Genomic DNA, 100,801 nt, shown 5'->3' with positions numbered 1-100,801 from the left:
ACCCGGGCCACGAAGACCCCGCCCCGAAAACGGGGCCCACCACAAAGGCGGGGCCCGCCCCGGTTCTGGAGCGACGAAGCGAAGGAGCGCAGCGACCGAGTGTAGGAGTGGATACCCGGGCCACGAAGACCCCGCCCCGAAAACGGGGCCCACCACAAAGGCGGGGCCCGCCCCGGTTCTGGAGCGACGAAGCGAAGGAGCGCAGCGACTGAGCGTAGGAGTGAAGAACCGGGGTTAATAGGGCCCCGCCCCGCGGCGCCGAAGGCGCCGCCATAGATACAGAGGTACAACGTGCGACTGGCCACTTGGAATGTCAATTCGATCCGCTCCCGGCAGGACCGGGTGCTGGCCTGGCTGGATCGCCAGGACATCGATGTGCTGGCGATCCAGGAGACCAAATGTCGCGACGATCAGTTCCCGTTCGAGCGGTTCGCCGATGCCGGGTACGAAGTCGCGCATGTGGGGTTGAATCAGTGGAACGGGGTGGCGATCGCCTCTCGGGTGGGTCTCGACGATGTCGAGATCGGGTTCCCGGGCCAGCCCGGGTTCGACCGTGATGCCGCCGACACCCTCATTCCCTCGCCGACCGTGGAGGCCCGGGCCCTGGGTGCCACCTGTGGCGGTGTCCGGGTGTGGAGCCTGTACGTGCCCAACGGCCGAGCGCTGACCGACCCGCATTACGAATACAAACTCGCTTGGCTGGCCGCGCTGCGCGAGAACGCCGCCCAGCGGCTGGCCGCCGACCCGACGACGAAAACGGCGCTGGTCGGCGACTGGAATATCGCGCCCACCGACGACGATGTGTGGTCGCCGGAGTTCTTTGCGGGCAGAACCCATGTGTCCCAACCGGAACGGGATGCCTTCACCGCGATCACCGAGACCGGGTTCACCGATGTGATGCGGCCGTTCGCGCCCGGCCCCGGGGTGTACACGTACTGGGATTACACCCAGTTGCGGTTCCCCCGGAAGGAGGGGATGCGTATCGATTTCGTGCTGGCTTCCCCGGCGCTGGCCGCGACGGTCGTCGATGCCGGGGTGGACCGCGACGAACGCAAGGGCAAGGGCGCCAGCGATCACGCTCCGGTGGTCGCCGAGTTCACCGACTGAGCGGCGCTACAGCCAGTCGGCGAGTGGGTCGGTGGCCAGGAAGACCCCGAGCGGCTCCGGAATCTCGATATCCGTCCCGAACGGCACGGTCACCTTGGTGCTGTAGCGCCCGTCCTCCGGTTCGCTGTACACGCTCACTTCCGCGGCACCGCGGTCGATCAGGAAGTAGAGCGGGATACCGGTGGCCGCATACAGGAACGGTTTGTCGAGCCGGTCGCGGAGTTCGGTGTGCTGCGCCCGCGAACTGATCTCGATGGTCATGAACACCGGCTGCGGATCCGACCATTCGCCTTCACCGGCGAAGGCCGACGCGGGGGCGAGTATCGCATCCGGCCGCACCCGGCTACCGCTGTTACGCCCGGCCCGCAGGCCCCGGTCGGCGAAAAGCCACAGTTCGGACCGGCGCGGCACCAGGAATCGGGCCAGCCACTGCACGACCCGGGTGTGATTGGTATCGGGGCGCGCCTTCGCGGCCAGCAGGCCGTTCAGATACTCGAGCCGCAGCCCTTCGGAAATCCGCTGAGCAGCCGCGTCGAGTTCTTCGAACTCGTCGACGGTCATCAGCGATCCATGCGAGAGGGTCACGGATAGACCCTATCGCCTGTATCTGATCGCCCCGCCTTCGGCGGGGCGGGTCGGGGCCCTATCAACCCCGGTTCTTCACTACTACGCTCCTCCGCTTCGCTCCCCCGCTCCGTCGCTCCAGAACCGGGGCGGGCCCCGACCACTGAGGTCGACTGTTCGAGGGAGACAGAAGATCCCTACACAGGCACTTGCACACCGGAGTGAGCCCACAGCACAGCAAATACTCAACGGTCGCCGACTCCGGACGGCTGACCGACACCGCTCAGCGCAGTGCACTCGACGACTCGACGACTGCGGCCCGCCCTGTCCTTCGGCAACCGGGGATCCGGGCTGTCTCGGTGGGCCGTCGGCGAACCGGCCGGTTGCGCGGCGGTCGCTGGATCGCTCTGGGGCGGGTAGGGTCGGCGGCGAAAATTGCACATGCCAACGGGGGCTCGCACCAGCGGGCTGAGAGGACGGCTAGCTCCACGGAGCGTTCAGGGCCGTCGACCGTATGAACCTGACCGGGTAATGCCGGCGTAGGGAGGAAATATGACGACCACACCTGTCGATTCCGTGACCACCGGTCCGATCGAGGGCAGCGTCAAGCACTACCGGGAAGTCGGCGATCTGCGTGTTCCGGTGCGCCGGATCGAGCTGACCAACGGTGACAGTTTCGATGTCTACGACACCTCCGGGCCGTACACCGACGAGGCGGCCACCATCGACCTGGAGGCCGGGTTGCCGGCGCTGCGGGACGGCTGGGCGAAGCCGGATGTGCCCGGACCGCGTACTCAGCTGGCGTGGGCGCGGGCCGGGATCGTGACAGCGGAGATGCGGTTCATCGCCGCCCGGGAAGGGGTCGCGCCGGAGGTGGTGCGCGCGGAGGTCGCGGCCGGGCGGGCGGTGATCCCGGCCAATCACCGGCATCCGGAGCTGGAGCCCACCGTGATCGGCAAGAAATTCCTGGTGAAGATCAACGCCAATATCGGCAATTCGGCGGTCTCGTCGTCGATCGCCGAGGAGGTGGAGAAAATGGTGTGGGCGACTCGATGGGGTGCCGACACCATCATGGATCTGTCCACCGGTAAGAACATCCACGAGACCCGCGAGTGGATTCTCCGCAACTCCCCGGTCCCGGTCGGCACAGTGCCGATCTATCAGGCGCTGGAGAAGGTGAACGGCGATCCGGCCGCTCTCACCTGGGAGATCTACCGCGATACCGTGGTCGAGCAGTGTGAACAGGGCGTCGACTATATGACGGTGCATGCGGGGGTGCTGCTGCGCTATGTGCCGCTCACCGCGAAAAGGGTCACCGGCATCGTGTCCCGGGGCGGTTCGATCATGGCCGCCTGGTGTCTGGCCCATCATCGGGAGTCGTTCCTGTACACCCATTTCGAGGAATTGTGCGAGATCCTGGCCCGCTACGACGTCACGTTCTCGCTGGGTGACGGTCTGCGGCCCGGGTCGATCGCCGACGCCAACGACGAGGCCCAGTTCGCCGAACTCCGCACGCTCGGCGAATTGACCAAGGTCGCGAAATCGCACGGTGTCCAGGTGATGATCGAGGGCCCCGGACACGTCCCGATGCACAAGATCGTGGAGAACGTACGGTTGGAGGAGGAATTGTGCGAGGAGGCGCCCTTCTACACACTCGGGCCGCTGGCCACCGATATCGCGCCCGCCTACGACCACATCACCTCGGCCATCGGTGCCGCGATCATCGCGCAGGCCGGTACCGCGATGCTGTGTTACGTGACCCCGAAGGAACATCTGGGCCTACCGGACCGCGACGATGTGAAAACCGGTGTCATCACCTACAAGATCGCTGCTCATGCGGCCGATCTCGCCAAGGGGCATCCGCACGCGCAACGCCGTGACGACGAATTGTCCAAGGCGCGTTTCGAGTTCCGCTGGCGCGACCAGTTCGCGCTGTCACTGGACCCCGATACGGCCCGCGAATACCACGACGAGACGATGCCCGCAGAGCCGGCGAAGACGGCACATTTCTGCTCGATGTGCGGTCCGAAATTCTGCTCGATGCGGATATCGGCAGATGTGCGCGAATACGCGGAGAAGAACAATCTGACCGATATCGACGCGATAGAGGCGGGCATGGCCGAGAAGTCGGCCGAGTTCGCCGACGCGGGGAAGCAGGTCTACCTCCCGATCGTGTCCTGACGGCCCGGGCGGCCCACCACCGTGTGGGCCGCCCGCTTCGGCGGATCATCCGATCGTCGGTCGATACCGTTTTCCGGCACGGAGCGACTCCCGAAACCGACTCACTAATGATAATGATTATCATTAGTGAGTGACCGATTCCGCTCTGCTCCGCCCACTACCCGTGACCGTCCTCTCCGGATTCCTCGGATCGGGCAAGACGACCCTGCTCAACCACATCCTCGCCAACCGGGAAGGTCGCCGCGTCGCCGTGATCGTGAACGATATGAGCGAGGTGAATATCGACGCCGCGCTGGTGGCCGGACAGGGATACCTCGATCGGACCCGGGAGAAGCTGATCGAACTCACCAACGGCTGCATCTGCTGCACCCTGCGCGAGGATCTCGTCGAGGCGGTGCGCAGACTGGCCCGGGAGCAACGATTCGATCAGCTGGTCATCGAATCGACCGGCATCTCCGAGCCGATGCCCGTGGCGGCCACCTTCGAATGGGAATTCGAGGACGGGTTCTCCCTCGGCGAGCTCGCCCGGCTCGACACCATGGTCACCGTGGTGGACGCCTCGACCTTCCTCACGGAGGTGACCCGCGGGGATACGCTCGCGGCGCGGAACCTGGAGGCCGGCGCGGGTGATGAACGCGGTATCGCCGAACTCCTGGCCGACCAGGTCGAATTCGCCGATGTGCTGGTGCTGAACAAAACCGATCTGGTGGGCGCGGCGGTCGCCGGCGCCGTGGAAGCCACACTGCGGCGGATGAATCCGCGGGCAGTACTCATCCACACGAGCAAAAGTGTCGTCGATCTGGCCGAAGTACTCGACACCGGCCGCTACGACCCGGCGGTCGCCGCCACCGCGGAAGGCTGGGACGAAGAACTCGCGGGCGGGCACACCCCCGAAACCGAGGAATTCGGCATCAGCAGTCTCACCTACACCGCCGATCGCCCGTTCCATCCACAGCGCCTCGCGGCGGTCCTGTCCGGATTGCGCAGGCTGTTGCGCAGCAAGGGTTTCTGCTGGATCGCCAGCCGTCCCGACCTCGCCGCGATCTGGTCGCAAGCGGGACCGAACCTCACCTTCGAACCCGCGGCGTGGTGGTCGGCGCTGGACGTCCCCGCCGGTCAGGAGATCGTGTTCATCGGCGTGCGACCGGACCGGGCGGGTCTGCGAGCCGACCTGGACGCGGCGCTGCTCACCGATACCGAATACGCCGCCGGGCCGCACGCCTGGGTGCGGTACCCGGACCCCTTCCCGGCCTGGGAAACACCACACGAACACGCCTGAACAGCAGCGGAACCGGGTACCCGCCGGGCTCGGGTACCCCACCGCCTCGATCACTGCGGCGCTCTCAGTGGGAGATACCGGGCGCCCGGTGCACGTAGGTGCGGTCGGTGACCTGGTCCAGCAGGAACTCCGCGATATCGGCCCGGGCGATCTTCAGGCTGAGCCCCTTCTCGTTCGCACCGAATCCGCGGCGATACGTGCCCGTCCGCGGCCCGTCGGTGAAAGCACTGGGCCGCACGATGGTCCAATCCAGACCGCTGGCCCGGACGTACCCCTCCTGCTGCTGATGATCGGCGTAGGCCGGGCGCAGCAGCATGCCGAACATGATGTATTTCCAGACGAAGTTCAGGTTGGCGCGACTGTCGCCGGCTCCCAGGGTGGACTGGCAGACGAGCCGTTTCACCCCGGTGCGATTCATCGCTTCCATGATCACGCGGGTGCCCTCCGCCCGCACCACGCCCTTACGCCCGTTACCCAGCGCCACCAGGACCGCGTCCTGGCCGAAGACCGCTCGTTCGACCGCACCCGGATCGAGTACATCGCCTTCCACGATGCGCAGCCGTTCGTGGGTCCTGGTTATCCGGCCGGCATCTCGGGTGAGGGCGGTGACCTCGTACCCCCGCGCCAGCGCCTGCTCGACGATGTGCTGTCCGACCGTACCGGTCGCTCCGAAAACCGCGATTCGCATGATTGCTCCTGACTCGAAACCGTTGCCTTGTGGCTGAATCAAGTACAACAATCCGAAGCGAGACGAACCATGGCTCGAACGCTCGGTGACATAAGCGAGCGTCTACGAAATTTCGGTGACTCAGCCTGCGCGGAACGCCCGGGCGGTCGCCTCGTCGGCCGGGTAGAAGGCCTCGATATGCAGTTCGTCGATGGTGACATCGGTCGCCGACAGGGCCGACGCGGTGATGCTGAAGAAAGAGAACTCCGCATCGCCCACTCGCAACTGGAGCGGTACGACGACATCGGTCCGCGCCCGGGCACCGCCGTCGCGGCAGGGATAGGCGGATACCTCGTCGAGCAGCGCTTTCAACCGGACATCCCCGGTCGCCGCCAACCGGCTGCGGACCTGGCCGAGGAGATGGTCCCGCCATTGACCGAGATTGCGGATCCGCGGAGCCAGACCTGCGGGGTGCAGCGAGATCCGGATCGCGTTGACCGGGGGTTCGAGCACTTCGGGAGCGCAGCCCTCGAGCAGCACATCGGTGGCGGCGTTGCGATCGACCACATCCCAGCACCGGTCCAGCACCAGGGCTGGATGCGGTAAGTGTGCGTCGAGCAGGATCCGGAACGCGTCCATCACCGAGCGCAGTTCCGGCGCGTTCACATCGCGCTGGCCGTAGCTCGGCGCATATCCGGCCGCGAGCAGCAGTTCGTTGCGTTCACGCAGCGGGACATCGAGATGTCCGGCCAGGCGCTCGACCATCTCCCGGGTGGGCCGCGAACGACCGGTCTCCACGAAACTGAGGTGGCGGGTGGACACCTCGGCCTGCGAGGCGAGCTGCAGCTGGCTCAGGCGGCGCCGCTCCCGCCAGGACTTCAGCAGCCCGCCGACCGCGGGTCCGGTATCCGAGATCACCACTGTGCAATCGTAGCCGGGACGGTAACCGATCCCATTACCTCCGGGGTAATCGTCTGCGCGGCAGTACGCGGCGATGCTGATGGCACCTGGTTCACCCAACCCCGGAAGGAACACCGATGAAAGACACCGTCGCCGCCTACCTGCGGACCTGGAACACCACCGACGCGGCCGCCCGGACCGAACTGCTGGCCCGCCACTGGGCGCCGGAAGCCTCCTATATCGATCCGCTCGCCGAGGCCGTGGGCCGCGATGCGATCGGGGCGACCATCGGCGCGGTGCACGAACAGTTCCCGGGATTCGTCTTCACCCCGGTCGGCGAGCCCGACACCCACCACCGCCAGGTCCGTTTCCAGTGGGGTCTGGGCCCCGCCGATGCCGAACCGGTGATCATCGGCTTCGATGTGCTGGTCACCGACGAACAGGGCCGGATCGATACCGTGCTCGGCTTCCTGGACAAGGTGCCGGGCTGAGAACCGGGTGCACCGGTGGCCGGCGACGCGCGGACACCGGTGCACCGAGGGCCGGATCCGGATCCGGGCCGGACTGTTCGGGCCCGGCCGCGCGCCGGGAACCCCGAGCGGTCAGGCCCGGCCCAGCGCGAGCGTCACATTGTGGCCGCCGAACCCGAACGAATTCGTCAGCGCGTGATCGATCCGCTGTGGCCGCGCTCGGCCGTGCACGATATCGAGGTCCACATCGGGATTGTCGAGATTGAGGGTCGGCGGCACGACCTGGTCACGGAGTGTGAGTGCGGTCAGGATCGTTTCCAGGGCACCGACCGCGCCGATGGAATGCCCGAGTGCCGATTTCGGCGCGTAGACCGAGGCAGCGGGAGTGACCGCCGCGATCGCGGCCGCCTCCGAGGCGTCACCGATGGATGTCGAGGTGGCATGGGCGTTGACGTGCTGGATATCGGAGGGGGCCAGCCCCGCCACCGTGATCGCCTTGCGCATGGCCCGGGCCGCACCGGCCCCGGCCGGATCGGAGGCCACGATGTGGAAGGCGTCGGAAGTGATCCCGGCGCCGAGGATCCGGGCGTGTATTCGAGCGCCGCGCGCGCGGGCGTGCCTTTCCGATTCCAGCACCACCAGCGCGCCCGCCTCACCGAAGACGAAACCGTCGCGGTCGCGGTCGAACGGCCGTGAGGCCGCGCCGGGTTCGTCGTTGCGGGTGCTCATCGCGCGCATCATCGCGAAACCGGCGATCGGGACGGCGTGGATATGGCCCTCCACCCCACCCGCCACCACCACGTCCGCCTCACCGGTGGCGATCAGCCGCCAGCCCTGCGCGATCGCCTCGGTACCGGAGGAGCAGGCCGAGACCGGCGCGAAAACTCCTGCCTTCGCGCCGATCTCGAGGCTCACGGCGGCCGCGGGGCCGTTCGGCATCACCATCGGCACCGCCATGGGCGAGACCTTGCGGTAGCCCCCGGCCCGCATCGCGTCGACCGCGTCGATGAGCGCGTCGCCGCCGCCGAGCCCGGTGCCGATCGCCACGGCCAGCCGTTCGCCCTCGACCTCGGGCGCGCCCGCCGCCCGCCAGACCCGGCGGCCCAGTACCAGCGCGAGTTGCTCCACGTACGAATGCCTGCGCTGCTCGACCCGCGTCAGTTCCGCCCCGGGATGCGCGGTCAGTTTGCCGCCGATCCGCACCGGCAGGTCGTATTCGGCGACGAAGTCGTCGTCGAGGGTGGTGATACCGGTCCGGCCGTCCAGCAGCCCGGACCAGGTCCCGTCCATATCGTCGGCGATCGAGGTGGCGCCCGCGTAGGCGGTGACGACCACCTGGGTCGCCGTCCGAGTTTCTGAAGCGATCGGTACAGTCACGTGGTCATGGATACCTGTAGCGTTCGCTACAGTCAACCCATGGCCCGCCCACTCGACCACGCCAAACGCGCCGAGATGCTCGATGCCGTGGTGCGCTATATCGCCGAACGCGGCCTCGCGAACCTCTCGCTGCGTCCCCTGGCCGCCGCCCTGGGCACCAGTTCCCGGATGCTGATCTACTACTTCGGCACCAAAGAAGAACTGCTGGTCCAGGCCCTGGCGACCCATCGCCCGGATCTCACCGCAGTCTTCGCCGAAGTACACGACGCCGCCGCGCTGCGGGAACGGCTGTGGGATTTCTGGCGTTCGAACACCACCGGCTCGGGATCGGTCAGCGTGCGGGTGATGCTCCAGGTCCTCGGTGCGGCCTGCGCGCCCCACGGCCCCTACGCGGGCTACGCCGACCAAGCCACCGCGGCATTCGTCACCGCCCTCACCGCGGGCCTGCGCGCACTGAACCCGGACGACGAACCCGAAGTGGTGGCCACGGTGCTGGTCTCCGGGTTGCGCGGCATCCTGCAGGACCGGCTCATCACCGGCGATATCGAACGCACCGACCGGGCGGCCCGCCGGATCATCGACCACACCATCCGCTGATCTGCCGAGCTGCGCACCGGAACATGGCGACAGCCGTCACCGGGAGTCCCTGAGGAATCCCCGCCTTCAGGCGCGGAGAGGAATCAGGGGGTCAAGCGTTCTTCTGGCTCTCAACATAGCATTTCGCTACTGCCGAGGTTGCGCCGCCGACTGTGGCCACGAAGTACGAGTTGGTCCACAGGGTGGGCAAACGAGACTCGAGGGAGGGGAACTCGGCGCGCAGTACGCGAGAGGACCGGCCCTTGACCTGCTCGACCAGCCGGTGAATCCCGAACTGCGGGTCGCAGGTGACCTCCCGCGACCGCGCAACCGAACAGCGGGATCGCCGTGAGAAGCCGATCGCGTACGCGGCCACCGGAATTCCGATTTACCTTCTGATCGACCGGGAATTCGGCGAGATCACGGTGTTCAGTCAGCCTTCGGGCGCGCGCTACCAGCGCCGGGTGACCGCCTCGATCGGTGACAGCGTCGAGCTGCCCGACCCCGTCGGCCTGCCCCTGGACACCGACCGATCAAAGCCTGGGTCCGACAGCCGCCGACTCGAGACACCCACTCGGCCGCGAACCCCGCCGACGTAGGGTGACAGGGTGAGATTGTTGCCGTTGACGCCCCCGGGACAGACCCCGGTCCGGGTGCTCACCATCGCCGGTACCGATTCGGGCGGCGGGGCCGGAATCCAGGCCGATACCAGGACCATGGCCCTGTGCGGGGTGCACGCACTGGTGGCGGTGGCCGCGGTGACCGTGCAGAACACGGTGGGTGTGAGCGGGTTCCACGAGATTCCCCCGCAGGTGGTCGCGGACCAGGTGCGCTCGGTGGCCGGCGATATCGGTATCGGCGCCGCGAAGACGGGCATGCTCGCCTCCGGTGACATCATCGAGGCCGTGGCCGGGGTCTGCCGGGAAGTCGGCATCGGGCACGACGCCGAGGTGCCGCTGGTGGTCGACCCCGTCGCGGCTTCCATGCACGGCGACCCGCTACTGCACACCGAAGCACTCGACGCCGTGCGGTACACGCTGTTCCCGCTGGCCACCATCGTCACCCCGAATCTGGACGAGGTGCGGTTGCTGACCGGGGTGGAGGTCACCGATACGGCATCCGCGCGCCGCGCAGCCGAGGCGCTGCACGGGCTCGGACCGCGCTGGGTCGTGGTGAAGGGCGGCCACCTGCGCACCTCGACGCTGAGCACCGATCTGCTGTTCGACGGCGACCGCTTCCTGGAGTTCTCCGCCCCGCGTATCGAGACCGGCAACGATCATGGCGGCGGCGACACCCTGGCCGCGGCCCTGGCCTGCGCACTGGCCCACGGCTATTCGGTCCCCGACGCCTTCGAATTCGCCAAGGAGTGGACCCGGCGCAGCCTGGAAGCCGCATACCCCCTGGGTAAAGGCCACGGGCCGGTATCCCCGCTCTGGCGTCTGAGCTGACGAACCGCAGCGCCGCGCCCGGAACCTGTCGGTGGGCGGGTCCATACTCGGGGTGTCACCAACGACATCTCCACAACGAGGTGGAGACCGGAACAACGACGTTCGAGCAGTGACACCCGCCGGGTAGGCACGGCGCGCCGCCTTCCCGGCCGGTCGGCTCCGCCGCCCGTAGCAGCGCGAGCAGCGCGGCAGCAGACCCCCGAAGAGCCCGGGACCTGCGGCACCACCTTCTCCACGCGAGTGCCCGGTCGCGAACCTCGTCTTCCACCCCGGATGAACAACCTCTCCACGGCCGGGCCCGCCCCAATTCCGGAGCGCGACGAAGCGAAGAAACCGCAGCGACCGGTCACCGAAGTGACGTACTGGGAGTGACCCGACCATGCGGCGCCGAAGCCGCCCGTGCACCCAGCGGGACCCGCCCTGTTCCGGAGCCAAGAAGCGAAACGCCCCCTCGCGGTGCACGAAGCCTCCGACGGCCCCTCCGAAGGCAGAGCCCACCACAGCGGCGGTACTCACCCCCGATTCTCGAGCGACAGAGCAGAAAAGCGCAGCAGCACCGATAGCAGGAATCGAGAATCCGAGCCGACAGAGCCGACCCGACACGCCGCCGAAGGCAAGGCCCACCACAAAGGCCGGGGTTAATAGGGGCCCCGCCCGCCCCGCCGGAGGCGGGGCAATATACACAGCTACCTCCCAGGTTCGCTGGAGCGGGGCCCCAGCCCGCCGCCCGACTCTGGTCCTTATGACCGAGACCGTGACCCTCGCCGTAGCGGCGGATCTCAGGGACGACACCGTGGCGCCGCCGGTGCTGGATGTGGTCGTTCCCGTGTACAACGAAGAAACCGATCTCGGCGTGTGTGTGCGTCGGCTTCGCGACTGTCTCGACGACGGGTTCCCGTTTCCGGCCCGGATCACCGTCGCCGACAATGCCAGCACCGATGCCACTCTCGCGGTGGCCGAGCTGCTCGCCGGTGAGTTGGACGGTGTCCGCGTGGTGCATCTGGACGCGAAAGGGCGTGGCCGGGCATTGCGGGCAGTGTGGCAGGAGTCGGACGCGCAGGTGGTCGCCTATATGGATGTCGACCTGTCCACGGACCTGAATGCTTTGCTGCCGTTGGTGGCGCCGCTGGTCTCGGGTCATTCCGATCTGGCGATCGGCACCCGGCTGGGTGCCGGGTCGCGGGTGGTGCGCGGGCCCAAGCGCGAGTTCATCTCCCGCTGCTACAACCTGTTGTTGAAGGCCTCGCTGCGGGCGCACTTCTCCGACGCGCAGTGTGGTTTCAAGGCGATGCGCACCGAGGTGGCGCGCAAACTGCTGCCGCTCGTCGAGGACGGGGAGTGGTTTTTCGATACCGAACTGCTGGTGATCGCCGAGCGGGCGGGTCTGCGGATCCACGAGGTGCCGGTGGACTGGATCGACGATCCCGACAGCCGCGTCGATATCGTCGATACCGCTTACAAGGATCTGCGCGGGATCTGGCGTATGGGCCGGGCATTGGCGACCGGGTCACTGCCGTTGGCCGAGTTGCGTACCGCCGTGGGCCGGGAGCCGTTGGTGCCCGGGGTGCCGCTCGGCATGATCGGCCAGTTGGTGCGGTTCGCACTGGTCGGGGTGGGTTCCACCCTGGCCTATGTGCTGCTCTATCTGCTGTTGCAGCCGATGGGTGGTGCGCAGGTGGCGAATTTCGCCGCATTGTTGATCACCGCGGTCGGTAATACGGCCGCGAATCGCGCGTTCACCTTCGGTGTGCGTGGGCAGAGCGGGATGGTGTCGCATCAGTTCCAGGGTCTGCTGATCTTCGGGTTCGGTCTGCTGGTGACCAGTGGTTCGCTGTTCGTCCTGCATCGCTGGGCGCCGGGTGCGCCCGTGCAGCTGGAGTTGTTCGTGCTGGTCGCCGCGAACCTGATCGCCACCCTGATGCGGTTCGTCGGATTGCGCTGGGTGTTCCGTGACAGTGGGCGTCCCGCGCGGGTCTCCGAGGAGGTCGCCCGATGACGGTCACTGTTACTCCGCCCGGCCCGGTGGCATCTCCGGTGTCCGGTCCCGTACCGGCTCGCGGGAACCGCTGGGAGTATCCGGCGCTGGCAGTGCTGCTGCTGGCCACCGGCCTCTCCTACCTGTACAATCTCAGCGCCAACGGCTGGGCCAATTCCTTCTATTCCGCTGCCGTCCAGGCGGGCTCGGTGTCGTGGAAGGCGTTCTTCTTCGGTTCTTCCGATGCCGCGAACTCCATCACCGTGGACAAGGCGCCTGCGTCGCTGTGGCTCATGGAGCTGTCGGTGCGGCTGTTCGGGTTGAGCAGCTGGAGCATTCTGGTCCCCCAGGTTCTGCTGGGGGTGGCGACGGTGGCGCTGGTCTGGGTGATCGTGCGGCGCTCGTTCGGCCCCTCGGCCGGTCTGATCGCTGGGTTCGTGATGGCGGTGACCCCGGTTTTCGCGTTGATGTTCCGGTTCAACAACCCGGACGCACTGCTGGTGCTGCTGATGGTCGCCGCGGTGTGGGCGATGATGCGCGCACTCGACGACGGGCGGTGGCGCTGGCTGGTGCTCACCGGCACCTTCATCGGTTTCGGCTTCCTGGCCAAGCAGCTACAGGTGATGCTGGTGGTTCCCGTTCTCGCGCTGGTGTACCTGTTCGCCGGGCCGCCGCGACTCGGGAAGCGGATCGCGCAGTTGTTCGCCGCCGGGGCCGCGGTGGTGGTGGCCGCCGGATGGTGGATCGTGGCGGTGGAATTGTGGCCGGCCGATTCGCGACCCTATATCGGCGGTTCGCAGCACAATTCGATCATCGAGCTCACCCTCGGCTACAACGGGCTCGGCCGGTTGAACGGTAACGAGACCGGCAGTGTCGGGCCCGGGGGCGAATTGCCGCCCGGCGGCAACGGAATGTGGGGGCAGACCGGGATCACCCGGATGTTCGATCATATGCAGGGCGGGCAGATCGCCTGGTTGATCCCTGCCGCGCTGGTCGCGCTGGTCGCGGGACTTCTGTTGCGCGGGCGCGCGCCGCGCACCGACAGATCCCGGGCACAGTTGCTGTTGTGGGGTGGTTGGTTGCTGGGCACCGGCCTGGTGTTCAGTTTCATGGCGGGGATCTTCCACCAGTACTACACGGTGGCGCTGGCTCCGGCGATCGCCGCGCTGGTGGGTATCGGGGCGGTGCTGTTCTGGCGCAACCGTTCCCGCTGGTGGGTGCGAGTGGCCGCCGCGGCGGCGGTCGGACTCACCACCGCGACGGCGTGGATGCTGCTCACGCGTAGCGCGGATTTCGTGCCGTGGCTGCGGTGGGCGATCCTGGCCGGCGGTATCGTCGCCACGCTCGCGCTCCTGGTGCCCTTACCCGGCCGCGCCGCCGCGGCCGCGGCGCTTCTCGCGGGCGTGGTGGGCGTGGCGGGTCCGGTCGCCTACACGGTCGACACGCTGAATACGGGTCACGCCGGGGCGATCCCTACCGCCGGACCGGATACCGGGATGTTCGGCGGTATGCGCCCGCCCGGTATGCGCGGCGAGATGCCGGACGGTTTCCTGGGCGGGATGATCGGCGGACCGGGTGGTGTGCCGGGCATGAACGCCGGACCCGGCGCAATGCCCGGCATGGACGGCGGCCCCGGCGCACCGGGTGCGGACGGCGGCATTCCGGACGGCGGCGGTATGCCCGGCGGCGGCGTTGTGCCCGGGACTGCGGACGGTGGGTCGCCTCAGCGCGCCGGCGGCATCGACGGCGGCCGGGACGGCAATCGGCGTGGCGGGCCCGGGGGCGGGTTCCTGAACGCGACCGTCCCCGGCGACGCCCTGGTCGCACTGTTGACCGACGACGCCGGCGCCTACACCTGGGCCGCGGCGACCATCTCGTCCAACGGGGCGGCCGGATATCAGCTGGCCACCGAACTCCCGATCATGCCGATCGGCGGGTTCAACGGCAGCGACCCGTCGCCGACCCTCGAGCAGTTCCAGCAGTACGTGGCTTCCGGACAGATCCACTACTTCATCGGCGGCGGTGGCGGGTTCGGCCCCGGTGGCCGCCAGGGCACGACCGCTGCGATATCCCAGTGGGTCACGGACAACTTCACCGCGAAAGAGGTGGACGGGGTCACGCTCTACGACCTCACTTCGCCGAAATAACCGGCCCGGATGCCGATGGCCCGGACCTGCTCGGTCCTGGGCCGTCGGCGTCGAGGTATCAGCGCGCCGGGCACCGGGTGCATCCGTGCTCGGGGCGGCGCCTCGCCGGAGCGAGCGCTCATGCAACGGCTGCGCACGGTCGGCCGCCGACGTGCCGGGAGCCGATACCGCGATCGAGCGGCGGCCCGGCCGTAAGAGCAAATATCCCGCGATCCGGACAGATTGATTCGGTTCGGCTATTTTTCGAGGTCTTTCACGATCGACCGGGAGCGGCAGCACGGCCGCCGAATCCGATATGTACACAATGCCCGCACCCGTACGGAATACGCCCGGCGACCGGGCGGTGAATCGGCGGAGGACGCGGTCCACCTCGATACGACGTCCGGGATACCGTCCGGGACAGCGAGAAATTCCGGGCGATAACGGCTCTCACATTGCCGATAATTCACCGGGTTCTGAAATTTCAACGTTCCTGACCTGGGGGATTCCCGCTCGTGCCCATCCGCGGTGGCGATAGGATCAACCGAACCGCCTCTCTCCGGCAGGAAATTCTTCGCGTTCGATATCGGCCCGGCAGGAACCAGATGATTTACGGGAACAGCAGCGCTCTCGCCACGAAAAGAGCGAAAAGCGTTGTCACGAAAGAACAGCTGACACCACGTGACGCGGCGTTCGTCTACGACGAAACCGAGCGGCATCCGTCGAATATCCTCGCGGTCTACGTTTTCGAGGCCACCGGCTCCGCACCGGTGGATACCGCCGCTGCACAGCGCTGGGCGCATACACGACTGGGATTCGCACCGCTGTTCCAGCGGCGATTGCACCGTGTCCCGATGGATCTGGACCTGCCGTACTGGGTTCCCGACCCGGCACTCGATATCGCCGAGCATGTGACGGCCGGACCACCGGGGGCCGACTGGGACACCGTGCGGTCGCGGCTCGCGGAGCTGGCCACCTCGACCCTGGACCTCACCCGCGCGCCCTGGCGGATACAGGTGTTCGACCGGGTTGACGGCGTCCCCGGAATCCCCGGCGACGCCACAGTGATCGCGCTGAAATTCCACCACAGCGCCGGCGACGGTGTCGCGACACGGGAGCTCGAACTGGAGCTCTTCGGCGGACAGGAGGCCGCGGCCGCGCCGACCGAGGGCCGATGGTCGCCGGTCCGCGCGGCACTACGCGCCGCGATGCTGTTCCCCTATCGCTCGGCCTGTTTCGCCCGGGGGCTGTCGCGGACCCGGGCGGCGCACGCCGAAGCCCGCACCCGGATCGAGAACGGGTTACTGCACGAACCGCTGCCGATGCGCCCGGCGACCCGTTTCAACCGGGCGACCGGTTCCACCCCCGTGGTCGATCAGATCTTCCTGCCGTTACCCGAGGTGACAGCGCTGCGTGCGCGGTGCGACGAACGCGTCACGGTCAACGATGTGATGCTGACCGTGGTATCCGGCGCATTGGCCACCTACCTGAACGAAAAGGGCGAGACGCCGCCGGCCGCGCTGGCCGCCATGGTGCCGATGTCGATGCGCGGTATCGCACAGTGGAATTCAGCGAACCAGTTGACCCAGATGACGGTCGACCTGCACACCGACGAGCACGATCCGCGCGCGAGATTGGCGGCGATCCGGGAGTCGGTGCGCCGGGAACGCCACCGCCACAGCGATCCGGCGGTGCTCCGCCACGCCGCGCGGGCCGATACCGCGCCGGCCTGGCTGCTGCGGCTGGCGGGCCGGGCACGGGCACATCGTTCGTTCACCGAGGTGACCACGGTTCCCCTGAGCAACACCACGATCAGCAATGTCGCGCCGCTGGGCGCGGATCTGACCTTCCGCGGCGCCCGGCTGCTGCGAGTGTTCGGCATCCTGCCGACATTGGACGGTGACGGTCTGCGGCATCTGATCACCTCGCAGGGCGAGGAGATCGTCCTCACCTTCAGCGTGGACCCGGCGATGATGCCGGATCCCGGACGCTACCGGGAGTTGCTCGGCGAATCGTTCCGCGAGCTCGTCGACGCGATCGGGTGATACGCCCGCGGCCCGGCCGATGCGGCCGGGCCGGGATCCGCTGCCGCGGTTTCGTTTTCAGGGCAGTAGCGCACCGGCCAGCAGCGGCCAGGACCGGTGCAGATCGTCCTGCCAGTACCCCCAGGAGTGCGTGCCCGCGGGACGGAGATCGTAGACGATATCGGTCCGGCCGAGCTCCTGTGTGCGGCGTTGGAGCGCCCGGGTGCAGTAGTCGGCCGCGGCTTCGATTCCGCCACCGACCAGCAGCTGATTCCACAGCATGCGCTCGTCGCCGTCGAGGCGCGGGTCGTCGGCCGAATCGTAGCGTCCGGCCATCCCGGAACCGCTGGAGATGTACATCGGGATATTCGGGAGCCGGTCGGCCTGCAGATAGGGATCGTGTTCGCGCCAAGCCGGCCCGCCGCTCGGGCCCCACATGTTCTCGGCGTCCCCGCCGCCGGCGCTCACCACCAGTGTCACGAACGCCTGCCCCAGGACATCGCTGGTCATGGCGCATCCGCTGTAGGCGGCCGCCGCGCGGTAGAGCTGCGGCGCGCGAATGGTGAGATCGAGAACCGAGGTCGCGGCCATCGAGATACCCGCGATCGCGTTCCGTCCGGTGGTGCCGAATACGGAATCGATCACGGGCGGTAGCTCTTCGGTGAGAAAGGTCGCCCACATGTTCCGGCCGTTGTTGCCCAGCTTCTCGGCCAGGCCGGGATCCTCTCGCTGCCAGTCGGTGTAGTAACTGAAAGCCCCCTCCAGGGGGATCACCACATTGACGTGCTCATCGGCGAAGAATTCCGGAATATCGGTCTGCGCGGACCAGCTGGCGGCGTCCTCACCGCCGCCCGCACCGTTGAGCAGGTACAGCGTGGGTGCCGGGGTGCCCGTGTCCGTGGGTCGCAGAACTTGCAGGGCGATATCCCGTTGCATGGCCGGAGAATGCACCGTGACCTCGACCGATCGGCCGGTACCGGGCGAGAGCGAGACGAGATGCGCTTCCGGTTCGGCAGCCGCACGCGGCGCCGCACCGAGGGCCGCTGCGAACAGCAACGCGACCAGCTGAATTGCCAGGTACGCGCGTCGTGAAGGAGAGGTCATGTTTTCCTACGCCTGGCTCTCGTGCGCGGGGCCCACCCTGTCCCAACAGGGCGGACCCCACATCCGACGGTCGATCTACTTACCGGCGGCGGGCGTACCACCGCTGAGGGTGATCAGCGCATTGACGATATTCGTACCGATACCTCCGGCGCTGGCGGTGCCCATGCCGAGAATGTCCATGAGGGATCCCATGTCGTGCTCCTTGTAATGCCGAATTATCGAATTTCCGAGCGGGAATTCGATGAAAGTGGGTTTGCCGGTTGCCCGGTCAGGCGATGATTCCCTGCAGGGAACCGAGGAATACGTCCAGCAGGCCGTCGCCGGCGACAGCGGATCCCAGTGCCGGAATCAACGCGGTGAGCAGATCGCCCATCGAACCCATAGTGAAACTCCTAGAGTGGGTTGAGTCGTCCTCGAAGATTCGGCCTACCGCCGCCGAGGACGGTCGCCGCCCGTGGTGTCCGGCGGTGACCCAGGCAACATAACAAGCGACCAGTTTTCCCGCAACAAATTCCTCTTAATTCGAGTTACAGGAACCGGCAATCTATGGGCTACCGTATCGGCCCGGCGCGCGGAACGCCGGATCCCGGGACGCGTCGGCGAGGTCCGAAGCGCGACGGTCCGCCCGGCCACCACGACTTGCCGGATCGACCACCTCGTCGCGCGAACCCGGTGGATGTGCGCCCGGGTGTCTGGGTCGGCCCGCGCCGAATCGAAGATCCGCCGCCGCGGCCGTACCCACGACCGGACGGAAACGGGACCGCGCTGATATGGCGATGGCTCGGACCTGTCCGGTCCGAGCCATCGACGTATCAGCGCAGCGCGAGCGGGGAGATCAGGCGAACACCTCGGTGAGGTCACCGTAGAGCCGCTGCTCGGTGCACTGGTTGTCCGAATCGAAGCTCGCGTACACCGCCCCGGGGATATCGAGTTCCTTACCGCTCTTCAACCAGTAGTGGATCCGGATCTCGAAGGTGACCTCTGTCGTCCCGTCCGCGGCGGTCCGCGGTTCGATCCAGTGGAAAAGGCTGTGCCGGATCTTGGTGCACTGATCGAGCACGAATCCGATGGAGGCACTCGCCGCCTCCCGGCCGGTCACGGGGTCGGCATTGGCGAAGGTCAGCTTCACGTCCTCGGTCATCAACTGCACGGCATCGGCCAACCGGCCCGAGTCGATGTGTTCGTAGTAGTCCTCCACGACCTGCCGGACGGACGCCATTAGCCAACTCCTTGCTGAGTTTCCCAGGAAGGGAACGGTTTTCGATTTACTGCGAGCACACAGTAGTGGAACCCCGCGCCCCTCGCCGGATATCTCGCAAGAGCGCATCGCCGCCGGTCGGCGCCACGGAGCCGGTGGTACCGGCGAACCGGTACCACCGGTGGACACCTCAGCGTGCCGGGGCCGGTGCCGGGAGTGACCCCGGAATCGCCGCCCGGACCGCCGCCGCCTCGTGCTCCAGCAGCACATCTCCGCCCTGCGACGAGACGATCGGTGTGTACGGATCGGCTTCGAACGGGTCACCGAGCATTTCGCGCAGCACGGCCAGCCCGCAGAACGGCACGTAGTGCGGGCTGTATCCACCCTCCTGGACGAACGCGATACGCCCGTCGCACAGTTCGGCCGCCACATCCAGTACCCGGCGGGTGAGCTGTGCGAATCCGGCACTGGTGACCATCTGGCGGGCCAGCGGGTCCATCATGCTGGCATCGAATCCGGAAGCCACCAGGATCAGATCGGGCCGGAATTCCCGCAGGGCGGGAAGCACCACCTGGTCCACGGCGTGCACATACGCGGCGTCTCCACTGGCGGGTGGGAGCGGGATATTGATCGAATAGCCCTCGCCCGCTCCGGTACCCCGCTCCTCGCGGTATCCGGAGTCGGGTGGAAAACACAGATGCTGGTGCAGGGAGACGGTGAGTACCGACGGATCGCTGTACCAGATCTCCTGCGTACCGTTGCCGTGGTGGACATCCCAGTCCACCACCGCCACCCGGTCCACTCCGAGTACTTCCCGGGCGTACGCGGCAGCCACCGAAACATTGTTGAAAATACAGAACCCCATCCCGCTCGCGCGGTACGCATGGTGCCCCGGGGGATTGACCAGCGCGTACCCGGTATCGACGGTCCGGGAGACGACCTGATCGACGAGCTGGATCGCACCGCCCGCCGACAGTGCCGCGATCTCGTACCCGCCCCGGCCGAACGGCGAACATCCGTCGCCGGCATCCCCGCCCTTCGGCTGGAGGCTCTCCGCCTGGATCCGGTCCAGATGCTCGGCAGTGTGCACACGCAGGATATCCGCCTCGGTCGCCGGGACCGCGCGGATCGGTTGTAGCCGGTCGAGCAGGCCCGAAACGGCGACCAGCTCGTGGAACCGGCGTTTCGTGTCGGGGTGGGCGAGATGGTGACCTATCGGCTGGAGTCCGGTGGTCGCGTCGGCGGGGAACAAACTCCCCGAACCGGTGTCGGCCCATCCGTAGACCGTGTTCCAGACGTATCCGATTGTCATGGTCGAACTCCTTGGTGTCCGCGACCCACGCAGGCGGGCGCCGGACGGCAAACCTCGCGCAATCGATCGACAGCGCCAGCTCATCGAGCCACAAGCGGCCGGGGCCCGCAACCGGAACACGATCACCGGCCGGGCCCGGCGCGGACGGGCCGGTGCGACGGTCGTAGATCGGGCATAAGGGGCGACGGTCCGGTATCTCGGTTTTACGGACCGCCGCCCCGTATCTGCCGACGATATGGGCCGGTGAAACTCATCGGTGTACCGGAGATTTCGGCGGAAGCACAGGTGAAAGCAGAATTCACCGCAGCTTCGCCCGGTATCCGCCCGGGAGTGTCAGAGTCGGACGGTATGAGTGTTCTGCGTCGGGCCGCAGCCGGCTGCGCTGCCGTGCTGAGTCTCGTTCTGTCGGCGGCGTGTACCGGGTCCGGTGCGGCCGGCCCGGCGGCGCCCGGTGTGATCGCGCTGGTCTCCACCGGCGACCTGCCCGCGGCCGAACCGGGCGAGGTGCATCTGTTCGGGTTCAACGATCTGCACGGTCATCTGGAACCCCCGGAGTCGAGCAACGGACTGGTCGGCGAATATCCGGCAGGTGGCGCCGCCTATCTGTCGGCTCATCTGAACCGTTTGCGGGCGGCGTATCCGGACAGCGCGGTGCTCTCGGCCGGGGACAACATCGGTGCGAGTCCGCTGGTGTCGTCGCTTTTCCACGACGAACCGACCGTCGCGTTCCTGAACGGGGTCGGGGTGGCGGCGTCGGCGGTGGGCAATCACGAACTCGATCACGGAGTATCGGAGCTGGCCCGGCTCGGCCGCGGCGGCTGTGCGGACGACGGCTGTTCGCCCGGCGCACCGTTCACCGGTGCGGAGTTCGATTTCCTGGCCGCGAATCTCACGGACGCGCGCGGCGAGCTACCACCGGAGGTGCGGGCCTGGACCATGGTGGAGGTCGGCGGGCACCGGATCGGGGTGATCGGGACGGTCACACCCGATACCGTGAATCTCGTCTTCCCGGCGGGAATCCGCGGATACCGGTTCGGCGATCAGGCCGAAGCGATCAACAAGAATGTGCCCGCGATGCAACAGGCGGGTGCCGAAGTCGTGGTGGCGCTCGTGCACGACGGAGGGGCCCAGGGGACGCCGGCGAAGAGCACCGACTACAACGGTTGTGCCGATATCAGCCCCGGCGTTCCCGAACTCGCCGCCCGCACCGATCCCGCCGTCCGCGTACTGTTCACCGCGCACAGCCACCAGCCCTATGTCTGCGAGTTCGACGGCAGAGTTGTGACCCAGGCCGGCTCCTACGGCCGGCTGATCACCGATGTGACACTGCGTTTCCGGGACGGCGCGGTCACGGCGGACGCGGTGAACCGCGTGGTCACCCGGGACATCGACCCCGACCCGGCGGTCACCGGTCCGATCGGCTTCTACACAGCACAGGCCGCACCGCGCGCCGGACGGGTGGTCGGCACCGCGACCGCGGCGCTGGCGCGCGGCAGCGCCACGGGCGAATCCCCGCTGGGCGCGGTGATCGCCGACGCGATGCTCGGGGCCACCGGCGAATCGGCGCGGGCGGAGGCGGCCTTCATGAATCCGGGCGGTGTCCGCGCCGATATCGACCCGGGCCCGATCACCTACGGTGCCATCTACGAGGCTCAGCCTTTCGGCAACCAGGTCGTCACCCTCACCCTCACCGGCCGCCAGATCCTGGATGTGCTGGAACAGCAGTGGGACAACCAGAGCAAACCGGCTGTTCTGTCGGTTGCCGGAATCACTTACACCTACGACGATTCGGCGGGCCCGGGCAACAAGGTGGTCGTCGGGTCGGTGCGGATCGGTGGACAGCCGTTGAACGAGGTGGCGGTGTACCGGGTTAGTACCAACAACTTCCTCGCCGCCGGTGGTGACGGGTTCACGGCGTTCACCGGGGGTACCGAAATGACGGTCGGTCCCACCGATCTCGATGCGCTGGAAACCTACCTCCGCGAGGAGGGACCGGTCACCGCGCCCGCTCCCCGGACCCGTCGTCGCTGATCCGGGCCGGGTGTCAGGTCGGCGAACCCGCCGCTGCCCCGGTTTCCAGGTCCGCGCCCCAGCGGATGAGAGCGGCTTCGAGATCCAGCTGCGCGGGCCGGAGATCCTCGGTCTCGGGCCAGTCGGCACGGGGCACCCGCCACATCACCTCGAACTCGTTGCCGTCTGGGTCTTTCGCGTAGAACGATTTCGAAACCAGATGGTCGGAGGCACCGACCAGGGCGTTCCGTGCCCGCAGCCGACGACCGGCCTCGGCGAGTTCACCGAGGGTACCGACCTCCCAGGCGAGGTGATAGAGGCCGACGGTTCCGGCCCGCGGGCCCGGGGCATCCTCACCCAGCGGGAACAGCCCCAGGTCATGGTCGTTCTCGGTATCGGTTGCCCGCAGGAACGCGGCCCGGCCCGGGATCAGGTGCGCGATCTCGAACTGCAGCGTGGTGGTGTAGAAGTCGACGGCGCGGTCGAGGTCCCGGATGTAGAGGACCGCGTGATTGAGACGGCGGACGGCCATGGCATGCCCTTCGGTGTGGTGCCGGAACGGATCGGCGGTGGTCAGCGGAGTGCGGCGGCAACGGAGTCGCGCAGCGGTGTGGCGGGGCGACCCAGCAGGCGGGCCAGGTCCGGCGTGACAGTGGCGAGCGCACCACGGGCGATCTGCACTTCGGAGTCCACGAGCAGGTCCACCAGGAAGCCGGGAAGACCGGCGCCGGTGAGGATCTCGGCGTACTGCGCGGCGGGGAGGTCGGTGTAGCCGACCGGCTGCCCGGACACCGCTGCCGCGGTGGCGGCGAGGTCGTCCAGGGTCCAGGCCACGTCACCGGTCAGTTCGTAGACCTTGCCCGCCTGCTCGTCACCGGCGGTGAGCACCGCGGCGGCGGCCTCTGCCAGATCGGCTCGGGTGGCCGAGGCGATCCCGCCCTTGCCCGCAGAGCCGACCAGATTTCCGCGCCGCACCGAATCGGCCAGGCCGGCGGTGTAGTTCTCGGTGTACCAGCCGTTGCGCAACAGCACGGTGGGCAGTCCGGCGGCGAGGAGCCGGGCTTCGGTCTCGCGATGGACCCGGGCCAGGCCCAATGGATTGGTATCGGCTTCGACGACCGATGTGTAGGCGACGAGACCGGCGCCCGCCCGGGCCGCGGCGTCGACGACGGCGGTGTGCTGGCGGATCCGGAGGTCGTCGGGACCGTTCGCGGAGACGAAGAGCAATTTCTCCGCATCGGCGAACGCGGGAACGAGCGTTTCGGGCCGGTCGTAGTCCGCCGCGCGGACCGTGATCCCGCGATCGGTGAGATCTGCGGCCTTGTCCGCGTCCCGGACGGCGACGGCGAGGCGCGCGGCGGGGACGCCGCGCCGGAGCAGGGCTTCTACCGCGAGGCGGCCGAACTGTCCGGTGGCACCGGTGACGACGAGCATGGCGAACTCCTTCTCGGTCCGTATCGGACGCCAGTGCATCCGAGGACCAACATACACGGCAAGATCCACAGTGCACACTTTTAGTAAGTGCTCTCTTGTGGTTACTATGGCGGTATGGACGTAGCGGAACCCTGCCCCACGGAAACCGCGAACTCGGAATTGCCGTTCGATGTGTTCGCGCGCGCCTGCCCGTCACGGCCGGTGCTCGAACACCTCACCGGACGCTGGGGGACCCTGGTGCTGGCCGGCCTCGCCGACGGCCCACTGCGGTTCGGTGACCTGCGCCGGCGCATAGACGGGGTGAGCGAGAAGATGCTCGCCCAGACCCTCCAGCAGCTGGAACGCGACGGTTTCGTCCATCGCGAAGTGCACCGTGCCATTCCGCCCCACGTCGAATACAGCCTCACCGACCTGGGCAGCGAGACCGCACCGCGACTCCTCGAACTCATCACCTTCCTCGAGGCGCGGATGCCCGAGGTCCTCCGAGCCCAGCAGCGGCACGCCGAAACGCATACCGCCGCCGCGACCTAGCTCGGTCGTTTTCGCCGATTCGCACAGGGGACGGCGGCGGCATCGACAGGTCTGGCGGCACTGCGCCGCCGCCCAGCCCGTTCGGCGCGAGCCCGCACGGGATTCGCGCCGCGCGTCACGGTGCGACAGCGGCGCGCAGGATCGCACGGGATGGCGGGCCGAGAACCGTAGCTATCGCGTCGAGCCCGACCGGATCCGCGACCAGACCGCGCCACGGCAGCGAATCGTGGGTGCGGGTGAGGAATTCGACCGCGCGAACCAGATGGCGCGGCTCGTAGTTGTGCACACCGGTGACCGTCCGCCACCCGCGGACCACCGCCTCCGGATCGAGCGACACCGCCGGTCCGGGGGCGACCGAACCCGCGAGAACCAGCGTGCCGCCGAGATCCAGCCGGTCTACAGCCGCCGTGACCGCCGCGGCGGAGCCGGAGAAATCGAACGCGATATCCACCGGGCCGCCGCTGTCGGGAGTGCCGCCGAAGCGGCGGGCGAGCTCGAGCCGTTCCAGGTGACGATCGGCGACCTGCACATCGGCGCCCTGCTCCGAACAGGCCGCGACAGCAGTGATACCCAGCATTCCGGCGCCGCAGACCAGCACCCGCCGGCCGGCCGGGTCGCCGGCGGCCTCGAGCGCGGCCATCACGGTCGCCGTCGCACAACCGGCCGGTGCGGCGACCGCGTCGGGGACCCGGGCCGGTACCGCGACCGCGGCGACCCCCGCGGGCAGCAGGATATGTTCGGCGTAGCCACCGGAGAGCGGCCAGTCGCCGGTGAACGCCTCGTGCCCGACCTTGCGCACACGTTCGCATTTGGCGGTGAACCCGCGGCGGCAGCGAGCACAGCGGCCACAGGCCGCGGTCACCGACCAGACCACGCGTTCCCCGATCTCGTGCTCGGTATCCGGTCCGGCCGCCACCACCCGGCCGACCGCTTCGTGTCCGAGGATCGACGGCGACGGTGCCGGGCGCCGCCCCGCGACAGTGTGCAGGTCGCTGCCGCAGACGGTGGCCAGGCTCACCCGCACCAGCAGTTCGCCGGGACCGGGGGTGGGCAGTTCGATATCGCGGAGTTCCACACCTGTTTCCGACCAGACGGCCGCGCGGGTCAGACGACGAGTGAGCGTATCCATCCGGACAACCTCTCGATGGTGTAGACGATGACGAAGACGACGATCACGATCGCGCCCGCGATATCGAAGTTCAGGGTGCGGATGGATTCGAAGAGCAGATAGCCGATACCGCCCGCGCCGACGATGCCGAGCACGGTCGAGGTGCGGATGTTCACGTCCAGTAGGTAGAGGCCGGCGCCGATCATCGACGGCATCGCCTGCGGGACCACCGCGGCGAACAGCGTTTTCCACCAGCCGCCGCCGACCGCGCGGACGGCCTCCAACGGTCCGGGATCGATTTCCTCGACCGCGTCGGCGACGAGTTTGCCGAGGAATCCGATGGAACCGATGGCCAGCGCGCAGGTTCCGGCGATCGGGCCCAGTCCGAGCGCGGCGACGAAGACCACGGCGATGATCAGTTCCGGTACCGCCCGCACCACCAGGATCCAGGCCCGTGCGAGCCAGTAGACCACCGGATGAGGGGTCACATTCGCCGCCGCGAGAACGCCGAGCGGTACCGAGAGCACCGCCCCGATCGCGGTCGCGACCAGGCCGATCGCGACGGTTTGCAGTGCGGCGTCGAACAGATCGGTACCGAGCGCGCCGAAATCGGGTGGGAGCATCCGGCCGAACACCTCGAAGGAATACCAGGGCCAGGTGAACAGCGACCACGGGTCCACCCCGAGAACCGGCAACGAGGCGGCGCAGGTGCCGACCGCCAGCGCGCCGAAGGCGAAGCGGACCGGCCGGTCCCGGCGCGGTCCGGAGCGCGAGGGAGTGAGCAGCGTGCGCCGGATGACGATAGTGAGTACTTCCATGGCGGCGATGACCACCAGGATCACGCCCACGATTCCGAGTGCACGCGGGTAGACCAGCCCGCGCAGCGCGTCCTGGAGGGCGAAACCGATACCGCCCGCGCCGACGAATCCCAGCACTACCGACATCCGCAGGTTGATATCGATCCGGTAGACCGACGCACCGATCCAGGCGGGGATCACCTGCGGTACCACCGCGTTGAGCATTTCCCGGAAGTAGCCCACGCCGGTGGCGCGGACCGCTTCGCGCGGCCCGGGATCGGTCTGTTCGATCGCGTCGGCGAAGAGTTTGCCCAGCATCCCGATCGAATGCAGGGCCAGGGCGAGCACACCGGGCAGGACGCCGATGCCGAGGGCCCGTACGAACAGCGCGGCGAACAACAGATCCGGCATGGCCCGGCAGAAGGTGATCACCGCGCGGGCCGCACCGTAGACCGCCGGATGCGGTGTGGTGTTGCGGGCGGCGAGGAAGGACAGCGGCACCGAGACGATCGCGGCGAGAACCGTGCCGAGGACCGCCATGAGCAGTGTTTCCACGGCGAGAGCCGAAACCCGGCCGGGATCGTCGAGCCGGGGTGGCAACATGCGGTCCAGCAGGGCGGCGATCTCGTCGAGACCGTCGAGCAGCGTGGCGGGTGCGAAATCGATGTACCGGGCGGCCGCCAGGGTCGCCAGCACCGCTCCCCCGGCCAGGGCCCGCAGCAGCACCCGGCGGATCGCACCCGGAACGGGCGGCGCGGGTGCCGCTCCGGTGTGCAACAACGTGCTCATCGCGATTCGGCCGCGGTCGAACCCGCGGTCGCCGGTTCGACTCGCCGGTAGATCTCCATGACCTCGTCGCGGGACAGCCCGACCGCCGGCCGGTCGAGCACCTTCACACCTGCGCGCAGTCCGACCAGCCGATGTGCCCATCCCATCGCCAGATCGACCTGGTGCAGGGTGCACAGCACCGTCAGTTTCTCTTCGATACAGACTCGGAACAGCAGGTCCATCACCACCGCGGCGTTCTCCGGATCCAGCGAGGCGACCGGTTCGTCGGCGAGCAGCACGGACGGCCGCTGCATCAGCGTCCGCGCGATCGCGACCCGCTGCTGCTGGCCACCCGAGAGGGTGTCGGCGCGGCGCTCGGCGAGGTCGGCGAGTCCGACCCGGTCCAGGTGCGCCCGCGCCTCGGCCCGCAGCTGTTTCGGATAGGTGAGTGCGCCGTAGCGCGGCAGCCGTATCCGGCCCAGTCCGCCGATCAGCACATTCTCCAGGCAACTGAGCCGGCCGACCAGGTTGAACTGCTGGAAGACGAATCCGACATCGCGGCGCAGCGCCCGCAGCCGGGCCCCGGACGCGAGGTCGACGCGAGTGCCGTCGACCTCGATCCGCCCCGAGCTGACCGGATGCAGTCCGTTGAGGCAGCGCAGCAGGGTGGATTTGCCGGAGCCGGAAAGCCCCAGTAGCACTACCATTTCACTGCGGTGCACCTCGAACGAGACGCCGTCGAGCGCCACGGTGTCACCGAATTTCTTGGTGACCGAATGGGCGGCGATGACGGTGTCGTCGCCGGCGACAGTCGGCCGGTGGGGCGCGGGAGGCATGGCCGGATCAGCCCTTGCACTTCTCGGAGCCGGTGACCTCGCAAACGTGGCGCACACCGTTGTAGTCGGCGTCGGTGGCCGGTGCGACACCCCAGATACGTTCATCGGTGATCTTGCATTCGCCGGTGCAGAAACCCTGCCCCACCATGTATTCCGCGTTGGCCTTCTCCGTGAAGATCGTCTTCAGCTTCTGCACCACATCGGTACCCAGCTCGTTGTTCGCGGCGAACAGCGAACCGGCGATGGTCTCCGATTTCCAGACCGTCTTCAACTGTCCCGGTTTCAGATCTCCCTTGTCCACCAGGGTCTTGTCGACCATCGTGTCGAAGGCGAATCCGGCGTCGCAGTCACCGGCGGCGACGGCCAGCGCGGAGGCGTCGTGCCCGCCCGCGTATACCGGCTGAACTCCGGCCGAGAGGTCGGCCTCCGATCCCGAGGCGATCACTTTCGATTCGATCAGGCCGGCGGTGGGATACAGGAATCCGGAGGTCGAACTCGGGTCGACGAAGCACACCTTCTTCCCGCCGAAGTCGGCCAGCGAGGATACGGCCGCGTTGTCGGCCCGGGCGAGGCCGTAGGACCGGTAACCGGGCGCACCACCCTTCTCCTGCACTCCGGCACCCAGCGGCGTGATCTCGGCACCGTTCGCCCCGGCGACCACGTAGGCGAACGGCCCGAAGAACGCCAGATCGACGTTGCCGGCGATCATGCCCTCGACCACGCCCGCGTAGTCGGAAGCCTGGACGAATTCGACCTCGGCACCGGTTTCCTTCTCCAGCAGCGCGATCAACGGGTCGTAGCTGGCCGACAGATCGGTGGAGTTCTCCGCCGGAATCGCGGCGAGGGTCAATTTCTCGGGGAAGCCCTGTTCGTTCCGGGCGCCGGGATCGTCGGAGCCGGAACAGGCGGAGAGGGTGAGAGCCAGGCCGGCGAGTGCGGCGACCGCGGCGTGACGGCGACGGAAGAACATGGGGCGTCCTCGGGGAGAGTGTGGAACGGATCAGGCGGACAAGAGCAGGGCGGGCAGATCGGCGACGGAGTCGAGTACGTGGGTGGCTCCGGCTTCGCGCAGGGTGGCGGCATCGTGTGCGCCGGTGCGGGTTCCGGCCACAACAGCCGCGCCGGCCCGCAGCCCGGAGGTGATGTCGCTGGAGGTGTCGCCGACGACGGCGACGTGGCGGACATCGTCGGTTCCGGTGCGCAACAGTGCGGTCAATACCAGGTCGGGGTAGGGGCGGCCTCGGCCGGCGTCGGCCGGGGCGAGGGCCAGATCGGCGATATCGGTCCAGCCCAGGGCGACGAGGATGCGCTGCTGAGTGGCGGGGCTGAAACCGGTGGTCAGCACGACCTTGATCCCGGCCTCGCGTAGTTGCGTGATGGCCTTCTCGGCGCCGCGGATCGGCGCGATCCCACCTTCGTCGACGTGGCGTTCGTAGGCGGCCTCGAATGCGGAGTTGGCCCGGGTGGCGCGTTCGCCGGTGCCGAACAGGGTGCCGAACACCGCGATCTTGGACTGGCCCATGGTGTCGAGTACGTACTTGCGGGCCGCATCGCGTTCGGGGCCTGTTCCGGGCATACCGACCGCGGTGGCGGCGGCGTCGAAGGCGCGGATGACCGCGCCGTCGTCGGCCACCGTGGTTCCGGCCATATCCATTACCACCAGGGTGATATCGCTGTTGTCCTGCACAGGACAGAGCATGCCTCCTGGTATAGACCAGGGGGAAGGACGTCCGGGCGAACCCTTGGTTAACAGCTGGTATAGACCAGCATCGCGGTAGGGTTGGGCTGTGTCGTCGACGGTCGAACCTCGGGTTCTCAAACATCAGATCGTGCGCGCGAGTATCGAGGAACTGCTCGACGGGCTGGCGGTGGGAGCCACCGTCCCCTCCGAGCGCGATCTCGCCGTGCGGTTCGACGTCGCCCGCGAGACGGTGCGGCAGGCGCTGCGCGAACTCCTGGTCGCGGGGCGAATCGAACGGCAGGGCAGAACGACTCTGGTCGCCGGCCCGAAACTCGTGCTACCACTGGCCCTGGGTTCCTACACCGAGGCCGCGCGATCGGAAGGCCGCAGCGCCACCCGAATACTCGTCGGCTGGTCCCGGCAGAGCGCCGAACCCGAATTGGCGGCGATGCTCGCTATCGAACCGGGCGATCCGGTGATCCAGCTCGAACGCGTACTCACCACCGACGGCGTCCGGCTCGGCCTGGAGACCACCCGCCTGCCCGCCTACCGCTATCCGGGCCTGATCGAGTCCTTCGACTACACCCGGTCGCTCTACGCCGAAATCGCCGATCGTGGAATCGTTTTCGCCGAAGCCGTCGACAGTATCGAGACAACCCTGCCCGACGCGCGCGAGGCCGCTCTCCTCACCGTCGACACCCGCACCCCGATGTTCCTGCTCAAACGCGTCTCCTACGACCCCGGCCGGACCCCCATCGAACATCGCCGGTCCCTCTATCGTGGCGACCGGATGACCTTCACCGCCATCCAGACCCCCTGAGGGCACCGGCCACGCTCGGCCGAGCCGTATCCATCGTTACGTCTATGTAGTTACTCCCCTGCGGTTTCCGCGCGCCATCGATGTTCACGACCGAAGCGTTGATAGCTTTCGCGCATGATCCCGACAAGAGTATTCGGCGGCTCGCTGTCACTCGTCGCCGTGATCGCCGGCCTACTCGTCGCGACCCACTCCGCGGCGACGCCCGCTGTCGAGCTGACCAGTGCCGAACCGCTGCGGCGAGGCCCCGCGAGCATCGCCAACGGATTCCCCGGTGGCAACTTCGCCCTGCGCAACGAGGAATCGCGACTCTGCCTGGCCAGCGAACCCGGCCGCTACTACGAATACGACGGCACCTGGCGGCAGCGGGAGTACAACGGCCCCAGCGACCGGGCGAGCGTGATCACCGACCCCGGCCTGGGCATGCTCGGCTGCAACGGATCCACCCGGCAGCGCTGGTTCTTCGATTCCAGCGGTGCGAGCACGACCTCCGGCGTGCACAACCACCTGCTCAACGCCGTCCCAGAGGACACCCGCGGATATTTCGCCCTGTCCTACGGCAATATCCCCGCACAGGGCGGAATCGATGCGCGACTGGTCGATTCGCGATCGTCGCTCGCGGCGCGGTGGAAGATCGAGGACGGTTACCTCTTCGAGGAGGGCTATCCGAAATCGGTGCTCACCTACGTCCCGGCCGCCCGCTCCCTGAAGATGGCCCCGCGCGGCGGCCCGTACCAGCGTTGGCGCCTGCAGCCGGCCCCCTGACCCGGCGCCGCGCTCGGCCACGAACAGCCCTTGACGAACCGGCCCCGAGCTACACGCTGTTCCATTCGCTCCAGACCGGAGGCGGGCCGATGAAGTACACCCCGAACTCCTCCAGGAAGTCGGAGTTGTCCTCGTCGTGGCGGACCTCCGCCGCGCCGACACCCTGGAAGTATCCTTCCAACGCACCCGGGGTGTTGCCGACGAGGACCTCCGCGGTCTCGGTGATGGTCTGAAAGGTGTGTGGAACATTACGGGGCCCGAATACGAACGCGCCCGGATCGGCTTCCTGCACAGCACAATCGGCCAAGGTGGTGCCGCCCAGCCAGAACCGGGCCCGGCCCGAGGTCACGACCCAGAACTCGTCCTCGCGGGTGTGATAGTGCAGTGGCGGGGCCGAGTCCTTGTCGATGGTCAATCGCATCACCGTCAACCCGCCGGCGGCGTCCTTCTCGGTGAGTGTCTGCTCGAAAGAACTGTTGTAGTAACCGTAGGTCGGCTGCGTCCACGGATTGCGCACGCCGCCGCGACCGAGATCGGCCATGGCAGAGCCTTCTTTCGCATTGCGCCAGAGCGAGTTTCGCTGACAGTTCGACTGTAGCTCGATGATCGCCCGTGGGTGCGGAAAGCCGGGACCGCCCGGTCGGTCAGAGACTGCCCGACATCCTGCCGTACACCACCAGTAGCAGCAGATTCACTACACAGATACCGAGCAGCGCGAGCCACTGCCGGCGCGGCCGGTCGGTACGCATCGCTCGGAACGACGCTGCGAAGCCCAGACTTCCGGCCACGCAATACCCGGCAGTCCATCCGAAGCCATTCGCGGTCAGGCCCATCACGACCGTGACCGACGACAGGACCAGAGCCGCGACCGTCAACTCGTTACGCAGTAGACCCTCGTCCAGCGACGCACCGAGCCGTTCGATCACGGCCCCTACGCCACCCGGACGTCGTGCGCGGTGAATATCCCCCATGAAGCCACACCCTTCCGCCTGCTGCCGCGCTTCACGCGGCAGGTCTGGGTCTTCCGTCCGGTCCGGAATCCGAGCAATCGCCGCGATCGAAACCCACGGCGGGTACGCCGCCCATCAGAGCACCGGGCAGACGGAGCCGAGGTTCAGGCCGGAACCGACCTCCACCTGGAGCGACTGTTCACTGCCGATGTTCACGGCGTGCAGGTTGTGGGTGCCGGGAGTTTCCGGTGTCCACTCCGCGGTGACCTGCCCCGAATCTCCGACGAGGATCGCACCGGGCGGATCGAAGGAACCCTTCTGGCTGTCGTAGAAACTGACGTATTCACCGGGCGCCGCGGTGGCGGACGCGGTGTAGGTGCAGTGCGTGCCGTAGGGCGCCGGGGAACTGCCGGTGCCGCTCCCCGGCGCCAGTTCGAATTCGGTGATCGCGGCGGGCGCCGCGGGAGCGGCGAACACCAGCGCGGCCGCCAGCGCAGCGAGCGCCGTGGCCGCGGTCGGAACGGTGCGGTGAGAACAGAGCATCGACGACCCTTTCGGTGACAGCGGATCGAGCGGAACCGAGATGACACCGGCCGAGCACGTTCGACCGGATCGAACACAATGCCGAGATACGGGGTTTCGGCGATCTGCGACCGCCCGCGCAACGCCTTCATCAGGCTACTCGTCCGGACGCCCCACTTCGGCACTTCCGGCCGTTTCCGGACTACCGGAGTGGCGTGACCGGCCGGCGTAACCACCGGCACCGCATCATTTCCGCCGTGTCCGCGACCGGCGCACGCCCCCGCGCTACCGTCTGGGCATGAGCTCTTCGCACTGGACCGCGGCCGATCTGCCCGCCTTCGACGGCCGCACCGTGATCGTCACCGGCGCCAACAGCGGAGTCGGATTCGGTACCGCCACCCTGCTGGCCCGGGCCGGAGCGCATGTGGTGCTCGCGGTCCGCGATATCGACCGCGGGAACGCGGCCGCGCACCGGATCGGCGGTAGCAACGAGGTACGGCGCCTCGACCTCGCCGACCAGGAGTCGATCCGCGAATTCGCCGGCGCGTGGCAAGGTGACATCTCGATTCTGGTGAACAATGCCGGGGTGGCGATGGTGCCGGAAGGCCGCACGAAAGACGGCTTCGAAATGCAGTTCGGGACCAACCATCTCGGCCATTTCGCGCTCACCAATCGGCTGCTCCCCCATATCACCGATCGAATCGTGAATCTGGCCTCCGGCGCGCATCGCGTAGGCGTCATAGATTTCGACGATCTCGACTGTTCGGCGAGCGGCTACGGTCCGGTGAAGGCCTACGGCCGATCGAAACTCGCGAACCTGCTGTTCACTCTCGAACTCGAGCGCCGGCTCCGGCAGGCCGGTTCGGCTGTTCGTTCGACCGCGGCCCATCCGGGTTACGCGGCAACCGAACTCGGCACCGCGAACCGCAACAAGTTCCTGGTCGGCATCGTGCACCTGGCGGGTCGCTATCTCGCCCAGGCCCCGGAACAGGCTGCCCTGACCACTTTGTTCGCCGCGACGCAGGACCTGCCGGGCGCGAGTTACGTCGGGCCCGACGGCCGCGGGGAGATGCACGGCTACCCGACACTGGTCGGCAGATCGGCCCGGGCCAGCGATGTGGCGGCGGCACAGCGGCTCTGGGAGGTCTCCGAGGAACTCACCGGCGTCCGCTTCGGTCTGTCCTGATCGGACCGCGCGACGCGCCGGATCCGCCGGGTCCGGGCGGTGCCGGGCACCCGCGAAATAATCGCGGTATCGACGATCACCGTGCGGGGCCGGTCCGCACGGGATCCCCGGACCTGGCACAAGGAGGCTTCCGATGTCGTTCACCGAGGAAGAGGTCACCTATCTGCGTTCCCAGCCGCTCGCGCGAGTGGCCACCGTGGGACCGGACGGGCAGCCCGACGTGGCGCCGGTCGGTTACGAGTTCGACGGCACCCATATCTACATCGGCGGCCACGACCCGGTGCGGACCAGGAAGTACCGCAATGTCGAACGCGGCAATTCGAAGGTCGCGGTGGTCATCGACGATCTCGTCTCCACGAATCCGTGGACCCCGCGATACCTGCGCGTATACGGGACCGCCGAACTCGTCCGGCGCGAGGGGCAGTTCGGGCCGGCACCCTATCTCCGGATAACCCCCACCGTCTCCTGGAGTTTCAATCTGGCCGGGCAGGCCTTCTCCCCGGGAGATGTACAGGTACGGCGGACCGTGCACACATCCACCTGACCGGCGCACCCGGGCCTGCGATTCCCGGGCGGCCCGGCCGCACCGTGGGCGGCTGTGCGTCGACCCCCTGGACCAGGACCGCGAAAACCGGTTCCGGCGGCAACGCTCGTTCGCCGGCTCCGCACCGGACGCTCACTCCCGTGGCGTCCGCCGCAGCACCCTGAGATAGGCCGCCGCGGCGACCCGCTGAGCCAGTACAGCCAACGGCCCGGCGAGCCGGGTGTACCAGGTCGCGGGACGGGAGAACGCGGTGATCACGCCGTACACGGCGCCGGTTTCCCGGTCGTATTCGACGGCGAAGAGCTCTTCGCCGCTCTCCGGGTGCCCCGGCAATGTGCCGTAGGCGAATCCGATCCGATCGGGCTCGCGCAGCACATAAGCGATCCGGCACGGCGCACGCAGACCGAACCGGCCGACCCCGAGCAGGACGGTGACCTCGGCACCCGGCTCGGCCACCGGGGTCTGCGTTTCCCGGAGAATGCCCAGCCCACGCTGGATCCGGTAGCCGAGCACCGCCGCACCGAGTCGATCGAATTCATCCGCACCACTGCCGATCCGACGACGCACCCGGAGATGCTGGTAGCCCGGTGGCAGTTCGCCACGGGTGGCGCCCACCTCTGCATAGGTGAATGAGGGCAGATCGTTCATACAACCGATCCTCGCCGCCGCACCGTCGGGTGGCGAGTTCCGGAGCGAAATACGCCGTCGCGAGAATTCGCTTCGTATCAGCCGGACTCCCGGACAACCGCTGCGAAGGCCCGAGCAGCCGCGGAGTGGTAGGCGGTACCGCGCCGCAGGAGTTCCACCGTCCGGGTGGGCAGCGCCGGGGTCAGCGCCACCGGCCGCAGGCCGGGGCGGTCCCGCGCGATCGCGTCCGGGAGGACGGTGGCCAGTGATCCGAGGCCCACCACCTCCAGGAGGGCACTGACGGAATTGGCTTCGACCACGATCCGCGGGACGATCCCGCATTCGGCGAAATACCCGTCGATATGCAACCGGGTCGCGAAATCGCCGGTGAGCAGGCCCAGCGGCTCGCCCGCGAGCCGGTCCACCGGCAGCGGCGGTGCGACGGCCGCCAGCCGGTGGTGTTCACCGACGACGAGCGCGAGCTCCTCGGTGAACAACGCGGTGCGCTCGATTCCGGTGGTGTGGCTGCCAGCGAATGCGATACCGAGGTCCACCCGGTCGGCCAGCAGGTCGGCCTCGATCCGGTCCTGGGTAGTTTCGCGGACGATGAGCGTAATCCCCGGGTGCGCGGACCGGAACCGGTGCACGAGTGGTCCGACCAGGTAATCGGTGAAGGTGGGGGTCGTCGCGATCCGTAACCGGCCGCGGGACAGATCCTGTACATCGTGGACCGCGCGTTCGGCGGCGTCCAGGTCCAGCAATGCGAGCCGCGCATGGTGGGTGTACGCCGCCCCGGCGTCGGTGAGCCGTACCCGGCGGCCCGAGCGGTCCAGCAACGGCACGCCCAGCGACCGCTCGAGTTGTTTGATCTGCTGCGACAGCGTCGGCTGCGAGATGTGCAGGGTTTCGGCGGCACGGGTGAAGTTGCCGTGGTCGACGACCGCGAGCAGGTACCTGAGGTGGCGCAACTCCATCGAGCAACTATAGGCCCCACCTATGAACTCGATGAGAACTATCTCTTGGACACTATCGCCGCAGTTCGGCATCGTGGAATTCGACCGATCTGCCAGGAGGACCCCATCATGCGCACCGTTCGCTCCGGCGCGGCACTGTGCGCCGCGCTCGCCACGCTCGCCCTCGGCGCCGGTTGCACGGCGGATCGATCGTCGTCCACCGAGCAGCAGGCGACCACCGTGGTAGCGCCGCCGGTCATCGAGACGACACCACATCCGGCAACCGTCGACCCGGCGCTCGCCGGACAGTTGGCGAGTGCGGCCGCGAACAACGACGCCGCGCGCGTCCGGGAACTCATCGCGCGAGGGGCCGACCTGGAGGCCCGTGGCGAGTCGGGCCGCACCCCGCTGGTCGCCGCCACCAAGAATCGGGCGACCGCGGCCGCGGCGGCCCTGATCGACGCGGGCGCCGATGTCGACGCGAAGGACGACCTCGAAGACTCGGCCTATCTGTATGCCGGAGCCGAAGGCCTCGACGACATCCTCGAACTGACGCTCACCCACGGCGCGGACCTGCGCAGCCTGAACCGCTACGGAGGAACCGCGCTCATCCCGGCCGCCGAACACGGCCACGTCGGCACCGTGCGGCGGCTGATCGATGCCGGTGTCGACGTCGACCACGTCAACGAGTCGGGCTGGACCGCGCTACACGAGGCGATCGTGTACGGCGACGGATCGACGCGCTACCAGCAGGTCGTCACCGCGCTGCTCGGTGCGGGCGCGGACCCGTCCATCCAGGACAGTTCCGGCCGGACCGCCTCGGACAATGCGCGGCGCCTGGGCCAGTCGGCTGTCGTCGCGATCCTGCGCGAGCACCGGACCGACCGGCCGACCGACGAACAGGAACGCTGAGCCGCCCGTACCCGGCGCCCACCGCACCGATTGCGACCGGTGCCACATTCCCCGACCGCATCATGACCCGGAAAAGGACGGCCCCTGTGTACAACAACCTCCGCAATTCACTGATCCTGGCGGCCCGAGCCGGTATCGGCATCGTGTTCCTGGCGCACGGATGGCAGAAGTTCTTCACCAACGGCCTCCCCTCGACCCAGCGGGGGTTCGAATCGATGGGTGCTCCGCTCCCGGATATCGCCGCGATCGTCGCCGCCGTCATCGAACTGGCCGGTGGTGCCGGCCTGATACTCGGTGCGATCACTCCGATCTGGGCGATCCTGCTCTTCGCCGACATGGCCGGCGCCTACCTGATCGCGCATATGGGCAACGGCATGTTCGTGAGCGGCGGGGGCGCCGAACTGGTCGTCGGGCTCGGGGCGGGGACCCTGTTGTTACTGGTCACCGGTGCGGGCAGGTTCAGTGTGGACGGGTTGCTGGGAGACCGGGTCCCGGGGAACAGGGGCGTCTCTACGCTGCCTGTCTGAACGATAAGTCCGAACGCCGGACACTGCGAGTCATCCCGCCGGGCGTGCCGATCCGGAATGTCGGTGTCGCCCGGACCACGTGCCCGCTCGCGCACCCCGTGGCGGATGGCCGGATCGGTGTCCTCGACCCGGACGGAAACTACGGATGTGGCCCGAGCAGCGGAAGGTTACGGTCATCCCGACCACCTGAGCTGGAACGCGGCATTCGCCCAGCGGAGCCACGGTGGCGTCGGTCGAAAGGTACGAGAAGATGTGGTCGACGTTGTCCGACGGCAGCGATGTCAGCGGAGGCGCCACGGTGAATCCGCTCGGCGCATGGGCGAATCCCGCCGATGTGCCCGTACGCGAGAACCTGCGCACCCGCACCAGGTACGAGGCTCCGCAACTCGACGGACCGCTGCGGCTGAACACCAATGAGAGCCCGTATCCGCCGTCGCCGGCACTGGTGGACGACATAGTCGAACGGGTGCGTGCCGCGGCCGCCGACCTGCACCGCTATCCCGATCGCGAGGCCACCGCGCTGCGGGCCGATCTGGCCGGGTATCTCGGCCGGATCACCGGAACCACCGTGAGTCCGGCCAATATCTGGCCCGCCAACGGATCCAGCGAAGTTCTCCAGCAACTGCTCCTGGTGTTCGGCGGCCACGGTCGTCGCGCGCTGGGTTTCAGTCCGTCGTATTCGCTGTACCGGATCGTCGCGGAACACCTGAGCACCGAATGGATCGAGATCCCGTGCGCGGCCGACCTCTCCCTGGACGCCGCGGACGCCGAAGCCGCGATCGTCGGGCACCGGCCCGATATCGTCTTCCTGACCGCCCCGCACAGTCCCGGCGGTTCGCATACGACCATCGACGAGATCGAGCGGATCGTACGAGTCACCCCCGGAATCGTCGTCGTGGACGAGGCCTACGGTGAGTTCTCCGCCGCGCCCAGCGCGATCGAACTGATCGACCGCTTCCCGACGAAGGTGGTGGTGACCCGGACCCTGAGCAAGGCGTTCGGCCTGGCGGGCGCCCGGGTCGGCTATCTCGTCGCGTCTCCGGCGATCCTGGATGCCGTGCGAGTGGTGCGGCTGCCCTACCATCTGTCCACCGTCGACCAGGTGATCGCACGCGCCGCGCTCGCGCACTCCGCGGAGGTCCTCGGCAATATCGCGGCGGTCGTCCGGGAGCGGGAGCGCGTCCGGACCACATTGCGCGATCTCGGTTACGAGGTATTCCCCAGTGCGGGAAATTTCCTGCTGTTCGGCAGATTCGCCCATGCGCCCCGGGCGTGGGTGCATTTCCTCGACCACAACGTGCTGATCCGAGATGTGGGCACACCCCATCACCTGCGGGTAACCATCGGAACCGGCGCCGAGAACGACCGTTTCCTCGAGGTGTGCGCGGATATCCGCGACCGGCGGCCTCATCTGGTCGACCGCTCGGCTCCGCTGCTGGACGATTACCCAGAGATGGACGGAACCGCGTCGGGAGGGTAGCCGGCGGCGCCCCGGACGCTTCGGCGTACCTGATGCCCACACCGCTGCGCGATTACCTGCCCCCGCGATGCCCGGGCGCGCTCCAGAGGCCGAAGCCGGACCACCCGTAGGAGAGCCGGTTGCGGGGAACCGGTCCGCATGACGGTGCGTCAGATCCTGTGAAAGAGCAGTTCGGTCGGCTGTAGTCCGGCGAGTTCCGCTCGGCAGAGTTCCGACGACCAGAAATGGAACGGTGAGCAGAATGATCGGATCGGCGTCCGCGCAAACCCATGCCAGTACAGGCACTGCACACCTGGGAAGTGTGATCTCGGAGCGCCGCATCCTGTTGCGGCTCAGTCAAGAGGAGCTGGCCGAGCGGGCTCGGATCAGTGTTCGGGCATTGCGTGATATCGAGCGGGGAAAGACACGCTTCCCGCATCCGGAATCGGTCCGGAGGCTGGCGACCGCGCTGGGTATGGATCCTGATCAAGGTCGTGTGCTGCTGCAATCGTTACCGCGGAGACTACGGCGAGACCTACTGGATGAACCGAAGCTGCCGGATATTCTGCCGGGCTCACAGCCTGGCATATAGCTGTTCGGAATCATAAATTCGGGCTGCTCACCCATTTTCGACGGGGAGCGGATCAATTCGAGGAGAAATGATGGTTTCGAGAAAAGCTCGGATGATGGTCGGACTGGTTTCGGTCGCCGTGGCGGGGGCCGGGATCCTGGCACCGTCCGCGGGTGCGACCGGTAACCAGGAACCGACCGCTCGAACAGTCCAGCCGACTCCGCTGCTGTCTGCCGACCTGCCTGCTTCCGGCACGGTTGTGAGCGGCCGTGAGGAATGGCTCGCCGATGTCGCCGGTGACGCTCTGGCCAATACCGCCGGTGCGGTCGCCGGTGGTCTGGTCGGCGGAATGGTGGCGAAGGCGAGCCAGACCAAAGGCGGCACGGTCGTCGCCGAGCCCGGCAGTTCGTCGGAAGCTCAGTTCGACGCGCCTGTTCATCAGTAGAAATTGAGCGAGTGACGTGGCGGCACATGCATCGCCGCCACGTCACGGCCGAAGCGGGTGGGAATGAAGCAATCAGACGTCGAGAGCCGCTGGGCCGCACCGTTTTTACGGACGGTATCCGCTGTTCTCGTTATGGCTATCTCTGTTTTCGTGATCTGCGTGACCCTGTACAACATGCCGGATTCGACGGTGCGGACCAGGTCCATCGGCCCCGTGACCGACGTCATGCATCCATACCTGCAGCAGGATTGGCACCTGTTCGCACCCAATCCACCCACGGTGAATAGAAAACTCTGGGTCTCGGTACGGGTGGAGAGAGGTCCGGACGTAGTCGAATTACCCGAGTTCGATATCCAGTACGCAATAGAGGATATGCCACGATCGCGTCCCTGGCTGCCGACGAAGCAACCCGAGGTGACTCGTGCGAGCCAGGATCGGATGCGCAGCTATGTATCCGAGCTGATCGCGATCAAAGAGGCACCCGCGGAACAGCAGGCCGGGCTGCACCGGGATCTGAACACCAGATTCCAGGGCAGTCTTCGGTCGATTTCCCGAATTATTTCGAAATACGCCGAAGCTCGGTATCCCGAACTGCGAATACTCGAGGTTCGGGCTCGCTTCACCCAGACCGATATCGTCCCTTTCTCGCGGCGGTTCTCCACCACGGACACCATGACGGAGCGGGATGTGCTCGAAACCGCGTGGTTCCCGTTCGTTCCCGGCGTAGGCGGTGAGTGATTCCATGCTCACCGCGATATGGTCACGGACGGATCCTTGGATCCAGCGACTCTCGATGCGGCCGGGTCGGCTGATCGGACTGGCCCTGTTGAGGATATTCCTAGGTATCGCCGGCTGCATCTTCTACCTGTCGGATTACGAAACCCGTCGATATCTATGGGGCCCGGACGCCTACATGACGGTGGAAACTTCCCGCGAAGCCGCTCACCCGGCGGCCTATTCCCTGTACTTCTGGAGCGAATCCCCCGCCTGGTTCGAGTTTATTTTCCACGCCGGAATCCTGACCGCTGTGTTGTTCACTGTTTTTGGTGGACGCTGGCTCACCGGGATCCACGCAGTTTTCCTCTGGTCGATCTACGTTCGTAACGAGGAAGTACTGGAAGGCGGCGATAATCTCGCCAGGATTCTTCTGCCGTTGATGGTTCTCACCGTCACCGATGCTTATCTCGCACCAGGGGCGGACCGACGCCGGACGAAGATCATGGCAAAAATCGGCCGGGCGCGACCATCGGTACTCGTGCACAACTTCGTGGTCACCGCCCTGCTTGTCCAGATCGCCGTCCTCTATCTCGTTGCCGGGTACTGGAAAGCGACAGCGGAGATCTGGACCAACGGAACGGCGATTTACTATATAAGCAGCCTGCACCAATTCTCGGCGACATCAGTGTTCGGGGAAATGATGCAGAACGCATATCTTTCCTGGGCAGTCGGATACGCGACCATCATCATCGAAGTCGCGGTACCGTTCGCAATCTGGACCAAGCGCGCACTGCTCCGAAAGGGAACGGTTGCGCTCCTGGAAGGAATGCACGCGGGAATAATCGTTTTCATGGGCCTGGTCCCTTTCGGATTGATAATGATCGGCGCCGATTCCCTGGTACTGAACGATCACGATTATCAGAGGATGTGGCGACGGCTCCGATCAGCGTTTCGAAATCTCCGCAAGGCGGAATCGGCAATCCCGGCGACAGCTCCGGCGCCACTTACCGGGATTTCGGCGATGGACGCGGATCGATACTGATAAGGTGGCCCGGTGCAGAAACATCTGTTGCTGGTCAGGCAGATCGGCTGGATAATAATAATGATCATCGCGGTACTCCGCTGCCTGTCGGCCGAGTCGGGGGGCGATTGGGCAGCCGGATTCCTCACGCTGGTATTCATGCTTCTCGCCACACGATTCTTCCTCGTTCCAGGAACAAATATCGCCCCCTTTCCGGTGCTGCATCTCGAATCCCTTTCGATCTTTATTTCCATTCCGGCCTTCTTCGGGGTACCCGATCGGACTGCGGAATTGATGCAGTTTCCGCTGTGGTCTTGGGGGGCGCTGGTGGTAGCCGTTGTATCGGCCCGGTTCATATCATCCACCCTTACCGTCGACACTCCCGTCGAGAACGAATTGGTCTTCCCCTTGGAGCAGGGGCGGTGGCTGATCGGAGAGGGGGATAATCGCCTGTTCAATCACCATTGGCCGGCAAAAAGTCAGCGGGCAGCGCTGGATATCATCGGAATATCAACCCTGTGGTCTTCCCGGAAGAGGTTCCGGGAAGGTGCGGACAGCGGCCGCATCATATTCGGGGCGCCGGTGTACGCCCCCTGCTCGGGTCGCGTCGAGCAAGCCTGGGACGACACCCCGGACGGAGACGCGAACTGGCCGCGGTCCGGGGGTAACGAGATCGCGATCGACAACGGATCGGAGGTGGTGTTCCTCTCGCATCTGCGGCACGGAAGTGTGCAGGTCGTGGTGGGCCAATTCGTCGAAGCCGGTGAGCGCGTCGGCGCTGTCGGCAATTCGGGCAATTCCAGCGAGCCCCACCTTCACATCCATGCCGAAAGTGACGGCGAGCCAAGATATTTGGTGTTCCAGGGAATGCGCATGAGGTTCCACAAGGGCGCCGTTGTCGATACCCCGGGTAAAGAAAGGCAGCCGGCGACTTGAGCACCCGGTCGGCCGGGGCCGGGCGACCGGTTGCTCGCTGAGGGAAGCCGTCCGGTTCGAGGTCGCGCCGTCGCTGGACCGGCACTACGGCGATGCGATACCGAACTCGGCGTCCGTCGATCGACGCCGGGCTGTGCCTACCCTGCCGAGCTTCCGGCCGGATTCTATTCAGTTCCGCCGGGCTTCCAGGGCTTCGTGCAAGGTGACGGCCCATTGGTGGACGATCTGTTTGCGGCGAGCGGAATCATCGGTCAGGACATCGGCCAGGCCGAGCCCGCGCGCCAGGTCCAGGGTGGCCTGGACCAGGTGATGGGTGACCGGATCGGAGTCGTCGACCCCGAGCGCGTGAACGGCCCGTCGATGGGCGCCCCGGCCGAAGCGGGCTTCCAGCGGCACGATTCGTTCGCGTAGCGCCGGGTCGGCGGCGGCGTGCGTCCAGACCTGGAGGGCGGCTTTGAACAGCGTGCTGGTGTAGGACTCGACCAGCGCGGCCACCACCGCTTCCGTGCGGGCCAGGCCCGGTTCGGTGTCCACCGTGGATACGGCCTGGTCGGTGCGGGTGTCGAACATGTAGGTGAGTGCGGCGGTGATCAGATCTTCACGGGTGGGGAAATGATGCTGGGCCGCACCCCGCGACACCCCGGCGCGTTCGGCGACCACCGCCACTGTGGCCGCTGCCCATCCCTTTTCGGCCAGGCAGTCGATGGTCGCCTCGAGGAGCCGCTGCCGGGTGGCCCGGCTGCGGTCCTGTTTGGGTTCGTGGGGTGTCGCCATAGCGGCCTATTCTGCCGAGGGCGTTTCGGCGGCCGGGACGGCCCAGCGCGGTGGGCGCCGTTGCAGGAACGCGGTCATTCCCTCGATCACTTCCTCGGTGCCGAAGAAACTGCCCGAGCGGGCGGCCAGTTCGTCTGCGGAGCGGTCGAATTCGGCGAGGATCGGCGCGGTGGTGAGGCGTTTGCTCTCGGCGAGACCCTGCGGAGAGCCCTTGCGCAGTTCGTCCAGCAGTTCGGCGGTCCGGGCGGTCGGGTCGCCGGTCGCCAGGGTGATCAAGCCGATGCGCTCGGCGGTATCGGCGTCGAACTTCTCACCGGTCAGGAAATACCGGTCGGCCGCGCGCGGGATCATCCGGGGCAGCAGTGTCAGCGAGATGACGAACGGGGCCAGGCCGAGCCGGGCCTCGGTGAGCGCGAAACTGCTGGACAGGCCCGCGACGGCGATATCGCAGGCGGCGAGCAGGCCCATCCCGCCGGCGCGCACATTTCCGTCCACCCGCGCGATCACGGGCTTCGGGAGTTCCAGAATGGTGCGCAGCAATCGCACCATCCACTGGGTGCGGATATCGGCGGCGGCCGCGGGGTCGGCGGCCACCGCCTCCTTGAGATCCGCGCCGGCGCAGAAGGTGTTGCCGGTGTGGGTCAGGACCACACCCCGCACCCGGGGGTCGGCGGCAGCGCGTTCCAGCCCGTCCAGGAGTTCGGTTACCAGACGCGCGGAGATCGCGTTCCGGTTGTGCGGGGAGTCGAGGGTCAGGGTGACGAACCCGTCCTCGACGGCGTAATCGACGATCCGGGTCTCGGTTCCGGTCACGGTGGTCCTGCCTTTCCAGCCGGGCCGGGGCGCACTACCCCGGCCCGTGGCGCTCAGTAGGACTTCGGCAGACCCAGCGAATGCTGGGCGACGAAGTTGAGGATCATTTCCCGGCTCACCGGCGCCACCCGCGCGATGCGGGCCGCGCCGAGCATGGCGGCCAGACCGTATTCGGCGGTGAGACCCGACCCGCCGTGGGTCTGGATGGCCTGGTCGAGGGCTTTGATACTGGCTTCGGCCGCCGCGTATTTGGCCATGTTCGCGGCTTCGGCGGCACCCATCTCGTCACCGGCGTCGTAGAGGGTGGCCGCTTTGAGCATCATCAACCGGGCCAGTTCGAGTTCGATCTTCACCTGCGCCAGCGGATGCGAAATACCCTGGTGCGCACCGATCGGAGTCTTCCAGACCGTACGCTCCCTGGCGTATTCCACCGCCCGGTCGATGGCGTAACGGCCGACGCCGACCGCCATGGCGGCACCCATGATCCGCTCGGGATTCAGGCCCGCGAACAACTGCATGAGGGCGGCGTCCTCGGTGCCGACCAACGCGGTGGACGGTAGCCGGACATCGTCGAGGAACAGCGTGAACTGGTGGTCCGGTTCGATGATGTCCATTTCCTGCGGGGTCTTCGCGAACCCGGGCGCGTCGGTGGGGACGATGAACAGCGCGGGCTTGAGTTTCCCGGTCTTGTGGTCCTCGGTGCGGGCGACGATCAGCACCGCTTCGGCCTGGTCGACCCCGGAGATGAAGATCTTGCGGCCGGTGAGCAGCCAGTCGTCACCGTCGCGGCGGGCGGTGGTGGTGATCTGATGCGAATTGGAGCCGGCGTCGGGCTCGGTGATACCGAACACCATTTTGGCCGACCCGTCGGCGAGCTTCGGGAGCCATTCGGATTTCTGCTCGTCGGTTCCGTACTTGGTGATGATGGTGCCGCAGATCGCCGGGGACACCACCATCAGCAGCAGGCCCGCGCCCTGCGCGGACAGTTCCTCCATCACCAGCGCCAGTTCGTACATGCCGGCGCCGCCGCCGCCGTATTCCTCCGGCAGGTTCACGCCCAGGAAACCGAGCTTGCCCGCCTCGTTCCACAGTTCGTCGAGCGGCTCGTTCTTACGCGCCTTGGCCAGCACATAATCGCGGTAGCCGTATTTGGCGGCCAGCCCCGCGACCGCGGCCCGCAACTCTTTGCGTTCGTCGGATTCGATGAAGCTCATTGCTCACTCCTGGTTTTCGGCGGCGGGATCCACCACGGCGAGAACGGTGCCGACCTCGACCTGCCGGCCGACCTCGACATTGACGGCACTGAGCACCCCGTCCACCGGCGCGGCGACGGTGTGCTCCATCTTCATGGCCTCGAGCCACAGGATCGGCTGCCCGGCGGTGACGGTGCTGCCGACCTCGGCGCCCAGCCGGATCACACTGCCCGGCATCGGCGCCAACAGGGATCCGGTGGCGATCTGGTCGGCCGGATCGGTGAAGCGCGGCAGTCGCCGCACACTCACCGGGCCGAGCGCGGAATCGACGCAGACGAGATCGTCGTAGCGGGCCACGGCGAACTGCCGGCGCACCGGCCCGTGCTCACCGGGCACCGCCAGCACCACTTCACCGGGGGTCGCCGTGATCAACTCCAGGCCGGGGTAATCCGTCACTTCGATACCGGTCCGGGTGAACCGATAATCGACATCGTGGGTGCCCGTGGTCCGGCTCTCGTAGGACTTGCGCTGCGACTGCGCGGGCAGATTGCGCCAGCCGCTCGGGATACCGGCGACCACACCGGCACGGGTCCGGTTCGCGGCCGATTCGGCCAGCGCGGCCGCGACGATCGAGAGCTTCTCGTCGGCGGCGGTGAGCACGGGTGCGGCGAGCGCGTCCAGGCCGTGGGTGGCGAAGAACGCGGTATCGGTATCGCCGGCCAGGAACGCGGGATGACGCAGCACCCGGACCAGCAGGTCGCGGTTGGTGACCAGGCCGTGGATCCGGGCCCGCTGCAACGCCCCGGCCAGCAACCGGGCGGCCTCGTCGCGGGTGCGGCCGTAGGAGATGACCTTGGCGAGCATGGGGTCGTAGTGCACGCCCACCACGGATCCGTCCACCACTCCGGAATCCAGCCGGACGCCGGGTCGCGTCGGGAGATCGAATTCCGTGAGCACCGAGGAGATCTCGATATGGTGCACGGTGCCGCTCTGCGGCTGCCAATCCTGCGCGGGATCCTCGGCGTAGAGCCGGACCTCGATGGAATGGCCGCGCATGGGTGGCGGTTCGGGGTCCAGTCGCGCGCCCTGCGCGATTTCGAGCTGGAGCGCGACGAGATCGAGACCGGTGGTGCATTCGGTGACCGGGTGTTCCACCTGGAGCCGGGTGTTCATCTCCAGGAAGTAGAACTCGCCGGCCTCGTCGGCGAGGAACTCGACCGTTCCGGCTCCGGTGTAGCCGATGGCGGCAGCGGCCTGCCGGGCCGCGTCGAAGAGCCGGGCCCGCATACCGTCCGCTGCCGGGCCGGTGCCGTCGATCCGCTCCACCAACGGTGAGGGCGCTTCCTCGACCACCTTCTGGTGGCGGCGCTGGATCGAGCATTCGCGTTCGCCGACCGCCCAGATGGTGCCGTGGGTATCGGCCAGCACTTGGACCTCGATATGGCGGCCGGTCTCCAGATAGCGCTCACAGAAGACGGTCGGATCCCCGAAGGCCGATTCGGCTTCGCGCCGGGCCCCGGCGAGCTGCCCGGGGAGTTCGGCGAGGCTGCGCACCACGCGCATCCCGCGGCCACCACCGCCCGCGGATGCCTTGACGAGCACCGGCAGTTGCGCTTCGGTGACTTCGTCCGGGTCGAGCTCGGCCAGCACGGGGACGCCGGCGGCGTCCATCATCTTCTTGGCCGCGACCTTCGACCCCATCTCCTCGATGGCGGTGGCTCCAGGGCCGATCCACACCAGTCCGGCGGCTTCCACAGCGCGCGCGAATTCCGCGTTCTCGGAGAGGAATCCGTAACCGGGATGGACGGCGTCGGCGCCCGCGGCCTGCGCCGCGGCGATGATCAGATCCGCCCGCAGATAGGTCTGCGCCGGGGTGTTCCCGGGGAGCCGGACAGCGGCGTCGGCTTCGGCCACGTGGGGTGCCGCCGCGTCGGCGTCGGAGTACACCGCGACCGTGCCCAGGCCGGCCCGGCGGCAGGTCGCGAAGATCCGGCGGGCGATCTCCCCGCGATTGGCGACCAGGACACTGGTGATGAGCTGCGAATTCGTCACGTCCGGCCTCACATTCGGAAGACGCCGAAGGATTCGGCGCCCTGGATCGGGGCAGTGTGGATGGCCGACAGGGCCATACCGAGCACTGTGCGGGTGTCGCGCGGGTCGATGACCCCGTCGTCGTAGAGCCGCCCGGACATGAACATGGCCAGCGATTCCGCCTCGATCTGGGCTTCCACCATGGCCCGCATCCCGGCGTCGGCTTCTTCGTCGAAGGCCTGTCCGCGGGCTTCGGCCGAGGCGCGGCCGACGATGGAGATCACACCGGCCAGCTGCGCGCCGCCCATCACCGCGGATTTCGCGCTGGGCCAAGCGAATACGAACCGGGGGTCGTAGGCGCGGCCGCACATACCGTAGTGACCGGCGCCGTAGGAGGCACCCATGAGTACGGAGATGTGCGGGACCTTGGAGTTGGAAACCGCGTTGATCATCTGGGCACCGTGTTTGATGATGCCCTTCTGCTCGTATTCCTTGCCGACCATGTAGCCGGTGGTGTTGTGCAGGAACAGCAGGGGGGTGTTGGTCTTGTTGGCCAGCTGGATGAACTGGGTGGCCTTCTGCGATTCCTCGGAGAACAGCACACCGCGCGCGTTGGCGAGGATACCGACCGGATACCCGTGCAGTTCGGCCCAACCGGTGACCAGGCTGGAACCGTAGCGGGGTTTGAATTCGTCGAAATCGGAGCCGTCGACGATCCGGGCGATCACCTCGCGCGGGTCGAACGGGATCTTGAGATCGGGTGGGACGATGCCGAGCAGTTCGTCCGGGTCGTACAGCGGTTCGAGCACCGAGGGGCTCGGGGCCGGGCCCTTTTTCTTCCAGTTCAGCCGTTTGACGATACGCCGGCCGATCCGGATAGCGTCCTGTTCGTCGAGCGCGTAGTAATCGGCCAGGCCCGATACCCGGGCGTGCATATCGGCACCACCGAGGGATTCGTCGTCGGATTCCTCGCCCGTGGCCATCTTCACCAGCGGCGGGCCACCCAGGAACACTTTGGAGCGTTCCTTGATCATCACCACGTGATCGGACATGCCGGGGATGTAGGCGCCGCCCGCGGTGGAGTTGCCGAAGACCAGGGCGATGGTCGGGATACCGGCCGCCGACGCCTGGGTGAGATCGCGGAACATCCGCCCGCCGGGAACGAAGACCTCTTTCTGCGTGGGCAGATCGGCGCCGCCGGATTCCACCAGGGAGATCACCGGCAGCCGGTTCTCCCGGATGATGTCGTTGACCCGCAGTGTTTTCCGCAGTGTCCACGGGTTGGAGGTACCACCACGAACAGTGGGATCAGGCGCGACGATCATGCATTCCACGCCCTCGACCACACCGATTCCGGCGACCGTGCTCGCACCGACCTGGAACTCACTGCCCCACGCGGCCAGCGGGCACAGCTCCAGGAACGGAGAGTCCTCGTCGATGAGCAGTTCGATCCGTTCGCGGGCGGTCAGTTTGCCGCGTTTGCGATGCCGAGCCAGTTTTTCCGGGCCGCCGCCCGCGATGACCTTCGCGAACTCCGCCTCGACCTCGGCGAGCTTCGCGGTCATCGCCTCGGCCGCCGCGGTGTAGTCGCCGCCGGCGGTGTCGAGGGTGCTGCGCAGTGTCGTCATGCCTGGTATCCCAATCGTTTCGCGGCCAGGCCGGTGAGGATTTCGGTGGTGCCGCCGCCGATACCCAGGATCCGCATATCGCGGTACTGGCGCTCGACCTCGGATTCCCGCATATAGCCCAACCCGCCGAACAGCTGAACCGCCTGGTTGGCGACCCATTCACCCGATTCGACGGCGGTGTTCTTGGCGAAGCAGACCTCGGCGATCAGATCGGTCTCCCCGGCCGCGGCCCGCGCGGCGACATCGCGGGTGTACACCCGGGCGATATCGACCCGGCGTGCCATCTCGGTGACGGTGTTCTGCACGGCCTGACGGCTGATCAGCGGACGGCCGAAGGTTTCCCGGGAACGTACCCAGTCCAGGGTGAGGTCCAGGCAGCGTTGCGCGCTCGAATACGCCTGGACCGCGAGACCCACCCGCTCGCTGACGAACGCGGACGCGATCTGCAGAAAACCGGAGTTCTCCGGCCCCACCAGATTCGACACCGGGACCCGGACATCGGAATAGGACAGTTCGGCGGTATCGGAGGCCCGCCAGCCCATCTTGTCCAGTTTCCGGCCGACCGTGAAACCGGGGGCGCCCTTCTCGACCACCAGCAGCGAGACACCGGACGATCCGGGGCCGCCGGTGCGGACGGCGGTCACCACGAAATCGGCGCGGCAGCCGGAGGTGATGTAGGTCTTGGCGCCGTTGACGATGTAGTGGTCGCCGTCGCGGCGGGCGGTGGTGGTCAGATGCCCGACATCGGAACCGCCGCCGGGTTCGGTGATGGCCAGTGAACCGATCTTCTCCCCGGCCAGAGTCGGTTTCACCCAGCGTTCGATCTGCTCGGGGTCGCCGGCGCCGATGAGATGCGGTACGGCGATACCGCAGGTGAACAGCGAGGCGAACAGCCCCCCGGAGACACCCGCGTAGTGCAGTTCCTCGCAGACGATCGCGCCGTCGATTCCGTCGCCTCCGGCCCCGCCCGCGGCCTCGGGGAACTGGATACCCAGCAGTCCCAGCGCACCGGCCTTCTTGTGCAGATCGCGCGGGATCTCCCCGTCGCGTTCCCAGTCGTCGAGGTGGGGCAGGATCTCGCGTTCGGCGAACGCGCGCACGGTGGCACGCAGTTCGCGGCGCTCCGGTGTATTCCAGACGGTGCTCACGGCAGCAACTCCAACGGTATGTCGAGATAACGGGACCGCAGCCATTCGCCGAGTCCCTTCGCCTGCGGATCGAACCGGGCCTGATAGGCCACGCCTTCACCGAGCAGACCGGAGATCAGGAAGTTCAGGGCGCGCAGGTTCGGCAGGACATGCCGGGTGACCTCCAGCGCCGCGGTCTCGGGCAGCAGTTCGCGCACCCGGTCGACCGTGAGGGTGTGGACGAGCCAGCGCCATTGTTCGTCGGTGCGCACCCAGACACCAATATTGGCGTCACCGCCCTTGTCGCCGCTGCGGGCCAGCGCGATCGTACCGAGCGGGACCCGCTTCGTCGGCGCCGACGGAAATCGTTCGGGGAGTTCGGGTTCCGGAACCTCAGCCAGTTCCCGGGTCTGCGACGGTCCGCCGACCAGCACCTGGCAGCCGGCCGGTCGATGGGCGGTGTGCGAGACCTCGGCGGCATCGACGTACCCCGGGCGATAGACACCGTAGGGCGAGCCGTTACCGGGCGGGGCGGTGAAACTGCATCCCGGATAGCTGGCCAGGGCGAGTTCGACAGCGACGCTGGAGAAAGCGCGCCCCACCTTGTTCGGGTCGGGGTCACGGACCACACAGCGCAGCAGGGCGCTGGCCTGTTCCTCGGTATCGGCGTCGGGGCGGTCCAGCCGGGCCAGCGTCCAGTCCAGTTCGGCCGGGCGCTGCGGCAGCCAGGACTCCAGCTGCCGCCGGGCCAGCGCGGCCTTCTCCTCGATATCGAGACCGGTGAGGATGAACTCCATCTCGTTGCGGAACCCGCCGAGCGTGTTGAGCGAGACCTTCAGTGTGGGTGGCGGCGGTTCTCCCTCGACCCCGCGGATCGCTACCCGATCCGGCCCGTCGGCCGCGAGTTCGACCGTATCGAGCCGGGCGGTGACATCGGGACCGGCGTAGCGCGCGCCCTGGATCTCGTACATGAGCTGCGCGGCAACCGTATCCACGGTGACCGCGCCACCGGTGCCCGCGTGTTTGGTGATGACGCTGCTGCCGTCCGCGCGGATCTCCGCGAGCGGGAACCCGGGCCGGCCGAGGTCGGGGAGTTCGGTGAAGAACGCGAAATTGCCGCCGGTGGCCTGGGTGCCGCATTCGATCACGTGACCGGCCACCACCGCTCCGGCCAACTGGTGGTAATCGGTGCGTTTCCAGCCGAAATGCGCGGCGGCCGGGCCCACCACCACCGAAGCGTCGGTGACGCGCCCGGTGACCACCACATCCGCGCCCGCTTCCAGGCATTCGGCGATACCCCAGGCCCCGAGATAGGCGTTTGCGGTGAGCGGTGACCCGAGATCCAGTTCGGCGGCGCGGCCGGTGAGATCGTCGCCGTCCACGTATCCGACGCGGACCTCCAGGCCGAGCCGGGCCGCCAGTTCCCGTACCCTCTCCGCCAGTGCTGCCGGGTTCAGGCCACCGGCATTGGCGACGATCTGGACATCGCGTTCGAGCGCCAGGCCGAGGCAGTCCTCGAGCTGGCGCAGAAAAGTCTTGGCATAGCCGAGGCCGGTGTCCTTCATCCGGTCGCGACCCAGGATCAGCATGGTCAGTTCGGCGAGATAGTCGCCGGTCAGGACATCGAGCTGTCCGCCTTCGAGCATTTCGCGCATCGCGCCGAACCGGTCCCCGTAGAACCCGGAACAGTTACCGATCCGGATCAGGCCGGGATCGGCAGCCAGACCACTCATGAGCGGTTTCGCCTCCCTACCGCGGGACCGGGCGGGGTCGCCGGTATGCGCCCGTGGCTGTCCGCGTACCGCCCCAGCATCACAGGCGGCCGGTAAAAAATCAAGCACGCGTGCTTGTTAATTTCCCGGACCCCTACCCCGGCCCGCGCCGAGGCGAAGACCAGGCACAATAGGGTTCCGTGTCCACCGATGTCGCCGTAGTTCTGCTGTTCACCCTCGCCGGATTTCTCATCGGCGGCGCCTACACCACCCGGAAGACCACCCGGCCGCTGTCGATCGCCCTGGGAGCTTGCGCCGTGCTCGCGGCGGTGGGCGCGGTGTTCTGGCTGCTCTGAGAACCCCCGGGCCGAGGCTCGAGGCGAGCACCCACCCGGGAACCGGTCGATTGACCAGGTTTCGGACGCCTCACCAGGGGCAACACTGAGCACACGGCGCGCTGCGCGACAGGCCGGAAGTCGCGGTGAACCAGAGCCCGGGCTGCGCTCGGCTCCACCGAACTCCCCTGGCACCGCACCGCCGGAACACGCGCCGGCCCTGCCCCTCTGCGCCGGGCACGGCCGGCGCACCTTCCGTCCGGTCGGCCCATCAGCCCTCCCGAACGTCGGTCCCGCTGACCAGGGGATGGCCCGGGTCTTCCGCCCGTTTCCGAAGATGAGGATCCACCCGGATGGGCGCACCGGAAACCGGCATCCACCGCCGCTGGCCGACGTCAGAGGCCGGGCCGGTGTCAGAGCCAGCCCATCTGCTCCGCGACCCGTACTGCCTCGGCGCGGGTCCTGGTGGAGGTCTTTCCGATGGCAGCGGAGAGATGATTACGCACCGTCCCCTCCGAAAGGTGCAGGCGCCGCGCGATGGTCGCAGCGGTGCCGCCCTCCGCCGCGGCAGCGAGAACTTCGCGTTCCCGGGCCGTCAGCGGCGACGTACCCGCTGTCAGGGTTTCGGTGGCCAACGCCGGATCCACCACCCGCAGGCCCATATGGACCCGCCGGACCGCATCGGCCAGTTCCCGGGCGGGAGTGTCCTTGACCACGAACCCACCCGCGCCGGCGTCGATCGCCCGGCGCAGATAGCCGGGTCTGCCGAAGGTCGTCACCATGAGCACCCGCACCTCGGGATGCCGCGCGCGCAGTTCGGCCGCCGCGGCGATACCGTCGGGCCCCGGCATCTCGACATCGAGCAGCACCACATCCGGCTTCGTCCGCGCGACTGCTTCCAGTACCTCGTCACCGCGCCCCACCTCGGCGACCACCTCCAGATCGGATTCCAACCCGAGAAGTGCGGCCAGCGCGCCACGGACCAGCGCCTGATCGTCGGCCAACAGCAGCCGGATCACAACAGGACCGTCCCGCGCGTCGTCCCGATATCGAGCCGCAGCGCAGCGGGGCCGAGCCTCCGCGACGCCGCGCGCGCCGGATGTCGGGGCGCGGATCCCACCTCATTCCGGAACTGTGACGACCACACGGACTCCTCCTCCTACCGGCTCCGACAATGCCACCACTCCCCCGGCCGCCGCGGCACGTTCCCGCAATCCCGCCAGCCCGGAGCCGACGGCCCCCGTGCCGATCCCGCGTCCGTCGTCGGCGACCTCGATACTGCGCGACGTCACCGTGACGACGCAGCGCCGGGCCCCGCTGTGCCGCACCACATTCGTCACCGCCTCCCGCAATGCCCAGCCGAACAGCTCGTGCTCCCCCGGCGGCAGTTCCTGCGGGTCGGGCAGGTCGGCGGCGATACCGGCGGCATCGAGTGCGGCGCGCGCGTTACCGAGTTCCCGGCGCAAACTCACTTCGCGCAGGCCGCCGACGGTATCGCGGACACCGGCCAGCGCATCCCGCGCCAGGGTCTCGATATCGGCCAGCTCGGTCCGGGCCCGGTCCATATCGATATCGAGCAGCCGCTGGGCGAGCTCGGTTTTCACGGTGATGACGGTGAGCGAGTGGCCCAGGATGTCGTGGACGTCGCGGGCCACTCGGTTGCGTTCGGCCGCGATCGCGAGTTCGGCCTGCTGACGACGGGCCAGCTCGGTCAGCCGCGCGCCGCGTACGCCCAGTTGCCGCAGGGTCCAGATGACAACGGGTACGAAGGCCACGTACAGCGGGACGCCGGACGCGCCCGGCACGATCAGCACGGGCAGCAGGATCGCGAGCGCCACCGCCGCACACACGATGCCCGAGGCCCGCGCGGGCAACCGGAATACGGCGACGACCGCGATGTAGAGGATGCACGGCACCGCGGCGATGCCCAGCGACACCACCAGCGCGCCTGCGCACAGCACCATCACCGCGAGAATCGGCCACACCCGGCGATCGGCGGGCGGCAGCGCCGGTGGACCGGGCCGGCGGGGTTCGCGCAATCCGGCCAGCGACCAGACGATCAATGCCGCGTACCCGGCCAGCGCCGGTGTCGCCACGAGCGCGGCGGGTTGATCCTGTTGCCGCCAGAGCTGCAGGACCGGTGTCACCAGATATGCGAGCCACACCACCGCGATCAGGGCGCCCAGCCGGCTGCGACCGCCACCGTCGGCCGCGAAGACGCCGGTGCGGGCCAGTCGTTCCAGGAAACCGGTCGCGCGCGGCACCGCGGCGCGGGGCCTCATGCGCGGCCCCGGATCGATTCGGAGGCAGCTGTCCCGCCGCGGAGCCGGCGGCCGGCGCGGTGGTCGATCACGAAGACCGACCGTACCGAAAAGCCGCCGGACCACGGCGGCGGCATCGGTAGCGGCAGCTCGGGGCGCATCGCCGCTCAGCGCGCGGTATCGCGGCGGAACATCAGGGCCGCGCCGCCCACGAACACGGCGGTCCAGAGCGCGATGTTCACGACCGCCAGGGTGATGGAGGACCCGCTTGTCGCACCGAACGGCATCCGGACCAGGGTCGCCACCCCGTTGGTGGGCAGTAGCGCGGAAACGGTGCCGAACCAGCCGTTCAGCGGAACGAACAGCCCGCCGCCGAACGACAGCGCGGCCAGCGCCGGACCGAGCAACTGCATGACGTTCTCCGACGGCAGCAGGTATCCGATGAACAGTCCGAAGGCCGCGAAGACCAGCGAGGACGCCCACGCCAGCAGGAAACAGAACACCCAGGCTGTCACGGTGAGCCGCGCCCCGACCACCGCGCCCACAGCGAAGACCACCGCTACCGAGAGCAGTCCCAGCACCATCGCGACGACGGCTTTCGTGGCGATATAGGAGATCGGGCGCAGCGGGGTCAGCCGCAACTGCCGGCTCCAGCCCTGCGCTCGTTCGATCGCCACCATCGCACCACCGCTGGTGGTCGCCACCATGGCGCCGTAGACGGCCAGTGACACCATGACGTATCCGGTCATGTTCCCCGATCCGAAGGATTGCTCCCGGAAATCGGATTGCAGCCCGAAGATGGCGAAGAACACCGGCGGCATGATCAGGGTGACCAGCAGGGTGCGTCGATTGCGCAGCAGCCGTATCAACTCCATTCGCAGGAAACCGAACCGGAACCCGCCGGGAAAGCGGCCTTCGGGGAGGGAGGTGCGCGCGTCGAGAGTGGTCATCGGTGATCTCCGGTGGTGAGGGTGAGGAACGCGGATTCGAGATTGTGCGAAGTGATCTCGATATCCACGGCGGTCGTCTCGGTGAGCAGATAGCGGGCCAGAGTGTCGGAATCCCGGGTGTGCACCAGGATTCGCTCACCGGCCAGTTCGATATCGTCGACCCCGGGAACGGCCAGCAGCCGGGCCGGCTCGGCACCGGGCAGTGTGGCGGCGACCGTACGGCCCGCGGCCATATTCTTGATCTCGGCGGCGGTTCCGTCGGCCACCACCCGGCCGGCCCGCACCAGCACGATGCGGTCGGCGTAGGTATCGGCCTCGTCCAGGTAGTGGGTCGCGAAGACGATCGTGCGGCCGCGCCGGGAATCCTCGCGCATCGCGCTCCAGAACTCCCGGCGTCCTTCCACATCCATCCCGGTGGTCGGCTCGTCGAGCACGATGAGATCGGGATCCGGCAGCAGCGCCAGCGCGAACCGCAACCGTTGCTGCTGCCCGCCGGAGCATTTACCCACGCGGCGCCCGCCGATCTCGGTGAGCCCGGCACGGGCCAGCACTTCGTCCACCGGCCGCGGCCGGGCGTGCAGACTCGCCACGAGCCGGACGGTTTCGCTGACGGTCAGATCGGGCAGCAGACCGCCCGATTGCAGGACCGCCGCGACACGGCCCGCCGCCACGGCCCGTGCCGGATCCATGCCGAAGATCCGTGCGGTCCCGGAATCCGGTGCGGCCAGGCCCAGCACCATGTCCAGGGTGGTGGTCTTGCCCGCGCCGTTGGGCCCGAGGAAGGCGACTATCTCCGCGGGCGCGACCACCAGGTCCAGTCCGTCGACGGCCCGGATATCGCGACCGCCCGGTACCCGGAATCCTTTACGCAGACCGCATAGTTCGATCGCCGCCGGGCCGGGCGTACCGGAACCGGCCGTTTCCGCCGCCGGCCCGTTCGTCACTGTCGATTTCATGACTCCACGGTCTCCCGCGCGACGGCCCGATACCCCTACCTACTGTCACCGAACAGCCATGACGATTGTCATGGCTGTTCGGTGCGGCGGAAAGTGCGGCTCGGCTACGGGCTTCGGTGGTGGCTTCCGGTTCCGCGTTCAGCCGGCCTGCAGCAGGGCGGTCTTCAGTTCACGCGCCGCGGCCTCGGGATCGTCGGCGGCGGTGACCGCACGCACCACGACGACCCGCTCGGCGCCCGCGGCCAGAACTTCGGCGAGGGTGACACCGTCGATACCACCGATGGCGAACCACGGCCGACTCGGCTCGGCCGCCGCGGTTTCGCGCACCAACTCCAGCCCCGCGGGCGTACGCCCGGGTTTGGTGGGCGTGGCCCACACCGGACCGGTGCAGAAGTAATCGATGTTCTCGTCGGCCGCGGCCAGCCGGGCCTGTTCCCGGTCGTGTGTGGATCGCCCGATCACCGCATCCGGTCCGAGGATCTTGCGGGCGTACCAGGGTGGCAGGTCGTGCTGACCCAGGTGCAGGACATCCGCACCCGCCGCCAGCGCGATATCGGCGCGATCGTTCACCGCCAGCAGCGCCCCGTGCCGGCGGGTAGCGGCCTTCAGTTCGGCGAGGGCCGCGAGCTCACCCTTGGCTTCGAGCGGACCGAACTGCCGCTCCCCGGGCGACCCCTTGTCGCGCAGCTGGACGATATCGACACCACCGGCCAGCGCCGCTTCCGCGAACTCGGCCAGATCTCCCTTCTCCCGGCGGGCATCGGTGCACAGGTAGAGCCGGGCCGTGTTGAGACGGTCGCGCGGGGGCAGCGGTCGGCGAGGGGAGGACGGTTGCACAACTGCCACGGTAACCGCGCTAACGTGGAGAAGTTGCAGGAGGTGGAACGTAGTGCGAACATCCGCGCGCGCGGCGCGGGCGGCGAACCGGACAGGACCGGCGCGAGCCGGCCGGACGCTCCTCCACCGATCCGGCGGTTCCGCCGACGCGATTCGACCCCACGACGGCACCCCGAGGAGGTGGCACAGGTGAGCGAACCGGCCACCGGCTCGACACTGGCCGTCGTCGGGGGCGGAGTGATCGGACTGGCTGTGGCCTGGCGAGCCGCCGAGGCGGGTTGGACGGTCACCCTGTTCGATCCGGCCGTGGGCACCGGCGCCTCCTGGGTGGCCGGCGGAATGCTGGCTCCCCTCTCGGAGGGCTGGCCCGGCGAGGACGAGGTGCTGGAGTTCGGTGCCGCCGCACTCGCCCGCTGGCCGGATTTCGCGGCCCGGCTCCGAGCTGTCACCGGAGTGGACGTTTTCGTCGCCGCCGAGACCCTGACGGTCGCCCAGGACACCGCCGACGCCACCGACCTGCGCACCGTCGCCGAATGGGTCGGCGCGCGCGGACACGAACTGCGGATACTGGACCGGGCCGGGGTCCGCGAACTGGAACCGGCGCTGGCCCGCACGGTCCGCGCGGGACTGCTCGCCCCCGCCGAACCGGCCGTCGACAATCGGCTGCTGATCACCGCCCTGCGCAAGGCGGTGGCCGAAGCCGGGGTGACCGTGCGTCCGGAGCGGGTCGGCGACCTCGCCGAACTCGGGCAGCAGCAGGTGGTGCTGGCCGCGGGCGCAGCCTCGGCCGATCTGTGGCCCGGGCTGCCGGTCCGGCCGGTGAAGGGTGAGATCCTGCGGCTGCGGCACCGCCCCGGCGCGCAACCCCCACCCACCCGGGTGGTCCGCGCGCGGGTCCACGGGCGGCCCGTGTACTTCGTCCCCCGCGCCGACGGACTGGTGCTCGGCGCCACTCAGTACGAGGCCGGTTTCGATACGGCGGTCACCGTGGCCGGGGTCCGCGACCTGATCGGCGATGCCGAGACCGTCCTGCCCGGTATCGGCGAGTACGAACTGGCCGAGGCCCAGGCCGCGTCGCGACCCGGCTCCCCCGACAATCTTCCGCTCGTCGGACGCCTGTCCGACCGCGTGATCGCGGCCACCGGGCACGGACGCAACGGCATGCTGACCAGTGCGCTCACCGCCGACGCGGTCCTGGCCGAACTCCGCGGGAAGCCGCTGGCCGAGGCCGCGGCGGCCGATCCGCACCGGTTCACGGCAACATCTTCAGGAGGTAGTCGATGACACAGTCGTCAACACACGGGGCACCGGCGCACGGATCTTCCGTGCCGATCGGGGTCACGGTGAACGGCATCGACCACGAATTCACCGAACCGCTCACCGTGCGCGAACTGCTGGAACGCCTGGAACTGCCGTGTCAGGGCGTGGCCCTGGCGGTCGACGGCACCGTGTTCCCCAAATCGCGCTGGGACGAAACGGTGGGTCGCGGCTGGGAGATCGATGTGCTCACGGCGGTCCAGGGTGGCTGACGAAACGCTGCGCATCGCCGACCGCACCTTCGGTTCCCGGCTGATCATGGGTACCGGCGGCGCGGAGAATCTGACGGTGCTGGAGGAGGCCCTGCTCGCCTCCGGTACCGAACTGACCACCGTCGCCATGCGCCGGATCGACGCCGCGGGCGGTACCGGCGTGCTCGACCTCCTGAAGCGGCTCGATATCGCACCGCTGCCCAATACCGCCGGCTGCCGGACCGCGGCCGAGGCGGTGCTCACCGCCCAGCTGGCGGCCGAGGCACTCGACACCACCTGGGTCAAACTCGAGGTGATCGCCGACGACCGGACCCTGCTACCCGACCCGATCGAGCTGATCGATGCCGCCGAGCAGCTGGTGGACGCCGGTTTCACCGTGCTCCCCTACACCAACGACGACCCGGCGCTGGCCCGGCGGCTCGAGGATGCGGGCTGCGCGGCGGTGATGCCGCTGGGCGCCCCCATCGGTACCGGTCTGGGTATCGGCAATCCGCACAATATCGAGATGATCGTCAGCCGCGCCCAGGTGCCGGTGATCCTGGATGCCGGGATCGGTACCGCCAGCGACGCCGCGCTCGCGATGGAACTCGGCTGCTCGGCGGTCCTGCTGGCCACCGCGGTGACCCGGGCCAGGCATCCGGCGCTGATGGCGGCCGCCATGGCCGACGCGGTGCGGGCCGGCTACCGGGCGCGGGAGGCGGGCCGCATCCCGAAGCGGTTCTGGGCTCAGGCGTCCTCACCCGAGCGGTAGATCCCCGAGGCCGGGCCATCCGGGAGTGGGAGCCGGGCCGGGGCCGGGCTGCAGGTGGCCGATGGTCCTGACACGGTGAGGGCTGTCGCGGATCACCGATAGACGCGGGTCGGTTCACCCGGCGCTGATGAGTCTGGGGTTACGCCATCTCGGAGCGAGGCGATTCGGCGACCACGGCTGCGAGGTCCGGCCAGATCTCCGCAGCCGTGGTGAATCCGACCATGGATGAGTCAACGGCCCACGAAATGGAGGTCAGAGCCTACTGGCCGACTCCGCACCACGCGGCGAACCCTCGCAAGCTCTCCGTGCTCCGTGCTTCCTGACGCGCCAGCACCCGCACAGTCTCGTGCACCATCGGGTGGTACCGGGTCTGAATCGGCGCGATCTTGCGGGCCGTGTTCAACGCCTCGAGCGTCTTCGTTCGATCACCGTGCAGCAGGAACGCCCGGCCGAGATCGATGTACAGGTGGCCGGCGCGGGACTTCGGGGTATTCGTCGGGAGTACCAAGTTCTCGGCGCGCTTCACCGCCTCTGTTCCGTCCAACATTTCCACCGCCAGGCCCACCGCCCAGATGTCGGTATTCGCCTGGCCGAAGTTCATCACCGGATCGTGAAAGTCGGAGGGCCCTACCCGCGCGGCCGCCGACTGCGCTTCCGCCAGGTGGGCGTCCGCGGCGTCGCGGTTCCCCGACCGGGCCGCGGCAAGGCCGGACTGCAAGTGCAGGGTTCCCCAAGAGATCAGGCTCTCGAGGTCCGCCCCGTCGATTTCTGACTCCAGGTCCTTGCGGCACTGGTCGAGATAGACAACGGCTGTGTTCCAGTCACCGGCCGAGGTCAGCACCGATGCGCGATGGAACTGGGCACAGGCCATCCACAAGCGCGACCCGGACAGGGCCCCCGCCCAAGCCATCCGCTCGACAGCCAGCGTCGCCAGGTCGGTATATCCGAGCTTGTGCGCCAGACTCCGTGACGACGTGTACAGCTCACACAGCAGCAGGAAACCCTTCTCACGCTCCCGACCTTCGGTGCTGTGCACCAGTGCGCGAACCTCGGTCAGCAGCGCGGGCAGATCACTGGACAGCCGATAGAAGTTGGTCTCTCGCCGGTGCTTCCGAATCTGGGCCACATCCGCAGCGATCGCCGCGAACGGTCGCGGCACCACCCCGGCCGCCGGGAGATCGTGCGCCGCGAGTTCGACGCGGATCACAGCGATACCCGCGGCAACGTCACTCTGTTCCCTGGTGGTCCGTGGGTAGGGCTGTCCCATCAGTTCGGCCGGTGCCACCTTCAGAGCCCGCGCACACGACGACACGAATGCCGCACTCGCCGGTGCTCGCCCCTGTTCGACCGCGCGCACCAGCGACACCGACACGTGCGCTTCCGTGGCAAGCCGCGGCTGCGACCACCCCACCGATTTCCGCATCTCCGCCACGCGCTGGCCGACGCCCACCTGCGTGCTCATCGATCCCCATCCTGTCTCAGCGCCTGACAACAGCATGACAAAAACCCTTGGTACTTCACAGGGCCCGCCGAGTTGAAGCTGAAATCAGCACCCGTCCCGGATTGAACCCCGACGCCCGGAGCCGGGTGCCTTCCAACTGTCGGGGTCGGGGATGCAGGGGCGTGCAATGGTTGGGGAACTCCCGAGAGCAATCGCGATGATCCGCAAGGACATCCAGGGCGACGGGGTTGACGTCTTCCGTGTCGCCGACCGACACGGCTATCGCCTCGTGTGGACGGTCCGCCTCGATACGGGCCCGCTGGCAACCGCGCTGATTATGGCCGGCGCCATCATGGAACACGGCGCGACCGCGGTGATCGTCCCCTCATTCGAGCACGCCGACGCGGTACGGCACGCGATCACCGAGCACGCCGCCTTGCTCACTCCGGTGTGCGTCTACCCGCGCAGGCATCGGTGGCCGGTCGTGCAGCTGTGAGCGGCCACAGCGTCGCCCTGGTCCTGCTCTCTGCTTTCCTGGCCTGGTTCTCCGTGGTGATGTTCCGGGGGTGATACCGAATCCGGTAATGCCTACCCGTACGGACTTGTACCCACCAGAACGGTCATAGGTCATCCTCCAGGATGAGTGCCGACGCCCACCATCGGGCGACGCGGGCCCGCAGTGGATAGGGCATGCTGGTCGTCATGATCGAAGTCCGGGGCTTGACCAAGCACTACGGGCAGACCGTCGCGGTCCAGGACCTGACCTTCACTGTGAAACCCGGTCAGGTCACCGGCTTTCTCGGACCGAACGGCGCCGGTAAGTCCACCACTATGCGCATGATTCTCGGCCTGGATCGGCCGACTGCGGGCAGCGCGCTCGTCAACGGCAGACCGTACGGGCAGCTGAAGCATCCATTACGTGAGGTCGGCGCCCTACTGGATGCGAAATGGGTGCATCCGAACCGGTCGGCGCGGGCCCATCTGGAATGGATGGCCGCCTCCAACGGACTGCCGAAATCCCGGGTCGAAGAGGTGTTGCGACTGGTGGGTCTCTCCGAGGTCGCCGGTAAATCCGCCGGTGGGTTCTCGCTCGGCATGTCGCAGCGACTCGGCCTGGCGGGTGCGCTGCTGGGTGATCCGAAGGTCCTGCTGTTCGACGAGCCGGTCAACGGCCTGGACCCGGAGGGCATCCTCTGGATCCGGCGCTTCATGCAGCGGCTGGCCGCCGAGGGCCGTACCGTCCTGGTCTCCAGCCATCTGCTGTCGGAGATGTCGCAGACGGCCGACCACCTGGTGGTCATCGGCCGCGGCCGGCTCATCTCCGATTCCACTACCTCGGAGTTCATCGAACGCGCCTCGGAATCCTCGGTCCGGGTCCGCAGCCCACAGCTCGACGAGCTGCGCAGCCTGCTCACCTCCAACGGGATGACCGTGAAACAGAACGAGGGCGGCGCCGACGGTGCGGCTCTGGTGGTGAACGGAGTCACCAGCGACGCGGTCGGCGCGCTGGCCGGCGAACACAACATCACCCTCTTCGAACTCGCCCCGCAGCGGGGTTCGCTGGAGGAGGCGTTCATGCGGATGACCGGCGGAGATGTCCAGTATCACGGTGAGGTCGGCCCGCAGGGCGATGTCGCGGCGGTCCCGCCGGCCGCCGGCCCGGACCGGCCGGTCGAGGCCGAGGTTCTCGGAGGTACCAAATAATGGGCGTGATCGCCGCGGAACGCATCAAACTCACCTCGACCCGGTCACCCTGGTGGTGTTCGGTGATCGTGGTGGCCCTGGCGGTGGGTTTCGCCGCCCTGTTCGGGCTGATCGGCCGGATCGCGGCCGACGACCCGCAGGCCTCCGGTGCTCCGGCTCTGACCGTGGACACCGCCTTTCTCGGGATCAGCGGGTTCGGGGTCATGGTGCTGGCCATCATGGCCACCCTGACCGTGACCAGCGAATACCGGTTCGGCATCATTCGCACCACTTTCCAGGCGGTGCCCAATCGCCTGCTGGTGATCGGCACCAAGGCCGGTCTGGTCGGGTTGTACGCGGCGGCGCTGACCACTGTGCTGGCCTTCGCCGCGTACGCGGTGGCCAAAGCGGTGGCAGGTGACGCCGGATCGACGCTGGCACTGGAGGGCAACTGGCGGGCGCTGTACGCGATACCGATCCTCGCCTTCCTCAATGTGGTGCTCGCCATCGCCATCGGGGTGCTGGTCCGCCAATCGGCCGCGGCCATCTCGTTGATCGTGCTCTGGCAGCTGATCGTCGAACCGCTGGTCGGCGCGCTGGGTAAGGTGGGACGGGAGATCAGCGCGTTCCTGCCGTTCCAGAACGCGAGCCGTTTCGCGCTGATGGACGAGTCGATGGCGTCGGGTAACTGGCACTGGGGTGCATGGGGCAGCCTCGTCTACTTCATCGCCTTCGTCGCACTCGTCAGCGGCGCCGCACTGCTGGTCGTGAACCGGCGCGACGCCTGACCACGAACCACCCGAGCCGCTTCCCTCGCCGCTCGGGTAGTGGGTAGCGCGACCTTGTCGGGAGGATCGCGCGCCCCGCACACCGGCGGCCACTGCCCGGTCGTCGGAGTGCACTTACCACCGGCCCGGCGCGGTGACGCGCCGGGCCGGTGGTCGTGATCACACAGTGTGGTTGTTCACCCTGGTGATCGGCCCGGTCGCGGAGAACTCTTCGCGAGTTGCCAAATATCTGTAACCATGCGTTCACCAGTGGCAGGCCGGTCGTCGCTACGATCGGGTTCAGGCACCACACGTTTTCCATCGGCGGACCCAACGGCGTGCCGCACTCCTCCGATAGAGAGGCGACAGGTGACGATCATCAGCGTTCCCCCCACGTCCGATTCCCTGAGCTACGCTCGGGACGTGAACGAAAAGCCCTCCGGCCGTGCCGTACCGGAGCCGGAGGTCGACAGCGCCGCCGCGCCGGGCGCCGATCACGCGGATGAGATCGGGATCGGGCTGACCCCCGTACCCGGCAACGGCGAGACCGTCGGCTCCGGCCGCCCCCGCGTCCACCCGCTGTCCGCCCTGATGAGCGTGGCGAACCAGCGTCCGGACGTGATCGAGGTGCTGCGCCGGGCCCGCCATCAGCTCCCGGGTGATCCTGCTTTCGGCGATCCGCTGTCGGTCACCGGTCCCGGTGGCGCCCGCGCCGTCGCGCGCGCCGCCGACCGGCTGGTCGGCGACAACCCCAGTGCCGCCCGGGAGATCGGTTTCGGCGCGCTCCAGGTCTGGCAGGCGATGCTCGAACGCCTGGGGCGCGGTAAGGGCACCGAGGAGATGACGGTGATGTTCACCGATCTGGTCTCCTTCTCCTCCTGGTCGCTGACCGCGGGCGACGAGGCCACGCTCGACCTGCTGCGCAAGGTGGCCAAGGCCATCGAACCCCCCATCGCCGAACGCGGCGGTCAGGTGGTGAAACGGATGGGTGACGGCGTGATGGCGGTCTTCCCGTCCGCCGACCGGGCCGTAGCGGCCGCGATCGCGGCGAAACGCAATCTCGCCGATATCACCGTCGGCTCCTACCGGCCCCGGATGCGGATCGGCTTGCACACCGGATCACCACGCGAGATCGGCGGCGACTGGCTGGGTGTGGATGTCACCATCGCCGCCCGGGTGATGGAGGCGGGTGGCAACGGCAAGATGATGATCTCCGAGACCACGCTGGACGCGCTGGATCCGGAGACCCTGGCCGAACTCGGGCACACCGCCCGCCCCTACCGCCGTAGTTTCTTCGCCGCGCCGCTGAGCGGGGTGCCGGAGGATCTCCGGATCTACCGGATCAGTTCGACGCCCTGACCGACCCCGCGAGTCCAACGGACCGGACCTACCGACGGCGCAGTTCGGTGCGGACGGTACCGAGACAGAGCGCGATCCCTGTTCCTACCTCGTCACGCGGGTACGAACAGGGATCGGTCGCGGTCGGGAATCCAACAGTCGGCCGCGACGTCGCGGTTGTAGTTGTCCCGGAAATAGCCGACCAGATCAGCGATACCGGGATGCGGGTCGGTGCTGTCCCACAGCAGGGCGTGCGGGTAGGCGGGTGTCGGGTCGACCACGGGCACCCGGCGGATATGCGGATGCCACGGTGATTCGAAACCCTCGGCGCTGAAAGTGGCGAGGCTGTCCGAGGCGGCGATGTGCTCGATCACCATGGCGATCGGCGCCGGTCCGCGGTCGGTGGGAATATCGGGGAACATCTCCGATCGGCGGCTGCTGTCGATCACGACTCCGCTGTACCGGCTCAGTTCGCGGTAGTAGTCGGTCCATTCCGACTCCACCGAGGTCCCGGGCACCCACACCGTGACCCCGGCCAGTTCGGCGAGCGTCACCGCCGCCCGGCCGGCCAGCGGATGATCCTTGCCGACCAGCAGATGCAGAAGATCCAGGTGGAACGGGATCGCTTCGATCCGCGCGGGGAGGGCGCGCGGGCCACCGTGGGGGCGGGCGAAGGCCGCGTCGACCCGCCCGGCGACCAGGGCGTCCCGGGAGGTGACGAACGCGTTGGTCAGCACGATCTCGGTATCGCGCTCGGGGTGTCGGCCGAGGTAGTAACGCATGGCCCGCATCTCGGTCGCGCGTTCCCCCAGGACCGCGACCCGCAGCGGCCGCGGCCGCCGGATCACGGTGGCCACCGCCTCGTCGGCGACGGCGAGCAGTGACCGCGCATGCGGCAGGAACCGGGCGGCGGCTGCGGTGGGCGCGGCGCCGGTGGGCACTCGGTCGAACAGGTCGAGGCCGAACCCTCGCTCCAGTCGCGCGATCCGTTTGGACACCGCCTGCTGACTTATCCCGAGCAGCGCCGCGGCCGCGCTGAACTGACCTTCGTCCGCGACGGCGACGAAGGCCCGAACCGTGGCCAGATCCAGTTCGCCCACCCCACCTCCTGATACATCCAACGGTTGTCTCCACTCTCGTGTCGATTGTTCGACTCGTCACCTATGACCTGGTCATATGTAGCCGAAATGACCTTATCGGCCCGGCCTGACCGACAACCGGACGGCCTCGGGACCGGTTCGACGGCACGGGGTTATCGATGACGGACACATCTTTCGTGCATCTGCACAACCACACCGAGTACTCGATGCTCGACGGGATGGCGAAGGTGGGCCCGCTGTTCGCCGAAGCCGAACGGCTGGGGATGCCGGCCGTCGGGATGACCGATCACGGCAATATGTTCGGCGCGGCCGAGTTCTTTCGGGAGTCGCAGCGCTCCCCGGTGAAACCGGTCATCGGTATCGAGGCCTATATCGCGCCGGAATCGCGGTTCTCCGGTAAGCGGGTGTTCTGGGGCGACCCCGGGCAGAAATCCGACGATGTCTCGGGTTCCGGTGCGTACCTGCACCTGACATTGTTCGCCGCGAACGCGGTGGGACTGCGCAACCTCTTCCGGCTGTCGTCGCGGGCCTCCTTCGAAGGGCAGCTGGGGAAATGGCCGCGAATGGACGCCGAGCTCGTCGCCGAGCACGCCGAGGGGGTACTGGCCACCACGGGATGTCCGTCCGGTGAGGTCCAGACCCGGTTGCGCCTGGGACAATTCGACGCGGCCTATGCGGCGGCCGGACGCTGGCGCGACATCTTCGGCGCCGAGAATTTCTTCCTCGAGGTGATGGACCACGGTCTGGCGATCGAGCGCCGGGTCCGCGAAGATCTGCTCGCGATCGGCGCGAAAACCGGGCTGACACCGCTGGCCACCAACGACTGCCACTACGTCCTGCGGCAGCAGGCGGCCGCACACGAGGCGATGCTGTGTGTGCAGACAGGTAAGACACTGTCGGATCCGACCCGTTTCCGGTTCGACGGCGACGGTTTCCATCTCCGGTCCCCGGCGGAGATGCGGGCCCTGTGGGACGACGAGGTGCCCGGCGCCTGCGACGCCACCCTCGCGGTGGCCGAACGAATCGAACCGTACGACGAGATCTGGGAGTTCCGCGACCGGATGCCGGTGTTCCCCGTTCCGGCCGGGCATACCGAGGACAGCTGGTTGCGCCGGGAGGTGGACGCCGGGCTGCGCCGACGGTTCCCCGGTGGCGTTCCCGAGAACTATCGCGACCGCGCGGGATTCGAGCTGGACATCATCCGGGACAAGGGTTTTCCCGCCTACTTCCTGGTGGTCGGCGATCTGATCGCGTACGCGCGCGAGGTGGGGATCCGGGTCGGGCCCGGGCGCGGTTCGGCGGCCGGATCGCTGGTCGCCTACGCGCTCGCGATCACCAATATCGATCCCATCGAGCACGGGCTGTTGTTCGAACGTTTCCTCAATCCCGAACGCCCGTCCGCGCCCGATATAGACATAGATTTCGATGACCGGCGCCGGGGCGAGATGATCCGGTACGCCACCGAACGCTGGGGCGCGGACAAGGTCGCGCAGGTGATCACCTTCGGCACCATCAAGACCAAGGCGGCGATCAAGGACGCCGCCCGCGTGCAGTTCGGGCAGCCCGGCTTCGCGCTGGCCGACCGGATCACCAAGGCATTACCGCCCGCGGTGGCCGCCAAGGATATTCCGGTATCGGGGATCACCGATCCTGCCCACGAGCGCTACGGCGAGGCCGCGGAGGTGCGGGCACTCATCGAATCGGATCCGGATATGCGCCGGATCCACGACACCGCGGTAGGACTCGAGGGGATGGTCCGGGGCGCCGGAGTGCACGCCTGCGCGGTGATCCTGTCCAGTGAGCCGTTGCTCGACACTGTGCCGCTGTGGAAGCGGCCGCAGGACGGCGCGATCATCACCGGCTGGGACTATCCGTCGTGCGAGGCCGTCGGGCTGCTCAAAATGGATTTCCTCGGGTTGCGCACACTCACCGTCGTCGGTGACTGCCTGGACAATATCCGGGCCAACCGCGGTATCGAGATCGACCTGGACACGCTCGCCCTCGGCGACGAACCCACCTACTCCATGCTGGCCCGCGGCGACAACCTCGGTGTCTTCCAGATGGATTCGGCCGGGATGCGGGAACTACTGCTGCGCATGGCACCCACCGAGTTCAACGATCTGGTGGCCTCCAACGCGCTGTACCGCCCCGGGCCGATGGGCGTGGGGGCGCACTGGTCCTACGCCGATCGCAAGAACGGGCGCGAGGCGGTGACACCGATCCACCCCGAACTCGACGAACCGCTGCGCGAGATCCTCGCCGAAACCTACGCGCTGATCGTCTACCAGGAACAGATCATGCAGATAGCCCAGCAGGTCGCCGGTTACTCGCTGGGCCAGGCCGATCTGCTGCGCCGCGCGATGGGCAAGAAGAAACCGGAAGTGCTGGCCATGGAGTTCGAGAACTTCCGCGACGGTATGCGCGGCAACGGCTACCGCGACGAAGCGGTGACCGCGCTCTGGGAGGCGGTGCTGCCCTTCGCGGGGTACGCGTACAACAAATCTCACGCTGCCGGTTACAGCCTGGTGATGTACTGGACCGCCTTCCTCAAGGCCAACTATCCGGCGGAGTTCATGGCAGCGCTGCTCACCTCGGTCGGCGACGACAAGGACAAATCGGCGATCTATCTCGCCGACTGCCGCAAACGCGGGATCCGGGTCCTGCCACCGGATGTGAACCAGTCCGCGGCCACATTCACCAGTGTCGGCCCCGATATCCGCTTCGGCCTGGGCGCCGTCCGCAACGTCGGGGACCCGGTGGTACGGGCGGTGATCCGGGCGCGCGAGTCGGCCGGGGAGTTCACCGGTTTCTCGGACTACCTGACCAAGAGCGACGGGGTGGCATGCACCCGGAAGGTGGTCGAATCGTTGATCAAGGCCGGGGCTTTCGAATCACTCGGGCATCCCCGGAAAGGTCTGTTCTCGATCCACGGCGAAGCGATCGACGCGGTGACCGTCACCAAGAAGGCTGCCGCGCGCGGCCAGTTCGATCTGTTCTCCGGCGCCACCGCCGACCCGGATACGAACGGATCGATATTCGATCTGCCGGTGCCCGACGAGGAATGGGACACCAGGCAGCGACTGGGTTTCGAACGAGAGATGCTCGGACTCTACGTATCCGGCCATCCACTCGACGGGATCGCGACGGCACTCGCCGCCGCCGGCGATACTCCGATCGCCGCCCTGCTCGACCACCGGATACCGCACGGCCGCCGGGTGCGGGTGGCCGGAATCGTCGCCGCGGTGGACCGGCGGGTCACCCGCAGAGGCGAGCCGTGGGCGGTGGTGCGCCTGGAGGATCTGGAGGCGGGTACCGAGATCCTCTTCTTCCCGGCCGCCTATGCCACAGCCGCCGGATATCTCACCGAGGACGCTGTCGCGGTGATCACCGCGACGGTCAGTGTTCGCGACGGCCGGCAATCGCTGCTGGGTGATCAGGTGAGCACACCGGACCTGACCACCGCGGCTTCCGGCCGGCCGCTCACCCTCACCGTTCCCGTCGCTGCCTGCAATCCGCCGACGGTGCGCGCCCTGCGCGAGACTCTGCAACGCCATCCCGGACCGACCGATCTGCGGATCGAGCTGATCGGTGCGCGCGGGCCCCGGCTGCTCGCCCTGGACCCGCGCTTCCGGGTCACCACCTCACCCGCGCTGATGGGCGAGCTGAAAGCCCTCTTCGGACCTGCCTGCCTGCGATGACCATTCGTGGCCCGCTCGATACGGGCCGGAGGTGAGCCCCGGCGGGCAGGTCAGCCGGCCACGTGGACGGCGAGCAGAATCTCCGCCAGACCCGCGGGATCGTCCCGCATGAGGTTGTGCCCGCCGTCCAGTGAGTAGGTGGTCCATCCGGGATCCCGGCTCAGCCGCGCGTGGACACCGGTGAACGGCGAGGGGGTTTCCCACCCGGCGGCGTAGACATAGGTCCGGCTCCGGATATGGGCGAGATCGCCCGTGAGACGCAACGGCTGTCGCACCGAGGCCAGCGGATGCGGTGTCGCCCGCGGGTCGAAGAACGGGAGCGGACGGACGGCATCGCCGGTTTCCACCACGTCCCGATACCACCGATGCTCTTGCTCCGAGGCGAGATCCCAGCAGGAGTCGCCGTGTCCGGGCACCATGGCGTCGATGTACACCAGTGCGGCGACGTGGTCCGGCGCCCGGTCCGCGGCACCGGTGATCACCATGCCCCCGTAACTGTGACCGACGAGTACCGCGTCGCGGATGTTCTCGGCCGCCAGCACCGCGGTGACATCCCGGATATGAGTGTCCAGGTCGATACCGGGGTGACGCAGACTGCTCAGGTCACCAACCCCGGTGAGCGTCACCGGCAGTACCCGGTGCCCGTGTTCGCGAAGACGGTCGGTGAGGTCCTCGAAACACCATCCGCCGTGGCACATACCGGGAATCAGGATGTAGGTCGTCATGAAGTTCTTTCTCCGTTCCGAGTGGAAAGGGTTTGTGTCGCCGCGACGATCGAGCCGAGGGCACAGAGCAGCACCGTCCACAGCACCGGGGCGGTAGCGCCGAACCGATCGGCCAGCGCACCGGCGGCCCAGGGGCCCACCGTCTGCCCAGCCGCGAAAACGGCGGTGCAGGCCGCGAGCGTGGGAGTCCAGTCCGCTGCCGGAATGTGCTTCTCGACGATGGCGGTGACAACAGCCGGAACCGTCATGAAGGTGACCCCGTAGATCGCCGACGCGGCGAGAGCGACGGCGATACCCGACGAGATCAGGGCGAGCGCCGCGCCCCCGCTGAGCGTGGCCAGCACGACGGCCAGGACTCGGTTGCCCGGCCGGTGCGCGATCGGCCCGCGCCACAGCGCGGGCCCGATCGTCACCGCGAGTCCGAGAATTACCCACACACATACGACCTGGGAGTCCGGAGCCGACCGGTCCCGGAGGTACGCGGACAGGAAGGTGATGTAGGTGATGTAGCCGCCCGCGAACAGCAGGTAGGCCAGTACGGTCGGGCGCAACCCCCGCAGCCGGACCCGCCCACCCCCGGCGGCGACCGGGGCCGGCGCCGCGGCGGCGCGCCGACTCACCGCGGCGGCCAGACCCGCGAGGATCCCCAGCCCGAGCCATGCGGACTGCCAGTGACCGCCCATCAACGGAACAGCGATACCGCTCACGATGATGCCGAGTCCGGTGCCGGCGAAGTACACGGTGATGGGCGTACCCGACCCGGCCCGCGCCGCGAGATGAGCGGCGATCACTCCTCCGCTGATGAACACCACCGCCCCCGCCGCACCCGCTCCGGCTCGCAGGATCAGCAGGACCGGGAAGTCGCCGCTGCTTCCGGTGGCTGCCAGCGCGACTGCGATGAGGATCATGGCGCCACGGAAGGCCCGAGCGGGACCGAGACGCCGGACCAGGAGCGGCGTCGCCGCCGCGCCGAGCAGGTACCCGAGACCGTTCGCCGTGGCCGGGATCCCGGCGGCCGCCGAACTCCAGCCGAGATCGGCACGCATGGCCGGTAGCAGCAGACCGTAGGCGAACCGCGCGAAGCCGAGCGCCGAGGCGGTACCGAATGCCAGGCACACTGCCTGCCGCAACACCGGGGTGCCCGTTCCGGCCACCGGCGGATCCGGCGATCTCCGATTGCGCAGCCCGGCGAGATGGGCACGCAATCCGGTCCGGCGCCGCGGTCGGACGGTCTCCGACATGGGACTCCCTAGATAGAACCGATCAGTTCCATCGAACGATAGCAGTACATCGAACCAATCGGTACCATCAAATGTATGCCAGTAGCCAAGGGCTCCACCATCGATCCCGCACGCACCCGCGCCGCGGTGATCGATGCCGCCACCCCGCTGCTCTACGACCGCGGTATCGACGGGGTCGGCGTCGCCGAACTGTGCACGCGGCTGGGGATATCGAAAGAAACGCTGTACCGACACTTCGGCACCAAGGAGGGGCTCGTCCACGCCGTGCTCGAAGCACGCAGCGACCGGGTGATCACCTGGCTCACCGGAGCTGCCACAGCGGCAGGCCCCGACCCGGCCGACCGGCTGGCCGCCGTCTTCGCCGCGCTGGGCGAGTGGTACCTCGAACCCACCTTCCGCGGGTGCGCCATGATCAACGCCGCGACCCAGCACTACGACCCCGAGATCCGGGCCGTCACGGCCCGGCATCTGGACCGATGCCTGGCGCTGTTCACCGATATCGCCACCCGAACCGGCTCCGACGCACCGGATGCCCTGGGCCGGCAGTTGCTCATCGTCATGGAAGGCGCGACGGCGGTGGCAGCTCATCTGGGCCCGGACCAGGTCGGCGAACAAGCATGCGCTGCCGCGCTCTCCCTGCTGAACTCGACGATATCCGCACACAACGGCGCACTCGATGCGGATGCCCGGCCGCGGTGAAGTCGCACACCGCTGACACATCCGGCGGATTCGTTCCACTTCATCTCCACCGCCACCTCCGGCCATCCGGCGTCCGGCCCGATACCGCCGGCATATGGCCCGGCCCGATACCGCCGGCATATGGCCCGGAAGGGTTATCCGGAGCCGGCGAACCGGGGCGCAGCGTGGTGCGGCACAGTTGCGGTGGTGGACCGCGGGCTGGACGAAGTGTGGCGAACAGTGCGCGAGGTACTCGGCACGGCAGCAAGGGACGGCGGCCCCGCGATCGCGGCGTTCCCGGCGCGGGCCGCCGACCACCTCACCGAGGCGGCCGGCCGGCTCGAACGAGCGGCCGCGACGGGTGTACCCGATCAGCCGGCCGGCTTCGGTCCGGACGGCGAGATCGTCGCCACCGCCAGGTCTTCCTCCTACGTACGCGGCCGCGATCTGATCGACGAGGTGGACTACATCGCGCTGCGGCAGGCGCGAGGAAAAAATCAGCGCATGTCGTCCTCCCCGACTTTCGAGGAGATCCAACGACTGCAGGGATTCGACGGCCCGCACACCATCGTGGCGAAGAGCGCGATCGACGCAGTGGTCACCCGCAAAAGGCCGGCCCTGTACCGAGGGTTCGAGGAGGAACGGTACCGGGACGCCTTCGTCGCCGGCCCGGTGCGGCCCGGCGGCGGCACCACCGGGTACGGAACCTACGCCACCCCACTGGAGGAAGTCGCGCTCCATTACGCCGATCCCACCCGCAGAAGCGATCCCGCCGCCCGGCAGGCCCGGGTACTGCGGATGGCGTTACGCCCCGAGGCCAACGTGATCGGCCTGCGTGCCCTCGAGTCCGAACGCCGCGGCGTCATGGCACAGATCGATCGTGACCTACGGGACGTGCGCAATATCGCGAGGCCGACGACCGAGGACACGACTCGCTACGTGGAGCTGATGGAGATGCAGCTGGTGGTGGGCGATCTCGGCCAGTACGGTGCGCTGCGCGGCTACGACGTCATCGACGGATCCGACACGTTCAGGAACCAGGAGTGGAACATCCTCAATCCGACCGCCCTGATGGTCCAACGCTGACCGCCACCGTCCGGACGCGACCCGGTGCGTCCGGTCCCGCACACCATCGGCCCTGAGCATCCGGGTCGATTCGTCGCGGGCCCCGGCCGCGCCCCGATCGGCACCGCTACAGATCGAGATGCCGGTTGATCGCCATGGCAGCCTCGGCCAGGTCGGGGAGTTCGAGTACGCGGATCCCGCGCTCGCGTAGCTTCTCCACCCCCACACAGTTCTCGACGAAGGTCGACGGCTCCCGCCAGGCGATCACGACGACCGGGATCCCGGCCGCGAGCACTCGGTCGGTACACGGCAGCCGGGTCTCGGTCGCCCGCTCCGAACAGGGTTCCAGGGTGCTGTAGAGCGTCGCCCGCCGCAGTCGTGGATCGTCGGGATCCAGTTTGTCCAGCGCGGATTCCTCGGCGTGCACCTTCGGATCGGATTCCCGGGAGTAGCCAGTGGATATCTCGGCACCATCGGCCACGATCACGGCACCCACCGAAAACGCACCGGGGACCTGCGGACTCAGCCGCGAGAGAGCTATCGCCCGTTCCATCCAGTAGTGGTGATCGGGTTCGGGCACCGGGCCTCCTGTCCAGGGTGGTCGGGCGCAGTCCGTCCGCAGACCGCGCACGGCCGGAGCGAAGGCGGAGGTACGCCTGGTATCGCTGTCGGGCGCAGTCCGTCCGCAGACCGCGCACGGCCGGAGCGAAGGCGGAGGTACGCCTAGGGGCGATACCGCAACACTGCCACATCCCCGAGCCGGTCGATATCGATCAGACGCATCCGGTGGGTGGAGCCGCCGGGGAATCGGGCGGGATGCAGGAAACGCGGTGCGGCCGGGTCGCCGACCAGGGTAGGTCCGACGGCGAGCTGTAGTTCGTCGGCCAATCCACCGGCCAGGAGGGCGGTGTGGATCCGGCCGCCGCCCTCCACCATGAGCCGCCGGATACCGCGGGCACCGAGATCGTCGAGCAGCGGCCCGAATCCGAGGTCGGGGCCGAGCGCCACGATCTCGGCGGTTCCGGGGAGGCGGTCGCGCAGTCGGCGTGCGCCGTCCTCGGTGGTGTACACCAGCGGTGCGTGTTCGGCGGTTCCGTGATGCCAGAAACGTGCTTCCGGGTCCAGATCACCGCTCGCGGTCACCGTCACCTTGCGGGGGTATTCGGTCCGGCCCGCGGCGACCCGCTCGGCGCGTCGCGACTCGTCCCGCACGATCAGCCGTGGATTGTCGCGCCGCACGGTCTCGGCACCGACGAGTATCGCGTCCGCCCAGGCACGAACCCCGTCCACCCGGTCGAAATCCGCGTCGTTGGACAGCAGCAGACGTTCGGGCTCCGTATCGTCGATATAACCGTCGACACTCGTCGCGACCGACAGCAATACGTACGGTCTGCCCGCGCGCGTGGTTTCGTCGGCGACGGTGTCCATCTCAGTCCTCGGGTCCCAGCACGGCGCTGCGCGGGATCCCGAGCACCCGGGAATCCGCCGGTGCGGCCCCCGCTTCCGGATCGCCCACTCCACCCACCGGATCCGGGGCACCGCTGGGCTCCGGATTCTCCGGCGGGTACGGGGGGTTCAGCAGTACCGCGCGCTCACCCGGACCGCCCGGTTCGGCGTGCAGCCAGATGAACTCCGCGCCCAGGTCGACCGTGCGTGGCAGCGTGGCGACCAGTTCCGCCGCTTCGGCCGCCGAGCATTCCTCCGGGTCCATCCGGGCGGAGGTGGCCCGCAGCCCGGGCCAGGCGTCGGCGAAACCGGCGTGCAGCCGACGCTGATCGACCTCGTCCTCGGGAACCCAGGCGAGCTCCACACTTTCCATATTCGGGAAGACCGGCAGCGGTTTACCGGCGTCGGCGATCACGGTGGTGTATGTCCAGCCGCTCGGGGCGGTGGCGGTGACCCGTTGCGCGCGGACCCGGATATCGGCTGCCTTGATCCCGGCTTCCTCGTCGGCTTCGCGGACCGCGGCGTGCACCGCCGTCTCGTCGCTGTCGCGTGCTCCGCCGGGCAGTGCCCAGGTTCCGCCCTGGTGGCTCCACAGGGCGCGATGCTGTAGCAGCACCGCCGAACCACCTGTACCGAGCGGGGCACGCAACAGCAGCCCGGCCGCACCGAACAGGCCCCAGTGCCGCACACCACCCGGGCTTATGGACCACCCGTCACCGTCTCCACGCATCTCGCACCGCCCTCGTCGACCGTCGTCTCCATCCTGCCCCACGGCACCGAATGGGTGAGGGTTGTGGAGGTCGGGGCGCGCTCGTGGAGAATACCGAATACGCTCATAGGCGCGGTGTGGGCGATCTCGCGCGGCACCGGCGAAGCGATACAGCGCACACGGCGCCCAGAGTTGGAGGGTGGACATGACGCGGTTGGCGGTGGATCGGGTGGTATCCGAACCCGACCCGGCCCACCCGGAACCGGCGCCCGTCTCCGGCCGAGCGGGCATCGTCCGCCCCCGGATCACGCAGGCCTGGAAATGGTTGAATCCGGCACGGTTACGCCTGTTCGCGCAGTCGTCGCCGGGACGGCTGCTCGGGGTGGGATTGCTGCTGGTCGTGCTGTGTCTGGGTTCGGGGGCGATCACCGCGGGCGCCGTCCACGACCGCCAGCGCGACCTCGACATACTGCTCGCCCACACCGAACCCGATGCGAACGCGGCACATCGGCTCTACACCTCGCTCTCGGTCGCCGACGCGGCCGCGGCCACGGCATTCATCTCCGGTGGTCTGGAACCCCAGCAGGTGCGCGAACGCTACAGCCAGGCGCTGGGGGAAGCGGGCGCCGATCTGGTGACACTGTCCGGTGACGACGCCCAGGATGTCGGGCAGCGGATGGGGATCGGATCGGGGCTCCCGGTGTACTCGGGCCTGGTGGAGACCGCCCGTGCGAACAACCGTGAAGGGCATCCGGTCGGCGCGGCGTATCTGAGCGAGGCATCCTCGCAGATGCAAACGGTGCTGCTGCCGACGGCGGAACAGCTGTACGTGCGCCGCGCGGCCGCGGTCGATACCGCCCAGGACCGGCACGTCCGGCCGCCGTGGTTCGCGATCGTACTGCTCGTGGTGACCGTGATCGCGCTCGTCTGGGGGCAACGGCTGCTGGCCCGGCACTGGCACCGGACCTTCAATCCCGGTCTGCTGCTGGCCTCGGGCGCGCTGCTGATCCTCATGCTGTGGACAGTGATCGCCGGATCGGTCTCGTCGGTGGCCATGTCCAGCGGCCGCGCCGACGGCACGGTACCCGCCGCCCGGCTCACCGAGAGTCGTATCCTCGCGCAGCAGGCGCGGTCGGCGGAAACCCTGAAACTGGTACGCCGCGACACCACCGGCGACTACGACCACGCGTTCGACGCCAATATCACCCGGCTCAACGAATTGCTCGCCGGCCACACCGACCGGGCCACCGTCGACGCGCGCGCCGCCCTGCTGCACTGGTTGGCCGCACATCAGCGGATGAACGAGGCACTCAACCGCGGGGAATTCGCCCGGGCGGCCACGATCGCGACCGCGCCGGGCGCCGAGAACGCGACCGTCCATGTGGAATCCCTGGACAACGCGCTGGCCGGCGGTATCACCGACACCCGGGAGACACTGCGCAGCAATATTTTCCACAGCGCCCGGGTACTCGACTATCTGGCGCCCGGTGCACTGATCCTCGGTATCGCCGCCGCGGCGTATATCGCCTTCGGCATCTGGCCAAGACTGCGGGAGTATCGATGAGGTTTGCGCGAATCCCGGCCCGACCGGTGGGCCCGCGGCGGCCGACGCGGCGATCGTGGCCGCTACGGGCCGGTGTGGCGTGCACCGCCCTGCTGCTCGCGGGTTGCGCTACCGGCCCGGGCCCGCACAGCGAGATACCGCACAGCGACTACGCCGCACCGCCGCTACCCGCCCAGGCGACGGCGATGGAAGCCGACGGCCCGTTACCCCTGCCCGACGACCCCACCAACTGTGGCGATCCGACCGCTGGGCTGCGCCCCATCGGCCCGGGTGCGACGGGTCCCGTGCTGGACCGGATCCGGGCCCGCGGCCGGCTGGTCGTGGGCTTGGACACCGGGAGCAATCTGTTCAGCTTCCGGGATCCCGAGAGCGGTGTGATCGTCGGTTTCGATGCCGATATCGCCCGCGAAGTGGCCCGGGATCTCTTCGGCGATCCAGAGAAGATCGAATACCGCAGTCTCGGTTCCGAGGAGCGGGAGGACGCGCTGATCGAACACCGGGTGGACATGGTCGTCAAGACCATGACCATCACGTGCGCCCGGTTGGAGCGGGTGGCCTTCTCCACGGTGTATCTGAAGGCACATCAGCGGGTGCTCGCGATGCAGAATTCCGGGATCCGGAGTCTGGCGGATCTGGCGAACAAGCGGGTCTGCACCATCCGCGGCACCACCTCGCTGGAACATATCAGCCAGATCCAGCCCGATGCCTCCATTCTCACCGTGCCCACCTGGGCCGACTGCCTGGTGGTGTTGCAGCAGCGGCAGGTCGACGCGGTGAGCACCGACGACGCGATCCTGGCCGGTCTCGCCGAACAGGACCCCTACACCGAACTGGTGGGCCCGAGTATCAGTGAGGAACCGTACGGGATCGGTATCCCCAAGGGGGACGATGATCTGGTGCGATTCGTCAACGGCACACTCGACCGCGTCCGCGCGGACGGTACCTGGAGCCGTCTCTACAACAAGTGGCTGTCGGCCCTCGGCCCCACTCCCGGACCCCCGCCGCCGACCTATCGGGACTGATCGCCTTGGCGACGGACGAGTCGGGAACCCGGTCCGGCTCCGGTGATGATCCGGAGCCGCCGGCGACCCGTGCGGTCGACGCCACCGCGCTCCGGTCGCCGGACGAGACACCCAGTGCGGCCACCCAGCTCGGCGCCGGGCGCTCCCGGGACGAGCGTGCTACGCCCGGGGCCGCCGCGAGCCCGGGCACCGGATCGGCCGATACCCCCGAGGCAGTCGCGGTCGCGGAGAAAGCCGTCACCACGGCAGCGAGTACCGGCGGCGCACCGGAAACGGCGGCGGTTGCGAGCACCGGGGCCGCACCGGACACTGCGGCGGTCGCCGGTACCGCCGCGTATCCGGGCACCGCGGCGGATGCGTCGTCCGCGAGCACCGGGAGAAGGCCCGACGGTGGATCGACCGTGGGATCCGGGCGCGGCAGCGGATCCCAGCTGCGGACCGGGCGGAGCTCGCGCACCGTGCGGTCCCGGCCCACGGTGCGCACGCTGGTCGCGGGACTGGTCGAGATCCCACCCGTCGCGGCGGCCGACCCGGTCGCCGCGGTCCTGACCGACCCGGTCGTGGCGGAGGGCAAACGCTTCTGCTGGCGCTGCGGTAAGCCGGTGGGCCGGGCGGATGCGACCGGCCCGGCCACCACCCGCGGCATCTGCCCGAATTGCGATGCCGCCTACGATTTCCGTCCGACGCTGAGCCCGGGCGATATGGTCGCCGGCCAGTACGAGGTACAGGGTTGTCTCGCGCACGGCGGGCTGGGCTGGATCTACCTGGCCGTCGACCGTAATGTCAGCGACCGCTGGGTGGTGCTCAAGGGGCTGCTGCACGCCGACGATATCGAGGCACAGGCAGTGGCCGTGGCGGAGCGGGAGTTCCTGGCCGAGGTCGCCCACCCCGGTATCGTGAAGATCCACAACTTCGTCGAACACCTGACACCCGACGGGGAACCGATCGGGTTCATCGTGATGGAGTACGTGGGCGGCCGGTCCCTGCGCGGCATGCTCGACGACCACAGACGTCCCGAGCGGATCCCGGTGGACCAGGCCATCGCCTACATCCTGGAAGTACTGCCCGCACTGGACTACCTGCACGCGACCGGGCTCACCTACAACGACCTCAAACCCGACAACATCATGGTGACCGAGGACCAGGTCAAACTGCTCGATCTGGGGGCGGTGGCACCGATCGAGGCCTACGGGAACCTGTACGGGACACGCGGGTTCCAGGCGCCCGAGATCGCCCGGACCGGGCCCACGATCGCCTCCGATATCTACACGGTCGGCCGTACTCTCGCCGTGCTCACCCTGAACATGCCCACCGAGCACGGCGCCTATCGAGACGGGCTGCCCACGCCGGAGGACGATCCGATGCTGGCGCGCTACGAATCGTTCCATCGGCTGCTGCTGTGTGCCACCGATCCCGATCCGGATCGCCGGTTCCCCTCGGCCGGTGCCATGGCCGACCAGCTGTCGGGGGTGCTACGGGAGATCCTGGCGCTGGACACCGGTGTGGAGCGACCGCACCGATCCACAGTTTTCGGCAAACAGCGCAGTGCGTTCGGGGCCCAGGAGCTGATCGGTCAGACCGATGCCTACGCCGACGGTATCGCCCGCGACACCCTGCTCTCGGCCACCGATATCGCGGCCGCGCTGCCGATCCCGATGCTGCCCCGCAGCGATCCGGCCGCCGCCCGACTCACCGACACCCTGCAGTCGGATCCGGAGCAGGCGCTGGCCGCGCTGCACGAAGCGCGTGAACAGCTCGCCGAAGACCCGGCCGCGGCACCGGAGAATCTGGAACGCGAACTTCGCCTCGCCGAGGCCCGGATTCTGCTGGATTCCGGCCGCGTCACCGAAGCCACCGAACTGCTCGACGCGATACCGCGGACCAGCCGCCGGGATTGGCGTATCGACTGGTACACCGGTTTGGCCGGGTTGCGTGAGAACGACTACGAGAAGGCTTATTCCGCGTTCGACGCCGTGTTGCGAGTGCTGCCGGGCGAACTGGCGCCGAAACTCGCGCTGGCAGCCACCGCCGAACTCGTACTCCAGCATTGGGAACCGGACGAGACCCGGGCCTGGCGTGATTACGCCGAGAACTTCTACGCCACCGCCTGGCGCACCGACCACAGTCTGGTGAGCGCGGCGTTCGGTTCGGCCCGCCTGCTCACCGCGGCCGGCCGGCACCCGGAAGCCGTCGCCGCACTGGACGAGGTGCCCGGTTCCTCCCGCTACTTCACGACCGCCCGGATGACCGTGGTGTTGTTGCTGCTCACCAGTGCGCCCGTGGCCGAACTACCGGAAGATCTGTTGCGCGAGGCGGCGGCCCGCGTGGAAGCGCTGCCGCCCGACGAACGCCGCGCGGTCCAGCTGCGGGTCATGGTGCTGGGCAGTGCCCTGGCCTGGCTGCGGGCCGGTAACACCCCGCGCCGGCCCCGGCCACCGATCATGGGAATCGCGTTCACCGAGCACGCCCTGCGAGACGGGACCGAATCCGGTCTGCGCACTCTCGCGCGCTTCGCGCCCGGCCGCCGCCACCGCTACGCGCTGGTCGACTTGGCCAATTACATCCGGCCGACCACCTGGTTCTGATACGGCGTGCTCAGGCGGTGCCGGACAGTATGTTCCGACTGCGGACTGTACCCATATTCCCGAAACCCGCGGCGGATGTCTCCGGGCCGGTGCCGGCCGTAGCCTTCGATGACCGGGCGCGGCGCCGCGCAGTACCGATCCGGCCGCCTGGCCGCACGAACCGCCGGATCCCTCCCACCGCTGGCGGACCGGGCCGCGCCGGTACCTGCCGGTCGGCGGTAGTTTCGACCCCGCGACCGATGCACGAGCGAAAGCAGTTCTGAATGACGGACCCGGCCCATCCCGCCCGCGTCGTATCCGCCGCCGATATCCAGCAGGTCGTGGGACCGCAGGACCAGTTCCTGGTGCCCTGCGTCACCGCTGAGACCTGTGGCGCCCGAGCGATCTCCGCGGGCCTGGTGAACATGCCACCGGGCAAGATCGCGCGAGCGCACTACCACGCGCATTCCGAGACTATCGTCGTGTGCACCCGTGGTACCGCCGCGACGCTGATCGGCCCGGATCTGGTCCCGCATGTGCACGGGCCCGGTGAATTCCTCTACATCCCGGCGGGAGTCGTGCACGTCGCCGTGAACCTGAGCGCGGCCGAGGATCTGGTCGCCCTCGATATCCGCACCGATCCGAAGTTCAGCGAGGACACGGTCCTGGCACCGGAGTTCGACGAAGCCGCCGCCGCGGTCGCGGCGCGGTTGCTGCGGGAACACGCTGCGGCGTGAACGGCATCGTCACCCGCGAGGCGGGGAGCGACACTGCACCGAGTTCGGCGATACGACTCGGTTTCGCGGGCGCGTCGGTCGATCGGATCGGTCACGGTATCGCCCCGGCGGTCCGGGAGGGTGGAGCATGAAGAGTTCGGGTATCACCGGGGTGTGGGAAGTGGTGGCCGAAGGCGCGCCGTTCGAGTACCACGTCATGACCTTCCACGCCGACGGCACGATGCTGCAGTCGAACCCGGACTCCGGTAACCGGACATCCAGCGACAGCAACGGTATGGGCACCTGGCGTGCCGACGGGGCGCGGGTCCGCGGGGCCTTCGTCGAGTTCTCCGTGGATCGCGCGAATCCGAATTCGGTGAGCCGGGGAATCATCCGGTTCGACGTGGAGGTCACCGGCGATACTTTCACCGGGTCGGCGAGCGCGACCTTCTACGATCTGTCCGGCGTAGCGCTCGGCCCCGCGGCACCGGCCCGCTTCCGGGGCCGCCGGTTCGACGCGTTCGCGCTGATCCCCGAGCCGTAGCCGTGGCGTCGACACCGTGGCCGGAGGGCCGGTACGGAACCTGCCCTCCGGCGGTGCTCAGTCCGCCCAGACGGTTTCGATCGGGGTCGCCTCGGTCGGTGGTGGCGTGGGCACGCCGTTCGGGGTGCGGGAGAAGCGGGGTGCCGGAGCGTGCTGGGTGACATCGTCCAGTTCGATGAGCGAACCGCGGGCGGCGATATGTTCGTTCGCGCTCGCCTCGTCGAAGGTGAGCACCGGGCTCACACAGGCATCGGTGCCGGTGAAGATCGCGGCCCATTCGTCGCGGGTCTTGCTGCGGAACTTCTCGGTGAACAGCTTCTTCAGCGTGTCCTGCCCGGCCGGGTCCATTTGGAAAGGCAGGCCCTCGGGGTCGATCTCCAGGCCGGCCAGCAGCTGGGCGTAGAACTGCGGTTCGATGGCGCCCACGGCCATGTACTTGCCGTCGGCGGTCTCGTAGGTGTCGTAGAACGCCATTCCGGTGTCGAGCAGGTTCGTACCGCGCTCCGAGGACCAGGCGCCGGTACCGCGGAAGGCCCAGATCATATTGGACAGTGCGAGCGTGCCGTCCACCATCGCGGCGTCGATGACCTGGCCTTCGCCGGAGTTCTGCCGTTCCACCAGCGCGGCGAGGATGCCGAACACCAGGAACATGGACCCGCCACCGAAATCGCCGACCATGTTCAGCGGCGGTACCGGCCGTTCGCCCTTGCGGCCGATGGCGTGCAGGACGCCGGTGAGGCTGATGTAGTTGATGTCGTGCCCGGCGCGGTCGGAGAGCGGGCCCTGCTGTCCCCAGCCGGTCATCCGGCCGTAGACCAGCCGCGGGTTACGACCGAGCAGATCGTCGGGGCCGAGTCCGAGCCGCTCGGTGACGCCGGGCCGGAACCCTTCGATGAACACGTCGGCCTTCTCGACCAGCGCGAGCACATTCTCGATATCCGCCGGGTTCTTGAGGTCGGCCTCCACGATCGTGCGACCGCGCAGCTGCGGCCGGTCGGCCCCACCGGGCAGTTGACCGGCCCGCTGGACCCGCACCACATCGGCGCCGAGATCGGCCAGCAGCAGCGCGGCGTGCGGCCCCGGGCCGATCCCGGCCAGTTCGATCACGCGAATGCCCGCGAGCGGGCCCTGCTTGGTGGCGGTGGATGGTGTACTCACGCCCTACCTCGGTTCATCGTCGATCCATTGTCTACCCCGCGGGGCATATTGACAGTATGACAACAGCGGCGCCGAGTCACGGGGTCGGCGCGGTTCGCCCAGCGGTTGCGACAGCACCGGTAACGATGAGATCCTTCATTCCGAAAAGAGACCAAATGGTTTTGTAGGAACGGTCGGTCTGGCAACTATGCAGGTGAACAACGAGCTGATCACGACGATCCGGCGCGCCGCCGACGACGTTTCTCGCGGAGAAGTCGACGATCGAACCCGATGCTCGCGCAAGCGAAACGGCGGACGGAAGATCGGGCCGAGCCGAAGGTGTGGCGGACCGGGCGAACGACCCGAAGCCGCCGCACCCGGACTCCTCAACTGAATTCAGGCTTCGAAGGAGTATCGCATGGCTATCGGATCGAAGGCAGAATTACGGGCCGTCACCGAGCATCTGACAGGGATCTTCCGTGAAGCCGTGACACACAAGAGCACTTCCTGGCGGCGCATCAATCGCGAAGTCACCAGAGGATTGGAACAGCTGTCCAGCTCCGATAAAACCTTCCAGTGGTTTCGCCGCCCCGAACAGAAATTCGAATGGTTCATTCGCCGCGAGCAGAAATTCGAATGGTTTTCTCCCCGCAAGCCGGTGACCCCGACATCACCTACCGCCAGCTCCTTCAAGATGGTCAAAATGAGATCCGAATACATCGGGGAGCACCTGCCGGGCAACAATATATTTGCCGGAAGAATGGTCCAGTACGTGAGCGACCCCAAGAAGCGGGAACGTTTTCGCATCCATATAGTCGATGGAAAGATTTACGATGCCAAGGGAAATCTTTTCGATACTACGAAAACATTCCTGGGCAGGCGCCGCGACGCGATCTACGTCGTGGACGAAGAAGGAAGAATGTACGCCCACAAGATGAGCATGACCGGAAAGTTCCACCACTCGAGCCTGCTGGCCGGAAGACCGGCCGCCGGAGCAGGAACCATGCGGGTGGAAAACGGGGTGCTGACCTACATCAGCGACCGAAGTGGGCACTATCGCCCGACACGCCCCCTCACAGACCAGGTCATAGCGCAACTGCGCAGCCTGCGCGTTGCGATGGATCGGGTGTCCATCGATATTCTGGCGCCGGCATAGTGTGGAGGATTCGGAGATGAACGAAGATCAGCGAGCAGTTGTGAACGCCGTTCTCTACGGCGTTCAGTTCGCAGAGACCCTGAATGAATCCGAGGTCGAACGTACGTCTTCGTCCCTGCTCGACTATCCGCTCTGGTCGCTCACACCGGAGCAGGAGTACCGATCGATTGTCGATGCACTCGGATCCGGCTCGAAAATCGGTTCGCTTGTTGAAGAAAAGCATTCCGAAGCCGCCGTACGAGATTTTCTGCAACAGGTTGTCGACCGTCTCGATTCGATGCGGCCGTGGCCGGATCCGCCATTTCAAGAGCTATCGGAACTCAGATGGAGCGAATTCTCCGATGCGCCGGCGATTGCGCAGGTAGATATGAGCTGGCCAGAAATCGAGACGCAAGTGGGCAGAATATTCACCGAATCTCTTCCGGATTCTCGCCAATATCTGCTGCTACGGCTTCGTTCCGGTATCGAAGTGGGGTTCGTTTGGTCCGGCGAGAACGAGGACTTCACGGCGATCGTCGCCCCCGATGCCTCGGTTCCGGCAGCAGAGATCGTGCAGGAAATCGTCGATGCCACCGAGCTCAGCTCGCCGGAGGTCGTTGTTCTCGGTGAAACTACGCAGTAGCCGATCCGATCACGGACCCGGCCGTGAACGGGCCGATGATCATGACCCGCCGACGCCCGGTCGCCGGACCACAGCGAGACGCCCCACCGTGGCAGGGGCGGGAGTCATCGGCCCGACGCAATAGATGTCGGTGCGCCGGAGCAGACTGTCGATATGCCGGACTGTGCGGTAACACGCCTCGACGCGACGGATTTCGACACCGCGATCGGCCGTTGCACCATCGCCTGGCGGGCGGACGCGGTGGCCCGCTTCCACCTGCCCGGTACCGATCCCGGCAGCACCTTCGCCCGCTTCAGCGGCGACGACGTGCGCCCGATCCCGGTACCCGCCGACGGCCCGCGCGCCGCAGCGGTCGCCGCTGTCCGCGCCCACCTCGACGGTGACCTCGACAACCTCCGCTGGATACCTCTCGACCTGGCCGGGCTCCCGGAATTCCACCGGGCGGTGTACGCCGTCACCCGCGCCATCGACCCGGGCCACACACTCAGCTACGGAGAGGTCGCGCGACGCTGCGGCGCGGTGGGCGCGGCCCAGGCCGTCGGACAGGCGCTCGGCAGCAACCCGATCCCGCTCATCGTGCCCTGCCACCGTGTCCTGGCCGCCGATCATTCCCTGCACGGCTTCTCGGCGCCGGGTGGAATCGGCACGAAATCGGAACTGCTGGCGATCGAAGGCACCCCGGGCTTCGGCGAACCGACGCTGTTCTGATCGAACCCGGATATCGGCCCCGGGACGCCGTACCGGGTCACCGCCGGGCGAGGATCTCCTCGTAATGGACATTGTTCATGATGCCGAGGACGTTTCCGAACGGGTCCACCACCGAGGCGGTGACGAAACCCGGCCCGCGGGTGGTGATCGGGTCGTATTCGGTGGCACCGAGTTCGAGCAACCGGTCGAAGGTGGCCTGCAGATCGTCGACGTGCCAGTACAGGATGGCCCCGCCCGGTCCCGGCTCGGCCCGCTTCGGCTGGTACGCGCGATCGATCAGGCCGAATTCGTGCTCGTAGTCGCCGACCCGGAACTCGTAGTAACCGGGCACGGCGAAGTAAGGAGCCGTCCCGAGGAACTCGGCGTACCAGTCCTTCGCTGCCTCCAGGTCCTCGGCGTAGAAGGTCACTGTCGTCATTCCTCGCAGCATCGCTGTTCTCCTCTGTCGTGGTTCGAGCTGGTGAAACCCATCCTTCCCGAGAAAGTGCTCAACTTCTGAGCACTTTCCCGGGAACAATGTAAATATGCGAGCAGACCGATTGGTGGCGACCCTGCTGCTGATGCAGACCCGGGGCCGGGTCACCGCCGCCGAGATCGCGGCCGAGCTCGAGGTATCGGTGGCGACGGCCCGCCGCGACCTCGAGGCCCTCTCCACCGCCGGGGTCCCGGTGTATCCCCAATCCGGCCGCGGCGGCGGCTGGTCGCTGATCGGCGGGGCCCGCACCGACCTGAGTGGTCTGACCGCAGGCGAGGCGCGAGCCCTCTTCCTGCTCACCGGCCCGGCCGCGGGGACCGTACCGGAGGCGCGATCGGCGCTGCGCAAACTACTGCGAGCCCTACCGGCGACCTTCCGCGGCGAGGCCGCGGCCGCCGCCGACGCGGTCGTGATCGATCCGGCCGGCTGGGGCCGCACCGAACGCGAACTACCCGAGATGGTCCAGCGGTTGCAGCACGCCGTCGTGCGACGCCGCCGGGTCGTGTTGCGGTATCGGGGCCGCGGCGGCGCGGCGAGCGAACGCATCGTCGATCCGTGGGGCCTGGTCGACAAGGACGCCATCTGGTACCTGGTGGCCGGTACCGAGCACGGCCGGCGCACCTACCGGGTGGACCGGATATTGCACGCGGAACCGACCGATCAGGAAGCGCACCGCCCCACCGACTTCGATCTCCCCGCCGTCTGGACCGAGATCGTGGCGGAGATGGAACAGCGCCGCGCAACCACCACCGCCACCGTCCTCATCAGTGAACGGCTGCTCCCGATCCTGCGCGACCGCCAGGGCCGGCATTGCGAGGTCGTGGGTCCCGCCCCCGGCGGTCGGGTCCGGGTCACGGTCACCGCGCACACCCCGCGGGCGATCGCCGAACAACTCGCGGGCTGGGGCGCCGATATCGAGGTGACCGAACCCGCCGCGGTCCGCCGTGAACTAGCCATCCTGGGCGCGGAGCTGGTCGAACGCTACGATGACCCGCGAGAATAAGTGCTCATTCGGTGCGCACTTTTCGCTGGAGAATCGGACCTGAACCCCCAGAACCAGCGAGGAGAGATCCGGATATGCCCACTCCCGGCCCCACCGACGCAGTCATCTTCGCCACCGCTTCCGAATACGAGCAGTGGCTGACCACGCACCACGGCTCCGCCACGGAGATCTGGTTGAAGATCGCCAAGAAGAACGCGCCCACCGCGACCGTCACCATCACCGAGGCTCTCGATATCTCCCTCTGCTACGGCTGGATCGACAGCCACCGCCGCGGCCTGGACGCCGGCCACTATCTGCAGCGGTACTCCCCCCGCCGCCCGAAGAGCCCGTGGTCGCAGATCAATCGGGGCCGGGCCGAGACCCTGATCGCGGCCGGGCGGATGCGCAAGCCGGGTTACGCGGCCATCGCGACGGCGAAGGCGGACGGCCGCTGGCCCGCTTCGCCGGTGAGCAGCTGATACTCCGGTGGTACCGGACGTTCGTTGCGCATCCGGACGCTTCACCGACCACTGCGCGGGCCGATCGAGGGCCGACGTTCCGGTTCCCCGCCCCGGGAGCTGTCCACCGCTCTCCGCTCCCGGATCCAACCGGCCAACTCGGCCGCCCGGTAATGGCTTTCGAACCTGATGTGCCGACCCACGGTCGCGATATATCGCAGGCCGTGCCTTCGGTGCGCGATCCGGATCGCGCCGCACGCGGTCGCCGCTACCGCGGCCGACAGAAGCAGCCCCAGCAGGTACGGGCGGAATTCGCGCTGCGGCCGCTGCGCGGCCGTATCGGCGACCGCGCGGGTCTGCGGCTGTGCCTCGGCGCCGACCACGACATTGCGGAAATCGGGGGCGCCGCCAGGCGGGGCCGGCGGTGGCGGTACCGGCAGCCGAGTCTCGGGCTGCCGGAACTCGGGCTGCCGGAACTCGGGCTGCCGGGGCGCCGGCGCGCCGCCGGCTTCATCGGGGGTGCCGCCGCCCGGAGCCGATGGACTCGGATCCGGTTCGGGTATGCGGTTGGTGGCGAGATCCTCGGCGACAGCAGCGAACCACCGCAACACCAGATCAGCGGCCGGACGACCGTCCGCGGTGTAGCCGGCGTGAAAGTAGTCACCGTGTTTGCGCACAGTATCGGCGTACCGCAGCCACAGCGCCGGGTCGAGCAGTTCGGCGTTCTCGGCGCTCAATTGGCCCAGCGCGTTGAACATCTTGGTGAACAGGTTGAACACGGTGCGCCGCGGCAGAGGGCGGCGCACCGCGTCGATGAAGGCAGTTGTCGCCCGATCGAGGCCGGTCAGGGGATCGGGAGCGGTGGCGATCGCGGCGACTTCGGCGGGTTCGAGTGCGATCCCGATGATCGCCAGCAGCGTGTTCAGGGCGCTGGTTCCCAGTTTCAACAGCGCTTCGCGGGCCTGCGGTTCACTGCCGGAACGCGGGTCGGCGGCTTCGGCCAGCCGGACCCCGAGCGGCTTCTCCGGTGTCAACGCCAGTGTGCCCAGCGAGTAGCCGCGAAGGTCGTGGGTGACGACCGCGGTCGCGGTCCGTCCGAGGGTCGCCGAGAACCCGTCGGCGATCGATGACAGCGCCGTCACCGGGTCCGACGGGATGAGCTCGGCCTGGCCGAGAATATTGACCACCATATGCAGGAGGGGTGCGTCGGTGGGGGCATCGCAGGCGAGGTCACCGGGCAGGCACATCGAGGCCACCCGGCCGGTGAGTTCGCCGAAGTCCGGGGCGATATCGCGCAGTGGCCCGATACCTCCGCCCGGCGCGGGATGCTGTGGAAATTCCTGTAGTGCGCCGAGTTCCGCGCCCGTGGTGCCGGGGGCGGGTGCCGGGCGCGCGGTATCCGGCAACCCCGGGAACACTCCGGCTCCGGGCGCCCGGGTGGGATCGGCCAGCAGCGCCACCGCCGCGATCCGGTCGGCCGGGACCGCGCCCCGGCCGGCACCGGCCTCGCGCGCGAACATCGAAACGACGTGCGCGCCCTGCGAGTAGCCGATCAATCCCAGCTGCGAACGCGGGCACTGCTGGGTGACCTCGGCCGCCATATCCCGCAACCGCCCCAGTCCCGCTTCGGCCGAGACCGAATACGGCGCCGACGTGGCCCCGGGAAGGGCTCCACCGAAACCCGCCAGATATGGAACGTAGGCGCGCCCGACTGCCGGTCCGCTCAACATCTCGGTCAGCGGCCCGAGCACCTGCGACAACAGTCCGGAGTCCGCGGCGACCGGTGAATTCGGTGTCGACTGACCGGTTCCCTGCACGCCGAGAACGAAAAGGCCCGGGCAGCCACCGGCTTCCGCCAGCGCGGCCTCGACCCCGTCCTGCGCCCTGGCGATCGAAAGTGGCCCGAACGACAGGATCGCCACCACCATCGTCACCACACCGGCGACAACGGATACCACTCGTATGAGTACCGCGCGGGCGCAGCTCATCCACACCTCCGGATCGATCTTCGACGGCGCGGCCCCGGACGGCGCCCGGTGACGGTCGTCCTCGCGCCGGCCTCGCTAGGGAACGAGCAGCCCGACCACGAGATCCAGCACGGTGCCGACAAGTTGTCCGACAACACTCAGAAGCAACGGAACTCCTCACAGCGAATGCGAATGAACCAGCAGGCATCGGCCTCGGCCGGCCCGAAAAAGTTGCTATATCGGAATGCCCGCCCCGGCCGTCACCGCGCAGCGATCGGCCGGAGCGGGCACGCCCTATCGATTCGCCCGAACGGAAGCGCTCGTCAGGTGCAGTTTTCACGAGCGGATCCGGAGGCGGGGCGAGCTACTCAGAACAGCACGCCGCCGAGGCCGCCGACAACTCCGGCGAGGTTCGTGACGACGCTACCGACGAGATCCAGCAGACCACCGAGCAGTCCCATTTCAATCCTCGTTTCTCTGGTTTCGTTGTCCGCCCGAGCCGATACCCGGGCGCTTACGGTTGCGCTCTCACCCAAGCCCCCGACAGCCGGCAGACGAGACCAGAAGAAACGCCCTAGCAGCAGTTATGGCTTGAAGCTATGAGACATCCAACCTGTATTCGGTACCGCCCCGCAATCGGATGGGCGTGATATGTAACGAAATCCGAACCCCCGACGATGGGGCGGCAACTCCCGCGCCGCGACCATCGCGGCACCTGGTCACGGGCTTCCCCGGCGGGTACGGAAGTGAACGCGCTCAGTTTTCCCACCGGCAGTCCATCCCATCCGGCACCGGATCCGATTACGCGTGAGCAAGTTGTCGAATACGCTGGTCGTGATATCCAGCTGACAGCGACGGCCGGTTCGCCCGGTCGGCATCTGCACGGAGTCGGCCCTTGCTTCGTTCCCGCGCCCTCCCACAGGTGGCCGTTCATCTCGCTCGCACACTCGGCGAGAACTTCGACAATACGACCGGTGTATCGGTCGGTACCACCGATACCACCGGACTCACGTTCCGGACTCACGTTGCAGGCTCTGCACGGAATGAATGCGAGCCTGCACCGGGTTTCCGGACAGGAGGCATTCCGGACAGCATCGACACCACCGGGATGCACAGACCCAGGAGGAACAGATGAAGGTGCGGTTCGGCGTCGGCACGGGCAGTTCCGGCACACCCGCGGACCTGCCGGAGCTCGTGGACCGTCTGGAGGCCGCCGGGGTCGATTCGCTGTGGTTCTCCGAACTGATCTTCGCACCCACGGTGGACCCCGTCGTCGGTATGGCATACGCACTGTCGCGCACCACCCACTTGAAAGTCGGTACGTCGGTGGCCATCCTGCCCGGCCGCCATCCGGTACTGGTCGCCGAGCAGCTGGCCTCGCTGGCCGCGCTGGCGCCCAAACGGGTGCTTCCGGTGTTCGGGTTACAGCCGGCCGGCCCGCAGGAACGCGAACTGTTTCCGGTGGCGGGACGGCGCGGAGACGTGTTCGACGAATCCCTGCGGCTGCTCCGCGCGGTACTCCGCGCGGACGGAGTCGATTTCGACGGCGACTTCTTCACTGTGCGCGGCGCCCGGGTGGGCAATCGTCCGACCCGTCCGCTCGACATCTGGCTGGGTGGACGGGCACCTGCCGCGTTCCGGCGCATCGGCCGATACGGTGACGGCTGGCTCGGCAGTTTCCTGAGCCCGGCCGAGGCGGCCGCCGGGGTGGAGGCGATCCGATCCGAGGCGGCGGCCGCCGGACGCGAAATCGAAGCCGATCACTTCGGGATCACGCTGCTGCTCGCGCAGGACGGAATCCCGGCCGAACTGTCGGCCGGGATCACGCATCAGCGGCCGGGAACCGATCCGGCCGAACTGGTCGCGGGCAGCTGGCCGGAACTGCACCGGCTGATCGACGGCTATCTCGAAGCCGGGCTCAGCAAGTTCGTGGTGGTGCCGGCCGATGGGAAACCACTGGACGGGTTCCTGGACCGTTTCGTCACCGAACTCCTCCCGCGGCAGAACTGACCGTTCGCGTCCGGCGGTCAGGCGACCGCGAACAGTACCGCGGCCCCGGCCACTTCCACCCAGAAGTAGAACCAGATCGGATAGAACGCGACGCGGCCGTCCAGCAGCCGTGAGATCACCCGCCCCGCGGCCATCCCCGCCAGCGCGATCGCGATCACGATCACGACACCGCGCCGCAGCTCACCGGTGTCGAACGCAGCCCAGCCCAGAGCACCCGCCACCGCCAGCCCGAACCCGCCGTATACGGCGCGGACCTCGGAACGTCCGGGGGCGGTCGTGACCGGGATACCGAAGGGTTCGGTCAGCCGCGCGGGTGTGGCGAGCGCGAACACCCCCATCCCCGCGAACAGGATTCCCACCGCGATCAGCACCACCGGCCGCATCTCCACCTCCACTGGTTGTCTGTCGGAAGGTCCATCCTCACCCGGCACCACCGCTTCGGACTTCCGGAAACGTGCTCCGTAACCACCGATCCACGCGCCGCCGCTTTCCACACCCGGTCCTGCGGCACAACCGGCCGGTGAGCCGGTCGATCCGCCGGCCGGACACCGCTCGACCGGATCGCTCGCGAGCCGGATCAGACGGTGAGGATCGTCTTGCCGAAAGCCGTGCGGTCCTCGAAGGCGCGATGTGCCGCGGCGGCCTCGGCCAGTGGCAGGACGGCACCGATCACCGGAGTGAGTTCGCCGCGCACGGTCAGTTCCTCGGCACGACGGACCAGTTCGGGCCAGCGCTGCGGACGGTAGCCGAGACTGAAGGGGATGACCGTGGCCCCGACCGGCAGCAGTTGCTGCGAACTGATCTCCACCGGCGCACCACTGGCCGTACCGAAGACGACCATCCGGGCGTTCGGCTCGGTGAGCAGGCCGTAGGCCTCGCGAGCGGTCTGCCCGCCGACGGTTTCCAGGACCACCGATACCGGACCCACCTCCTCGGTCCAGCCCGGTCGCGAGTAATCCACAGTTGTGTCGGCGCCCAGCTCGGCGGCCAACCGGCGCTTGGCATCCCCGCTCGCGCCTGCCACAACCCGGGCGCCGGCCCGGGTGGCCAACTGCACCAGCAGGGTCCCGATTCCACCGCCCGCTGCCTCCACCAGAACCGTATCGTCGGGTCCGATCTCGGCGGTTTCGAACACCCCGACCGCAGTCGCCCCCTGCCCGAGCAGCGCGAGTGCCCGATGCTCACCGAGCCGTTCGTCGAGTGGAAGGGCAGCCGTGGCAGCGACGACCACCGACTCGGCGTAGCTTCCGGCCGCGACGGTGGCGATCACCCGTTCGCCGATCCGGCGTTTCCCGACTCCCGGACCGACCGCCTGCACGGTTCCGGCCACTTCGATCCCGGGGATATGGGGTAGCGGCGAGTCCAGCGGATCCGGTAGCACCCCTGCCCGTACCTGCACTTCGAAATAGTTGACGCCGGTGGCCGAGGTCCGGACGAGTAGTTCCCCCTCCCCCGGCACCGGATCCTCGACCTCTTCGAGACGCAGTACCTCCGGCGGTCCGTACTCGTGATACCTGACTGCTCGCATGCGATTTCACCTCTACTCCGATACGGACTGTTGGTCCGTTTACCTTCCGGTATCATACGGACTACCAGTCCGCTTTTGTCAACAGTGTCGAACAGGAGGAGCGCAGGTGCGTGCCGACGCCGAACGCAACCGTGCCGCGATCCTGGCCGTCGCCGGCCGCATGATCTGCGAGGAGAAACGCGACAACGTCTCCATGGACGACATCGCCGCGGCCACCGGCGTCGGGAAGGGCACCCTGTTCCGCCGATTCACCGACCGCGAAGGACTCATCCGCGCGCTGGTCGAGGACCGAACCCACCGGAGCTGGAACGATGTCCGCGCCCTCGCGGCGGATTCCGCGGTACCCGTGGGTGATCGGATCCTCGCATTCGTCGCGGCGGTCTTCGACCTGACCGCGATCGATTTGGCCCCGCTGATGCGCGCCCTGCCGGACGGCTGCCATTCGGACAGCTGGGCGCCTTGGCGCGCCCTGCTGGCCGAACTGATCGCACAGGTGGCGCCCGATACCGATACCGAATTCCTGGTGCTGGCGATCTTCTCGAGCATGCGCCCGGAGATCACCGATATGCTCGCCGCCGCCCGCCATCGCGCCGGGGTGCTGGATCTGACGGCACGGATCCTGGACCTCGACGTTCGCCCCTGACGCGAGTCCGGCCGGTCACCGCCGCCGAAGCCCGGTCCGGCGTCGTCTGTACCGCGTGAACTCATCGGCCGCACACGGGCTCCGGACGCGGCCATTTCACGCTTCGGCGCGTGAGCCCACACGATCCGGCGGCGTTGTCCGATTCGGGCTATTTTGGTGCTGTGAGCGTATGGGGAGAAATCGTTGTCGGCCTGGTGATCCTGATCGGCCTGGTGGGGATCGTGGTGCCGATTCTGCCGGGGGTGATCCTGATCTTCGGGGCGATCGCGGTCTGGGCGTTCGTCACCGGCGGGGCCACGGCGTGGACCGTACTGGCGATCGGCACCGTTCTGCTGGTCATCTCGGGGATCGTGAAATACACCTGGCCCGGGCAGAAACTGAAGGAGGCCGGCGTACCGAACCGCACGCTGCTGCTCGGTGGGCTCGCCGGTATCGCCGGGTTCTTCGTGATACCCGTCGTCGGCCTGTTCGTGGGTTTCGTGGTGGGCGTCTATCTCTCGGAATTGCAGCGCCTCCCGGACAACCGGCAGGCCTGGGCGTCGAGCAAGCACGCGATAAAAGGTGTCGGGCTCTCGATCCTGGTGGAGCTGCTGGGCGCACTACTGGCGAGCGGGGTATGGGTGATCGGCGCCATCGCGGTGTGACCGGCCGGCCACACCCATGGTTACCGCGCCGACTCGTATGACAACGTACGCAGTTCCTCCGATAACAGCGCGCGGTCGATCGGATTCTCCGCTGCTGCGATCTTGCTCTCGACCGCGGCGATGCCCCGGCGGATATCAGCGCGAGCCACGTCCCCGATGCCGGCGGGAATGTTTCCGCTCATCTGCCCGGGCCGATATATCAAGGGCTGACCGTATCGCTGCGCCAGAAATTCCTTCTGAATGCCGTAATGACTGGCCCCCTGACCCATGAAGACGTCGTATCCCTTTCGGCTCCAGTCAGCGATATCGTCCATTATCCTGATGTCCCGCACATTGTTCCGGTACCGCAGGATCTCGTTCACCGGATCGGAAGTGTCCATCAAATTCGGATTGAGAATATCTTCGAGATTCCGGGTCGGGTCGAAAGGTTCGCCCAAATACTCCTCGTACCACGAAGTCAGATCGTCATAGGTCAAGCGCTGCGGGCCGTCGGCATTGGGCCATCCTCCGGTAGCCCGTAGATCAGCATCGAGCTTGGACGTAAATTTCCGGAGTTCCGCGATGATCTCCTCGGGCGCCGGGGGCGTTTCCTGTCTGTGCATATGCTTCACCTTGTTGAGGAAGTACCACAGATGGTGCAGCCGTTCCCGTCCGGGGTCGACAGTGGTCACGAACTCCGCGATTTCGATATCGCCCAGCTCACCCCGGATCCCGTGATGAGCGGCAAGCGCCCGGATATGAAGATGGTCGCCGCGCTGCCGGACCGCCTCGTCCAGATCCGGTCCGCGCACCATGTCGTCGGAAAAAGCATTCTGCTCATTGAGCGCAATCCGCCGACGACCGTTCGGCTCGTTCACGAATATCTCGAAAACGCGCCGAATCAAAGAATATTGCTGATGTCCCGGATCCTTTGAATGCTCCTGCGCGCTGTACCAGATCCGGCCACCGCGGGGTGTATCGTATCGGGCGATACTCACATTGTGCCCGAAAAGCTTCCTCCCTCGGCCTTCTATGGCCTCGACCAAGGGCCTCCGCTCGTTCAGCAGCGATACCATTCCGGCGTGATCACCCGAGTCGATCGTTCGGTCCGCGCCGCCCATTCTCCCGAGGAGTAGATCGGCGGCCGCTTCATTTCGGCCGGACAACATATCGGCCGCCGAGTTCGAGGGATGGACGGCACGATCGGAGATATCGCTGTGCAGTACCCGGGCGACGCGGCCGACCGCATCTTTGAGCCGGTCGGCGAGGTGGTCGAATGCCGATCGCCAAGCGCCGCTCACCGCAACAAGGGTAATGCGATGTGCTCAGTGCACCAATTCGCGCGGGAAAGTATATCGGCCCCCACCGCGAAGAAGTCGCCGTCAGCCCCGGCCGGGTCGTTTCTGGACAATGGGCAGCGGCCGGGTTGTCCCGTCGTGCGCCGATGGGCGTTCGGCGCGCGGCGGAACGAACAGCGGCAGTGTGGGAGTGGGATCCTCGGCGGTCCGATCGATCGCGGGCAGACCGTAGAACGCGCGGGCATTGTCCTCGAGCACCGCGTTCATATCCGTGCCGACCACATCGCAGATCAATTCCACATCGGATTCCCGGAACGGCCGGCCGGCGCGGGAACCGGGAAGATCGCTGCCGAACATCAATGCCTCCGGATTGACCGCGTGGATCCGGCGCAGCGCCGTGGCGATATTCATATCGACCCGGCCGAAACCGGTCGCCTTCACCCGCGCCCCGCGATCGACCAGGTTCAGCAGATACGACAAACCCTCCCGGGACATTCCGAGGTGGTCGACGGAAACCTTCGGCAGTTTCAGGATCACCGGCTGCAGCGAGGCCAGCATCTGGCCGTCCACATAGATCTCCACATGCCAGCCCGCCAGTTCATGGGCGCGCAACGCCTGCCGGGTCATGCTCGCGATATCGGCGGCAGCGCGTTTGAGATTGAACCGGACCGCGCGCACTCCGGCCTCGTGCAGGTCGAGGATCTCGGCGTCGGTGGCGTCGAGATCGAGACGCGTCACCCCGACCCAACCGGGGCCGAGTTCGGCCAGGGCCGCCCGCAGATAGCTCTGGTCGTTGCCCTGGAACGAAGCACTCACCACCGCGCCACCGGAAGGCCGGAACCGGGCCATCCGTCGCCGGTAGTCGGCGACGGTATAGGGCTCCGGCAGGTAGCCTTCGTTCTCGATCAGCGGAAAACGCGGATCGATGATGTGCACATGGGCGTCGAACACTGCTACAGCATGCCTGAGATGTGGGGACATTCGCTCCTCCCAACCATGGACCGGGAGGAGCCGGCCACAGTTCAGACCTTGTGCGGTTCGCTGGCGCGCAACATGTCCTCGCGCTCGACGACCTTGACCCGCTCGCGGCCCTCGGGCTCGCCCAGCGACCGTTCGTGCGCATCGAGCCGGTACCAGCCGGCCCAGGTGGTGAACGGGATACCCCGGCCCTCCAGGAACTCGAGTACGGCCTCGGGCTCCGGGTTCTCGGCGGGTGCGAAATTCGCGCTGTCGTCGACGAGGCAGGCGACCGTTTCGTTCGCGTCGCCCTTGGTGTGGCCGATGAGGCCGACCGGACCGCGTTTGATCCAGCCGGTCACGTAGGTACCGGGCAGGTAGCGGGCCGCGCCGTCGGCGTTCTCGTCGACCAGGACCCGGCCGGCCTCGTTCGGGATGACCCCGGCCTGGTCGTCGAAGGGCAGTTCGGAGATGTTCTGGGACAGGTAACCGACAGCCCGGTATACCGCCTGCACGTCCCATTCCTTGAAAGTGCCGGTGCCCTTGACATTGCCGGTGCCGTCGAGCTGGGTGCGTTCGGTGCGCAGGCCCACGACTTTGCCGTCCTCACCGAGGATCTCGGCGGGAGATTCGAAGAAGTGCAGGAACAGCTTGTGCGGGCGGTCACCCTGGTCGCGGATGGCCCACTGTTCGAGGGTGTTGGCAACCATGTCGACCTGCTTGGAATGCCGACGCGCGGCTTCCGAACCCTCGTCGTAATCGATGTCCTCCGGATCGACGATGACCTCGATCGTCGGGGAGTGGTCGAGTTCGCGCAGTTCCAGCGGAGTGAACTTGGCCTGCGCCGGGCCGCGGCGGCCGAACACGTGCACCTCGACGGCCTTGTTGCCCTTCAGGCCCGCGTACACGTTCGGCGGGATCTCGGTCGGCAGCAGCTCGTCACCGGTCTTGGCCAGCACGCGCGCCACATCGAGCGCGACATTGCCGACGCCGAGGACGGCGACCTTCTCCGCGTCCAGCGGCCAGGTACGCGGCACGTCCGGGTGACCGTCGTACCAGGACACGAAATCGGCCGCACCGTAGGAACCGTCCAGGTCGATCCCCTGGATCGGCAGTGCCCGGTCGGCGTTGGCGCCGGTGGAGAAGATCACCGCGTCGTAGAAGCGGCGCAGATCCGACAGCGTGATATCGGTGCCGTAGTCGATATTGCCGAGCAGGCGCACCTGCTCCTTGTCCAGCACCTTGTGCAGGGCGGTGACGATTCCCTTGATCCGCGGATGGTCCGGAGCGACGCCGTAGCGGATCAGCCCGAACGGGGCGGGCATCCGCTCGAACAGATCGATCGAGACGTCTGCATCGGATTTCATCAACGCGTCGGCGGCATAGATACCGGCCGGCCCGGCTCCGACGATCGCGATCCGAAGCGGGCGGTTCGCTTCCTTCTGCTCGGTCATCTGTTACGCGCACCCTTATCGGTCGAAAGAATCACTGGCGTTGTTGTTAGCTTAGGCTAACTTGACGCGCGGCCCGTATGCACCTACATCGCGCCGTTCGCGGGCGGCTGGTCACCGTTCGTCGTCCCACGTCCACGCGGGTAGCGCTGTACTGCGATACCCACCTCGCCCCCGATTCTATCGGGGTGCGAGCACGAACCGATCCGGGGACCAGGGATGATCGTCGGTATGAGCGATGCCGGAGGAGCCGACGAGCACGCGAGCACCGAACCGGGCGACGGTGAACGACCGCGTTCGATCACCCCGTTCATCGTGGCCGCGGTGGTCGCGGCCCTGATCCTGGGTGGTGTGCTGATCGCCGGGCTGGTGGCACCCGTTGAGAAAAATGTCACAGATTCCGACCGGATCGCCGGAGCAGTACGCGACTTCGCCCAGACGAGCAGCCGCTACGGTGCCGAACCACCGCGCGAGGCGGTGTGCCCCGGTTTCGTTCCCGCCCGCTCACCCCTGGCCGGACAACTGAAACCCGGTGAAACCGGAAACGACATCGAGATCACGAGATTCGGCCCCGTGCAGATCAACGGCGATACGGCGACCATCGAAGTGACCAGCACAGTCGACGGCGACGAGAAGACCGCGACCTGGTGGCTGTTCCACTCCGACGACGAATGGCTGGTGTGCAACCAGCCGGTGGAATGATCTCGCCCGGAGCGTCAACCGAGGTTTGACACGGCCGGGCCGGACCGGGCTAATCTCATGAATCAGGTCATGAGTGCCAGCGCCAAGCCCCGGCTCGCTGGCCGGCAACCCTCCTCCGCGGTGGGGTGCTCCGGGTGACGACCGGGCACGCATCGATCGGATGCGGCAAGTGCGGATTCGCAGGAGGTGCCACGTATGAGTTACGCAGGGGATATCGGCCCACAGCAGGCATGGGAACTGCTGACCGAGAACCCGGACGCAGTCCTGGTGGACGTGCGGACCGAAGCCGAGTGGAAGTTCGTCGGAGTACCCGACACCAGCGCGATCGCGAAGCCGACGCTGCTGGTGGAATGGGTCGACGGCACCGGCACCCGCAACGACCGGTTCGTCGACCAGTTGCGCAGCGCGCTGGTCGACCGCCCCGCCGACGCGCCTGTGCTCTTCCTCTGTCGCTCCGGCCAGCGTTCGGCCCATGCGGCCGACGCCGCCACCGCGGCGGGAATCGGCCCCTCCTACAACATCAGCGAAGGTTTCGAGGGACCGCTGGACGAACTCGGGCACCGCGGCGGCGCCGGCTGGCGCGCCCACGGCCTGCCCTGGCGGCAGTCGTGATCGGCGGCGGCTCGTTCGAACGCCCGCTCCCCGACGGAGTCGGCCCGGCGACGCTGGGCGTGCGCGGCGGACTGAGCCGGTCGGGATTCGACGAGACATCCGAGGCCCTCTACCTGAACTCCGGCTTCGTCTACGCGAGCGCCGAAGCCGCCGAGGCCGCGTTCACCGGTGACAACCCGCACTACGTGTACTCCCGCTACGGCAACCCCACGGTGAGCACCTTCCAGGAACGGATGCGACTGCTCGACGGCGCCGAAGCCTGTTTCGCGACCGCCAGCGGCATGGCGGCCGTGTTCGTCGCGCTCGGTGCGCTGCTGAAAGCGGGCGACCGGCTGGTGGCCGCCCGCAGCCTGTTCGGATCCTGTTTCGTGGTGTGCAACGAAATCCTGCCGCGCTGGGGTGTGGAGACGGTCTTCGTCGACGGTGAAGATCTCGACCAGTGGGAAACCGCCCTGGCCGAACCCGCCGCCGCCGTGTTCTTCGAAACCCCGGCCAACCCGATGCAGACCCTGGTCGATGTACGCAAAGTCTGCGAACTCGCCCACGCCGCAGGCGCGAAGGTGGTGCTGGACAATGTGTTCGCCACCCCGCTACTGCAACGCGGCTTCGAACTCGGCGCCGACGTGGTCGTCTACTCCGGCACCAAACACATCGACGGCCAGGGCCGGGTCCTGGGCGGCGCGATCCTCGGCAGCTCCGACTACATCGAAGGCCCGGTCAAGACGCTGATGCGCCACACCGGTCCCGCGCTGAGCCCGTTCAACGCCTGGACGCTGCTCAAAGGACTGGAAACCATGCCGCTGCGGGTCCGGCAATCCGCCGATTCGGCGCTGCGGATCGCCCGCTACCTGGACGAACACCCGGCAGTGAGCTGGGTCCGCTACCCGTTCCTGGAATCGCATCCGCAATACGCCCTGGCCGCCGAACAGATGAGCGGCGGCGGCACCGTGGTGACCTTCGAATTGAAGGCCGCCGCCGATCACGCCAAGAAGCGGGCCTTCGAAGTACTCAACGGGCTGCGGATCGTCGACATATCCAACAACCTGGGCGACGCGAAATCCCTCATCACCCACCCGGCCACCACCACCCACCGGGCGATGGGCCCGGAAGGCCGCGCGGGCATCGGGCTGTCGGACGGTGTCGTACGGATCTCGGTCGGCCTCGAGGACATCGAGGACCTGCTGGGCGACCTGGACAACGCGCTGTAATTTCGGCGGCGCCTCCGGCGCCGCGGGGCGGGGCCCTCGTGACCCCGGTTCTGTATCCACGGCGTCGCCTCCGGCGCCGCGGGGCGGGGCCCTCGTGACCCCGGTTCTGTATCCACGGCGTCGCCTCGGGCGCCGCGGGGCGGGGCCCTCGTGACCCCGGTTCTTCACTCCTGCACTCCTCCGCTTCGCTCCCCCGCTCCGTCGCTCCAGAACCGGGGCGGGCCCCGCCTTTGTGGTGGGCTCCGCTTCCGGCGGGGGGCGTGCGGGCCCTGTCGACCCCGCCTTGTGGCAGGCCCGGAGGAGGTGCCGCGACGCGGGGGCACGACGGTGGCTCGGGAAACCGTCCCTGAGGCAACGGACTCCTGCTGAGCAGGCCGGGTGGGGCGGTTCTCCTGGTCGAGGAGACATAGGCGGGTGGTGGAGGCGGACCGCTCCGATCAGTTCGGGATCGGGGCCGACCGGGTCGGGTGTGGAGTCGGGTCGGTCAGGTCGGGTGTGGCATCGGGTCGGTGAAGGGCGTACGGACCCGGCCCACCAGTTCGGCGACCGAGTTCAGCACCACGGTGGGCCGGTAGGGGTAGTGCTCGACCGACTTCTTCGTCGAGATACCCGAGGTCACCAGGATGGTCCGCATTCCGGCC

General features: G+C 67.8%; 98 protein-coding genes, 1 pseudogene and 1 riboswitch (1 of these 100 cut by a window edge). Of the genes and pseudogenes, 51 read left to right on the top strand and 48 right to left on the bottom strand.

Going from position 1 to position 100,801, the window contains the following annotated elements; genetic code table 11:
* Positions 1-291: 291 nt before the first annotated feature.
* Positions 292-1,107: an exodeoxyribonuclease III gene (locus tag ACWCPQ_RS13825; protein ID WP_449898251.1), complete on the top strand. Its 816-nt coding sequence runs from the start codon at positions 292-294 to the stop codon at positions 1,105-1,107.
* Between the two features lie 6 nt (positions 1,108-1,113).
* Here ACWCPQ_RS13825 and ACWCPQ_RS13820 read toward each other — a convergent pair whose 3' ends face one another.
* Complete coding sequence (locus tag ACWCPQ_RS13820) at positions 1,114-1,692, bottom strand: Uma2 family endonuclease (protein ID WP_449898250.1); 579 nt, start codon at positions 1,690-1,692, stop codon at positions 1,114-1,116.
* Positions 1,693-2,223: 531 nt separating this feature from the next.
* On the opposite strand from ACWCPQ_RS13820, the gene thiC reads away from it, so the two are divergent.
* Both thiC and ACWCPQ_RS13810 read left to right on the top strand, forming a co-directional pair.
* Complete coding sequence (gene thiC, locus ACWCPQ_RS13815; RefSeq protein WP_449898247.1) at positions 2,224-3,852, top strand: phosphomethylpyrimidine synthase ThiC; 1,629 nt, start codon at positions 2,224-2,226, stop codon at positions 3,850-3,852.
* Positions 3,853-3,982: 130 nt separating this feature from the next.
* On the top strand, positions 3,983-5,131 hold the full coding sequence (locus ACWCPQ_RS13810) for a GTP-binding protein (RefSeq protein ID WP_449898244.1): 1,149 nt from the start codon (positions 3,983-3,985) through the stop codon (positions 5,129-5,131).
* Between the two features lie 64 nt (positions 5,132-5,195).
* Here ACWCPQ_RS13810 and ACWCPQ_RS13805 read toward each other — a convergent pair whose 3' ends face one another.
* Both ACWCPQ_RS13805 and ACWCPQ_RS13800 read right to left on the bottom strand, forming a co-directional pair.
* Entirely contained in the window at positions 5,196-5,819 is a 624-nt protein-coding gene (locus tag ACWCPQ_RS13805; RefSeq protein WP_449898242.1) for an NAD(P)-dependent oxidoreductase, read from the bottom strand.
* A 120-nt stretch (positions 5,820-5,939) separates the two neighbouring features.
* On the bottom strand, positions 5,940-6,719 hold the full coding sequence (locus ACWCPQ_RS13800) for a helix-turn-helix domain-containing protein (RefSeq protein ID WP_449898240.1): 780 nt from the start codon (positions 6,717-6,719) through the stop codon (positions 5,940-5,942).
* Positions 6,720-6,835: 116 nt separating this feature from the next.
* On the opposite strand from ACWCPQ_RS13800, the gene ACWCPQ_RS13795 reads away from it, so the two are divergent.
* Positions 6,836-7,189: a nuclear transport factor 2 family protein gene (locus ACWCPQ_RS13795; protein WP_449898238.1), complete on the top strand. Its 354-nt coding sequence runs from the start codon at positions 6,836-6,838 to the stop codon at positions 7,187-7,189.
* 111 nt (positions 7,190-7,300) lie between these two features.
* Here the strand turns inward: ACWCPQ_RS13795 and ACWCPQ_RS13790 are convergent, their stop codons facing one another.
* Positions 7,301-8,545: a KasA/KasB family beta-ketoacyl-ACP synthase gene (locus tag ACWCPQ_RS13790; protein WP_449898236.1), complete on the bottom strand. Its 1,245-nt coding sequence runs from the start codon at positions 8,543-8,545 to the stop codon at positions 7,301-7,303.
* Positions 8,546-8,584: 39 nt separating this feature from the next.
* Between ACWCPQ_RS13790 and ACWCPQ_RS13785 the strand changes: the two genes are divergently transcribed.
* Positions 8,585-9,142, top strand: a complete 558-nt coding sequence (locus ACWCPQ_RS13785; RefSeq protein ID WP_449898234.1) for a TetR/AcrR family transcriptional regulator — start codon at positions 8,585-8,587, stop codon at positions 9,140-9,142.
* A gap of 91 nt (positions 9,143-9,233) precedes the next feature.
* Here ACWCPQ_RS13785 and ACWCPQ_RS13780 read toward each other — a convergent pair.
* A pseudogene (locus tag ACWCPQ_RS13780) lies at positions 9,234-9,434 on the bottom strand (IS200/IS605 family transposase); the annotation flags it as partial.
* On the opposite strand from ACWCPQ_RS13780, the gene ACWCPQ_RS13775 reads away from it, so the two are divergent.
* From ACWCPQ_RS13775 to ACWCPQ_RS13755, 5 genes are all read left to right on the top strand, one after another.
* Complete coding sequence (locus ACWCPQ_RS13775) at positions 9,430-9,720, top strand: Uma2 family endonuclease (protein ID WP_449898232.1); 291 nt, start codon at positions 9,430-9,432, stop codon at positions 9,718-9,720. The pseudogene ACWCPQ_RS13780 and the gene ACWCPQ_RS13775 overlap by 5 nt on opposite strands.
* A gap of 9 nt (positions 9,721-9,729) precedes the next feature.
* A complete protein-coding gene (gene thiD, locus ACWCPQ_RS13770) occupies positions 9,730-10,569 on the top strand; it encodes a bifunctional hydroxymethylpyrimidine kinase/phosphomethylpyrimidine kinase (RefSeq protein WP_449898229.1) in 840 nt (279 codons plus the stop codon).
* Between the two features lie 742 nt (positions 10,570-11,311).
* On the top strand, positions 11,312-12,565 hold the full coding sequence (locus ACWCPQ_RS13765; RefSeq protein WP_449898226.1) for a glycosyltransferase: 1,254 nt from the start codon (positions 11,312-11,314) through the stop codon (positions 12,563-12,565).
* A complete protein-coding gene (locus ACWCPQ_RS13760) occupies positions 12,562-14,691 on the top strand; it encodes a glycosyltransferase family 39 protein (RefSeq protein WP_449898225.1) in 2,130 nt (709 codons plus the stop codon). The genes ACWCPQ_RS13765 and ACWCPQ_RS13760 overlap by 4 nt, the downstream gene beginning before the upstream one ends.
* A gap of 584 nt (positions 14,692-15,275) precedes the next feature.
* On the top strand, positions 15,276-16,715 hold the full coding sequence (locus tag ACWCPQ_RS13755; RefSeq protein WP_449898222.1) for a wax ester/triacylglycerol synthase family O-acyltransferase: 1,440 nt from the start codon (positions 15,276-15,278) through the stop codon (positions 16,713-16,715).
* Between the two features lie 57 nt (positions 16,716-16,772).
* Here ACWCPQ_RS13755 and ACWCPQ_RS13750 read toward each other — a convergent pair whose 3' ends face one another.
* The 3 genes from ACWCPQ_RS13750 to ACWCPQ_RS13740 form a co-directional block, all read right to left on the bottom strand.
* The gene (locus tag ACWCPQ_RS13750) at positions 16,773-17,798 is read right to left on the bottom strand and encodes an alpha/beta hydrolase (RefSeq protein WP_449898220.1); all 1,026 of its coding nucleotides are present in this window, start codon (positions 17,796-17,798) and stop codon (positions 16,773-16,775) included.
* An 835-nt stretch (positions 17,799-18,633) separates the two neighbouring features.
* Positions 18,634-19,017 carry a nuclear transport factor 2 family protein gene (locus ACWCPQ_RS13745; protein ID WP_449898218.1) on the bottom strand — a complete coding sequence of 128 codons (384 nt, stop codon included), beginning with the start codon at positions 19,015-19,017 and terminating at the stop codon, positions 18,634-18,636.
* Between the two features lie 169 nt (positions 19,018-19,186).
* Positions 19,187-20,308 (bottom strand): class II histone deacetylase, encoded by a 1,122-nt coding sequence (locus tag ACWCPQ_RS13740; RefSeq protein ID WP_449898216.1) that lies wholly within the window; start codon positions 20,306-20,308, stop codon positions 19,187-19,189.
* 348 nt (positions 20,309-20,656) lie between these two features.
* Between ACWCPQ_RS13740 and ACWCPQ_RS13735 the strand changes: the two genes are divergently transcribed.
* Positions 20,657-22,339 (top strand): bifunctional metallophosphatase/5'-nucleotidase, encoded by a 1,683-nt coding sequence (locus tag ACWCPQ_RS13735; RefSeq protein WP_449898214.1) that lies wholly within the window; start codon positions 20,657-20,659, stop codon positions 22,337-22,339.
* A gap of 13 nt (positions 22,340-22,352) precedes the next feature.
* Here ACWCPQ_RS13735 and ACWCPQ_RS13730 read toward each other — a convergent pair whose 3' ends face one another.
* The gene (locus ACWCPQ_RS13730; RefSeq protein ID WP_449898212.1) at positions 22,353-22,850 is read right to left on the bottom strand and encodes a VOC family protein; all 498 of its coding nucleotides are present in this window, start codon (positions 22,848-22,850) and stop codon (positions 22,353-22,355) included.
* 41 nt (positions 22,851-22,891) lie between these two features.
* The gene (locus tag ACWCPQ_RS13725) at positions 22,892-23,752 is read right to left on the bottom strand and encodes an NAD(P)H-binding protein (RefSeq protein WP_449898210.1); all 861 of its coding nucleotides are present in this window, start codon (positions 23,750-23,752) and stop codon (positions 22,892-22,894) included.
* Between the two features lie 114 nt (positions 23,753-23,866).
* On the opposite strand from ACWCPQ_RS13725, the gene ACWCPQ_RS13720 reads away from it, so the two are divergent.
* Entirely contained in the window at positions 23,867-24,283 is a 417-nt protein-coding gene (locus ACWCPQ_RS13720; RefSeq protein ID WP_449898208.1) for a winged helix-turn-helix transcriptional regulator, read from the top strand.
* Positions 24,284-24,398: 115 nt separating this feature from the next.
* Here the strand turns inward: ACWCPQ_RS13720 and ACWCPQ_RS13715 are convergent, their stop codons facing one another.
* The 5 genes from ACWCPQ_RS13715 to ACWCPQ_RS13695 are packed head-to-tail and all read right to left on the bottom strand — an operon-like array spanning position 24,399 to position 29,491.
* Entirely contained in the window at positions 24,399-25,412 is a 1,014-nt protein-coding gene (locus ACWCPQ_RS13715) for a zinc-binding dehydrogenase (protein WP_449898206.1), read from the bottom strand.
* Complete coding sequence (gene phnE, locus ACWCPQ_RS13710) at positions 25,388-26,977, bottom strand: phosphonate ABC transporter, permease protein PhnE (protein WP_449898204.1); 1,590 nt, start codon at positions 26,975-26,977, stop codon at positions 25,388-25,390. The genes ACWCPQ_RS13715 and phnE overlap by 25 nt, the downstream gene beginning before the upstream one ends.
* Positions 26,974-27,792 (bottom strand): phosphonate ABC transporter ATP-binding protein, encoded by an 819-nt coding sequence (gene phnC, locus ACWCPQ_RS13705; RefSeq protein ID WP_449898202.1) that lies wholly within the window; start codon positions 27,790-27,792, stop codon positions 26,974-26,976. Before phnC ends, phnE begins: the two co-directional genes overlap by 4 nt.
* A gap of 7 nt (positions 27,793-27,799) precedes the next feature.
* Complete coding sequence (locus ACWCPQ_RS13700; protein WP_449898200.1) at positions 27,800-28,762, bottom strand: phosphate/phosphite/phosphonate ABC transporter substrate-binding protein; 963 nt, start codon at positions 28,760-28,762, stop codon at positions 27,800-27,802.
* 30 nt (positions 28,763-28,792) lie between these two features.
* The gene (locus ACWCPQ_RS13695) at positions 28,793-29,491 is read right to left on the bottom strand and encodes a phosphonatase-like hydrolase (protein ID WP_449898198.1); all 699 of its coding nucleotides are present in this window, start codon (positions 29,489-29,491) and stop codon (positions 28,793-28,795) included.
* An 88-nt stretch (positions 29,492-29,579) separates the two neighbouring features.
* Between ACWCPQ_RS13695 and ACWCPQ_RS13690 the strand changes: the two genes are divergently transcribed.
* The gene (locus ACWCPQ_RS13690) at positions 29,580-30,293 is read left to right on the top strand and encodes a GntR family transcriptional regulator (protein WP_449898196.1); all 714 of its coding nucleotides are present in this window, start codon (positions 29,580-29,582) and stop codon (positions 30,291-30,293) included.
* A gap of 114 nt (positions 30,294-30,407) precedes the next feature.
* Positions 30,408-31,055 (top strand): hypothetical protein, encoded by a 648-nt coding sequence (locus ACWCPQ_RS13685; protein WP_449898194.1) that lies wholly within the window; start codon positions 30,408-30,410, stop codon positions 31,053-31,055.
* Positions 31,056-31,104: 49 nt separating this feature from the next.
* On the opposite strand, the gene ACWCPQ_RS13680 is transcribed toward ACWCPQ_RS13685, so the two are convergent.
* The 3 genes from ACWCPQ_RS13680 to ACWCPQ_RS13670 all read right to left on the bottom strand — a co-directional run bounded on the left by ACWCPQ_RS13680 (position 31,105) and on the right by ACWCPQ_RS13670 (position 32,548).
* Positions 31,105-31,596: a cupin domain-containing protein gene (locus ACWCPQ_RS13680; protein ID WP_449898192.1), complete on the bottom strand. Its 492-nt coding sequence runs from the start codon at positions 31,594-31,596 to the stop codon at positions 31,105-31,107.
* 103 nt (positions 31,597-31,699) lie between these two features.
* Positions 31,700-32,026, bottom strand: coding sequence for a hypothetical protein (locus ACWCPQ_RS13675; protein WP_449898189.1), 327 nt, complete (start codon positions 32,024-32,026; stop codon positions 31,700-31,702).
* A gap of 114 nt (positions 32,027-32,140) precedes the next feature.
* The gene (locus tag ACWCPQ_RS13670) at positions 32,141-32,548 is read right to left on the bottom strand and encodes an Ig-like domain-containing protein (RefSeq protein WP_449898187.1); all 408 of its coding nucleotides are present in this window, start codon (positions 32,546-32,548) and stop codon (positions 32,141-32,143) included.
* A 271-nt stretch (positions 32,549-32,819) separates the two neighbouring features.
* On the opposite strand from ACWCPQ_RS13670, the gene ACWCPQ_RS13665 reads away from it, so the two are divergent.
* Positions 32,820-33,713: an oxidoreductase gene (locus ACWCPQ_RS13665; protein ID WP_449898435.1), complete on the top strand. Its 894-nt coding sequence runs from the start codon at positions 32,820-32,822 to the stop codon at positions 33,711-33,713.
* Between the two features lie 133 nt (positions 33,714-33,846).
* Positions 33,847-34,257 (top strand): PPOX class F420-dependent oxidoreductase, encoded by a 411-nt coding sequence (locus ACWCPQ_RS13660; RefSeq protein WP_449898184.1) that lies wholly within the window; start codon positions 33,847-33,849, stop codon positions 34,255-34,257.
* 132 nt (positions 34,258-34,389) lie between these two features.
* Here ACWCPQ_RS13660 and ACWCPQ_RS13655 read toward each other — a convergent pair whose 3' ends face one another.
* Together ACWCPQ_RS13655 and cynR are read right to left on the bottom strand one after the other, a co-directional pair.
* Complete coding sequence (locus ACWCPQ_RS13655; protein WP_449898181.1) at positions 34,390-34,905, bottom strand: DUF1990 family protein; 516 nt, start codon at positions 34,903-34,905, stop codon at positions 34,390-34,392.
* Positions 34,906-34,982: 77 nt separating this feature from the next.
* Complete coding sequence (cynR, locus tag ACWCPQ_RS13650; RefSeq protein WP_449898179.1) at positions 34,983-35,858, bottom strand: transcriptional regulator CynR; 876 nt, start codon at positions 35,856-35,858, stop codon at positions 34,983-34,985.
* Positions 35,859-35,966: 108 nt separating this feature from the next.
* Between cynR and ACWCPQ_RS13645 the strand changes: the two genes are divergently transcribed.
* The 8 genes from ACWCPQ_RS13645 (at position 35,967) to ACWCPQ_RS13610 (ending at position 42,425) form a co-directional block, all read left to right on the top strand.
* Complete coding sequence (locus ACWCPQ_RS13645) at positions 35,967-36,749, top strand: ankyrin repeat domain-containing protein (RefSeq protein WP_449898176.1); 783 nt, start codon at positions 35,967-35,969, stop codon at positions 36,747-36,749.
* 86 nt (positions 36,750-36,835) lie between these two features.
* Positions 36,836-37,276 (top strand): DoxX family protein, encoded by a 441-nt coding sequence (locus ACWCPQ_RS13640; RefSeq protein WP_449898174.1) that lies wholly within the window; start codon positions 36,836-36,838, stop codon positions 37,274-37,276.
* Between the two features lie 250 nt (positions 37,277-37,526).
* Positions 37,527-38,756, top strand: a complete 1,230-nt coding sequence (locus tag ACWCPQ_RS13635; protein ID WP_449898432.1) for a histidinol-phosphate transaminase — start codon at positions 37,527-37,529, stop codon at positions 38,754-38,756.
* A 241-nt stretch (positions 38,757-38,997) separates the two neighbouring features.
* Entirely contained in the window at positions 38,998-39,327 is a 330-nt protein-coding gene (locus ACWCPQ_RS13630) for a helix-turn-helix domain-containing protein (RefSeq protein ID WP_449898430.1), read from the top strand.
* A 70-nt stretch (positions 39,328-39,397) separates the two neighbouring features.
* A complete protein-coding gene (locus ACWCPQ_RS13625) occupies positions 39,398-39,751 on the top strand; it encodes a hypothetical protein (protein ID WP_449898172.1) in 354 nt (117 codons plus the stop codon).
* A gap of 132 nt (positions 39,752-39,883) precedes the next feature.
* Positions 39,884-40,489, top strand: a complete 606-nt coding sequence (locus ACWCPQ_RS13620; protein WP_449898169.1) for a DUF5819 family protein — start codon at positions 39,884-39,886, stop codon at positions 40,487-40,489.
* The gene (locus ACWCPQ_RS13615; protein WP_449898167.1) at positions 40,482-41,510 is read left to right on the top strand and encodes a hypothetical protein; all 1,029 of its coding nucleotides are present in this window, start codon (positions 40,482-40,484) and stop codon (positions 41,508-41,510) included. Before ACWCPQ_RS13620 ends, ACWCPQ_RS13615 begins: the two co-directional genes overlap by 8 nt.
* Positions 41,511-41,522: 12 nt before the next feature.
* A complete protein-coding gene (locus ACWCPQ_RS13610) occupies positions 41,523-42,425 on the top strand; it encodes a M23 family metallopeptidase (protein WP_449898164.1) in 903 nt (300 codons plus the stop codon).
* A gap of 168 nt (positions 42,426-42,593) precedes the next feature.
* On the opposite strand, the gene ACWCPQ_RS13605 is transcribed toward ACWCPQ_RS13610, so the two are convergent.
* Genes ACWCPQ_RS13605 through ACWCPQ_RS13575 form a run of 7 tightly spaced genes read right to left on the bottom strand, consistent with a single transcriptional unit; the run spans position 42,594 to position 51,724 of the window.
* Positions 42,594-43,199 (bottom strand): TetR/AcrR family transcriptional regulator, encoded by a 606-nt coding sequence (locus ACWCPQ_RS13605; protein WP_449898162.1) that lies wholly within the window; start codon positions 43,197-43,199, stop codon positions 42,594-42,596.
* Positions 43,200-43,205: 6 nt separating this feature from the next.
* Entirely contained in the window at positions 43,206-44,012 is an 807-nt protein-coding gene (locus ACWCPQ_RS13600) for an enoyl-CoA hydratase family protein (RefSeq protein ID WP_449898159.1), read from the bottom strand.
* A gap of 53 nt (positions 44,013-44,065) precedes the next feature.
* Positions 44,066-45,226 carry an acyl-CoA dehydrogenase family protein gene (locus ACWCPQ_RS13595; RefSeq protein ID WP_449898157.1) on the bottom strand — a complete coding sequence of 387 codons (1,161 nt, stop codon included), beginning with the start codon at positions 45,224-45,226 and terminating at the stop codon, positions 44,066-44,068.
* Positions 45,227-45,229: 3 nt separating this feature from the next.
* The gene (locus ACWCPQ_RS13590) at positions 45,230-47,257 is read right to left on the bottom strand and encodes an acetyl/propionyl/methylcrotonyl-CoA carboxylase subunit alpha (protein ID WP_449898155.1); all 2,028 of its coding nucleotides are present in this window, start codon (positions 47,255-47,257) and stop codon (positions 45,230-45,232) included.
* Positions 47,258-47,265: 8 nt separating this feature from the next.
* On the bottom strand, positions 47,266-48,864 hold the full coding sequence (locus tag ACWCPQ_RS13585) for an acyl-CoA carboxylase subunit beta (protein ID WP_449898153.1): 1,599 nt from the start codon (positions 48,862-48,864) through the stop codon (positions 47,266-47,268).
* The gene (locus ACWCPQ_RS13580; RefSeq protein WP_449898151.1) at positions 48,861-50,012 is read right to left on the bottom strand and encodes an acyl-CoA dehydrogenase family protein; all 1,152 of its coding nucleotides are present in this window, start codon (positions 50,010-50,012) and stop codon (positions 48,861-48,863) included. The genes ACWCPQ_RS13585 and ACWCPQ_RS13580 overlap by 4 nt, the downstream gene beginning before the upstream one ends.
* Positions 50,009-51,724, bottom strand: coding sequence for an acyclic terpene utilization AtuA family protein (locus ACWCPQ_RS13575; protein WP_449898149.1), 1,716 nt, complete (start codon positions 51,722-51,724; stop codon positions 50,009-50,011). Before ACWCPQ_RS13575 ends, ACWCPQ_RS13580 begins: the two co-directional genes overlap by 4 nt.
* Before the next feature lie 179 nt (positions 51,725-51,903).
* Here ACWCPQ_RS13575 and ACWCPQ_RS13570 point away from each other — a divergent pair, with 179 nt between their 5' ends.
* Positions 51,904-52,059, top strand: a complete 156-nt coding sequence (locus ACWCPQ_RS13570; RefSeq protein ID WP_449898146.1) for a hypothetical protein — start codon at positions 51,904-51,906, stop codon at positions 52,057-52,059.
* 392 nt (positions 52,060-52,451) lie between these two features.
* Here ACWCPQ_RS13570 and ACWCPQ_RS13565 read toward each other — a convergent pair whose 3' ends face one another.
* From ACWCPQ_RS13565 to thiE, 5 genes are all read right to left on the bottom strand, one after another.
* Entirely contained in the window at positions 52,452-53,057 is a 606-nt protein-coding gene (locus tag ACWCPQ_RS13565; RefSeq protein ID WP_449898144.1) for a response regulator, read from the bottom strand.
* A 102-nt stretch (positions 53,058-53,159) separates the two neighbouring features.
* Entirely contained in the window at positions 53,160-54,320 is a 1,161-nt protein-coding gene (locus ACWCPQ_RS13560) for a sensor histidine kinase (protein ID WP_449898142.1), read from the bottom strand.
* A gap of 146 nt (positions 54,321-54,466) precedes the next feature.
* Complete coding sequence (locus tag ACWCPQ_RS13555) at positions 54,467-55,249, bottom strand: ABC transporter permease (RefSeq protein ID WP_449898140.1); 783 nt, start codon at positions 55,247-55,249, stop codon at positions 54,467-54,469.
* On the bottom strand, positions 55,246-56,205 hold the full coding sequence (locus ACWCPQ_RS13550; RefSeq protein ID WP_449898139.1) for an ABC transporter ATP-binding protein: 960 nt from the start codon (positions 56,203-56,205) through the stop codon (positions 55,246-55,248). Before ACWCPQ_RS13550 ends, ACWCPQ_RS13555 begins: the two co-directional genes overlap by 4 nt.
* 138 nt (positions 56,206-56,343) lie before the next feature.
* Positions 56,344-57,042: a thiamine phosphate synthase gene (gene thiE / locus ACWCPQ_RS13545; protein ID WP_449898428.1), complete on the bottom strand. Its 699-nt coding sequence runs from the start codon at positions 57,040-57,042 to the stop codon at positions 56,344-56,346.
* A 189-nt stretch (positions 57,043-57,231) separates the two neighbouring features.
* Here thiE and thiO point away from each other — a divergent pair, with 189 nt between their 5' ends.
* The 3 genes from thiO to thiG are packed head-to-tail and all read left to right on the top strand — an operon-like array spanning position 57,232 to position 59,322.
* Positions 57,232-58,326 carry a glycine oxidase ThiO gene (gene thiO, locus ACWCPQ_RS13540; RefSeq protein WP_449898136.1) on the top strand — a complete coding sequence of 365 codons (1,095 nt, stop codon included), beginning with the start codon at positions 57,232-57,234 and terminating at the stop codon, positions 58,324-58,326.
* Positions 58,323-58,571, top strand: coding sequence for a sulfur carrier protein ThiS (thiS, locus tag ACWCPQ_RS13535; RefSeq protein ID WP_449898134.1), 249 nt, complete (start codon positions 58,323-58,325; stop codon positions 58,569-58,571). Before thiO ends, thiS begins: the two co-directional genes overlap by 4 nt.
* Positions 58,564-59,322: a thiazole synthase gene (thiG, locus tag ACWCPQ_RS13530; RefSeq protein WP_449898132.1), complete on the top strand. Its 759-nt coding sequence runs from the start codon at positions 58,564-58,566 to the stop codon at positions 59,320-59,322. Before thiS ends, thiG begins: the two co-directional genes overlap by 8 nt.
* Before the next feature lie 259 nt (positions 59,323-59,581).
* Here thiG and ACWCPQ_RS13525 read toward each other — a convergent pair whose 3' ends face one another.
* On the bottom strand, positions 59,582-60,784 hold the full coding sequence (locus tag ACWCPQ_RS13525) for a helix-turn-helix domain-containing protein (protein ID WP_449898130.1): 1,203 nt from the start codon (positions 60,782-60,784) through the stop codon (positions 59,582-59,584).
* 166 nt (positions 60,785-60,950) lie between these two features.
* Between ACWCPQ_RS13525 and ACWCPQ_RS13520 the strand changes: the two genes are divergently transcribed.
* The 4 genes from ACWCPQ_RS13520 (at position 60,951) to ACWCPQ_RS13505 (ending at position 64,572) form a co-directional block, all read left to right on the top strand.
* Complete coding sequence (locus tag ACWCPQ_RS13520; protein ID WP_449898128.1) at positions 60,951-61,259, top strand: hypothetical protein; 309 nt, start codon at positions 60,951-60,953, stop codon at positions 61,257-61,259.
* A gap of 206 nt (positions 61,260-61,465) precedes the next feature.
* The gene (locus tag ACWCPQ_RS13515; RefSeq protein ID WP_449898126.1) at positions 61,466-62,467 is read left to right on the top strand and encodes an ABC transporter ATP-binding protein; all 1,002 of its coding nucleotides are present in this window, start codon (positions 61,466-61,468) and stop codon (positions 62,465-62,467) included.
* Positions 62,467-63,234: an ABC transporter permease gene (locus ACWCPQ_RS13510; protein ID WP_449898124.1), complete on the top strand. Its 768-nt coding sequence runs from the start codon at positions 62,467-62,469 to the stop codon at positions 63,232-63,234. Before ACWCPQ_RS13515 ends, ACWCPQ_RS13510 begins: the two co-directional genes overlap by 1 nt.
* 570 nt (positions 63,235-63,804) lie before the next feature.
* Positions 63,805-64,572: an adenylate/guanylate cyclase domain-containing protein gene (locus tag ACWCPQ_RS13505; RefSeq protein WP_449898426.1), complete on the top strand. Its 768-nt coding sequence runs from the start codon at positions 63,805-63,807 to the stop codon at positions 64,570-64,572.
* Positions 64,573-64,664: 92 nt separating this feature from the next.
* Here the strand turns inward: ACWCPQ_RS13505 and ACWCPQ_RS13500 are convergent, their stop codons facing one another.
* Positions 64,665-65,651 (bottom strand): LysR family transcriptional regulator, encoded by a 987-nt coding sequence (locus tag ACWCPQ_RS13500; RefSeq protein WP_449898121.1) that lies wholly within the window; start codon positions 65,649-65,651, stop codon positions 64,665-64,667.
* 158 nt (positions 65,652-65,809) lie between these two features.
* Here ACWCPQ_RS13500 and dnaE point away from each other — a divergent pair, with 158 nt between their 5' ends.
* A complete protein-coding gene (gene dnaE / locus ACWCPQ_RS13495; protein WP_449898119.1) occupies positions 65,810-69,349 on the top strand; it encodes a DNA polymerase III subunit alpha in 3,540 nt (1,179 codons plus the stop codon).
* 50 nt (positions 69,350-69,399) lie between these two features.
* Here the strand turns inward: dnaE and ACWCPQ_RS13490 are convergent, their stop codons facing one another.
* Entirely contained in the window at positions 69,400-70,074 is a 675-nt protein-coding gene (locus tag ACWCPQ_RS13490) for an alpha/beta fold hydrolase (RefSeq protein WP_449898116.1), read from the bottom strand.
* A complete protein-coding gene (locus tag ACWCPQ_RS13485) occupies positions 70,071-71,315 on the bottom strand; it encodes a YbfB/YjiJ family MFS transporter (RefSeq protein ID WP_449898114.1) in 1,245 nt (414 codons plus the stop codon). Before ACWCPQ_RS13485 ends, ACWCPQ_RS13490 begins: the two co-directional genes overlap by 4 nt.
* A 75-nt stretch (positions 71,316-71,390) precedes the next feature.
* Here ACWCPQ_RS13485 and ACWCPQ_RS13480 point away from each other — a divergent pair, with 75 nt between their 5' ends.
* Together ACWCPQ_RS13480 and ACWCPQ_RS13475 are read left to right on the top strand one after the other, a co-directional pair.
* Complete coding sequence (locus ACWCPQ_RS13480; protein WP_449898112.1) at positions 71,391-72,014, top strand: TetR/AcrR family transcriptional regulator; 624 nt, start codon at positions 71,391-71,393, stop codon at positions 72,012-72,014.
* Between the two features lie 186 nt (positions 72,015-72,200).
* The gene (locus ACWCPQ_RS13475; protein WP_449898111.1) at positions 72,201-73,079 is read left to right on the top strand and encodes a hypothetical protein; all 879 of its coding nucleotides are present in this window, start codon (positions 72,201-72,203) and stop codon (positions 73,077-73,079) included.
* Positions 73,080-73,185: 106 nt separating this feature from the next.
* Here the strand turns inward: ACWCPQ_RS13475 and ACWCPQ_RS13470 are convergent, their stop codons facing one another.
* The 3 genes from ACWCPQ_RS13470 to ACWCPQ_RS13460 all read right to left on the bottom strand — a co-directional run bounded on the left by ACWCPQ_RS13470 (position 73,186) and on the right by ACWCPQ_RS13460 (position 75,234).
* Positions 73,186-73,638, bottom strand: coding sequence for a deaminase (locus ACWCPQ_RS13470; RefSeq protein WP_449898109.1), 453 nt, complete (start codon positions 73,636-73,638; stop codon positions 73,186-73,188).
* Between the two features lie 143 nt (positions 73,639-73,781).
* Complete coding sequence (locus ACWCPQ_RS13465; protein WP_449898107.1) at positions 73,782-74,486, bottom strand: RibD family protein; 705 nt, start codon at positions 74,484-74,486, stop codon at positions 73,782-73,784.
* Between the two features lies 1 nt (position 74,487).
* Entirely contained in the window at positions 74,488-75,234 is a 747-nt protein-coding gene (locus tag ACWCPQ_RS13460; RefSeq protein WP_449898104.1) for an NUDIX hydrolase, read from the bottom strand.
* A gap of 184 nt (positions 75,235-75,418) precedes the next feature.
* Between ACWCPQ_RS13460 and ACWCPQ_RS13455 the strand changes: the two genes are divergently transcribed.
* From ACWCPQ_RS13455 to ACWCPQ_RS13435, 5 genes are all read left to right on the top strand, one after another.
* On the top strand, positions 75,419-76,777 hold the full coding sequence (locus ACWCPQ_RS13455; RefSeq protein ID WP_449898102.1) for a hypothetical protein: 1,359 nt from the start codon (positions 75,419-75,421) through the stop codon (positions 76,775-76,777).
* Positions 76,774-77,799 carry a transporter substrate-binding domain-containing protein gene (locus tag ACWCPQ_RS13450; RefSeq protein WP_449898100.1) on the top strand — a complete coding sequence of 342 codons (1,026 nt, stop codon included), beginning with the start codon at positions 76,774-76,776 and terminating at the stop codon, positions 77,797-77,799. The genes ACWCPQ_RS13455 and ACWCPQ_RS13450 overlap by 4 nt, the downstream gene beginning before the upstream one ends.
* A gap of 5 nt (positions 77,800-77,804) precedes the next feature.
* The gene (locus ACWCPQ_RS13445; protein WP_449898097.1) at positions 77,805-80,384 is read left to right on the top strand and encodes a tetratricopeptide repeat protein; all 2,580 of its coding nucleotides are present in this window, start codon (positions 77,805-77,807) and stop codon (positions 80,382-80,384) included.
* A gap of 263 nt (positions 80,385-80,647) precedes the next feature.
* On the top strand, positions 80,648-81,100 hold the full coding sequence (locus tag ACWCPQ_RS13440) for a cupin domain-containing protein (RefSeq protein WP_449898095.1): 453 nt from the start codon (positions 80,648-80,650) through the stop codon (positions 81,098-81,100).
* Between the two features lie 127 nt (positions 81,101-81,227).
* A complete protein-coding gene (locus ACWCPQ_RS13435; RefSeq protein WP_449898093.1) occupies positions 81,228-81,623 on the top strand; it encodes a hypothetical protein in 396 nt (131 codons plus the stop codon).
* Between the two features lie 57 nt (positions 81,624-81,680).
* On the opposite strand, the gene ACWCPQ_RS13430 is transcribed toward ACWCPQ_RS13435, so the two are convergent.
* Positions 81,681-82,781, bottom strand: a complete 1,101-nt coding sequence (locus ACWCPQ_RS13430) for a CaiB/BaiF CoA transferase family protein (protein WP_449898091.1) — start codon at positions 82,779-82,781, stop codon at positions 81,681-81,683.
* Between the two features lie 397 nt (positions 82,782-83,178).
* Here ACWCPQ_RS13430 and ACWCPQ_RS13425 point away from each other — a divergent pair, with 397 nt between their 5' ends.
* The 3 genes from ACWCPQ_RS13425 to ACWCPQ_RS13415 all read left to right on the top strand — a co-directional run bounded on the left by ACWCPQ_RS13425 (position 83,179) and on the right by ACWCPQ_RS13415 (position 85,246).
* Positions 83,179-83,916, top strand: coding sequence for a hypothetical protein (locus tag ACWCPQ_RS13425; RefSeq protein ID WP_449898089.1), 738 nt, complete (start codon positions 83,179-83,181; stop codon positions 83,914-83,916).
* A 16-nt stretch (positions 83,917-83,932) separates the two neighbouring features.
* The gene (locus ACWCPQ_RS13420; protein WP_449898086.1) at positions 83,933-84,538 is read left to right on the top strand and encodes a hypothetical protein; all 606 of its coding nucleotides are present in this window, start codon (positions 83,933-83,935) and stop codon (positions 84,536-84,538) included.
* A 153-nt stretch (positions 84,539-84,691) separates the two neighbouring features.
* Positions 84,692-85,246 (top strand): methylated-DNA--[protein]-cysteine S-methyltransferase, encoded by a 555-nt coding sequence (locus tag ACWCPQ_RS13415; protein ID WP_449898084.1) that lies wholly within the window; start codon positions 84,692-84,694, stop codon positions 85,244-85,246.
* Between the two features lie 37 nt (positions 85,247-85,283).
* Here the strand turns inward: ACWCPQ_RS13415 and ACWCPQ_RS13410 are convergent, their stop codons facing one another.
* Positions 85,284-85,676: a VOC family protein gene (locus ACWCPQ_RS13410; RefSeq protein WP_449898082.1), complete on the bottom strand. Its 393-nt coding sequence runs from the start codon at positions 85,674-85,676 to the stop codon at positions 85,284-85,286.
* A gap of 94 nt (positions 85,677-85,770) precedes the next feature.
* On the opposite strand from ACWCPQ_RS13410, the gene ACWCPQ_RS13405 reads away from it, so the two are divergent.
* Positions 85,771-86,724, top strand: coding sequence for a helix-turn-helix transcriptional regulator (locus tag ACWCPQ_RS13405; RefSeq protein ID WP_449898080.1), 954 nt, complete (start codon positions 85,771-85,773; stop codon positions 86,722-86,724).
* 74 nt (positions 86,725-86,798) lie between these two features.
* Positions 86,799-87,182: a YdeI/OmpD-associated family protein gene (locus ACWCPQ_RS13400; RefSeq protein WP_449898078.1), complete on the top strand. Its 384-nt coding sequence runs from the start codon at positions 86,799-86,801 to the stop codon at positions 87,180-87,182.
* A 41-nt stretch (positions 87,183-87,223) separates the two neighbouring features.
* Here the strand turns inward: ACWCPQ_RS13400 and ACWCPQ_RS13395 are convergent, their stop codons facing one another.
* On the bottom strand, positions 87,224-89,149 hold the full coding sequence (locus tag ACWCPQ_RS13395; protein ID WP_449898076.1) for a cutinase family protein: 1,926 nt from the start codon (positions 89,147-89,149) through the stop codon (positions 87,224-87,226).
* 1,110 nt (positions 89,150-90,259) lie between these two features.
* Between ACWCPQ_RS13395 and ACWCPQ_RS13390 the strand changes: the two genes are divergently transcribed.
* Positions 90,260-91,138 carry a TIGR03854 family LLM class F420-dependent oxidoreductase gene (locus ACWCPQ_RS13390; protein WP_449898075.1) on the top strand — a complete coding sequence of 293 codons (879 nt, stop codon included), beginning with the start codon at positions 90,260-90,262 and terminating at the stop codon, positions 91,136-91,138.
* Between the two features lie 17 nt (positions 91,139-91,155).
* On the opposite strand, the gene ACWCPQ_RS13385 is transcribed toward ACWCPQ_RS13390, so the two are convergent.
* Both ACWCPQ_RS13385 and ACWCPQ_RS13380 read right to left on the bottom strand, forming a co-directional pair.
* Positions 91,156-91,521: a DUF4345 domain-containing protein gene (locus ACWCPQ_RS13385; RefSeq protein WP_449898072.1), complete on the bottom strand. Its 366-nt coding sequence runs from the start codon at positions 91,519-91,521 to the stop codon at positions 91,156-91,158.
* A gap of 194 nt (positions 91,522-91,715) precedes the next feature.
* On the bottom strand, positions 91,716-92,666 hold the full coding sequence (locus tag ACWCPQ_RS13380; RefSeq protein WP_449898070.1) for a quinone oxidoreductase family protein: 951 nt from the start codon (positions 92,664-92,666) through the stop codon (positions 91,716-91,718).
* A gap of 106 nt (positions 92,667-92,772) precedes the next feature.
* On the opposite strand from ACWCPQ_RS13380, the gene ACWCPQ_RS13375 reads away from it, so the two are divergent.
* Positions 92,773-93,309, top strand: a complete 537-nt coding sequence (locus tag ACWCPQ_RS13375) for a TetR/AcrR family transcriptional regulator (RefSeq protein WP_449898067.1) — start codon at positions 92,773-92,775, stop codon at positions 93,307-93,309.
* Between the two features lie 161 nt (positions 93,310-93,470).
* Entirely contained in the window at positions 93,471-93,953 is a 483-nt protein-coding gene (locus tag ACWCPQ_RS13370; protein ID WP_449898065.1) for a DUF456 domain-containing protein, read from the top strand.
* 20 nt (positions 93,954-93,973) lie between these two features.
* Here ACWCPQ_RS13370 and ACWCPQ_RS13365 read toward each other — a convergent pair whose 3' ends face one another.
* The 3 genes from ACWCPQ_RS13365 to ACWCPQ_RS13355 all read right to left on the bottom strand — a co-directional run bounded on the left by ACWCPQ_RS13365 (position 93,974) and on the right by ACWCPQ_RS13355 (position 97,641).
* A complete protein-coding gene (locus ACWCPQ_RS13365; RefSeq protein ID WP_449898063.1) occupies positions 93,974-95,053 on the bottom strand; it encodes a hypothetical protein in 1,080 nt (359 codons plus the stop codon).
* 261 nt (positions 95,054-95,314) lie between these two features.
* Positions 95,315-96,181: an amidohydrolase family protein gene (locus ACWCPQ_RS13360; RefSeq protein ID WP_449898424.1), complete on the bottom strand. Its 867-nt coding sequence runs from the start codon at positions 96,179-96,181 to the stop codon at positions 95,315-95,317.
* Between the two features lie 71 nt (positions 96,182-96,252).
* Positions 96,253-97,641 carry an FAD-dependent oxidoreductase gene (locus ACWCPQ_RS13355; RefSeq protein ID WP_449898062.1) on the bottom strand — a complete coding sequence of 463 codons (1,389 nt, stop codon included), beginning with the start codon at positions 97,639-97,641 and terminating at the stop codon, positions 96,253-96,255.
* 228 nt (positions 97,642-97,869) lie between these two features.
* On the opposite strand from ACWCPQ_RS13355, the gene ACWCPQ_RS13350 reads away from it, so the two are divergent.
* The 3 genes from ACWCPQ_RS13350 to ACWCPQ_RS13340 all read left to right on the top strand — a co-directional run bounded on the left by ACWCPQ_RS13350 (position 97,870) and on the right by ACWCPQ_RS13340 (position 100,160).
* Positions 97,870-98,340 carry an Rv0361 family membrane protein gene (locus ACWCPQ_RS13350; RefSeq protein ID WP_449898060.1) on the top strand — a complete coding sequence of 157 codons (471 nt, stop codon included), beginning with the start codon at positions 97,870-97,872 and terminating at the stop codon, positions 98,338-98,340.
* A gap of 65 nt (positions 98,341-98,405) precedes the next feature.
* Positions 98,406-98,518, top strand: a riboswitch (SAM riboswitch).
* 17 nt (positions 98,519-98,535) lie between these two features.
* Positions 98,536-98,952, top strand: a complete 417-nt coding sequence (locus tag ACWCPQ_RS13345; protein ID WP_449898058.1) for a rhodanese-like domain-containing protein — start codon at positions 98,536-98,538, stop codon at positions 98,950-98,952.
* The gene (locus tag ACWCPQ_RS13340; protein ID WP_449898057.1) at positions 98,949-100,160 is read left to right on the top strand and encodes an O-succinylhomoserine sulfhydrylase; all 1,212 of its coding nucleotides are present in this window, start codon (positions 98,949-98,951) and stop codon (positions 100,158-100,160) included. The genes ACWCPQ_RS13345 and ACWCPQ_RS13340 overlap by 4 nt, the downstream gene beginning before the upstream one ends.
* A gap of 484 nt (positions 100,161-100,644) precedes the next feature.
* Here ACWCPQ_RS13340 and ACWCPQ_RS13335 read toward each other — a convergent pair whose 3' ends face one another.
* Positions 100,645-100,801, bottom strand: partial view of an HAD-IIA family hydrolase gene (locus ACWCPQ_RS13335; RefSeq protein ID WP_449898422.1) — the 3' portion only. Its footprint extends 620 nt past the window's final position; 157 of the gene's 777 nt are visible here — the last part of the coding sequence; its start codon lies beyond the right edge, outside the window; it ends in the stop codon at positions 100,645-100,647.

The organism is Nocardia sp. NPDC001965, assembly GCF_053594175.1.
This window is presented reverse-complemented; position numbering and strand designations above follow the sequence as displayed.

Excerpts from the sequence above, each read along its gene's own strand:
- ACWCPQ_RS13625 (WP_449898172.1), top strand. The coding sequence starts at position 39,398 with ATGGTTTCGAGAAAAGCTCGGATGATGGTCGGACTGGTTTCGGTCGCC.
- ACWCPQ_RS13605 (WP_449898162.1), bottom strand. The coding sequence starts at position 43,199 with ATGGCGACACCCCACGAACCCAAACAGGACCGCAGCCGGGCCACCCGG.
- ACWCPQ_RS13725 (WP_449898210.1), bottom strand. The coding sequence starts at position 23,752 with ATGCTCGTCGTCACCGGTGCCACCGGACAGTTCGGCCGCCTCGCGGTA.
- ACWCPQ_RS13755 (WP_449898222.1), top strand. The coding sequence starts at position 15,276 with ATGATTTACGGGAACAGCAGCGCTCTCGCCACGAAAAGAGCGAAAAGC.
- ACWCPQ_RS13620 (WP_449898169.1), top strand. The coding sequence starts at position 39,884 with ATGGCTATCTCTGTTTTCGTGATCTGCGTGACCCTGTACAACATGCCG.
- ACWCPQ_RS13365 (WP_449898063.1), bottom strand. The coding sequence starts at position 95,053 with ATGGGCGGCGCGGACCGAACGATCGACTCGGGTGATCACGCCGGAATG.
- ACWCPQ_RS13460 (WP_449898104.1), bottom strand. The coding sequence starts at position 75,234 with ATGCGTGGAGACGGTGACGGGTGGTCCATAAGCCCGGGTGGTGTGCGG.
- ACWCPQ_RS13740 (WP_449898216.1), bottom strand. The coding sequence starts at position 20,308 with ATGACAATCGGATACGTCTGGAACACGGTCTACGGATGGGCCGACACC.
- ACWCPQ_RS13400 (WP_449898078.1), top strand. The coding sequence starts at position 86,799 with ATGCCCACTCCCGGCCCCACCGACGCAGTCATCTTCGCCACCGCTTCC.
- ACWCPQ_RS13455 (WP_449898102.1), top strand. The coding sequence starts at position 75,419 with ATGACGCGGTTGGCGGTGGATCGGGTGGTATCCGAACCCGACCCGGCC.
- ACWCPQ_RS13575 (WP_449898149.1), bottom strand. The coding sequence starts at position 51,724 with ATGAGTGGTCTGGCTGCCGATCCCGGCCTGATCCGGATCGGTAACTGT.
- ACWCPQ_RS13635 (WP_449898432.1), top strand. The coding sequence starts at position 37,527 with ATGTGGTCGACGTTGTCCGACGGCAGCGATGTCAGCGGAGGCGCCACG.
- ACWCPQ_RS13715 (WP_449898206.1), bottom strand. The coding sequence starts at position 25,412 with ATGGATACGCTCACTCGTCGTCTGACCCGCGCGGCCGTCTGGTCGGAA.
- ACWCPQ_RS13465 (WP_449898107.1), bottom strand. The coding sequence starts at position 74,486 with ATGGACACCGTCGCCGACGAAACCACGCGCGCGGGCAGACCGTACGTA.
- ACWCPQ_RS13670 (WP_449898187.1), bottom strand. The coding sequence starts at position 32,548 with ATGCTCTGTTCTCACCGCACCGTTCCGACCGCGGCCACGGCGCTCGCT.
- ACWCPQ_RS13355 (WP_449898062.1), bottom strand. The coding sequence starts at position 97,641 with ATGACCGAGCAGAAGGAAGCGAACCGCCCGCTTCGGATCGCGATCGTC.
- ACWCPQ_RS13680 (WP_449898192.1), bottom strand. The coding sequence starts at position 31,596 with ATGGCCGATCTCGGTCGCGGCGGCGTGCGCAATCCGTGGACGCAGCCG.
- ACWCPQ_RS13405 (WP_449898080.1), top strand. The coding sequence starts at position 85,771 with ATGCGAGCAGACCGATTGGTGGCGACCCTGCTGCTGATGCAGACCCGG.
- ACWCPQ_RS13695 (WP_449898198.1), bottom strand. The coding sequence starts at position 29,491 with ATGCTCTGTCCTGTGCAGGACAACAGCGATATCACCCTGGTGGTAATG.
- phnE (WP_449898204.1), bottom strand. The coding sequence starts at position 26,977 with ATGAGCACGTTGTTGCACACCGGAGCGGCACCCGCGCCGCCCGTTCCG.
- cynR (WP_449898179.1), bottom strand. The coding sequence starts at position 35,858 with ATGGAGTTGCGCCACCTCAGGTACCTGCTCGCGGTCGTCGACCACGGC.
- ACWCPQ_RS13765 (WP_449898226.1), top strand. The coding sequence starts at position 11,312 with ATGACCGAGACCGTGACCCTCGCCGTAGCGGCGGATCTCAGGGACGAC.
- ACWCPQ_RS13660 (WP_449898184.1), top strand. The coding sequence starts at position 33,847 with ATGTCGTTCACCGAGGAAGAGGTCACCTATCTGCGTTCCCAGCCGCTC.
- ACWCPQ_RS13585 (WP_449898153.1), bottom strand. The coding sequence starts at position 48,864 with ATGACGACACTGCGCAGCACCCTCGACACCGCCGGCGGCGACTACACC.
- ACWCPQ_RS13420 (WP_449898086.1), top strand. The coding sequence starts at position 83,933 with ATGAACGAAGATCAGCGAGCAGTTGTGAACGCCGTTCTCTACGGCGTT.
- ACWCPQ_RS13505 (WP_449898426.1), top strand. The coding sequence starts at position 63,805 with ATGAGCGTGGCGAACCAGCGTCCGGACGTGATCGAGGTGCTGCGCCGG.
- ACWCPQ_RS13675 (WP_449898189.1), bottom strand. The coding sequence starts at position 32,026 with ATGGGGGATATTCACCGCGCACGACGTCCGGGTGGCGTAGGGGCCGTG.
- ACWCPQ_RS13395 (WP_449898076.1), bottom strand. The coding sequence starts at position 89,149 with ATGAGCTGCGCCCGCGCGGTACTCATACGAGTGGTATCCGTTGTCGCC.
- ACWCPQ_RS13520 (WP_449898128.1), top strand. The coding sequence starts at position 60,951 with ATGGTTGGGGAACTCCCGAGAGCAATCGCGATGATCCGCAAGGACATC.
- ACWCPQ_RS13750 (WP_449898220.1), bottom strand. The coding sequence starts at position 17,798 with ATGACCTCTCCTTCACGACGCGCGTACCTGGCAATTCAGCTGGTCGCG.
- ACWCPQ_RS13735 (WP_449898214.1), top strand. The coding sequence starts at position 20,657 with ATGAGTGTTCTGCGTCGGGCCGCAGCCGGCTGCGCTGCCGTGCTGAGT.
- ACWCPQ_RS13795 (WP_449898238.1), top strand. The coding sequence starts at position 6,836 with ATGAAAGACACCGTCGCCGCCTACCTGCGGACCTGGAACACCACCGAC.
- ACWCPQ_RS13595 (WP_449898157.1), bottom strand. The coding sequence starts at position 45,226 with ATGAGCTTCATCGAATCCGACGAACGCAAAGAGTTGCGGGCCGCGGTC.
- dnaE (WP_449898119.1), top strand. The coding sequence starts at position 65,810 with ATGACGGACACATCTTTCGTGCATCTGCACAACCACACCGAGTACTCG.
- ACWCPQ_RS13425 (WP_449898089.1), top strand. The coding sequence starts at position 83,179 with ATGGCTATCGGATCGAAGGCAGAATTACGGGCCGTCACCGAGCATCTG.
- ACWCPQ_RS13485 (WP_449898114.1), bottom strand. The coding sequence starts at position 71,315 with ATGTCGGAGACCGTCCGACCGCGGCGCCGGACCGGATTGCGTGCCCAT.
- ACWCPQ_RS13720 (WP_449898208.1), top strand. The coding sequence starts at position 23,867 with ATGGACGTAGCGGAACCCTGCCCCACGGAAACCGCGAACTCGGAATTG.
- ACWCPQ_RS13410 (WP_449898082.1), bottom strand. The coding sequence starts at position 85,676 with ATGCTGCGAGGAATGACGACAGTGACCTTCTACGCCGAGGACCTGGAG.
- ACWCPQ_RS13390 (WP_449898075.1), top strand. The coding sequence starts at position 90,260 with ATGAAGGTGCGGTTCGGCGTCGGCACGGGCAGTTCCGGCACACCCGCG.
- ACWCPQ_RS13700 (WP_449898200.1), bottom strand. The coding sequence starts at position 28,762 with ATGTTCTTCCGTCGCCGTCACGCCGCGGTCGCCGCACTCGCCGGCCTG.
- thiC (WP_449898247.1), top strand. The coding sequence starts at position 2,224 with ATGACGACCACACCTGTCGATTCCGTGACCACCGGTCCGATCGAGGGC.
- ACWCPQ_RS13805 (WP_449898242.1), bottom strand. The coding sequence starts at position 5,819 with ATGCGAATCGCGGTTTTCGGAGCGACCGGTACGGTCGGACAGCACATC.
- ACWCPQ_RS13350 (WP_449898060.1), top strand. The coding sequence starts at position 97,870 with ATGAGCGATGCCGGAGGAGCCGACGAGCACGCGAGCACCGAACCGGGC.
- ACWCPQ_RS13510 (WP_449898124.1), top strand. The coding sequence starts at position 62,467 with ATGGGCGTGATCGCCGCGGAACGCATCAAACTCACCTCGACCCGGTCA.
- ACWCPQ_RS13685 (WP_449898194.1), top strand. The coding sequence starts at position 30,408 with ATGATCCCGACAAGAGTATTCGGCGGCTCGCTGTCACTCGTCGCCGTG.
- ACWCPQ_RS13380 (WP_449898070.1), bottom strand. The coding sequence starts at position 92,666 with ATGCGAGCAGTCAGGTATCACGAGTACGGACCGCCGGAGGTACTGCGT.
- ACWCPQ_RS13630 (WP_449898430.1), top strand. The coding sequence starts at position 38,998 with ATGATCGGATCGGCGTCCGCGCAAACCCATGCCAGTACAGGCACTGCA.
- ACWCPQ_RS13480 (WP_449898112.1), top strand. The coding sequence starts at position 71,391 with ATGCCAGTAGCCAAGGGCTCCACCATCGATCCCGCACGCACCCGCGCC.
- ACWCPQ_RS13730 (WP_449898212.1), bottom strand. The coding sequence starts at position 22,850 with ATGGCCGTCCGCCGTCTCAATCACGCGGTCCTCTACATCCGGGACCTC.
- phnC (WP_449898202.1), bottom strand. The coding sequence starts at position 27,792 with ATGCCTCCCGCGCCCCACCGGCCGACTGTCGCCGGCGACGACACCGTC.
- ACWCPQ_RS13560 (WP_449898142.1), bottom strand. The coding sequence starts at position 54,320 with ATGAGGCCCCGCGCCGCGGTGCCGCGCGCGACCGGTTTCCTGGAACGA.
- ACWCPQ_RS13525 (WP_449898130.1), bottom strand. The coding sequence starts at position 60,784 with ATGAGCACGCAGGTGGGCGTCGGCCAGCGCGTGGCGGAGATGCGGAAA.
- ACWCPQ_RS13550 (WP_449898139.1), bottom strand. The coding sequence starts at position 56,205 with ATGAAATCGACAGTGACGAACGGGCCGGCGGCGGAAACGGCCGGTTCC.
- ACWCPQ_RS13415 (WP_449898084.1), top strand. The coding sequence starts at position 84,692 with ATGCCGGACTGTGCGGTAACACGCCTCGACGCGACGGATTTCGACACC.
- ACWCPQ_RS13435 (WP_449898093.1), top strand. The coding sequence starts at position 81,228 with ATGAAGAGTTCGGGTATCACCGGGGTGTGGGAAGTGGTGGCCGAAGGC.
- ACWCPQ_RS13555 (WP_449898140.1), bottom strand. The coding sequence starts at position 55,249 with ATGACCACTCTCGACGCGCGCACCTCCCTCCCCGAAGGCCGCTTTCCC.
- ACWCPQ_RS13515 (WP_449898126.1), top strand. The coding sequence starts at position 61,466 with ATGATCGAAGTCCGGGGCTTGACCAAGCACTACGGGCAGACCGTCGCG.
- ACWCPQ_RS13655 (WP_449898181.1), bottom strand. The coding sequence starts at position 34,905 with ATGAACGATCTGCCCTCATTCACCTATGCAGAGGTGGGCGCCACCCGT.
- ACWCPQ_RS13490 (WP_449898116.1), bottom strand. The coding sequence starts at position 70,074 with ATGACGACCTACATCCTGATTCCCGGTATGTGCCACGGCGGATGGTGT.
- thiS (WP_449898134.1), top strand. The coding sequence starts at position 58,323 with ATGACACAGTCGTCAACACACGGGGCACCGGCGCACGGATCTTCCGTG.
- ACWCPQ_RS13345 (WP_449898058.1), top strand. The coding sequence starts at position 98,536 with ATGAGTTACGCAGGGGATATCGGCCCACAGCAGGCATGGGAACTGCTG.
- ACWCPQ_RS13760 (WP_449898225.1), top strand. The coding sequence starts at position 12,562 with ATGACGGTCACTGTTACTCCGCCCGGCCCGGTGGCATCTCCGGTGTCC.
- ACWCPQ_RS13645 (WP_449898176.1), top strand. The coding sequence starts at position 35,967 with ATGCGCACCGTTCGCTCCGGCGCGGCACTGTGCGCCGCGCTCGCCACG.
- ACWCPQ_RS13450 (WP_449898100.1), top strand. The coding sequence starts at position 76,774 with ATGAGGTTTGCGCGAATCCCGGCCCGACCGGTGGGCCCGCGGCGGCCG.
- ACWCPQ_RS13385 (WP_449898072.1), bottom strand. The coding sequence starts at position 91,521 with ATGCGGCCGGTGGTGCTGATCGCGGTGGGAATCCTGTTCGCGGGGATG.
- ACWCPQ_RS13440 (WP_449898095.1), top strand. The coding sequence starts at position 80,648 with ATGACGGACCCGGCCCATCCCGCCCGCGTCGTATCCGCCGCCGATATC.
- ACWCPQ_RS13745 (WP_449898218.1), bottom strand. The coding sequence starts at position 19,017 with ATGGCGTCCGTCCGGCAGGTCGTGGAGGACTACTACGAACACATCGAC.
- ACWCPQ_RS13785 (WP_449898234.1), top strand. The coding sequence starts at position 8,585 with ATGGCCCGCCCACTCGACCACGCCAAACGCGCCGAGATGCTCGATGCC.